Genomic DNA, 115,343 nt, shown 5'->3' with positions numbered 1-115,343 from the left:
CGGCGTAGGGGACATTTCCCTGGCTCACGATCTCGTCGACCATCCCCTGGAGGTAGGCGTAAGCTTGGGGATAATCCTGGGGATCGAGGATGGGAAATTCTTGCGGCTCGCTGCGGATCTGCTGGTCGGTCTGTTGCCCGAGTTCGAGATCCTGCTGGGTGGAGAAGACGTTGAAATCACCGTCTTCGGAGCAGGCGGTAAAGTACAGGGGGAGGCAGAGTAAAAAGATACGGACGGCGGTGGATTTCACGGGGGGTGCTTTATTACTGAAACGGTCGTAAGGGGTAACCGTGTTCGGCAAAATATCTCGGCGGGGCACCCAATTTCCCGACATATAAAAATAGAAGAATACCAAGTTGCCTTGCTCCTGCGCGCCGCCGCCCGTACCCCACTAAAGTGCTTTAGCTCGCCGGCTAGCTCTATCTTGTTGGGGAAACACCATACCGCATGCACACTCCCATCAACGTTGGCCTACTGGGCTTCGGCCTGTCCGGCCGGTATCTTCAATCCCCCTTCTACCGCGCGCACCCGGGATTTAGGGTTACCCGCGTAGTGACCAGTCGGGCCGATGAACTGGCGGAGGAATTTCCCGGCCTGGAGCCCACCGACCGGGCGGAAACCGTGATGAATGACCCGGACATCGATCTGGTCAGCATCGCCACGCCCAATGCTACCCACTACGAGCTGGCCCGCGCGGCCCTGGAGGCGGGAAAGCACGTGCTGGTCGATAAGCCGGCCTGCGCTACGGCCGCCCAATTGCGTGAACTGCGGGACCTGGCTAGCCGTAAAAAATTGTCTCTTTCCGTTTTTCAGAACCGGCGGTGGGACAGCGACTTTCGTACCGTCCGCCAGCTCCTCGACGGTGAGGCGCTGGGTGAGCTCATCAACTACGAGGCCCGCTACGACCGCTGGAAACCCGAACCGAACGCCAAGCCGTGGAAGGAAAAACCCGGTCCGGGAGCCGGTATGCTCTACGATCTGGGTGCCCACATTCTGGACCAGGCCATTTGCCTCTTCGGCCGACCCGAGGACGTAAGCGGAAGCACGTGGATTCAACGGCCCGGCTCCGATATTCCCGACGCCTTCGATATGCAGCTCACGTACGCCTCCCCGCTGCGCGTCAGCCTGTCCTGCAGCCTGTTGGTGCGTGAACCGACGCCGCGTTATACCCTCCACGGCCGCCGGGGCAGTTACGTGAAGTACGGCATCGATATACAGGAGGATCAATTGAGGGCGGGGATGGAGCCGGGTGATGCCGGTTTCGGCACCGAACCACCTGAGCAGCGTGGCATCTTGCATACCGATATCGGGGGATTACCCTTCCGGGGGCCGGTCACGACCCGCGACGGTCAGTGGATGGAGCTATTCGAACGCATGTATGCGACAATTGCCAAAGGTGCGGATGCGGCGGTTCCGCTGGATGACGTCATCGCGCAACTGGAGATAATAGAGTCGGTAAACACAGGCAATTGATCGGGTATGCGGAGAACAACTTAGTGTCCTAAACCAACTTCCCCTCCTTCCCCAGTTCCTGCCGCAAAACATTCAGCACCATCTCCTGATTGACGTGGCGCCCGCCGCTGGCCAGGAGCCGTAGGCAACTCTTCTGCACGACGTTGTTGATGGTGGCTCCGGTGATCTCGTAGTCGTCCGCCAGGGAGGCGGGGTCGCAGCCGTCGGCAAAGGTAAGGCGGTCAACAGGCCAGGCATTCTCCCACAGCCGCTGGCGTTCGTCGCGGGAGGGGAGCAGGAAGGGGATGACGGATTGGAAGCGGCGCATGAAGGCTTCGTCGATGTTGCTCTTGAAATTGGAAGCCAGGATGACCAGCCCGTCAAACGCCTCCACCCGCTGCAGCAGGTAGCTGACTTCCTGGTTGGCGTGGCGGTCGTGGGCGTCCTTGGTGGCGGTACGCTTGCCGAAGAGGGCGTCGGCCTCGTCGAAGAAGAGGATCCAGTTCTTGTTTTCGGCCTTGGCGAAGAGGGCGGCCAGGTTTTTCTCGGTTTCCCCGATGTACTTAGACACGACCATTGAAAGGTCGACGCGGTAAACGTCCCGCCCCGTGCGCTTACCGAGAAGGCTGGCCGTGAGGGTTTTTCCGGTACCCGGCGGACCGTGAAAGAGTGTCCGGTAGCCCGGTTTAAGGCGTTTTTTCATCCCCCAGTCGCCGAGGAGGGTGTCGCCGTGCTCGATCCAGGCAAGTATTTCGGCCAGCTGGTCGTGGGTACGGGGGGAGAGAACGAGGTCGTCCCAGTCCATGCCCGTCGTCAGTCGCTCGGCGGGGAAGCGGGTGCTGAAGTGGGGCTTGGCTTCGTGTCCGGTGAGCACCTTTTCCACGGCATCGGGATCGGGCAGAAGCTTCCCGGCCAGGCGGGGTTCGGCGGGGGGTACCTCGGCCAGAAGGAGAATGCGGCGCTCGGCCAGGAAGTGATCGCCGCTGAACAGCGTACGCGCTTCGGCCCGCCAGTCGGCACGGTCGCCCGCAAGAACGAAGAGTACGGTCTCCCCGGTCGGCAGAATACCGCGGTAATGTTCGCCCTTGGCACCGCCCAGCCGGGGGAAGTCGCCGGCCTCGGTGAGCTGTTCGCGCAAGAGGCGGTCGAGCAAGTCGGGCGCGGCGTGGGGCAGCAGGGCGAGGAGCCAGGCCACCCGCGCCTCATCCGTCCACGGGGCATTGGGAAAGGGGTAAAGTTCCCTGAGCTTACTGCTTTCGCGGAGGAGGTCGCGGCGTTCCCCCTCGTCTTCGGAATCGGAAAGCTGGAAGAGGATGAGGTTGCGCAGTAGCGTCGAGGTAGCGTGCGTTTGGGCGGCGGTCATTATGGGTGGATCATTTTTCGGGAGCTTCGATACTCACCGCCGGGATGCACTCGACGGCAGTCACCTTCCCCCCCGGCGAAAAGTGCAGTTGCAACCGCCGGAATGGCCGCCCCTCACGAAGTAAGTCATAGTTCAGATCGGTATCGACCGGCACGAGTACAAAGGATCCTCCGGGATAGAGGCTGGCATACATTTCTGCCAGTTCACGTCCCAGGTCCACACGCTCTTGGGGCGTTGGCTGCAGGCCGACAAACAGCGCGGTGAACTCCGGCGAATCATTTCGATAAAGGGGGGACCATAGCACCACGGGTTGTCCGCCTTCCGGTTGAGCAACGATCACCTCCACTTTATAGTAGTTCTCGAAACTGGTAGTCATCTTCGTCCGGTAGAAGGAAAGTTGCGGCAGTACGGTCGGTAGCGTATGCAGTCCACTCAGGGGGATCAGGGAGTCGGCGGGGTCGTATATCACCCGATCCTCCTTGAGTCGGTCTCTGGAAAATCGTTGGGCGAGCAGCGCCTGGGTCGTAGATAGTGATGTCATGGCGGAAACTCGATTGGAAGGCACGGTCTGGCCGGCACAGCTGGGACACATAAGTATACAAATAAGTAGGGCCAGGCATGGGACCCCGTAGCCTGTGTTTGTCATGGGTCCATGCTTAATCCTACCGTCAGCCGGTAGGTGGTACCGTCGTGGACGACCGACAGGGAATCGGCATTGAAGGGATGCCTCCAGACCAGGGTACCGATGAAATCGTCGGACCAGAAGCCGCCGTCTTTTATGATGCCGATGGTAATGTTTGCGCCGGTAGGGACCAGATTTCCCAGTCGTTCACTGTGAAACAGGGGAGAACCCAGACCGGCCCCGCGCGAAGTGGTCGTTACCGCGGCCCCGGTGGCCGATCGCAGCTCCAGGTGGAGTTGCTCCGTGCTGGCCGAGGTAGAGGTGAGCCTCAGGCTGACCCGGTTGTAGCGAATGGTGCCCGGGGCCGCCGCGGACGGGGCGTTGGGGATGTATTCGATTTCGTAGGGTACCGGGTCACCACCGGAATCGTCCCGGCGAATTATCTGTTGGTTGCCGGCATCGTCCGTGTATTCGCCCTGGTGGATACCGGCGTAGTTGCCGGCCACGTCGGTCTGGTTGCTCCTGACCTGGGAGACGATCCTGCCCGGGACTCCTAAATCACGCCGGTACTGCTGCTGGGTTCCTCCGGCGGCCAGCGGCTCGGCGTGGGCTGGTCCGAATCCGCCACCGGCTACTGCTGCGTGGCGGCGCTCCGTCAGCCAGTGGGTCATCATTTCCCCCTGCGTGCTCGCCCACTCGTAGCCCGGCCGGGGGGTATCGTCGATGTATGCGTTGTCCCGTAAGTCCACGGCGTTGGTCGCGAAACTGTCGATCCAGGAAGCGTTATCGCGCCCGGCATTGATGGTCACGGGATTGGCGGCATCGGCGGTAATTTCCAGGATCAGGTTGCGGAAGGTCTGGGAGCGCTGCATCTGCCTGCCGATCAGGCCGATCATTTCGGCGACGTCGGCCGGATTACCGTTGATCCGGATCCCTCCGGTGCTGTTGTTGATGTGATTCCACGCGGTCTGCAGTCGTTGGAATTCCGCTTCGTACAGATCGTTGCCGCCCGCGGTGATGCCGGTAGCTGAATTGGGATAGACGTTGTAGACGCCAAAGGGCGTGCGTTCCTGGCGTGAATCGGCATTGGCCAGGCCAACGACACCGGCCGCCGGAATGGGGGAAATCAATCGACGGTGTACAAATCCGTTAACCACCCTGCCATTGATTGTCGTGCTTACCGCTAACCAATTGTTCGTATTGCCGGTCACCGTTACCCGGGTGTTCCGGTTGAGGCTGGCGATCCAATTACCGGGCCCGTTGGCGGGGGTACTGCGTAGTGCGGCATTCCACCGGGTGTCGATCACCCCTTCCCAGGGAAACGCGACCGCCTGCCGCTGTACCGCCGTTCCGGAATGGTGGTTCTTGACTGGCGCGGTCGCCCTCCCACCCTGCTGCACCGTATGCGTCAGTTCGTGCGCCAGTAACCGCTGGCCGGCGGCGGTATCGGGGTTGTACTCGCCCGACCGGAAGTACACGTCCTGCCCCCGGGCAAATGCCCGTGCTCCCAGTTCCCGGTTCATCTCGTCGGCCGCGGCGTCGGTGTGGATACTGACGTTGGAAAAATCGCGGCCGAAACCGGTTTCCATTTTGTCCCTGACCCCGCCGCTCAATTCCCTGCCCTTGCCCGACCGCTGCCGTAGGCGACTTGCTAATTGGTCACTAGCGGATCCCCCTGCACCCGGGCTACGCTTAGCCAGTAGGGGCGGTTCTTCTTCCTCCTCGTCGGTGGTCTGCTGCTGGAGGGGTTCTTCCTCTTCCTCACCCATTTGCTGAATCGGCTCTTCCTCCTCAACGGTTGGTTCTCTTTGCACCTGCGCCCCCGCCTCCTCTTCCCGCTTTTCCTGTACGGCGCGGTCTTCCTCCATGCGGCTGTCCGGCATCGCCTGGATCTTGGGGCTTTTGCCCTCGTCACTGGAGCTGCTCACGACCCGGTTGGCTACGGCGTCGGCCTCGCGCTCGTACTTATCGTCCGGGGCACCAACGGTCAGCTTGGCCTGTACGGGAGCGGCCGGAGCAAGGGGCTGAAAGAATGGCCGTTCGCTTTCCCGGCTTTCGGGGCGGGGAATGCGGTGGCGGCGGGTCTTGCGGGTGGATTTGAAGGACATGACGTAATACTTGTAAGGTTAATGATCCGGAGTCCTCAGTGCGTTTCACGGTTAACGAAGTTGATGAGATCGACGAAGTCGAAGCGGTGGGGCTCCCGGCCGAGGGTGGGTCGCCAGCGGGGGTAGCGCTTGAGGTAGCTCTCGTCGTCGTGCCGCAGAATGGTCAGGAAGCACTCGCCGAGGATGGTGCCGCCCACGGGGCCCAAATACTCCCCGTCGTTGCCCAGCTCCGCCGCCTCGTGCAGGATGTAGTACCAGAGCGGGGTGCCGGGCGTACACAGTTTTTGCGTAAGCGGTACGGTGAGCGGATCGAAACCGAGGCGCATGGCCACCGCCTCCCCACTCGGCAGCCCGTAGCCCACCCCGCGGCGGATGTTGCGGAAGGGCAGCGACTGCTCGCGCCGGTCGTCGGTCTTGATGAAGGGCAGGCGGTGGAAGGAGCGGCCGATCATGGTGTCGAGCCGGCGGGCGTACTGCACGCGACCGTCGCCGAAGTCGAAGAGGTAGCGCCAGTCGACGAACTCCTTCATGGCGGTGAAAAAGCCGAGCTCCATCAGTTTTTTTTCAGTGGTGTCGTTGATGCGGTTTTCGTCCCTGGTCTGGCTGTGTCCTGTCCGGAAGGCGGCTCCGGTAAATTCCAGCGGCAGCGGGCCCGGCCAGGGGTAAAAGCGGGCGGGTTCGCGCAGTAGACGGCTGTGCAGACTGGGGTCGAGCATCTTGCCCAGGAATTCGTAGACGATCAGCCAGTGGTAGTACCAGATCACCTGGCGGCGGGCAATTTCGAAGGCTTTTTGCGGTCCGCCGGTAGCGCGCACGTGGTCCACCATGCGGTTGTGAAACTCGATGAACAGCACGTGCATGCGGGAGACTAGGATGTTCTCGTCGTTGCGGCTGTCACCGATGATGGCCTTGTGCTGGGCGTTGCGCTGCAGGTCGTGCCAGTGGTGGGTGCCGTCGCTGTATTTCTCGCCGAGAAGCAGCTTGTCGGTGTCCTTCGCGTCGTAGTAAAAGTCCTGGGTTTTCTGGCCGTAGAGGCAGTCGAGATCCAGGTTGATTGTGCGATCGTTGGCGATGTTGGCCAGGCGGTTGCCGGCGCGTAGGCGGCTGTTGGCGTCCAGAGTGATGTCGTGGGCCAGAAACTGGCTGAAGATGGCCACCCCGTTGGTGATGGTGGTGGAGTCCGAGCTGTCGAGCTTGCCCCAGTCCATCATTTTCTGGGCGTAGGCCCAGCAGTCCGCATCCGACAACTCGAGCGCTTCCAGCTCGGGAAAGAGGCGGGTAAAGTGATCCTTTTGGTGGGACTGAAAGTGCGGATTCTGTTGGGACTGCATGCTAACTAATTTGGGCGGGGACGCGGGTGCGGAAAAATCTGGTAAAAGCAGAGTCTATTGGCTACGGCACCCCCTCCGGCACCCCCGTTCTGATCCGTTTCTCCACATCGTAGGCCAGGGAGAGGTGGTCTTCCGCTCCGTTGGCGGCGGGGGCGTGGGTGAAGATGTCGTGGCCGGCCTCCTGAGCCTCGGCCAGGGCGATGTTGGTGCGGATGGTGGTCGGAAAAAGCCAGCCGGGGTAGGCGGTCTCCAGCTGGGTGCGCGACCGCAGGTGGAGGTTCTTGCGCCCGTCGTAGCGGGAAAGGACGATTCCGAGTACGCGTAGGTCCGGATTCAGCGTCCGCTGTAGCCTGCGGTGGTGGCGGTAGTAGCTCTCCAGCCCCTTCACCGGCAGGTACTCGGCCTGCAGGGGCAGGATGACGAAGTCGCTGGCCACCAGGGCATTGACCGTCAGCATTCCGACGGCGGGTGGGCAATCAATTAGTATGTAGTCGTACTCCTCGACCAAGGGTTGCAGCAGCCGCTTGACGATGTGTTCGCGCCCGTAGGTGGCCACGAGTTCCAGTTCGGCGTCGGCGAGCTCCAGTCCGGCGGGCACGAGTGCCTGGCCACTGTCCGTGACGGTGACGATGCTCCGGATATCGGCCCGCTCCCCGTTCATCTCTCGGTGCAGGAGGTGGTAGATGTTGGGTCGTTCCTCGTCGCGTATCCCCAGGGAGTGCGTCAGGTTGGCCTGGGGGTCCAGGTCGACGAGCAGCACTGATCGCCCCAGTCGGCGCAGCGCGGCAGCGAGGTTGAGGGCGGTGGTGGTCTTGCCGGAACCGCCCTTCTGGATGGCGAGGGAGATGGTGGGCACGGTGCTCAGACTTTTTCCAGGTGGTCGGCGTGCACGAATCCGTTCTGCACGTGGCGTTCGTCGAGGCTGATGGAGAGCCACTTCGTTGCCGTGCCGTTTTGGTAGGCGAACGAGCGGCCGTAAACGAGTTGACCGTGCTGCAGTACCCCATTTATATCGGTGTCGCTGCCCGGCCCCCGGCGGACGTTGAGCGTCTCACCCGGCGTGTTGACGCGGTACAGGTGACGTTCCTTCCAACCCCGGTCGGGTACCAGATCATAAAGGCTCGCCATGGGGAAGGCCGGTCCCGGGTCTACCTTTCGACCGATGGCGATCTCGTCGTGGCCGACCACGTCGACGATCGTCGGGTAGATTTCGATCAGCGACCGGCAGATCTCGCGACAGGCAGCCACCTGGGTATTCGGGAAGCGTTCCCAGTACCGTTCGGAGCCGCCGTTGGGGTGGTAGCCCCTCACGACCTGATCGGCGGTTAGCGGATCCCCGATCCGCTGCCCAACTTCGTACTCCAACCAGTAGCGGTCGCCGTACTTATTGACCGCCCCCCGATTGGCCATGCTGATCCCAATGGCGTGGGCATTTACGTCCTCGGAAATGTCGCGGTAATTGCTTCGCCCGGCGTGCCAGGCCTTTCTGTTGAAGGGCACACACTGGGTGCTGCTGCCGTCGCGGTCGATGAGCATGTGGTAGCTCAGGTTGCTGTTCCGCAGGTGGTTCAGGCTGCCGGCCAGGGTAGCGCCCGCGTCGTAGTGCAGGACGATGTAGCGCGGGGTGACGGCCTGGCTGCCGTGCCGGAGGGGGAACTGGCGGGCGGGGGTGAGGAGGTGGTTGGTGATGGTAAACATGGGTGAATCTTTTAATGGATTAGGCTGCTTGCCGGAGCTTGTCCAGAAAGGAGTCAAAATCGGGGGCGATAAAGTATAGGTTTTCGTATTCCGTCAGTTCCTTCTTCTTCTCCTGTGATTCGTGTTCGTGATCCCAGAAGTATACTCCACCTCCGTGTCGGGTCAAAATCAGGAAGTAATTGCCTCCCGGATCACTCGCGCACGGAACCGCACCGGCTGGAAAGAGGTCACCCTTGTTTTCAAGGATCTGTTCGATTCCGTACGCTTCCCCGCTAAGATAGTAGACCTGAAATCGCGCCAGGATCACTTCTTCCCAGTGATCCTGGTTCAAATCAAGTACGAGGTCGTCTTCCGGGGTACCGCCGTTGTGCTTAAGTAGGAAGTCTACGTATGCTTTAGGTAATCGGCAATTTAGCCGGGAGGCCAACTGGTCGACAGCAGACTTGTCTAGTTTTGGGCCACTATTTTTGATTTTCATTTTACGTGCTTTATGTTTTGAGCGATTTAAATTCCACTGGTTGATACCCCACCTGCGTGATAGAACTTGTCGTGCACGCCCGCGGGCACCAACTGCATGGTCCTTCCATTCTCGTGGTGGTGCCAGAAGTATCCTTCAGGGGGTTTGTCCCCCCATTCAGCCAATTTTCCTGCCTTTTCATTGGCCTTTCTGTAATCGGGGGTCCGGCTTTTAGAGAAGCCGTCTATATCCACCGACTTTACTTCCGGATGCGTCAGATGATTGGAGAAATCCGGATATCCCTGTCCGTTATATCTGACCCAGGTGCCGTCCTTCGACACGTAGGTTACTGATCCATCACCGTGTTGAATGATCTTTCCGCCTTTGTCCTTGACCCAGTTGTCCCAGTTCGGTGCCTGTTTCCAATCTCCATTCTTAGGCTTCTGCACCGTACCGTTGCGAATATCTGCCGACAAGTCCGTCCCTTCGGGCACCCCGCCAGGCTTGGCCTTTAGGAACTCCTCATAAGTCCCGCTTTCCAGCCCTTCCCGTTTAAGGTGTTCAAACATCTCGCGGTCCGTAGGGAACGGATCGGTGTCGATGAAGCAGTAGGGATCGGAGAATCGGCACCACCTACCATTCTTTTTACGCTTGTACTTGTGCCCGTTCGGAAGTTCTACTTCGAGGTCATAGTGCGGATCGTCAAGCTTTTTGACCTTTCCGTCCTTGAAACTGCCTACTTCTACCTCTAACTCCTTGGGAGTTAGCTCCTCACCTTGTTTCGCTTTCGTCGTTTCCAAATCGACCTTGCCCTCCTCGACGTCGGCTTTTGTCTTGCCCCCTTCGACGTCCGGTTTGGACTTCGGCGCGTCCGGGTCTACATTTACCTTACCGGAAGAGGGATCGATACCCCTGGGAGGCTTCACCTTTGGTGAGACGATCTTGCTGCGAACGAAGTTAAACACCCCCTTCACGATATTGCCGACCACCGAGAGAACGATCATAAGGATAGCCATGGCAATTTCCATGGCAAATGCAATGATGCTGTCGGACAACCGATTAAAGGTCTGTTTCTTCTCCTCGTCGTCCGTTTTGCCGGTGCGAAGCAGAAGCAACTTGTGTCCGATGTTTGCCAACTCTCCCTGAATCATGGCACCGAGCAGGCCGTAACCAATTGTCGCTGCGAGGCCCTTTACCACGGGATGTGGAACAAAGGAAGCGACGAGCAGGGGAAGCATCAGCGTCCTGCCGATAATGGCCCAGAAGGTGTTGTAGATGAGGATTGGAATGTCCAGCAACCGAAGGAGGCTGTTCCAAAATTCGTCGAGCGAACCGGCACTCAGGGGTTTGGTGACGATGGCCTTTATGTCCTGGAAAAGTTTGATGACGTCCTTCACATTACCCACAATGGGCAGCACCATATCCATGAGCAGGTTCAGCAGAATACTTCCGGGGTTTTGCTTGACGGCTTCCCACTTCTGACCCATCATATGAAGAATGCCTTCTCCGATTTCAGACCAACTGGCCTTCGTCTTCGCCTTACCGCCGGTCGTGGGGGACCGTTGCACCGTCTCCGTACTGGCGGTCGCCTTGTCCGCGGTCGGCTTATCCGCTAGTCCTCCACCGCCGACGAATTTGGCCACCTGGCCCGGGAAGTGCCCCGCTGACTGCAACAAATCAGGCAAAATGCGCTGCATGAGTTGGTTCAGGTACGGCTTGGGGTTGGATAAAAACTTCTTGAGGAAAACAAATATTTTTCCGAAGCCAACGATGCCATTGATGATCGTATCGATAGCGAAACCCATTACCCTGCCGATGAACTTGCGGACCGAGTCGAAGGCATCGTTGACCAGGGTCCGAACCTTTTTGACCAGTCCATTGCCTACTTCACGAATGCTGTCCCACAGGCTCTGAAACGTCCCGAGCAGGCTTCTGATGGCATCCTGGAAAAAGGAGGGAAGCTGTTTAAATGCCCAGTGATTGGTGATCCCACGGACTTTACTGAATATTCCGCCGACAAAACTGCCGATGGCATTCCAAAGGCTGGAGACTTGGTCGATCAGTCCGTTACCCATTATTTGGAACAGGTTCCAGATGAACTGGACCTTACCGGTCAGCCCGTTCCAGTAGGCGCGGATCACTTTCTCATCCATATTCATGATGGCATTACCGATCATGGCCAGCGGAGACTTGGCGAAGGAGAGGATGCTGCTGAAGATTTTCTTGAAGAAGCCAATCCCTTTGCTAGCGAATGACTTTAGGGAAGTCCATTTCTCCTTCACCCACTTCTTACCGCTGGTGATGAGAGATTTTGCCTTGTTATAAATCCACATTACGCCATCGACGGCTTTGTCCTTTACCCATACCGCTCCACTGTACGCCTTTCCACCGGCCCACTTGGCACCCTTCCAGGCGGCACTGGCACCGGAAGACACCTTGTCGCCTACCCAACCTGCCGCGTCACTGGCAAAGTCATACCAGGCACGTTGCACGACCCCCCCGGTGCGCCTCTGAACGTTTGGCCGTCCTACCCTGCGCTCACTCGCCCCCTGCTGCACCGTATGCGTCAACTCATGCGCCAATAAGCGCTGCCCCCCCACACTACCCGGATTGTACGTTCCGGAGTTAAAGTAGACGTCGTTGCCGTGCGTAAAGGCCTGGGCGCCAATCTGGTTGCTCAGTCTCGCGGCGTGGCTGCCCGTGTGTACCCGCACGCCCGAAAAATCCGCGCCGATGGCGGATTCCATGCTCTTACGCGTCGCGTTCGGCAGGGGGGAACCGCCGCCTTTGCTTGAATTCAGTTTTGCGGAAAAATCATCGGGTGCGGTAAATCCACCATCGCCGGAGCGCTGCACCCGTTCTTTCTCCTCACAGGCGGTGCACTTGCGCTGCACCTTTTCCTCTTCCTCTTCTCCACAGGCGGTGCACTTCCGCTGCACCTGCCCGTCCCCGTCGCTCTCGAAGATCGGCTTACGCTGCAGCGGCAGTTCCTCCATTTCCGGTTCCGGCTTCTCCTGAAGTTCGGGTTCGGGGCTGCGCTGGATGCGGGAGATCGGGATAGCACTTACCGCCGGTGCGGCTTTGGCCTGTACGGTGGTGGTGTCCGTAACCGGACCGGGAGTCGTGCTTTCCCTGGCCGTTCTTTCGACCACCCGATCGGCTACGCGGTCGGCCTCCCGCTCGTATTTGTCGTTCGGGGCGCCGACGGTCAGTTTGGGCTGAAAAAAGGCTTCCTTCCCGGCCACGTCACCTTCCTCCTTTGCCTGCTTGGGGGCGAAGAACGGTGCGCTGTCGGACGTTCGCTGTGCTCGCGTCGCGCTGTGGGTGCTATGGTCGGCGGCTACTTTCATCTACCATTCGACCTTAATCATTCGTTCGTGCCAGGGGGCGTACACCACGCTGATGCCCCAGGGTAACCGCCCCAGCAGGATGTCCTGGGCCTTGCGGTCTACGGTGACGCACCAGCCGTTCTCCTCCCGTTCCAGGCGGCCGTCGCGGTCGAAAAAGCCGCCCCGCAGTCCGTTGGGGGAGGTCATGCCGCTGTCGCTCCAGTGGGTGATCACCGCGCGCAGGACCTCATCCGCTTCGAAGCATTCGGGGTCGGTGAGCGGCTCGGTGAGCAGGGCGGGGCTTCCGCTTACGGGCCAGCCGCAGAGCAGCTTAGGCAGGGCCAGTTCCTCCTCCCCGACTATCCGTTGACCGGAGGCCAGGTAGTGGGTGAGGTACACGGCCCGCTGCTGGGTTACTTCGTCGGCAAACTCGCCCTTTTGCCAGTAGCCCAGCGCGGTAAAGAGTGGAGCCAGGTAAGGATGAGCCAGCACCACCCCGGCCCAGCGCACGTACCACATATTTTTACCGGACGGGGCCGTTTCGGGGGCAGCGGAGTCAGACTCCACCAGGGTTAGCGGGAACTTAGTCCGGTTCTCCCTATCGGCCACGGAGGAGCGATCAGCAGTATCTAGTCCCCCCAAATCCCTACCTGGTAGACGATCCCTTAAGGTGTCCTGATTTTGCGTAAGCTGCGCGTGCTGCGTCTTTTGCGGGGCCGCGGGTGCAGTGTCCGCTTGGGAATCAGCAACGTCTTCCGGTGGTAGAACGGAAGACTTCAGCGCTGGAAGATCGTCCCCCGCTGACTTTGATTCTCTCGGCCTATCAACATCACTTACCCCGTCGTCGGCCGACCCATGGGTCTCGTCGTCGGCCGACCGAGGCACGAGGCTCGTCCGCCGACTCGGGTCCGACGGAGGTCCCGCTAAGTTGCTCACCACCTCATCCCCCAGCATCGCACCTACCCGACCCCGCGCTACCGGTTCGGGAAACAGCGTACGAACCGCTTCAGCCAGCACCATCGCTTCCGTCCACCCTTCCGTCTCATCCAGTGCCAACCACCAAAAAATGGTCTTTCCGCTCTCTCGCCACTTCCACGTAGTAAGGGGAGTTCCGGGTAGCTGGGGCCGCACCTTACTGTACTCACCCTGCGCCAACCGCCACGATTTCCACCCCGCCGCCAGGGATTTTTTGGCCGCCAGCAACTGTCCGAAGGCCACTTCGTGCCGCTCGTCACCCACGAGTCGGCGAACCGCGTTTCGGGAATGCCGCAGCAGATTTTGCAACCGGGTTCGGTCCCGTGCGTGAGCGGTCAGACGATCAGCCAGAACGACCGACCACTCGTCCGCCGGCGGGAAGGCTCCGCTCCACCAGGGGAGGTGACCGTGTTCTAAAAAAAAGAGCCACGCGGCGAAGGGTTTATCGGAGGTGGGGTTGTCTGCACCGGCGGTTGAAAAGAGTTGGCTATTTCCGGTATTTGCCTGCACCTGCGTCCCCGCCCAACTGCGGCGTGACAATTCTTCAAGCAAGTAAGTACGGAGCTGGGAGAGTAAGCGTTCCAGCAGATCGGCCCGCACGCCGGGTAGGTTGAGGTCGAGTACGCGCAGCCGTCCGAGGTCCAGCTCGATGCGATCGACGTGCAGCCGGGCCTCCGCGGACAGTACTTCCCCACAGAGCTGGTCGATGGCCGGGATCGCTTCCCTGCGGAGCCAGTTCGCCAGATCCTGCTGCAGGGCGTACCCTCCCGTGGGCGTGCGTACGTCCAGGATAATACGTTCGATGATGTGGCGGCTCAGGCTGTTCATTCGTCGCGGAGTTGCTTGCCAATATTTGTCAGTCGGGTCCTGTCCACGCCGTCGTACAGCTCGCTCACGCCCCAGTCGGAGAAAACGGTATTGCGGCTTATGCCGAGCGCGTCCAGTTCTTTCTTCAGAAGGTCGAGCGACTTCTGATTGGCCTCCGTCAATTCCTCCTTCTTGCCGATCAGGGCGAGCTTGTCCAGGAAGCTTACCGCCAGTATTCTTCCGATCCTGTGCACGAAAGTTTTCCGTTCCGGCTCGGCCGTCGTTAGGTCTTTCAGGGCCGTCAGCGCGGGTTCCAGGCCTTTGTCGGGCTTGACGTTTTCGCCGGTGTCGCTGACGTAGAGGAGGGTACGCTTGTAGGCCTCGTCGTTCTCCAGCGGCTCGGCATCCGAGAGCTGATCCTCCAGGGACTCCATCCGTTGGGTACGGCGCGTATTCAGGACGGTGGCGAAGTCCTGCGGCGGGGTAATAACAACATTGGGGTCCACCGGCTCGATTGGTTTCCGGGGCAGGGGCAGCTCGATGGTCGCTTCGCACTTGCCCAGTCTTACCACCAAGGTCACTACCGAAAGTTCCTGGGCGGTCGTCTCCGGCAGGCGGAAAGTGTTGTCTTCCGCTACGTTTGCCACGTTCTGGCCGAAGCGGATCTCCCGCTGCTGGAAGGTCGGAGAAATCACCGCGACCAGCTCGAATATGCAGCGGTTGTTGCCGGCCGCATCCGGTTCCACCCGCAGGAAATTGATCGCCGCCTGCCGAATGATGGGCTGTAGGGTGAGGCGGAACAGGTCTTCTGCGCTGCGGTCGTCCTTCCGGTAGTGGGCGGTTACGACCAGCGCTCCGCTGGCCAGGTCTGCATCGGTGAGGCCGCTCAGGGGATATTCGGCGGTCAGTGCCGATACCGAATGGGTGGAGCCGACCACGTTTCCGTCGACCGTGAAGGTCAATTCACCACCGGTTTCGTTTACGGTGACGGTGACGAGGGGCTCGGGCTCGTTGTCCCGCTCAACGTAGCAATTGCGGTCGGCGGCCAGGAGTTCCAGCGGCGGCGGGGGTGGAATGGGTACCGTATTGACGTACACCGGACCCGTTCCGCAGCATAGGTAGGGCAGGCAGAAATCGGCCACCACCTCCTTGCGGTTGAAGAGGGAAACGTTGAACTGGAACCGGCGCGCGAACTTGAGCAACTCCTCATCCGAGAGCTGGCCGATGTTGATGTCCGTACCGGTAATGAAGCGACGCAGTTCACGGATTAGCCCCTCCCGATCGAAGGTCGTCTTATACACCAGCACGAAGGTGCCGCCCTTAGGTACGCCACCGAGGTGAACCAGGCCGGGATGGGAAAGGGCAAAGCCGGCCAGTTTACCCTCCCGCCAGATGGTCTCCCGGAACAGGCGCTCGGCCACGGCAGCCTGACGGATGCATTCGGCCAGGCGGGGGTCTAGGTAGGGCAGTTCGTCCTCACCGACGTCGTCGCCCTTTTGTTGCTCCTGCCGCGCCTGCTCGATGGCCTTAATTAGGGCCGAATAGCTGGTGACAAAGTCATCCAGGCGATCCGAGACCAGGGTGTCGGGTACGGGCGAGCAGAAATCGACGGGTTGCAGGCCCCGCCAGCCGGAGATGTCCGACAAGTCCTTGATGCCCTCCAGGAAAGTCATCACTTCCCGGCAGGCTTTTAGGACGACGGGATCGACATCGTCCGCCTTATTCTTATCGCGGGGCACGATCGGCTTTAGCGCGCCGATGAGGTCGTTGCGGGTATTCTTGTACCAGTTGCCCCAGTCGGTTCCCTCGATGGATGGCGCGCTCTCTTCCTCCCCGATTTCATCCAGGCAGACGGCCGTGATGTCGAAGGCGAGGTTCAGGCAGTCGCGCAACTCCTTGAGGCGGGCTTGTACCCCGGTATCTACGGCCTGCCCCGTGTCGTCCTCGAAGGTGGTCAGTTCCAGGGGCTTGGCCAGGTGACCCTCTATCTGGTAAAAGTCCCAGTCTTCCTCGGCGAACAGCAGGGGGTGATCGGCATCTAGTTTCACGTACTGATAGACCTGTACGTTGGGTTGCTCCCCCACCCGCCAGCCGTTCATCACCGACGGTTGGTAGTAGAAAGGAAGGGCACGTCCCTGCAGAAAGGGGAAACGGCGGGCGTCCGGGGTGAGGCGGAGATCGGTGAGCCCCTCCCGTTCCCAGGTGGAGAGCAAGAGGTTGCCGGCAGTCGCCAGCGTTTGCATCCGGGCCAGGAGGCTGCGCGCTTCGCTCAGCAGGTTTCGCCGTTCCTCCCCGTTGTCGGGCAGGATGCGGTTGCTGCGGCAGGGGTCGGCCACTTCGGCCTTATCCGAAATAATGGGTGTACTACCGGCATCCCCGAAGTACAGGCCGCGCAGCCCCAGGTGGCCGGAAAAGGCGCAGCGGATGACCAGGTTGGCGCTCTCGCTGCTGTTGCCGAGGTTGATCGTTTGTCCCTGCAGGAGGTGATAGATGGCGGCGTAAGCTTGGATCAGTTCCCGGTAGTAGCCGTAGAGGTACTGAATGTCGGTACAGGAGGCTCCCGGGTCCGGGGGGAATAATTTATCGGTGAGCCCACTGAGGGTTTCCGCCAATCGCTTGAACAGGGCCGTGTCATCGGCGGTTGGATCCGGGTCACCGTCGGCCACGGCGGGGGGGTCCAACAGCAGGGAAGCGGAGCCGTAGGCCAGGGTCAGTTCGGCACGAACCGCGACACAGGCGGTGTGGTAGCTGCGGTAGAGGTCCTGCCAGCTGAGGATGCGACAGAGTTTGATTCGCTCTTCCACCAGACCGAAGGCGGGCAGGCGGGGCACGTCGGGGAGCTGTACCTCGAAGGAATCGCCGCTCGGTCCGTTGTCGTCCTTAGGCTGTGCCGGCACGAGGATGGCGTGGTAGTTGCCTACTTGCTCGGCTCCCTTCGCTTCACACTCGCTGAAGCAGGAGGCGCGCGCGATCTGGGCTTCCCGGTAGAGGTATAGCAGGCAGTAGTTGCCCGAAGCGATGGGCTCGTCGTTTGGATTTTCTCCCTCCCTTAAAAACAGCGGTTGCCAGCCTTCCAGTTGTACGTCGGTTGCGGTAGGCTGGCCTAGTTCGTAGCCCCCGTTGGCGATGCGTTGCAGCAGATCGTCGTATTCGTCGCAATCGCTGGCTAGCCGATTGTACCCATCGGCCAGGCCCGCCGCCCGCCGGTAGTGGGTGAAGGTGCACTCGCCGAGATCGAAGGAGTAGCCGTCCGAACTGACCCCGTAGCCCCGGCTCACGACAATGGCTCCCGCCACTTCGTCCCAGCTTACGGAAAACCCCTCCACAATCCCCAGGCCGATATTGAAGATGCGATTCTGCCGCAACTGATCGAAAACCGCTTTTACCAGATTGTTGAGGTCCCGGGCACGAAGCACCTGGTTCTCGCTGAAGAAGGGAATGGTACTGAGGGCGTTGTTGTCGATCACGATGGCCATGGCTTGCTATATTTTCTGGTTTAGGATAATTGGGTACTGCCCAGCAGGACCGCCCCCGCTTCGGTGGTTCCGGCCGCGTGACAGTCGTCGCCCTGTAAGCGGGCGGGCGGGTAAACGGACGTCATGCCGGCTAGAAAATCGATGAGGCCATCCTGGGCAGCCCCGCGCCCGCAGTCGGCCTCCCAACCGATGGTCTGCAACCAGCGGTGGTAGCGTCGCTCGAAGTCCCGCATTTGCTTCGGGTCCAGCCAGCAGATCTTAAGGGCCACGTGGGCCGGTGCCTCCCGCCGCAGGGAATCTTCGAAGAAGGACCGGAAATTGACGTTCTGGAAGCGGTGGGGCCAGTACGGCAGGATGATCGTCGCCCACTGCGAATAGGGGTCGGCACCGGGCACGTAGGGCAGTTCGTCCAGCAGGTTTCGTGTGGGACCGTAGGGGTCGATCTTCGGCGGCGGCTCCAGTATTGCCGTGGTGGGATCCGAATTTGCCGGCCAGTGGTCGCGGTCCGGACAGCCGATCCGCGCCGTTTCGGCGGCGGGCGGCGGGGCGGGGCAGACGTTCGGAATCGTCTTGTCACTAGCATCGCGGGGGCGCAGGAGCAAGTGTTCCACCAGGCGCATTCCCTCCCCGTTGACGCGGGCCAGGGTGAGCTCCCGGGCCGTGGTCAGGGCCTGCGGACCGCCGTAGCGGCGGGGGTGTTCGGCCAGGACCCGATCGGGTCGGGTTAGTTCCAGTCCGAACAGATTGCAATCCGTCAGCAGCTTGCGCTGGTAGTTGCGGCGGTCGGCGAGCAATCGCAGGAAGCAGCGGTAGGCCGCCCAGGCTTCGTCTGCCGTAGTAAATTCGTCGGTGCTCTCCCAGATCACTTCTCCGGGAATCCGTACGTTCAGTTCCAGTACCCCACCGAAGAGGGTGGTCTCGTCCGGATCCTGATTTGCGTCGGGAGAGGGGATGAGGTCGGCGGGCACACAAGGCGACTCCGACGGCATAATGAAGTCCGGAACGTCGACCGTACTGAAGCACTGGAATCCGTACTTGCCCCGGAACAGGTAGACGGGAAAGCTGCGCGCCCGGGCGACCCGTTCGCGCACGACTTCCGGTATCTCCTCCCGGTAAAACAGCTCCGCGCTTTCCAGGACCACCTCGCCCGCGTCGTTTACCACTTCGAGGCGGTAGCGCATCGCGCCTTCCGTATCCGTTTCGGCCCTGGCCCCCTGGTAAAAATCCGCCTCCTGGGCGTAGCCGAGCAGGGGGATCATTTCCGCTACCCAGTAATCCTCGGCTTCCTTTTTCGTGCCGAAGCGGGCGGTGGCCAGCCAGTCGATGCCCGTGTCGGCCGCTTCCGGTCGCAGGGCGGGACGGTATTCCCCCCTCCCGAAGCTAACGCACTGGATGTAGGGCCGCTCCGATTTTTCCAGCCCGCAGTTGGCGTAGGCGTACAACCAGTCCAGTAATTTCTCCCGTTCCGTGGGCGTGTGGCTTTCCCGGGGACTGCGGGCCAGCCGGTAGCCGTCGCTCACCACGCGGAATCCGTGGCGGCAACCCGCTCCGGCGTCCAGGAAATCGTAGTAGTTGTCGGGGTTGGTACCGTACAGCAGGAAAGTTTCCAGCCCCTCGCCCCAGGCCCGCGGACAGAGGGGATCGACCCGCACCTCCTCCGGGCATTCCGCAAAGACGGGCCAGGCCGCCTTCCCTGCCGGATACCGGTCGGCGGGGTACTCCGCCGGACAGATGACCGGGCAAGGCGTTTCTTCGGACACCTCGGGGGGAACGTCGGCATAGATGATGCTCGCCTCCAGCAGCGTCTCGATAACGACCAGCCGGAAAATCCCCGCTTCGGGGCGATCGTCGGTGCGATAATTCGGACGGAAACTCAGCAGCTCCAGCAGTACGCTAAAGGCGCGGCGGGCACCCGTACGATCCGGGTAGTAACCGGTACTGCGCAGCCACTCCGTCGTGCCGTCGGGATCGGTGAGGTGGTAGCTCCAACCGGCGCCTTCGGTATAGCGGAAGGGATAGTGAAGGGTGTAAGTCTGCCAGTCGCGACGGGCAGTTCCGGCCAGGGCATCACCTTCCTGCGGGAGGTAGACGACCGGAAAACCGTCCTTCCGGCTTAGGGTCAGATACTTCCCGTCGCCGAAGGGGCCGGGGCGGTAATCGGTGAAGGGGCCGGCATCTTCCGGCCAGCAGGTGGCGTAAAGACGATCCAGTACTTCGCCCAGGGCCAGTTCGAAGTAGTTTCTGGCCTTCGGGGCTGCTCGAAGTAACCACGGCAGGTCGGCCGTAAAACCATCCAATGCTTCATCTTCGCTAGCATAAGACCGCACGCTGCGTAAGCTCGGCAGACCCGGAACGGTCCACTCGTAGTGGTAGCGATTCAGCAGCAGGCCGGTGCGTGAGGTTGTCGCCCGAAACTCAGGGTAGTCTAGCTCACCTGCCTCACTTGCCACATGAATGTCTTCCATCAGCTCATCGCGCTCGGCGGCCGTGTCGATGTGGACCGGGTGCACGGCCACCGCCTCCGCGTCGGAAAGTCGGTAGGCACTCAGGATGTCGTCCTTACCGGCCGGACCACGATCTTTCACCATCTCAGCGCAGCAGATGGGTAGGCTCCTGCAGTGCACGAACAGCTCGTCCTCGCCGGTAAATCCCGTTTCCGGACCGTCGCACAGTTTGTGGTAGCTCGCCAGGTAGTTCAGGGCATCGGTACGGACGCCGTCCCGCTCCGTCTCCGTGGCGTAAACCTCAGGGTGTTCGGCCAGCGGCCGTCCGGCTTCGCTGACGCCGAAGGTGAATTTCCCGCCGTTTATCCAATCTTCCAGTCTTGATCCGTCCCGGAGTAGTTCGATGAGCTTCCGCGCGGCCATCTTCGCCGCGATGGCGGTTTCCCAACCCTCCCCGCTGCTGACGAGCAGGGGTGCACAGCAACCGTCGCACGCCTCCCAGTTAATGCAGTAGCTCCAGCTGAAGTCGCGGTGACCGATGGCGCAGTCGACGTAGTTATCCGCCACGTATGCGATCACCCGCTCCCGCAGTGCGTTGGCCTCTTCCTCCGGCAAGAAAGTGGGGTGCTCGGCAATGACTTCACCTTCGTCGACGACAAGGAAGGAGAGTAGGCAGCCGTCGGGATCCGTCCGGTCGCGGTAATTGTCACGGATACTGGCAGTTTTACCGAAAAGCAGGGCGGCCCATTCCGCCGCCATTCGGTTAGGATAGCCACGGGTTCCGCGCAGCACCACTTCGCCCTCCAGCCACAGCTGGAAGGACCATTCACCCGCCGTTTTCACGGTAAATGCCTCCGTCGTTATTCCCAGACCGATCCATTCCCGCAGTTCCGTTCTGGCGGTGCGGGCTGAGGCTTCGTCGGGATAGGGGCCGCTTTCCGCAAGGAGCAATCCATCCCCGCGGTAGACCTTCACCCCGTAGGTATTTTCCGCACCGGTCTCTACCCGCCAGTCCGCCTCCCTAACGATCGTTCCCCGCAGGAGCTCCCAGTTTTCCTTGGCATCGTCGCTGTTGACAAAGGGCAGCGTACCGCGCAGGGTCGCCCCCGAGGTACCCGCCTGGACCTGCCAGAAAAAGCGATCGGGGGCCGCGACGTAACGGAAATCGAGCACGCGACCGGTGAAGTAGTCCCGTACTTCCACCAGCTTACCGTCCCGTTCCCCGGCCGTAGCGAAAGTTTCCGGATGATCGCCGATCACTTCCCCCGAATCATCGACCAGATCGAAACCGTATCGCCCCGCCGTCTCCGTATGCTGGTAGGCGGAAGGTCGGCGGGCGGCGGCCAGGAGTTCCAGACCGGCGATCTGCGCGGCGCCCTCGTCCGGGTAACGGGCCGGAGTGCGCAGCCAGATCTCCCCGTCGGCCCCCGGTAATGCAAAGTAGTACCCCCGCTTCTCTGCCTTGAGGGAGAGGCGCATCCCCACGCATTTGGGGGCCAGGGCGGCGTGGTACGCACTGAGCCCTGCTTCGAGTTCGGCCCGTTCATCCAGCGTAGCGACCACGTCGACGTACTTTGCCGAGGGCGCGTTTTCGGGACCGCCGGGGATGGTTAGCCGCAGTCCGTACCCCCGCTTCTTGCCCAGGGCGTACCGCCGGATCTTCGCTGTTCCCGCCCGAATGGCGGACAAAAGTTCCTTGGCGGCCGACCGAGCTTCGGCCACTGTAGCGAAATCTATTTCACTCCGCCAGAAGGGAACGATCAGCTCGTTGCCGTCGACCATCTCCGTACCGTCTAACGTAAACCCATATACCCCCTTCGTTTTTTCCTCCACCGAGATCATCAGGTCCCACGAATCACTGAAGTATGCCCGGGTACAGTCCAGACTTCGATCGCGGGCGGCAGCGGAGGGGAAGGTGACCGGAAAATCCGCCAGCGGCAACCCCGCTTCGTCGATCAATACGTAGCGATAGATCCCCTCGGAAATACAGTCTTCCCGCCGGTAAGCGGAAGGATCGGCCAGACGATCCAGCAATTGGGTTATGTGTGCGGTGAGGTCCTCATCGATTGCGTACGCCTGCCGGCTTCGCAGCAGTACCCGCCCCCGGTGATCGATCCAGACCAGGCGCTGGCGCTGGTTTCGCAGGTGAACGGAGAACGGATTTAAGCGTGCCGGGCCGCCCCCTTCGAGTCCGATTAGGTGGCCGATCCGTTGCTCGAGCCCCGAGCGATTGTCCGTCGCATCCGGCCGCCGGTAGTCGAACCCCTTCCCCCGTTCCCGGCTGATCTTCGGGTAGGCGGCAAGGAAACGTTCCTTGTCCGCAATGATCTTTTCCGCATCCGGCGCGGCCTGATTCAGGGCGTACATCAGCAGCACGTAGTCGGTAAAGCTCTCGTTGAAGCGCGCCAGCAGGTGATCGAGGATCGCATTCCGATTCTGCTCGAATGCCGCCGGACTTTCCGTAATGGAATCCAAAAAAGTGGCGTAGTCGGTCGCCCCATCCAGAATCGTGAAGCCGTACAGGTGGTCGGCGGGGTAATTGTCCGGCCGGTAGTTGTCCGCCACCCCACCCTGGTAGATCAGTTGGAGCACCGCCTGCTCCCCCGCCTCGCTCGCCGACGCTTCCTGGCGGTAATCCAACTCCCCACGCAGGATCGGCTTTCCCCGGCTGTCGTCGATGACGAAATAGTAACACTCCGTCCCCACCGTCTCCACCCGCAGGCGCCCACGTAGTTCATCCAGACTCAGGGCCCGGAATTCCTGTACGAGGGAAGCCACCGCCTGGTCCCGGTTGAGGGGATGGTCGTAGGCCGTCAGGCTACGTACGATGACGGGCGTCGCTCCGGTCCTCACCGTCGCCGTGGCCGGAAAGCGCAGCAGTTCCGCCCCGCCGGGCGCGCCCTTCACCGGACTTCCGAAGATGGTCTTCCCGGCGCCCGGTAGCCACGAATAGATCTCCCGCGTACGGAACAGTTGGGTGCAGTAGTTGGCCAGGAACTGATCGAAGAAGGAGAGAAAACCCCGCAACTGCAGCACCTGGGCCCGGCGCGCGGGCGGGGCGTCGCCCGAAAGATCGCCCTCCCCCACCCCGTAGACTACGGGTAACTCGTGCTGTATGGAGTAATAATCCCCCAGGTCCCCCCGGTGCTTCCCGTAGGGGATGGCCAGGTCCAAATCCGCGTGGGCAAAGGTGGTTTTGCGGTAGTCGCCCAACCGCCGCCGAAAGCGGGCAAAGACTGCCGTCGGATCAAAGGGAACACTCAACTGCCCCTTACTGAATTTGTAAACCCCCCGCTCGGGCGCAAAGACGGGACGGTGACCGGGCGTCAGGGGCAATGCCCATTCCTCCCCCTCCGTTTGCCGGATGCCGTTGAGAAAATTGGCAAGCTTCAGCTCCCGAATGGTGCGTACGCCGTCTACGTTCATGATCACCCGGTAGAGGTCCGACGTCCGCAGGACGGTCGGCCGGGTCAGGCTCACCAGTTGCTCGGTGTCCACGAAGCCGTGACTGAGCGCCGTCACCCCCAGGTCGCTTTCGTACTGGGGCAGGTAGGGCCGCCCCCGGTATATTTCCTCTATGGGTTTGCCCTCCGTCAGTAGGGTCTGCAGACTCGCGAAGCGCGGCCGGGGCGATATGAACCCTTCGATGGCCTCCAACACGTCGGTCAGTACGACCGCCGGATCCGCCTTCGGGGCGAGTTCCAGGTCGAGACAGAAGCCGATCTCCTCGTCGCGCAGTACCATCACTTCCAGAAAGTCCTCGCACAGGTTGCGGTGGGCGTGGAGCCGGCGGTCGACCTCGGCCAGGGTAGCTCCGAAGGGGTCGCCCGATTTTCGACAGTCCGCTTCTCCGCTGCTCAGCAGGGGGTCCATATCCAGCAACACCCGGTACAATCCGTTCAGGCGCACGTTGGCGAAATTATCCCCGTCGGCCACCTGCGTAAAGAGCGGTCGGGGCTCGCAATCCTCCTTCGTCGGTATCCGGTACGACAGCGGCACCTCCTGCTCGTCCGCCTTTTCAATCCAGGCGTTGCGCACGCCGGGAATGTCGACCAGCATCTTCCGGTAATCCAGCACGGTGACCGGATTGTTGGTCAGGATCTCGGCGGGAGTGAAGAAGTTACCGTCCGGCCCCTCCGCGTCCGCGGGGGCGAAAATTTCCGCCTCGTCGAGGCTCGTGCGGTAGCCGAGGTCGGTGAGTGCGTAGCAGAGCAGTTCCAGCAGGGTGATGCCGGGGTCGTGGAGGTTGTGGTCCGTCCACAGGTCTCCGGACAGCGCGGCAATGTGATCGATGCCCCGCTGGCGCAGGGTACGGAAGTCGGGCACCTCCGCGAAGCGCGGGTCGTTCTTCAGTATGCTTTTTGCCGGCTGTGTAGACATGGTGAGCGGGAGGAATTGCCTGGGTTTATGTGGTGAGGAGGGGGTTCATTACCGGAATTACTCTAGGTTTTTGCCCCGGGGCGGACCGCTGAGCTGCTCCTCCAGGTCGCTGATGCGCCGATCCAGTTTTTCAATGATGCGCTGCTGTTCCTTGAGGGCGGCGGTCAGTACGGCGGTGAGGTTGCCGTAGGCCACGGTCTTGTCCTGTCCCAGCGTCTTGGTCAGTTCCGGAAAGCATTCGAAGACGTTCTGGGCGTTGAAGCCGATCTGCCGTCCTACGTCGTGGGCGTTGGCGCTACTTCGCCAGTTGAAGTAGATGGGATGGAGTTTCTTCATTCGTTGGAGCACCTCCTGCCCGTCCAGTTTGCCGTCCGACTCGATCCGCTTACCGTTGGTCTCCAGGTAAGCGGTCTGGCTGAGCTGGTGGCCGTTGACGTGCAGGTCGAACTCCTCGGGCGGGTTGTTCGTCCGCAGGCCCAACCGGCCCGTACGCGAGAGGTAAGCCACGGTTTCCCCCTGGTTGATGTTCACCTGGTAGTCCTGTCCCTGCTGGTACCGGCGGCCCGCCTTAAAGGCAAATCCACTCGGCGTATCGGTGATCAGCGTTGCGAATTCATCGTCCACCCCGAGGGCGTGGTAGGTGCTCGGCCGGGGTTGCGGCCGTTCGTTGATGGTGCTGACGCAGACGTTGTCGTTGGAAAAATCCAGCCGTACGGTTCCCATATCGGGCTCGGTCACGTCGAGTTTAGAGCGCGGCTCCTCGGTGCCGATCCCAACGTTTCCTTCGCGGTCGATGGCCACGGCGGTGAGCCCCTTCCCCATCTCGTCGGTCAGTTTGTCCATGCTGCCTCCCATGATGATGCGCAGACCCTCGCTGGCGTCCGTCTGCCAGTAGGCGTAGCTCTCATTCACGCCGTTCAGGAGGTAATGGCCGTTGCCGGCATCCGTGCAGTCAACCAGCAGCACGGATGCCGCCCCGTTGCCCTTCCGGTGGTTCACGACGAAGCGGCCGAAGCCCTCGTCCTCCGTGTGCAGAATACCCTTCGGCTGGTCGGTTCCCACTCCGGCCGCGGGCCGTTCGTCTCTGGAGGTAAGAAAGAGAAGCAATTTGGGCGGGGACGCCCCGGAACGCCTAAAAAAGGCGTAGCCGAGGCTGTCGGTCACCCAGTCGCTGGCCGATCCCAGGGACCAGTCTACCCGCTCCGTTTCGTCGCCGGCGGTCACCAGACTCACCGTCGGCTCCGCCCCGTCCGGATCGACCTGCACGTCTCCGGCCGAGCCGGAGATCTGCAGGCGGGTGCCGGGATCATCGGTGCCGATCCCGATCTTCGCCCGCAGGTTGTACACGATCGTGGGCTCCCCGTCTTCGTCGTCGAGAATGACCTGCCAGTCCTTGTCGTCTACCTCCAGTTGCAGTTCGCACCAGCGTGCCTTGTCGTCCGGGGGCGGTATGTCCGAACAGATGCAAAGGGGGTCGACCGGGTCACCGGTTGCCGTTTTAGCGGGCTGCTGTTTCTGCATCGGCCCATTGCGCTTTCCGGGAGCCGGGGGGTCAGCGTCGCCGGGGCATAGGATCATTTCTTCCACCTCCGGGATCGCCAGCAGGTAAAGGCTCTTTCCGTAGATGACGACGTCGCCCTGGCAGTAGCGTTTACCCTGCCTCCAAAGGCCGAAGAACTGGTCTTCCTTGCGGTTGAGCATGGAGTCGATCAGGTCTTCGTAGTTGCCCTGGGTGGGCAGGGTCTTACCGGTGAAGATCGTTTTGAGGGAGGTGCGGTTTTTGACGGGCATGACGAGATGGTTTGTTAGTCTTCGAGGACGATGATTTGGTGAGTATCGGCAGCGGTGGTGCCGTTGACGGTGGTGAGCACGGAGCGCGCGCGGCGGGCGGCCTGGTAGGTCACCGGTTCCCCGGTGTCGGGGTCGAGGATGCGCAGGTCGCGGACGAAATCCACGTAGTCCAGTTCCTCGACGAAGTGCACCGCCGTAGAGTAATAAAAGCGCCCCCCGAAACTGATGTCCGCCCCCGCTTCGGCCCGGGTCCAGGGAGCCAGGAGCTCGCGCAGGTCGAGTTGGAGTTGTTTCTTATAAAAAGCCGCACTCTTCCCGGGATGGAAGCGAACGCAGAGCGTAAGCCGTACGGTTTCGTACTCCGGGTTTAGGACGTGCAGCCGGACGCAGGGGGAGATCTTGTCCAGAAAATATTCGCGGATGGCCTCCAGCTCGGCGGCGGGCAGGCGCGGCTCGAATGGGTTGACGGCGGAAACCTGCGCTACGTCCGGTATAACGACCAGGGTCACGTAGCCGGGGGCCAGTTCTAGGTCGCTCGTCGCATCTCCACGCACACCCAGCGTGTGGGGCAGGCACTTCACGCGGTACACCCGGGGGAAGGCTTCCAGGACGATGCTTTCGTAGTCGTTCAGGGTGATGGCCCGTCCCTTATGTCGCAGCAGTTCGCTTACGCGGCGATCGAACCGCTCGGAGGGTTCCGGGGCACGTCCGCCGAAGGAAGGATAGGGTTGCAGCAGTCCCTTCAGGTCACCTACCGGCGTCAGCACCTTGGCGATGGTCTCGGCGGGCAGGGCTTCCGCGAGCCGGGTGGCATCGTTGGTCTCCTGGGTCACGGCCACCACTTCGGCCGATTGCGTACTGACCAGCAGGGCCGATGCAACGGCCGCCGACCGCTCCGGTACGCTGACCCGCAACCAGTGCAGCTGAGGGTTAAGGATGGTGGTCCCCGCACGACTGATGGCACTGGGAACGGCGATCCGCACGATACCGGGTTTGAGGAGGCCGTCGGTAGTATCGGCCAGCACCTGCAGCTCGTCGAGCAGGTCGATCCACTCGTTGCCCCGCAGGTAGGCCCACCGCACTTCGGCCTTTTCGAGGCGCGGGTCGGCGGTGGGCGCATCCAGCTCGAAGTAGAGGTTCAGCAATTCTCCGGGCTGGTAGTCCGACAGGCCGAGGAAGAGGTGCCCCTCGTGGGGGAAGGTGGGCAGCAGGGGAAACATTGCTTCCGTTGCGTTCATTGCTCCCGCGGCCCCGCCCCCCTGCCACGCATAGCTGCCCTGCCAGGGATGCAGGTGTACTACCCGCAGGTCATCGTCCAGCGAATCCGCTGCCTGATAATCGATGCTTACTCCGGCCAGGGTGGGCGTGTAGGGCGGATTGATGACCACGAGCGGTTTGGGATAATCATCGTCGTCCTCGTTATCGGCGTTCCACTTGACTATTCTTTCGTTCTCGGCGGCGACGTTGAGGATGGCTTGGGAGAACCGGTCGTGCAAGAAATCCTGGGCACCCAGGCGAAGCCGCAGTACCCCGCAGGACGCGGCCGAAGAGATGTTCTCCGGCAGGGTGAAGGGCCACGTACAGGGAGGAAGCGGAGTGGAATTACCCAGGCTCAGGAGGAATTCGTCATCCAGTAAAGCGTCGCATTCGGTTAGCGGCACCTCGGTTCCTGCAGTAATCAGGGGATGAGAGTTGTCCGGGTCGTCCACCCAGTTGAAGTCACTGCGCACCGAAACCGTCGCTTCCACGTCCGCCGCTACAAAGGGGGGATCCGGGTAGAAATCGTAGTAGCCGGTAAAATCCGGTAGGTCCAGCCAGGCGAGCCTCAGGTCCAGGCGGGTCCACCGTTTGGCGAACACCTCCTCGCTGCCCACATAGAAATTCGAGCTGTTCGCCTTCGGGAGCGGTCCGAAGGGCTGAAAGGGTTTGGCCGGATCGATGGTGGCGAGATCGTTCTGCACCGCCAGCTGACGGAGGCCACAGACGGTAGCCGTTACGGAGACCGACTTCACCGGCAACTGCCCCAGGTGACAGTACCAGGCGCGCCGGTGGGGCTGGGCTGGATTGAGGTCGAGCCGCAGGGCCGGATACGCCCCGGGAATGGCCACCGACAGTACCCCCAGCTCCGGATGCAGGACGGCCGGAAAATCGGGTTCGAGGGTGAAATTCAAGGTAAGGGCCAGTTCCTTCGCCGGGTAGTTCGCGCCGATGGAAACGGTCATGCCCGTCACGGGCAGCCATTCCTTTTCCGTAGTCAGGTAGGGCAGGAACAGCGCGCTGTAGTCCTCGGCCAGCAGGCCGCGCGCCGGCTCGAAGGAGAAGACATCGACCACCTCCCCCGCGAAGACGGCGCGAAATTGCTCCTCCTCCGCCACCGAGGGGCCAAGAATAATTGTCACCGTTACCTTCCTTTTGCCCTCCTTCAGCAAAAAAACCGGCGAGGCCAGCAGCAGGCCAAATTCAGCAATCGGCAGTGTGGTGGTAAGTTCCGTTTCCGGATCGGTATAGGTCGCGGCAGCAGCCCCCAACGTCGGCCAGGCCGGTGGGGCTCCCTTTGGGAACTTATCCCCCAGTCCGTCGCCGGAATTTGCCACCGGGGCGGCGTAAATGTCCCCGTCTTCCACCTTTTCCGGATCGAGGTACAGCGTCCGCACCTCCGCCACCTGGGTTTTGGTCAGTACGGTGTCTTCCGGCAGCTCGAAGAGGATCTCCTGACCGGCGGCGTCCTTACCCGCCCGGAAGCGCAGGCCCTGCGCGAGTACCAGGCTGTCTTCCACCCGTTTGCCGAGTTCGAAGATCAGGTGCGCCCGGTCGTTCACCAGCGGCAGCTCCTTCAGCTGGAGGGTTTTGCGGTAGAAAAAGTCGAGGTGCTTACCGCTGAGTTTATTCAGGCCGCCCTGGGCGTCGCGGAAGAGTAGCAGGAAGGAAAAAACGAGTCCGAGGGAGGGCGGCGTACCGGCGGAAGCGGGATTGCGCAGGCTGTCTTCCAGCCTGCCGTCGTCCCGGGCGGCATCCACGGTGGCTTCCAGGGCCTGCCAGAGCACGCGGTAGAGTTCCGCCAGTTCGTCGCGGCCGGCCAGCACTTTGTTCTTCGGGCTGCCCCGCCGACCGCTGATGGAGCGATCCACGGCGAAGGTGGCGGTGAGGGGCAGGCCGAAGGCCGCACCGATGTCTCCGAGCGGCATGGAGGAACGGTATCCCCATTTGGAAGCACCGTTCACCAGGCCGACCAGTCTTTCGACGGGCTCCCCTAGGCTGCTGTCGATCAGCCCCTGGATGATGGCGCTCAGTCCGGCCACGTCCCCGGCCAGATCCGCCTTCCAGGTGGCAAGCTGACCGGCCATCTCCAGCAACAGGTCGAGCAGCGGGTTCAGGGACACGAGGGTGCGCCGCGTCTCGATGCTGGCGTAGATCGCCCGGAAGCGGTCCTCCAGTGCCTCGAGATCGAAAGCGCCGATGGTGGCGTACTGAAACGGAATGCTGCGCCGGAAGAAGTCGAGCCAGTCGCCGGTCACCGCGGGGTCCGTCCCACCTTTGGTCGCCGAATAAAAATTGACCTGTCGGGCGTAGTCGTACCAGAACCGCAGCAGATCACCCAGTCCGCGGCCGTCGACCGGCGCGGTAGCCGCGTCGAGGGCCGGGTTGTCCCGTTCCGGGCGGCTGAGGCCGCCCCGGCGCAGGGGATGATCGACTTGGCGGAAGTGCTGGCTCATATTAGGGGGTTACACCTTCGGTGCGGTAGAAGTCGTAGACGAAGTTGAAGCGGGAGTTGGTCGCCCGGATGCGGTAGGTGACGGTGATGATGACCTTCCCGGATAGGGCGATCTCGGCCGAATCGTCGGTCACCTCCACCCGCTCCACGTCGATGCGGGCCTCGTGGTAAAGGATCGCCGTACTGACCAGGTCGCGCAGCAAACCGACGAAAGCGGCGTCCATGGCCTCAAACTGGTACTCCGCCAGGTTGCAGCCGTAACGGGGTTGCAGCACCCGCTCGCCGAGGGTGGTGGAGAGCAGGATGGCGAGGCTCTGCTCGATGTCCTGCCGCCCGCTCACCAGGGCCACGCCGCCGCGACGCTCGAAGGCGGGAGGGAAGCTCCAGCCGGTGCCGAGGAAGTCTTTCTCTTGGTTCATCTTATGGCGATTTAGGTTGTGTACGTTAAGCTTTAAGGTGGGGGTCAGCCACCGATCATCACCGTCGGAGCCCCCAGTACGATGGAGCCCCCGTGGGCGGTGCTGTCGCCCATCCGGGCAGCGGGCTTGCCGCCGATCAGGACGGTTGCCGACCCCTTGATGATGGTATCGGGCGGACCGACGCAGGTGCACATATCCCCCATCACGGCGGCGGGCATCCCGGCAATCAGGACCGTAGGCGCCCCGGGCCCCAGGATCGGCCCACCTACGTGGGGAACCACCCCCGTGACGAGGGGGCAGACGTGCATGTCGGTCAGGCGAGCGGCGGGTGGCATAGTTGGGTGATTTTGCGGTTATCGATTGATTAATTGAGCATGAGCATGCTGCCCTTGACGGTGGTCGTCCCCCCACTGGAGAGTTCGGCCGCGGCCGATCCCTCGGCCTTTAGCTGGGTCTGGGCACTCAGGTTTACGTTGAGCCCCTCGACCCCCAGATCCATGCCGGCGGCGATATCGATCTTACCCGTGGGGGCCTCCATCACGATGTCCTTGGCGCTGGTGATCGTGATGCCGTCGGGGTCCAGGACGATCTTGTTCCCGTTCTGGTCCTCGATGGTGATTGCCTGGTCGGCTTCGCTCAGGACCAGCTTGTTTCCCGCCGGGGTATCTACGGTGATGATCTTCTGGTCGTCGTCGAAGGAGAGGTGCATTTCGCTCCGGCTGGTGTAGCCCTTCAGGTGATTGTCGTCGGTAGCCGGAATGGGAGCCGGATTACTACTACTGTGCAGCTGGCCGAGCACGACGGCATCCCGCGGATCCTCGTTGACGAAACCAACGATCACCTCGTCACCGATCTCCGGCCGGATCACCCAGCCGCGGTTGTTGCCCGCATCGAGGGAGGCCAGCCGCGCCCAGGTGCCATCGCCCGCCCCGTCGACCAGCGGAAGGACGACCAGAATGCGGTCCTCCCCTTCCGGATCCCCCTCCAGCTGCTTCACCGTAGCGATCTGCAAGCCCGAAACCGCTGGATTCACGCGCGCCGCGGCCGGAGCACTTACATCAAATTCCTCCGCAAACCACCGCGGCGAAAGGCCAAACTGCGCATCCACAAAGGTGGTGCCGTCGATCAATTCGTAGTTGACGCCCGTCACGAAAACCTCCCCGTTGAAGCGATCCCCCATCCCCTGCAATTCGACCACGTCCCCCGGCAAAATCACCGTGGGACTGATGAAGCGGACGCTTCCCCGAATTTTTGCCAGGCGGCTCTTGAGCAGGGTGGCGTCCGACCAGCGCTGCAGTTCGTCCTCCGCCAGAAAGCCCGCGTGGCGGATGTCGTACGAATCCAGTCCGCCGATCTCCGCGAGTTTTTCGCCGGAGATGTTTCCGTTCTCGGCAAAGGGAACGCTACTGGTCGACGCCTCGAAGAGGGCCTGGTCGGCCGGATTCCAGGCCTGGGCCGTTACGGATTTCCACTGGTGGGTAGCGTCCATTTCCGCGTCAAAGGCCAGTAGATTGCCGCCGTAACTGAGCTGGAGCACCGGGGAACCACTGATCTCCGGAGGCACGATGTTGACCTTGCCGTCCTTAACAATCACCAGCATTCCGTTGGCTTCGGCCCGGGTGAGCAGATAGTCCCAATCCGTAACGTGGTACTGCACCAGTTCGCGGTGGGTGACGGTGGTGTCGTCGACCCGGTCGGCCAGTCCGTACTCACCGAGGATGGTTTCGAACACATCGCTGTCCTTGCTGTCGGTGAAGTAGCGATTCTTGCGGCCCAGCGTCATGGCAAAGGCAGCGGACTTGCATTCGAGCTGTAGGAACGACTCCCCGCCCTCCCGCACCTTGATGCGCTGCTTGACGATCTTACCCCGGAAGATCGAGTCGTTGTCGCCGTCGTAGCCCACCTTGATTTCGAGCTCCTTACCGGGCAAAAAGGTATCGCCTTCGCTTATTGGAAAAGTGGCTGCTCCCGCGTCCCCGTCCCGGATATTGAGACGAGCGAAAGGGATGCGGTTGACGGTATTATTCACCTGCAGGGAAAGCACCTCGATCGTGGGCGGCACCGCCTGGCCGTCCGTCAGCAGGTCGAAGGTCACGGCCCCGGCAATGGAATCGTCGGGCAGGGTCTGGGCGTTATTCACGGTTCTCGGATTTTTTAATGGGTGGATAAATGAGCGCCGTCCCGACCGGGACGTTCCGGAAGCTGGTCAGGTCGTTGGCGGCGGCCACCTGGCGGTAGTATTCCCCGCCGCCGTAGATCTCGTGGGCGCGGCCGACCAGCGTTTCCTCCGCCTGGAGCAGAAAGACGTGGGTGAGGTCGGGGCTGTTCTTGTTCTCCTCCCGCACGCGTTTTTCCTCCTCCTTGTGGCCCAGAAAGGTGGCGCTGAGTTTGGCCCGCAGCGGCGTTCCGTCGCGGTCGAAGAGGGTGTAGTTGACGTCGAGGTTGGTCAGTACGCAGTCGAAGACCAGCTCCTCCCCCCAGTTCACCTTCAGGCGGTTGGGCACGTGGGTCTTGGCGTTCATGTCGTAGACCGTGGCCAGCAGTTCCCGGATCTGCTGGGGCACCGTTTTATCGACGAGGTCGGTGTGGTAGCCTTCGACCGTCTGGGTGCCGTCGAGGATGAAGTCGAGCTTCAGTTCCTTCGGTTTGGTGCCCGTATACTTCGGCGCCGTTCCCTGGTTGCCCTGCCCCTTTTTCTTCTCGTACTCGATCTTCAGGTTGAGGCTGTACGACTCGGGGTTGATGGGCAGGATGAAAATGTTGATCCGTTTCTCCTTGCTCTTGTCCTCATAAGCGAGGATGCACACCTTGACCAGTCTTCCGATGCTCATCTTTCGTTTCTTTTGTCGAGGGCTTCCAGCACCAGCTCGACGATCTTCCGGATCTGATCTTCCTCCCCGTTGTCGCCGGCACCTTCTCCGGCAGCGGGGGCATCACCGGCGTCGTCGCCGACGGTGATTTTGATGTTCAATTCGCGTACTTCGAGGGGCATAAGTGCTTGGTTTTTCGTTGCTTAGAAATAGGCGGGCGCGCGGGTGCGATGTAGGTCGGTAAAGCAAAGAGCGGCTACCGCATCCCTCCGTCAGGCATCCTGCACTTCGAAGCGGTTGTACTGCAGCTCCAGTGTCTCCAGGAAGACCTCGCCCTTCTCGGCGTTGAGCTCGTTGAACTTCCAGCTCTTGGGCCAGGCGTGGATGACCTTCCACACCACCCGCGGCGCGTGATCCTCCCCGAGCAGGGTGACTTCCAGGTCGATGGGCACCACCCGGTTGTTCTTGAAGGCATCCACGCACCACTTGGTGATGTCCGACTGGGCGTTCTTCAGCATGCCCCGCTTCAGGGTCAGCGCCGAATACTTGGCACGGCCGGGCAGCCCGTGTTCGTAGCGGTTCTCGCCGCCCTCCTTGATGGTCTCCACGTCGATGCTTGCTTCCAGGCCGGTTACGGACTGGAAGTTTGCGTCCAGGTCCGCCGCGCCGAGCCCGAAGGATACCCGGAAGTGGAAGCCCACCATGGGGTAGTATTCGGGGATCAACTTAGCTTCCATGTTGGATCTCGAGTCCTTCGTGCACGACCTCCATCGTCTCGATGGCGATCTCGTTGCCGTCCGCCTTCAGGTCCGTACTCTGCACCTTCGTGATGAAGGCGTTCTTCACCTTCCACACGACCCGCGGGGAGTGGTCTTCGCCGAGCAGTTTGATCGTAATGTCTCGGCGCTCCGGGTTCTCGAACAGGACGTTCTGCTTGTACCAGTCGAAAAACTCGTTGTCGTCCAGGAAGGTGCCGCGCTTGAAGGTCAGGTTGCTGTACTTGACCATGCCGGGCTGCTTCGTTTTGAAGTATTCCTTACTGGCGCCGTGGCGGTATTCGATGACCTCGGTCTCGACGTCCAGACCGGATACCTCCGTGAAGCCGATGTTGCTGCCGCCCCAGTCCACCTCAAAGTGAAACTTGGGTAAGGGATAATTAGCCATTATGCTGTGTTTTTAGGTTTTTGAAACTACTTGCAGAGTGCCTTGGCGGCCTTGGCCGCGTCGTAAGACTTCTTGATCGCATCGTGCCGCGCCAGTGCCCCGGCCCGCTTCTTGTCGTAGAATTGCCAGACGCACTTCTTGTGATCGACTAGTAGCTTGGTCTCCTCCAGTCGGGCGGTGATGTACTGCTGAAAGAACTCGCTCTGGAAGCCTCCGTCGCAGACGGCCGGTTGCACCAGGTCGCACTCACAGGCACGCACCTCCCGGGGATTCTTGCAGCACTCGGCCAATTCGCCCGCCGCGCCCTGCTCCATATCGTCGGTATCGGTGGGCGGGATTTCCGCCTTGATGCCCGCGCAGTACTTGCAGCAGAGCACGGCGCGCATTTCCTCCAGGTCGTACACGAGGCCGGTGAGCTTTTCGGCATCCCGCTGCCCCAGCTGACAGGACAACTCCAGTACGCAGCGGAACAGGGCAATGATGGCGACGATAGCCGTACCGATGGCCGTGATCGTCGTTTTGATCTCCTCCTCCAGATCCCGGATGCACTTCACCAGCGTAGCCCCGTCGCCGGCCAGCACTTCACTGCCGATGCCGTCGATGGCGTCGATGAGACTGCGGACGTCGGCTCGCAGTGCTTCCGTATCCTCGCACAGGCACTTCAGCACCTTCACGATCAGCGTAAGCGCCTCCAGGCTCAGATTCAGGTTCTTGCCTACGTTACCTGCGTGGGTGACGAGCGTTCCCAGGTAGTCGTATACGTCGCTGATGCGGACGTAAGTAGCGGTCACCTGAACGCAGTAGCCCCGGAGGTCGTCGTAGTATTGTTTGGCCAGATCGTGTTCTTTCTTGGCCTTGGTGGCGGCTTTGGCGAAATTATCGAAGGCCGCTTTTGCGGTGATCAGCGCTTTCTCCAGCCCGTCGATGTAGTCTTGGGAAAGCCCGGATTTCATATTCATACCCATGATAAGGAGAGGTTGGAAGGGTTAGCAGGACGGGGCGTCCTGGGTGTTAAATTTGTTTCCTCCACCGTTGTCGTCGCCGCAGCCGGCGGTGGTATCGAAGGTGGATACGGCGGTTTCGCAGAGGTAGCGCAGGCGGTCTTTGGTGGCATCGTAGTCCAGTTGAGCGCAGTCCTGGTCCACGATCTCTTCCAGGTCGGTCTTCAGCTCCACGAGGCAGTCGTAAGTGAGCTTGGTGGTCTGTCGGGTGTACAGGGCCGTACTGAGGCCGGTGATTTCGGTCGCCAGGGCCGCTTCCTGATCCGCCATCTTGGTGTCCAGCGCCTTCGCCTGGGCGAGCACGTCGGCGGCCAGGGCATCGGCGTCGGTCTTCAGCTTGTTGGTCATGTCCTTCAGACTGGTGACGTTGGTGGATGCCTGAATACCGGCGTACTTGATGCCCATCTCGAAGAGGGCATCGGCGTTTCCATTGACTGTGGTCACGCTCTCCCGGATCGCGGTGATCTCGTTGTTGAAGCGCTCGAGTCCGCCGACCCCGTCCACTTTGGGCAGGCCCTTATCGATGGCCTTGCACTGCTCGGAGTTGCAGGAATCCTTGCGGGCCGCTTCGAGCTTACAGGCCAGGGCGTGCACTTTGCCCATCCCCGCCTTAACGGCCTTAATGGCCTCCAGGGCGGTGTTCAGTTTGCCCCCCAGTGCCTTGTCCTTATCGATGTAACCCGTTACGTTCACCGTGACCCCGGCGGCGTGGGCAGCCAGCGTGGTGGAGATACACGCCTGAATGCCCCGGTACTCGCTCCGGATCTTCTGGGCGTCCTCGAGGCGGCACACCCGTAGCTGGGTTCCTATTTTCCCCTCGTCGTAGCCGAGGCTGCCGACGGTCGCGGCGCCGGCGGCCCGTTCCAGATCGGCTTCGAGCGGGTTCTCCAGGTAGTCGTTGAACCACTTCTGGCAGAGGGTCTGGGTGTCGTCGTCCCCGCCGGGGCCGTCGCCGCCGTTACCGACCGGCACTTGCGGATCGTTCATATCGTTGGCCATTGTTCTTTGTGTTTTTTGATGAATGAGTTAGTTGGCCCGCCACGGACCGAAAGTCAGGCGATGCACCTAGCTCTCCTGCATCTTGTGGCTAAAGCGCAGGATGATGAATTCCGCCGGCCGCACGACGGCCAGTCCGATCTCTACGATCATGCGACCTTCCAGGATGTCCAGGGCGGTCATGGTGGTACCGAGGCCCACGCGAACGAAGAAGGCGTCTTCCGGCACGGCACCGGCCAGCGCACCGGCCCGCCACTGCAGGGTGAGGAAGTTCTCGATCATCCCCCGCACCCGCACCCACGTATTCGCGTCGTTGGGCTCGAATACGAACTGCTCACTGGCCTTCTTGATGGACTCTTCGGCCATGTTGAAGAAGCGGCGAACGGGTACGTAGCGCCACTCGTTGTCGTTCCCCGCCAGCGTCCGCGAACCCCAGATCAGGGCGGGACTCCGACCGGCAAAGGCCCGGATGGCATTGATCGATTTTCCGCCGGTCACGTCTACGTTCAGGCTCTCCTGATCCTGTTTGCTGATTTTGATGGTCGGCCGGATCGCGAGGTCGATGGTTTCGTTGGCCGGTGCCTTCCACACCCCGCGGGTCTCGTCGACGCGGGCGTACACTCCGACGACGGCCGCGGATACGGGCAGCGTAAGGTCGATCTGGTTGATCGCGGCTTTGGCCTGGTTGTACTGGGCATTGGAAGTCGTAGGTAAGGTGTCCATCGCAGCGTCGGTACCGTCGATGGTCACGGTCACGGCGGTTTCGTCGTAGGCATAATCCAGGATGGTGTCGACCATCGGATAGTACACGGCACCGTACTTGAGCTGGTCCACTGTCCCGGCCAGGGTATTCCGCAGGGTATCGATGTTATTGGCCGTGGGGTCCGCCGGGTCAAGCCAGACGTCCATAACGGTGAAGCGATCCTGCAGGTCGGCGCACTGGTCGAGGGCGGCCTTGTGGAGGGCGTAGTAGTCGGCCGCGCTGGACAGATTGGTACTGTCGGGAAAGACGAGTAGGGTTACTTCGTCCACCTTTGCTACCTCATTGAGGCCGGCCTGCAGGGTGGCGAAGTCCACCACTCCGGCCCCGTTGGCGTAAGAGTCCACCGCCGTGATGTAGCAGGGACCTCCGCCGTTGTCGAAGAAGGCCTGTAGGGAGTAATACATCAGGTAGTTCGAGCGGTCGGTAATGCTGGCCAGAACCTCTTCCGGGGTGACCGAAGTATTGATGTTGACCGTGATGCCGGCCTCCGGCACGGCAAAGCCGTAGTAGAGCTCGTACTCCTTTAGTGAGGTAATGCGGTAAGGGACGTTGAACAGGTCACCGTCCTCACGTCGTTTGGCCTTTTCCGTGTAGCCGATAAAGGCCGGAATCGCCGTCTCTACCGCAGCGACGGAGGGCGGGAAGATGGAGATTTCCTCCACGTATACGCCGGGGGTTTTATAGGTACTTGCCATTGTGCTGAACTTGCGTTTGTTTGGATGATAGATTCATGGTGGTGCCGGGCACCGGTCGGTTGCGGACGGAGTAGGAGGTCTAGTGGTGAGCTTGATGAGTCAAGCCCCCTTTAGGTGTTTTTGCGGCGATGCGGCATCCGGTTGCCGGATGACAACCTTACAGATTGAGTACTCCGAGATACACTTCGGAATACACTTTCCCGTCGGGCTCCGGCTGGAGCGAGCGGGGTTCCGGACTGGGCAGGACATTAGGGCCGTTGCCCCCGGGTAGGGTCACTTGGGAACCAAAGCGGGTGAGCGGTCTGGGTGAGCGGGCGACGAGTCGGTTACGTAAATCAACGCTGAAGTCAGCGTTCGCGGTGAGGGTCTGGGTCGGATGAGCGACGTAGCGCCAGTAGGTCGATCGGTTCGGTATGCGGATCTCATAAGTCGGGTACTCCGTTTCCCCCAGGGCATTCAGGCGCAGCCGGCCGTCGGCTTCGAGGAGCCGTAAGCCGGGGTCGACGGCCGGATGGCCGATGGACACCACGCCCCACGCCCGGGGATCGTATAGTGTGTTGTCCAGAAGGATGCGGTGAGTAGTTGCGTAGTCGGTGTCGCTGGTAACCACCAGGTCGTACCAGGCAGGAGTCGAAGCGTCGGAAAGGTCGAGGGAAACCCGATCCTGGCCCGGCGTAAGCGTAAAATTTTGTGGCGGCAGCGCGGGCGTACCCCCCAAATCGTTCAGTTCGACGGTAAGCGAGGTAGGAGTGATTCCGATTTCCGGAGTCAGGGTATAGCTGAACTTGACGGGTAGTAGAACCCGGTCAGCATCCGTAGCTTCTCCCCTTACCATGGTTTCTTCTGCCCAGCTGGCCGGGTCGGTCACGGGTACGGTCGCGTCCGGCACGTCCTGAATGGCCCGGTACCGGACACCGGCTTCTTCGATAACTTCCCCGGAGGCGTAGTACCGTCGTTGCCGCGCAATGGCGGGCACCGCCAGGCTCAACGGAGCGGCGGGCACGGCCGCCGACCAGTCGGGGCGTTGGTTGCTGAAGTAGAAGATCGCCGGCAGGTTGGGCCGCATTCGCTGGTTCGTTACGTTGGTCCACTCCGCTCCGTCCCGAGGGTAGATGCCGAAATTCCAGGCCAGTCCGGGGGAAGGCGGAGTAGCGGGCAGGCGTCCGCCGGCGGGTGCCGGATCCGTAGCTATGCCCACGAAGAATCCCGTGCGGTCCGCCACCGCTTTCATACGGTGTCCGGCCAGTGTTCGTGCCGTCTCCCCCATCGGCCGTATGTCTACCGCGGTTCGCAGATCGTGCTGACTCAGAATAGTCGCAATGTCCGTTGCATCCGCCACCGGGTCCAGATCGTTGAAAACGATTGTATCACCCAGATTGAGGTAGTAGTCGTGCCGGAGCTGGCAGCGGAACAGGCGGGTATAGGTGATGCGGTAGGCCACGGGATCAGCGGATGGTTTCGTTACTGGATATTTCCTCGATCAGGTGACCGGCCTCCTCGGCGGCGCTGTCTTCCAGTTGTACCAGGTACACCCGGTAGAGGGCACTCGGCAACTGCTTTCCTCCCAGCGCGCCCCAGAGGTGGTTGAGCTGCTCGAAGGTCATGGTGTAGAGGTTGAAGGACAATTCCGCCATCCCTCCGGTCAGAGCTCCAATACTGCCCGGCGCGGGGGTGCGGAACACCCGGTTGCCCTGGAAGAATTCAATCACCAGGCTCAGGATCCGCAGGGCCTTATCGTAGTTGTTGGTGAAGTTGGCCGAGAACAGCAGATAGAGGTTCAGGCTCACCGGCGCGTTGCGGTATTCCATGGTACCGGTAAGGCCGTTAGCGCGCACCGTACGGGCATTTTTGAGGGATCGCTCCTCTTCGATGTTCACCAGACTGATGATGAGCTTGTCATCGAGGTTAGCCCCCGGCTGCTCGATCGCCGAGACGTTTCCCAGCGCTACCTCCACTACTCCGGCAACGCCACCAAGGCGCTGGAACAGGTAAGTGTTTAGCGATTGCTCAACTAAGCGGAGAGATTCGAGTAGCATAGGTTTTAGAGGATGAGTGATTCAGAACGCTATAAACAAAGCAAGCGGGCCACAACCCTGAATATATGCATGATAACACGTAAATGCAATTATTATACCCTTTAGTTAGGCCTCGCATGGAGTAAGTTGCTGATCGATGGTATTCGTCGCCGGATGTTCATCCGTAGCCCGAACCCATGGTTCCCGATTGCCCCTAACCCACATCCGTCAATGGCAATCGGGTGCATTTCGTTACGTATCCACAAAAAATTAATTTGCCCCCCTGTGCTTGCCTACACAATGAGCCCACTCCCAAGCCGACTGCGGCAGGGACATCATTCGCCCGGACTGTACCTCCGGAACCTATCCACCAAAGTAAATTGCGTTGCCTAAGGGCACACCCATTAATATAGACCCGGACAGAGGGCAAAATCCGCAGCAAACAATTGCTATCGGCGCCTCCAATCTTTTCTACACCCTGAACCAGCCTACGCCAAAGTTCCTATCCCCGGCTCACAAACCGGTAATCTTTCGACATTCCCTGACTATCGTGTTCCAGCGCAAGTTGCCGCAGTTCGAAGTGATCGAAAAAGGTATCCCAACTGATCTCCCGCAACTTATTATCGTTCCGATTTTCCGGCCAGATGATTGCTAGTGGACGGCTGTCGTTCGCGGTGGTCGCTTCTTCGATGACGCCGGGTACGCCGTTGTGCTTGTTGGTCCAGGTCTTGATGGCTTCGTGGTCGGTGGTCATGGGTTGGTGGGTTGTTGAGGGTTTGGATTGGTGAGTTGTTGGGTTAACGTGGGGATGAGACCCATAGGTTCACTATCACTTTGAGGGATATCAGTTAAGAACGCTTTCCCGAAAAAACGCTGCACCCGCGCCCCCGCCCCCCTTGACGCCTTTAATACCTAATACTGCCCCCAAGGCCAAAACTCAACAACCCACCAATTCACCAACCCACCACCTACTACTACCGATCATACCCAAACCGCTTCAGCCACTGCTCGTCATCCCGCCAGTCCTCCCGAATTTTCACGTGGGTTTCCAGAAACACGCGGCGGCCGAGGAAGTCTTCCATCCGCTTGCGGGCGTTGGTGCCGAGCTTTTTGATGCTGCTGCCGCCCTTGCCGATGAGGATGGGCTTCTGGGTCTTGCGACTCACATAGATCACGGCGCTGATGCGGGCCAGTTCCTTACCGTCGTTGGTTTCAGTTTCCTCGAAGGTTTCGATCTCAATCTCTACGCTATAGGGGATTTCCTGGTGGTACTGCTCCAGGATCTGCTCGCGCAGAATCTCGGCCACGAAGAAGCGCTCGGATCGGTCGGTCAGCTGGTCTTCGGGGTAATAGACGGGGCCTTCGGGTAGAGCTCCCTTAATGGCGTCAAGCAAGTCGTCAATGCCCAGGCCGTCTTTAGCGGAGATGCCAAAAATGCGCTGCGGCTTCACCCACTTTTTGAACTGCCGCTCGAGGGTGTCAATACGAGCTTCATCCGCCAGATCGACCTTGTTGAATACCAAAAACAGCGGGGTATCCATCCTTCTCACCTTGGTCACCAGCAGGTCGTCTTCGGCGTATTCTTCCTGCGGGTCTACGAGGTAGAGCATGACGTCGGCGTCCTCGAAGGCGGAATTGACGTAGCTGTTCATCTTCTCCTGCATCTTGTAGCTGGCCTCCTCGATGTAGCCGGGCGTATCGCTGAAGACGATTTGGTAGTCGGGGTCGGTCAGGATGCCAATGATGCGGTGACGCGTCGTCTGGGGCTTGGCGGTGATGATGCTCATGCGCTCGCCGACCAGGGCGTTCATGAGGGTCGATTTTCCGGCATTGGGCCGACCGATGATGTTTACAAATCCACTTTTGTGCATGCGGCAAAGGTACGGGCGGGGACGCAGGAGCGGAGTATTTGGAAAGCAGCGGAGGCTTGGAGCGGCCGAGCAGCGGATGAGGAGGCGAAGTGAACTTTTACCTCCCCTCGAATGCTCAATGGTGAATATCCTTGCACTCTTTTCCCTCCACTTACTTTTACACCCTATGCAAGCAACCATTCTTACCGTCGGCGACGAGATACTCATCGGGCAGGTCGTGGATACCAACGCTACCTACCTGGCAGCCGCCCTGAGCGAGGAGGGCATCACGGTGATCGAGCACCTTTCCGTGGCCGATAGCCGTCAGGGCATCATGGCCGGACTGGACCGCGCCCTCCAGCAATCGGACCTTGTTCTGATGACCGGTGGCCTGGGTCCTACCAAGGATGACATCACTAAACAGGTACTGGCCGATTACTTCGGTGGTGAGTTGCGCCTGCACAACCCCACCTGGAAACGACTGGTAAAAATCTTCGGCCGGTACGGAAAGGAGGCTACCGAAAGCCACCGCAACCAGTGCCGCCTCCCCACGGGGGCAAAGGTTCTGGTAAACGAACGGGGAACCGCCCCCGGCCTGTGGCTGGAAAAGGAGGAACAGGTCGTCGTTTCCATGCCCGGCGTGCCGTACGAGATGATGTACCTGATGGAACACGAGGTAATGCGTCGCCTCATCAAGCGGAACCTCGACGCCGATCTGCTGCGCTCCGTGACCATTCTCACCGCCGGAGAGGGGGAAAGCGTCATCGCCGAGCTGGTCGAGCGCATTGAGAATGAGCTACCGGAGAATATGTCCCTTGCTTACCTGCCCGACCTCGGGACAGTCCGCTTACGGCTCAGTGCCCGTGGTAATGTAGAATCCCTGTTGCAATCACAACTCGACGAATACCGCAATCACATCGAAGGCGCCCTGGGTAATCTGGTGTACGGTTACGGGCAGGATGATTTGGCTATTGTAGTCGGTCGCATTCTACAAGAAGCGGGGAAAACCGTAGCGACCGCCGAAAGCTGTACCGGTGGCAGCATCGGAAAGATGATCACTTCACACCCCGAATCGAGCAAGCACTTTCTGGGCGGCATCATTGCCTACTCCAACGATATAAAACAGTCAATGCTGGGCGTTCCCGCTTCCGTCCTGGAGGAACACGGCGCGGTCAGCGAACCGACCATTATCGCCATGGCTGAAGGTATCCGCGAACGCTTTGGGGCAGATTACGGCATCGCTACCTCGGGCATTGCCGGTCCCGGCGGCGGCACCCCCGAAAAGCCCGTCGGCACCATCTGGATCGCCGTCGCGACCCCCGAACGGACGGTCACCAAGCTCCTGCGCTCCGGCAAGGACCGGGCAAGAAACATCGAGTACACCACCCTACAGTCCCTCAATTTCCTCCGCCTGATCCTGACCGACAAACCCACCGAAACGCGTCGGACCGTAAAGCCAATACCCCCCACCAAAAAGCCGGCAACCCGGAAGTCTACTGCCAGAAAGCCACTAAGCAAAAAGCCCGCCGCTAAACCAACTACCGAAGAGAAGCCGGCCCTTAAAAAACCGAAGCGTCGCGCCAAAAAGTAGCGACGGCCTTCAGCCGTCACGCTGCACCCAACATAAATCAGCTAGGCGGCTAAAGGCCGCCGCTACACGCCACAGTAGCGACGGCCTTCAGCCGTCACGCTGCAATCAACACAACCAGCAAGGCGGCTAAAGGCCGCCGCTACTGGGGATGGCCTTCAGCCGTCACGCTGCACCCGAAAAACAAAACAGCTAGGCGGCTGAAGGCCGCCGCTACTGTAATCGGGCGGCTAAAAGTCGCCGGTCAATCAACCACAAAGTTGTTGATACCTCTTGGGTATTTAAAACAATTGTTTTAAATATGCTCCTACAATCAACACACATGCACGCACTATCTACCTTTTACCGCAGCCGGCTGCCGCACCTGACGCCGATCGGTGGTACGTTTTTCATCACCTTTCGCGTCAAGGATGCGGTGCCGTTGCGGAAGATGCAACAACTTCGTTATCGGTACGAGCGGGAGGTGCAAAGTATTCGAACCAGTAGCTGTCAGGGTATAGAACGAACTAGGGCACTTGCGAAAGCACGGCATCACTACTTTCTGAGTTACGACGCTAGTTTAGACGCCAATCCGAACGCTGGAGCGTACTTTCTCGATCCGGCGGTTTTCAGAATCATGGCAGATCACCTGCATTCCTTCGATAATGACCTATACGAACTCAGGGCATTCTGCATTATGCCCAATCATGTCCACCTACTCTTATCACTAGGCAACCAACTCGTCGACGACGATCATTTCTTCTTATCCGAAACGGAGCTTCGCAAAAGTTACCGACCGCTCAACAATATTATGCGGCGCATAAAGGGGGGCTCGTCCAGAGCGATCAATCAATACTTAGGGAGGAGGGGGGCCTTATGGCAGAAAGACTCCTACGACCACTATGTCCGCGACGAAAAGGCGTATCGCAATATTCTCTATTACATCCTTCATAATCCGGTGAAGGCAGGCTTGGTCGAGGATTGGCAATCCTATCCATTTACCTATTGCGCCCAGTAGCGACGGCCTTCAGCCGTCACGCTGCAATCAACACAAAATTAGCCAGGCGGCTAAAGACCGCCGCTACACGCCACAGTAGCAACGGCTTTCAGCCGTCACGCTGCCCTTAACACAAATCAGCCAGGCGGCTAAAGGCCGCCGCTACACGCCACAGTAGCGACGGCCTTCAGCCGTCACGCTGCCCTTAACACAAATCAGCCAGGCGGCTAAAGGCCGCCGCTACTCGGAAGGCCGCCGCTACTTATTGTCACCGCTACTGGTTAAATTTGCCCACCCTAACCGATCATGGCCTGACCAGCCGCATAAAACCTTCCCTTCCTATGGCCCAAGTAGAGCTCATCATGCCCAAAATGGGTGAAAGCATCATCGAAGCGACCATCCTCAACTGGGTGAAGCAGGTGGGCGATACGGTAGAAGTGGACGATACAGTGCTGGAAATCGCCACCGATAAGGTCGATAGCGAAGTGCCTGCGCCGGTCGCCGGCACCATCAAAGAGATCAGGTTCGAGGTGGACACCACCGTAGCGGTAGGTGAAGTGATCGCCCTAATCGAAACCGAAGCGGGAGCGGAAGTACAGGCCAGTCCGACCATCGCTCCCCCGGCAAAGGCCAAGGACTCCGCGCCCACGAGCGTTGCTCCTTCACCAAAAAACCCCGCACCCGCGGCCCCGCCCACTCCCGAAAAAGCGGTTGCGACGGCAGAAAAGTCGGAAAACGGTCGTTTTTATTCGCCCCTTGTGCGTACTATTGCGCAGAAGGAGGGCATCGGCCAGGCCGAGCTCGACCAGATCCCCGGCACGGGCAACGGCGGCCGGGTCAATAAATCAGACATACAGGCTTACCTGAAGCGGCGAGACAATCGCTTCATAACCGGTCCTGGCAAGGCTGCACCAACGGCTGGAACCCATGCGACAACCCTTCCCCCCCGCCCCCCTGTCGCTCCAGCCGGCGGCCTTGCCTCCGGTTCTTCCGAAATCATCGAGATGGGCCGCATGCGCAAGCTCATCGCCGACCACATGGTCGAGTCAAAGCGCACCAGCCCCCATGTCACCAGTTTTATCGAAGTCGACGTAACCGACATCGTCACCTGGCGCGAGGGCATCAAGCAAGACTTCCAGAAGAAGTACGGGGAAAAGATCACCTACACCCCCATCTTCATCGAGGCGGTGGCCAAAGCCATCAAGGATTACCCCCTCGTCAATGTCTCCGTCGACGGCGACCGCATCATCAAGAAGCACGACATCAACGTCGGCATGGCCGCCGCCCTGCCCACCGGCAACCTGATCGTACCGGTGATCCGCAACGCCGACCAACTCAATCTGCTCGGACTAAGCCGCCAGGTCAATGACCTCGCCAACCGCGCCCGCGCCAACAAACTCAAGCCCGAGGAAATTCAGGGCGGCACCTTCACCCTGACCAACGTAGGCACCTTCGGTAACGTGATGGGCACCCCGATCATCAATCAACCACAAGTAGCCATTCTAGCCGTAGGGGCCATCCGGAAAAAACCCGCCGTGGTGGAGACGGAATACGGCGACCTCATCGCCATCCGCCAACTGATGTTCATGAGCCTGAGCTACGACCACCGGGTCGTCGATGGCTTCCTGGGCGGCTCCTTCCTGCGGCGCATCGGCGACTACCTCGAAGCCTTCGATCCAAAGCGCACTGACGTATAGCACCCTATGAGCACTTTTTCATTTCTCCTGGAGGGGCTGCGCAACATCGGCACTACCGGCACCATCACCCGCAGCGGCACGGCCCTGTGTCAGGCCGCCATCGATCGCATCGACTTTACCTCCGCCCGCACCATTGTGGAACTGGGGGCCGGCGACGGCGTCATCACCCGCCACATCCTGGACCGCCTGCACCCCGACGGTAAAGTGATCGCCTTCGAAGTAAGCGAAGACCTCTGCAACGACATGCGCGCCATTGGCGATCCGCGGCTCGTGGTTGCCCAGGACAGCGCCGAAAACATCCGCACCTACCTTAACCAAATTGGAGCGGATAAAGCAGACCACATCGTCTCCGCCATCCCCTTCGCGGCGCTACCGGCGGAACTGGGGGAACGCATCGTCACCGCCGCCCACGAGAATTTGCGGAAGGGGGGGTGCTATAACCAGGTTCATTACAGTTTAAAAACGAAGGCATACTACCAGCGTGCCTTCGGCAAGGTGGAGGTCCGGCGGGTGTACCGCAACCTTCCGCCCGCCTGGGTGCTTTACTGCCGGAAGTAGCGCCATTTATGCGACGGTAGGGCCCGGAGTTACGGAATCCGGCGTTTGAGTAGCATCTTCGGCCTGATTGTTTCTCCACACTATGTACAGACTGTTCCTCCTGCTGCCTCTGTTAGTAGCCTGTTCGAAGCAACGGGACGTACGGAATTACTACTTTCCGGTACGCGAACTTACGGATGGTCTGGTGTACGAATACGCGAATAAGGGAACCCTCACCGATGACCCATCCGATTTCTGGTACTTCCTGGGCATCGACCGCGACACCGCCCTCTACCTTAGTTCGACCCACTACGCCGACGGTATGGCGCCCGATCAGGTAGTCCGGGAGCGCATCACGAACGAGGGCGTCCTACTGGAGCAACTCTTGCTCTACCCCCCGCTCATCAACGGGCAGCCGAAGCTGGTGGAGGTAGACATTCTTTACGCACGCACCTTCCCCTTTTATCCCGACGATGGAGCGGCATCCGGGTACCGCATCGCCTTCACCCCGCCGGAAAATAAGGATGCCGTCAACTACATTTCCCTCAACCGCCGGTTTCGCGGCGATACGACCCTGACGATCATGGGAGAAGTTCGTAATGCCATTCTCTTCGACCTGGAAGGGGAGGTCAGCCAGCGTGATCCCGAACTGGGCGACATCAGTCCGACCTACACCGGCTACGAGATATATGCCGAAGGCCTCGGCCTCGTCGAATACTCCCGCAATCTCGGTGCCGGTGGCACGCTAGCCGGTAAACTGGTGCGGCGAATAACCATGGCAGAGTACGCCGGCAAGTTCGAGCACTAGGGCGGGGACGCAGGAGCAAGGAAAGTCCTACCGAGCAGCAATGCCACGCGGCCGACCCGTAGGCAGTACTCTCCGCAAGCGTCCGGCACCCTCTGGCATAAATGCTCAATGCTTGAAATACTATATCAGCTGCAAACCACTCAGCCCGGCTGATCCGAATGGATACCGCTCCCGCGCGCCGCCGCCCCTACGGCCTTCATTACAGCGAAAATTCGCTAATTTCACCCCACCAAATTTGACCGATCATGAATTTCCACCTTACCGAGGAACAACTTGCCGTGCGCGATGCGGCCCGTGACTTTGCCCAGCAGGTCTGCAAACCCGGCGTCATCGAGCGCGACAGCACCATGGCCTACCCCACCGAGCAGGTGCGCCAAATGGGTGAAATGGGCTTCATGGGCATGACGGTGAGCCCGGAGTACGGCGGCAGCGGCCTCGACAACGTCAGCTACGTACTCGCCCTCGAGGAGATCTCTAAAATTGACAACAGCTGCTCCGTGATCATGTCGGTCAATAATAGCCTCGTCTGCTACGGCCTGGAGACCTACGGCACCGAGGAGCAAAAACAGCGGTACCTAACCAAGCTCGCCACCGGTGAATGGATCGGCAGTTTCTGCCTCAGCGAGCCCGAAGCCGGCTCCGACGCCACCCACCAGCGCACCACGGCCGTCGACAAGGGCGACCACTACCTCCTCAACGGCACCAAAAACTGGATCACCAGCGGCGGTACCAGCCAGCTGCACCTCGTTATTGCTCAGAGCAACCCGGACAAAGGCCACCACGGCATCAACTGCTTCCTCGTCGAAACTGGCTGGGACGGCGTAGAGATCGGCGCTAAGGAAGACAAGCTCGGCATCCGCAGCAGCGACACCCACACCATCATGTACAACGACGTGAAGGTGCCCAAGGAAAACCGCCTCGGCGACGACGGCTTCGGCTTCAAATTTGCCATGAAGACCCTCTCCGGCGGCCGCATCGGCATCGCCGCCCAGGCCCTCGGCATCGCCGGCGGTGCCTACGAGCTCGCCGTCGCCTACTCCAAAGAGCGGGAAGCCTTCGGCAAGCCCATTTCCCACCACCAAGCCATCGCATTCAAGCTCGCCGACATGGCCACCGACATCGAGGCCGCCAAGATGCTCGTCTACCGCGCCGCCTGGCTCAAGGACCACGGCGAAGACTACAACCAAGCCGGCGCCATGGCCAAACTCTTCGCCAGCTCCGTCGCCATGCGCCACACCGTCGAGGCCGTCCAGGTCCACGGAGGCTACGGCTTCGTCAAAGAGTACCACGTCGAACGCCTCATGCGCGACGCCAAGATTACCCAGATCTACGAAGGCACAAGCGAGGTCCAGAAGATCGTGATCAGTAGGGGATTGTTGAAGGGGGAGATGTATGTGTAGTTCTTTAGTAGTTTAGTACTGTAGTCAATTAGTACGGTAGTCGGGTAGTACGGTAGTCGGGTAGTACGGTAGTATTCGACAATACAGTACTAAAAGACTAAACGACTACCAGCGAGCAAAGCGAGCGGACTACCGTACTAAACGACTACCAGCGAGCACAGCGAGCAGACTACCGTACTAAACGACTACCAGCGAGCAACGCGAGCAGACTACCGTACTAAACGACTACTAGCGAGCCCCGCGAGCGGACTACCGTACTAAAAAACTACCAGCGAGCACAGCGAGCGGACTACCGTACTAAAAAACTACCAGCGAGCACAGCGAGCGAGACTACCGTACTAAACTACTTCCCCAAATCCATCTCCTTCACCATCACTAGGAACGAGCGGCTGAAGTCGGATACCGTATCGAAGTCGAGGTGACTGAGGGCGGGGCGGAGGCGCGGGTATTCGCGGCGGTGGCGGTCAACGATGTCGGTGATGGCGGAGCGGATGGCGCGGCGGGCGGGGCGGCCTTCCCGGTCCAGAAATTCCTGATGGTAGCCGAGTTTGCGGAAATAGGCGTCTTCGGTAACCCGGTAGTAGAGGTGCAGCAGGTCCCGATCCGGCGGCGGCGTAGCGTAGTTGAAGAGGGCGTAGCCGGCGATGTAGCCGGGAATGGCGCGGGCAATTTCCGGGAAGCCGTTGTCCTGGTACCAATCCATGTTCGGGAGTTCATTGCTGATGAGGCTGCCGAGGCGGTCGTGGCTGGCGGGCAGGGTGATGCCGAAGGTTGATTTTCCGGCGTAGAGCTCTTCGGCAAAACTCTCCGGTGCGCGCAGCAGCAGGTGTTGCAGTTCTTGGAGCAGGCGGACGTTCTTGAAGGTCACGGGTTGGTCCTCCTCGCGGGCAAAGTACATGCGGTGCATTCGTTCCAGGGCCTCCATCGTGTGTCCTTCCGGGATCAGGAGGTAGTCGAGGCGGTAGACCAGATCGAGCAGCAGGTAGGCCACTGCACCGGGCTGTTCTTCCGGATTGATGCGACCGGACGATAAATAGTCGATAACGTCTTGAATGTGCGTTCGCAGAAAATCCAGTTTCAGCTGCTTTTCGGTGGCCGAAATTGGTTCCAGATGGGTCACCTCCACCGGGCTTAAGATGCTCCCGAATTCTTCGAGTAGGAGATCGTCCTGTTTGTCGGCGCGGAGGGCCATTTCCTTCAGTGCGTGGTAGAGCTTGTGCGGACTGGCGTCGTGTACCGGCGTATCGAAGATGATCGTCAGGCAGTCTTCCTCGTCGAGGGCGAAGCGGCTGTACTTCAGCTCGTAGTTCATGTCGGTGAGGCGGCGCAGGAGTTGGGCGTTCTCCTCCTCCAGGCGCGCGATACGGGCCGTGGCGCGCAATTGTTCCCGGTCGGCATAACCTGTGACTCGCTTGCTGCCCTGGTAGAGTTCGAAGTAGATTTTGTTCCCTTCGCGTTTCCACTTCACGTTATCTTCCCGCTCGTCGCGCAGGTAGGCCATAAAAGCGGTGAAACTGTCTAGAAAATCACCTTCTTCGAAGGCATCCAGTGCGTTGTCCCACGCCGCGTAATTTTCCCGCGACTTATGGGCATCCGTGTACCGTCCGAAGCTGTGGTCGGGTTCCCCTCCGGGGCGGGAAGCGGGTGTCCTGCCGAATAAATTATCCCATATGCTCATCGGGGTGGAAGATAGGGCGTCGGCGTGGTTTGGGCGGGGGCGCGGGTGCTGGGCGGATCCAAGTTGAGGCGGTGCATGGCGAGGAGGTCACCACGGATGGCCACAGATGAAACACGGATTTACGGAGGGCTGCGCTTTCCCGAATTTTATTGCTCCTGCGCGCCGCCGCCCGAATGGAACGCTTTACTTTAGGGGCGATGAAAGTACGGCCGTGGCCATTTTTGCTGTATGTCATTTTATGCCTGCTGTCAGTGGGGAGTCGGGGGAATGCGCAAACGACCGTTAAGCCCAATGTGCTGCTGATCTGTGTCGATGACCTGCGGCCTGAATTGGGGAGTTTTGGGGCGGAGCACATCTCGTCGCCACATATTGATGCGCTGGCGGGGCGGGGAGTTTCGTTTCAACGGCACTTCGTGAACGCGCCAAGTTGCGGCCCCTCCCGGTATACCTTGCTGACCGGACGGTACGGCCCGGCGGGGAACAATGCGCTCTTTATGCGGGCAGCGGATACGGCGAACGTACCGCCCAGTATGCCGGAATACTTTAGGAGTAGTGGATACACGACGGTATCCGTGGGGAAGGTCAGTCACCATCCCGGCGGCAGAGGAGGTCCGGACTGGAACGACAGCACCATCGTCGAAATGCCCGAAGCCTGGGACCGCCACCTTATGCCCGCAGCCAAATGGAAACACCCCCGGGGAGCCATGCACGGACTGGCTCACGGAGAAATACGCAGCGATGCGGGTGGAATGGATGTGTTTCAGGCTGCCGAAGGCGAAGACGACATCTATCCGGATGGCGTGATTACGGAGGAGGCGCTGCACCAGCTCGGTTTGCTGACGGCTGCCGATCAACCCTTCTTTTTGGCCATAGGACTGATCAAACCCCACCTGCCCTTCGGAGCTCCGCAGGCCTACTTGGATCGTTACGCTGGAGTCGAATTTCCCCCGATCGCGCATCCGGAGAAGCCGGCGGGGCGTACCACCTGGCACGGGTCCGGCGAATTCATGAAGTATAACCGTTGGGGCAAAAACCCGAACGAGGATGCCGACTTTGCGGAGGAGGTGCGCCGGCACTACGCCGCCTGCGTGAGTTACGCGGATGCCCAGGTCGGGAAAATACTGGCCGGGTTGCAGCGGAGCGGCGCGGATAAAAACACCATCGTCGTCCTGTGGGGCGACCACGGCTGGCACCTCGGCGAGCATGGCGTTTGGGGCAAGCACAGCCTGTTTGAGGAATCGCTGCACTCGCCGCTGATCGTTCACTACCCCGGTATGAAGCGGGCGGGCGCGCGTGCCGATGCGATCGTGGAGACACTGGATATTTTTCCGACGCTTTGTGAGCTGTCGGGTATCGGGGTGCCGGAATTTACGGAAGGGATATCGCTGAGGGGAATACTGGAGCAACCGGAAGCGAGCGGTCACCCCGCCGTGGCGTACACCAACAAAGCGAAAACGATTCGCACGGACACTCACCGATTGACGCTGCACGATGATGGTTTCGTTGAGTTGTACGACCATACTACCGCCGGGAAAGAGACGGTGAACGTGGCGGAGGAAAATCCAGAGGTGGTAGAATCTTTAAGGTTGGAGCTGCGGAAGCGTCTACAGTGACGACTCGGCGGACGACTTAGGGTCGGCCGACGAGTGTGGCTTACGTTTCGTCGACGGCGAAGAGCACATTGCGCACGACGGATCTCGAATCTGCCGAACCGCCGAGGGAGCCGGACAGCACCCCTACCGCCGCCAGAAAGGCGACCAGTCGCATGTGTGCCCCGAAGGAGGAGCCGTCCTTGTCCGAGGTCCACGTGCTCATGAGCGGATCCGGAAAGACGAATAGTACCACCCCGTACATCAGTAGGCCGAAAAGCACGAACAGGCAAATCAGCGTAAGGACCAGCGCGAGGTAAGTCGCTGCCGCAGTCACGACCGAACTCTCGGAGGTTTTGCCGTGGCGGGTGGAGACTAGTTTAAACGAGAATGCCCGGTACAGCACGAAGGTGGCCGTTACGAAGCTGGCCCCCACAAAGACCGCGAGCTGGCCGGCCGATGCGGAGGCGGAGAAGTCCCAGGTCTCTCCCCCGAAGATCAGGATAATGATCACCGACAGGGCGGTGGCGATCATGGTGGGCAGCTTGGTCGCTATCCGGAGGGGGTTAGCCCGGAGCGCGCCGCGGACGATGCGGGGGATGTTGGCGGCCGTCTGCCGGAGGATGAAGGCTGCCCGGTTTTCTTTCGAGTAGCGATCGTTAGCCTCGGCCGGGAGGTTGGTGGCCATACGGGCAAACTGGCCGTCGGTGAACTGGCGCATCCGATCAAGGTCTGCCGGCACTTCGATCCGGGCCATGTAGTTCGTACGCTCCGGGTGGTAGTTGAGGTTCAGCAGCCGCCCGAAGCAGTGGAGCATCAGGGTGGCGAGGCGGTCGGCCATGAGGGAATGGTCCTTGATCTCCTTCGATCCGAAATCCGCCAGTCGCCGCGTTGAAATGATGGCCACGTTTGTGAGCTGGGAGGGCAGGGCGAGCAGGTAGGAAAGTGTGGGGGCGGCAATTTCCACTTCCGTCACAATGATCAGAAAGGCAAGCTGGCGCTCCGTCTTTTCGTTGATGCCGATCTGTACGAAATCGAGTGCCCGGTACCCGTCCCGCTCGGGGGCCAGGTGGGGACCTGCGAAGGTGAACGACTTGACCCGAAGCCGCGGCTCCCGCTGAATAACCCGGGAAAAGTGCTCGGTTGCCAGGTGCGTCAGTTCGCTCAGGGAGCGGGCATCGCGGCCGGCTACGTCGAGCTTCATGATGCCTACCTCAATGTTTCCGTCGACCATGGGGGCTAATTTACCTTACGGGTGACTGGTGAGGGGGTTTCACCACGGATCGACTTCGTCTAGCACGGATTAACCACGGATTCACGCGCCGCTATCATCCTGCTTCGGGTTATTTCTGATGAGTACTTACTGGCAGGTCATACCGGGAAAAAGCCTACGGCAAACGGTATATTGCTTTTCAACAATTCGAACCCCGGATGCCTGCATACCAGCCCCATACTACTTACCGCATCTGGTTCAGTCAGCGCAACGGCAGTACCCTACTGTGCAAGGGCCTGGAACAGACCGGCGTTGCCGGCACACCCGGGGAGTACTTTAATCTGATGGAGAGCGAATCTCTCCGCGGGAAGTACGGGATAAGAACCTACGACGAACTAAAAGCAAAACTCTGGGAAATAGGCGGTACGCCCAACGGAGTATTCGGCATTAAACACTCACTAAATCAGGTTATACTCGATGAAATCAGGTCACTACGGGGTATTGGCTCTCAAGATTCCGTCGACGATGAGGCGCTGCTCGCCGATCTGTTTCCGAACTGCAAGCATATCTACCTAACCCGGAGAAACAAGGTCCGCCAGGCCGTATCGTGGTGGAAGGCGATCAAGGACAATGTATGGCACCTGGATGCTGACCATAACCATACCAACGATGAAGCATTCTACCGGGACCACTACGATTTCGCCGCCCTGTCCCACTTGTTCAAGGAAGCCAACCTGCGGGAGTGCGCCATTCAGGAGTACTTTACTAAGTACGGTATTCGGCCGCTTACACTGGTGTATGAAGACTTCATTCATTCCTATAGGGACACTATCAGGCAGTTACTGCACTACCTCGGAATACCGGCGGACGGTGTAGTGATTCAGGATATGTATTCTAGCAAAACGGCGACCGAGCGCTCCGAACTATGGGTGCAACGATTTAGAACGGACCTACAACTGGAGATGGAAAAAAAAGTGTGGTAATCCGGACTTGCTTACTTTGCGTCCCTCCTCCCACCCTTACGCAACTCTCATGAAACGCAGAAATTTCCTGGCCGCGGCCGCCACCCTCGGAGCAGCTGCCTGGTTGCCCGCAGCGGCTTGCCCTATGATCAGTCCCCCAAAGTACAAGATGGGCCTCCAGCTCTTCACCATACGCGACGATATGGCCAAGGACGCGATCGGCACCCTGCGGGAAGTAAAGGCGATGGGGTACGAGGATTTCGAGGTTTACGGTTTCGATGAGGTGAAGGGGGAGTTTTACGGCTATCCGGCTGCGGAGTTCAGTACCGTCCTGGAGGATTTAAATCTCACCGTATCCAGCGGCCACTTTGGCTTCTCTGACTACCTGGACAAGTCGAGCGACGAGCTAGCCCGCTTCGTAGACCAGTGCATCGAGGGTGCCAGGGCACTCAACATGAACTACATCACCTGGCCCTGGATGGCCCCGGAACAGCGCACCCTTGCCACCTACCAGCGGTTACCCGACCTACTCAATACGATTGGCGAGCAAATAACCGCCGCCGGTCTCGGTTTCGCCTACCACAACCACGGTTTTGAATTCGAGGACCACGACGGTACCACCGGCTACGACCTCATCGTCAACGGAACGGACCCCACGCTGGTCAAACTGCAGATCGACATGTACTGGGTGATGCACGCCGGCACCACCACCCCCAAGGAACTGGTGGCCGCACACCCGGGCCGCTACGTCATGTGGCACATTAAGGACATGCACCCCGTCTCCCGCGACTATACGGAACTGGGCAACGGGACGATCGACTATACCACGATCCTGCCGGACCCTACCGAGGCGGGACTCGAGTTCTACTACCTGGAGCAGGGGGGCAACTACACCTACAACCCAATGCGCAGCGTAGCGGATAGTGCCGAATTCTTCAAGCGTTATGTACAGCGCTACCTATAGCGTCGTGCTTCAGCCGACGTGCTGGTCCTAACGCCCGTTACTCCGCCGCAAACTCCAGGTACTCCGAGAAGAACGGCAGCATATCCGTCGACACCCGTCCGCCCGGAGTGAAGATGTCACTCGTGTGGGTCCCGATGTACTCTTCGGCAAAATGGGTCACGCCGGCATTCTCCAGTCGCTGGCTGAACATCTCGCACTGGCGCACGAAGCGGTCGCCGGCGTTGCGTCCCCAATCGAACTTGATGGCGGTAAGGGAGCGCAGGTTGTCCCGGTATTCATCGATCATGTGGACCGGCATCTCGGCGTACCACTTATCCAGAACATCGGATTGGACGACAAGCAATCCGTCTGCGTCGTATGAAAACGGGATGTCGGCGTAGAAGGGCGGCTTATCCGCGTTCGGCGACCAGGCCCGACCGAAGGCTACGATCACCTTTGGAAAGTAGGACTCCAGGAGCGCATCCATCGAATTAATGGCGGCTAGCTCGCGGTAGGTCTCGCTGCTGGGGCCGTACTCCCCTACTACCGTGAGTGCACCGGGACTAAGGGCATACACGCTGCTGAACACGTCGGGGTGGCGCATGGCCAGTTTGAGGGCTCCGTAGCCACCCATGCTGTGTCCAGTGACGCCCCGGCTCAGTCGGTCGGAACGGGTGCGGTAACGGGCATCCATGTGTGCCACCAGGTCGTAGGCCAGGTAATCCTCGAAATTTCCGAAGCTGGAATTGCTGTAGAAGCTGCCGTCGACCTGCGTCTTGCTGTCCGACACGACGAGAATGAACGGCGGGATCCGCCCGGCGGCAATGGCTTCGTCGAGGGTGGCGACCATTTCCTGCGTCAGGGTGTGGTCGTTCAGAAAGCCGTGCAGGTAATAGATGACCGGGTAGCGCGTGGAGGAGGTGGCGTAGCCGGGCGGCAGGTATACCGACAGGGCCCGCGTGGTCGGTTCACCGAAGGCGTTCTCCAGCCGGTCGGAAGGGAGGGAATCGATCACGACCGAGCCGCCACCCAATTGAGCCGGCAACCAGTTGGCCAGCATAATGAAGGAGAGAAGGAAAGCGTAGCGGCGCATAATCGGTTTTTTGCGCAAGGTAACCATCGGAGGTTACCGGCTCCGTACAGTACATTGACGGTTAGCTTCTCCACTATGCACTACATCGCTTTATTCTTCCTGCTCGCGCTATCCCCGCTACTTACCGCCCAATCGGCTCCGGATCACCTGCTCCGCTACGACCAACCGGCACGTTACTTCGAGGAAAGCCTCGTGCTCGGCAACGGCCGGCTCGGAGCCTCGGTCTTCGGGGGGACGGGCACGGATACCATTTACCTGAACGACCTGACCTTGTGGTCCGGCGAACCCGTAGACAGCAGTTACTTCCCCGACGTTGCGGGAAACCTGCCGGCTATCCGAGCCGCGCTCGCTCGCGAAGACTACCGGGCCGCCGACTCCCTCAACAGAATATTACAGGGTCCCTTCTCCGCCTCCTACGCCCCGCTGGGCACCCTGATGCTGGACTTCGATACCCCGAACGACATCACCGACTACCGGCGTGAACTGGATCTCAGCAACGCCACCGCCCGCGTGTCCTACCAATCCGGCGGCACCGAGCTTACGCGGGAATACTTCGTCTCCCACCCGGATAAAGTGATCGCCATTCGCCTGAGCAGCGACCGCCCCGGGACAATCAACACCACCCTGCGCTTTGGCAGCCTGCTCCGCTACCAAACGGAGGTAAGCGACGGCGACCTTCACGTCAACGGCTACGCCCCCTACCACGCCGAACCGAGCTACCGTGGCGACCTTCCCGATGCCGTTCGCTTCGATCCGGAACGTGGCACCCGCTTTACTTCCTTGTTTCGGGTGAAGCATACGGATGGGCAGGTCACCGCAACCGACACCACCCTGGAGCTCTCCGGAGTCAGCGAGGCGGTCATCCTGGTATCGATCGCCACCAGCTTCAGTGGCTTCGACAAGGACCCGGCCCGGGAAGGGCTCGACAACCGCGCGCTAGCCGCCGCCGCCCTCGACGCCGCCAGTAAGAAAGACTATGCTGCCCTGCGCGAGGCTCACGTAATCGATTACCGCAGCTTCTACGACCGCCTCCACCTCGATCTCGGCGCGACCTCCGCCCCGGACCTGCCCACCGATGCGCGACTACAGCGGTACGCCACGGGCGAGGAAGACAAGGCTTTGGAGGAATTGTACTTCAACTTCGGTCGCTACCTGCTGATTTCCAGCTCGCGTACTCCCGGCGTCCCCGCCAACCTGCAGGGCCTCTGGAACCCCCACCTGCGCCCGCCCTGGAGCAGCAACTACACCATCAACATCAACGCCGAGGAAAACTACTGGCTCATAGGCCCCGGCAATCTCTCGGATCTTCACACTCCCCTGCTGGAATTCATCGGCAACGTAGCCCAGACCGGCGCTCGCACCGCCCGCAACTACTACGGCACCGGCGGCTGGGCCGCGGCCCACAATTCCGACATCTGGGCCCTGAGCAATCCGGTCGGCGACTTCGGCACGGGCGACCCCAACTGGGCCAACTGGAACTTTGGCGGCGTCTGGCTGGCTACTCACCTCTGGGAGCAGTACCTCTATATGCAGGACGCGGACTACCTACGCGACGAGGCCTATCCCCTGCTGAAGGGCGCGGTGCAGTTCGGCCTAGACTGGGTCGTGCAGGACACGGCCGGCCACTGGATCACCTCCCCGTCCACCTCTCCCGAGGCCAAGTACATCACCCCCGACGGCTACGTCGGCTCCACCCTCTACGGGGCCACGGCGGACCTGGCCATGCTACGTGAGCTGTTCGCCAACTTCCTGGCCGCATCCGGGGCACTGAACATTGCCGACCCCTTCACCACCCGGGTGCGGGAAACGCACGACAACCTCCACCCCTACCGCGTCGGCCGACAGGGCAATCTGCAGGAATGGTACTACGACTGGGAAGACCAGGACCCCCAGCACCGCCACCAGACCCACCTCTTCGGACTGCACCCGGGCCACCACATTTCCCCCCAACTAACCCCGGAGCTCGCCAACGCCGCCCGCACCACCCTCGACATCAAGGGCGACGAAACCACCGGCTGGTCCAAAGGCTGGCGCATCAATCTCTGGGCACGCCTCCGGGACGGCGACCGGGCCTACCGCATGTACCGCACCCTCCTGCGCTACGTCCCACCGGTGGGCGCACGGCACGGCGGCACCTATCCGAATTTGCTCGACGCCCACCCACCCTTCCAGATCGACGGTAACTTCGGGGGAGCGGCGGCCGTCATCGAATTACTGATGCAGTCGAGCGCTGACACCATCCATCTCCTACCCGCCCTTCCCGCCGCCTGGCCATCGGGATCAGTCACCGGCATGGGGGCACGCGGAGGCTTCGTGGTCGATCTCGAGTGGGAAAATTCACGCCCCGCACGTGCCACCATCACCGCCCGGGCGAATGGTTCCACCACCGTAATTTTCGGAGACGACCAAAGACCGGTCACCCTCAAAGCAGGCGAGCAGACCGTGCTTGAATTTTAGGGCGGGGCCGCGGGTGCAATGAAAATAAGTGAAAAGCCATGTTCGACGGGACACCACCACATGACGAACCATTCGACGTCCTCATCGTCGGGGCCGGACTTTCGGGCATCGGAACGGCCTACTGGTTGCAGGAAAAATGCCCCGGCAAACGCTTCGCTATTCTGGAGGCCCGGGAGCAGTTGGGGGGTACCTGGGACCTGTTTCGCTACCCGGGAGTACGCTCGGACTCGGACATGTTCACCTTCGGCTACCGGTTCCGGCCGTGGCGACAACCCCAGTCGCTGGCCGCGGGCGACGACATCATGACGTACCTGCGGGAAACCGTAACCGAAAACGGCATCGACCGCCACATCCGCTACGGACACCGGGTCACTGCAGCTGACTGGAATAGCACCACCGCCAGCTGGACCCTCACCGTTGAACACGATGGTACGGAACGCACCCTACGCACCCGCTTTCTCTATATGTGCAGCGGCTACTACAGCTACACCGAAGCCCACCGGCCTACTTTTCCGGGAGAAGCAGCTTTTCGCGGCCGCATTGTACATCCTCAGTTCTGGTCCGACGACATGGACTATGAGGACCAGCGGGTAGTGGTGGTCGGCAGCGGCGCTACGGCGGTTACCCTCGTCCCCACCCTGGCCGAACGCGCCGCCCACGTAACGATGCTCCAGCGGTCCCCAACCTACATCATGACGGTGCCCAACCGCAGCGCGCCCTACCTCCGCCTCAGACGCTTTGTGTCGGAACGGTGGGCCTACCGCATCAACCGGTGGATCAACCTCGGTCTCAGTATGGCGCTTTACGGCGTCTCTCAGGTGTTCCCCAACCGCATTAAGCGGTGGATTATGCGCCAAGCCGGCCGGCAACTAGGACCGGAAGTTGACGTGAATACGCATTTCAATCCCAGCTACGACCCCTGGGACCAGCGATTGTGCCTGGTCCCCGACGGCGACCTCTTCCGGGTCATTCGCGCGGGTAAGGCCGAGGTGGTGACGGACCACATCGAGCGGTTTACGGCCGACGGTATTCGGCTGCAATCAGGGAAGGAGCTACTGGCCGATCTCATCGTACTGGCTACCGGCCTCCGGATCAAGCTTATGGGCGGCGCGCGCCTCAGTCTGGATGGCCAGGAAATCCGTACCCAGGATATCATGCTCTACAAAGGGATGCTCGCCGCCGGAACACCCAACTTCGCGGTCGCCTTCGGGTACACGAACGCCTCCTGGACCCTCAAGACCGACCTTACCGCCAACTACGTCTGTCGCCTCCTGAACTACATGGACCGCAAGGGCTATCGGACGGTGATACCGCAACCCGATGCGGAGGTGGAAGCCCGCCCCCTTCTGGACTTCAGCGCCGGATACATTCAGCGGGCCGGCGCCATTTTGCCGGTACAGGGTTCCCGCCACCCCTGGCGCGTTTATCAGAATTACCTGGCCGATGCCCTGCTCACCCGATTGCAACGAATCGACGATGGCGTGCTGAAGTTCGGTGGCCCGGAAACGGAAAAGTAGCCTACGTAGCGCTTTATTACCCGCCCCGCAGCACGCGCTCCACGATGGTTTCGCAGAGGGCGTGGGTTAGGCGTATATCCTCCAGTTGTTTAGAGTCTGCACCGCCGTTGCGAACCGTGGCGATCCAGTGGTCGAGCATTGCCACGAAGCCCCGCTTGACCAGGGTAGGCTCCCAGTGACCGAACGACAGGTTATTTGTTTTTCCGTGCTGAAAGTGACTTCCCCGGTGCAGGTCCTCGATCAGCCAGGTATTGTCGGGGGTGAAATACTCTATCCGTTCTTCCGTAACTCCACTGATGCGGTTCATCCCGCCGGTGAGCAGGCAATCTTCCCGGGTCCAGCGTACCTGTAAATTAGCGAGCTTCCCTTCTACGAGACGGGAGTGTACTGTCAGGTCCGTTGCTGGTCCCGGGGCGAGAAAGCGCAGTCCATCCACTACGTGGATAAAATCGTCGAAAATGAAATGTCGAATATCTCCCGGCAGGTCGACCCGATTTTTTTGCCAATTAACCTGGAGGGTATTTGCATCCGCTCGGAGTGAACTGATCAGGGGGGCGTACCTGCGGTTGAATCCGACAAAGAGTGGTAGCCCTTGTCGTTCGGCCACTTCCAGTATTTGTTCCGCCCCGGCAAGTGAATAACTCAGTGGTTTGTCTACAAAGACCGGGATGCCGGCCTCCAATAATTTGGTAGTGATATCCACGTGGCTCTCGGTCGAAGTATGTACCATGGCGGCATCCGGTCGCTGAGCGATGAGGTCGTCTACGGTGGTACAGGTTTTCCGGATTCGATAGCGTTTGGCTAGTGACGTCAGTACTCTTTCGTCCCGGGTGCAGAGGATCGGCTCTACCCCGGGATATGCGGCCATTATCGGCAGGTATGCTTTTTGGGCGATGTCTCCGAGTCCGATGAGGGCGATGCGAAGGGGTGAGGTATGGGTCATGTGGTGAATATAGGCTAGAGGACTTCCGGGCTGGGCTGTTAAACGCGGATTTAGGTCGAGCGGCCTTTGGTCCGAGACGTATTGTCAACGCAGATTTAAACGGATTGTCTTCGCGGATTTTCGCAGATTTAGGTCGAGCGGTCTCTAATTTGAGACGTTATTTCACCACGGATGGCCACTGATTGATCACGGATTAGGTCGCACTCAGGTCGAGCGGCCTCTGGTTCGAGACGTTTTTTCAACGCAGATTTAGGCGGATTGTCTTCGCGAATTTTCGCGGATTTAGGTCGAGCGGATTTTGGTCTGAGACATTTTTTCACCATAGATGGTCACGGATTGATCATAGATTAGGTCACATTCAGGTTCAGCAACGTGTGGATCGGAGTTTACTTGCCGTGGGGAGTCCACGGTTACCCGACGCTTTGGGGGTGGCGAAGCAAATTTTAAATTTCACATTCCCAATTTTAAATCCTCCGGCCAAGCAGCCTCCGGTCCGAGATAGGTAACTCCGGTCCAGCGTACATTGCTTGTTGCCCGTTGCGCTGCACCTGCGTGCCCGCCCAAGTATGATTTATTATCTCATATATAAGCAATACGCCCGGTAATACGCCGTTTGTGGTGGGTAACATATCGAAACCGGTCTGAATATGCCGAAAGCGGACCCTAAACGGGAGTAGGCACTCACCTTATTTTACCCTATTTATGATTAAAAATTTTACCGCTATTCTGCTTGCCGCGCTTATGGTATTTTCGACCGGCTGCGCGAGCATTGTGAGTAAGAGCAATTATCCCGTTGTGATCGACAGCACTCCTACGAATGCCAAAATCACGATCACCGACAAAAAAGGAGTTGACGTATACCGTGGCAGTACACCCGCAACGATAAAATTGAAGTCCGGTAACGGCTTTTTCTCGAAGGCCCAGTATGTAGTTAAATTCGAGCTCGACGGCTACGATACCGGTATGGCGCCCATCGAATACAAACTCGACGGCTGGTACTTCGGAAACATCATCTTCGGCGGCTTCATCGGATTACTGATCGTCGACCCCGCAACCGGAGCCATGTATAAGCTCGATACGGAATTCATCAACCACAAACTATACAAGTCTACCGCCAGCGTGCTGCAGGAAGAACTGAAGGTATACACCCTCAACGACATTCCCGCCGAGTGGAAATCGCACCTGGTGGAACTATCCGAATAACCCATTTCCCGTTGATCTTCGAGCGCAGTGTTACCCAAGCGGTGGCATTGCGCTTTTTTTTTGCCCGTTACTCGAAGCACGAGCGGAGCCGTAAAATTTCAAATTTCAAATCTGAAATTTAAAATTGGGAATTTCACGCCTCCTCCGCCATCTGCCGCTCCACAATTTCGCTGTAGTACCCGCCATTGGCCAGGAGTTCTTCGTGGGTGCCGACTTCCGCTACCCTACCCTCTTCCAGCACGATGATCTTATCGAACTTGAGGTGGCCGTAGATGCGGTGGGTAATGATGATGGCCGTCTTATCCTGGAGCGCCTCGTTAAAGTAGCCGAGAATTTGCTGTTCGGTATTGGTATCGACCGCACTGAGCGCGTCGTCTAGAATAACGATATCCGGCCGTTTGATCAGGGCCCGGGCGATGGAAACCCGCTGCTTTTGTCCGCCGGAAAGGGTTACGCCGCGCTCGCCGACGAGGGTATCGAAGCCGAGTGGTAGATCTGCAATATCCTTGTATACGGCAGCGTACTTTGCAAACTGCTCGATCTCCTCGTTACTGGGATCGTGATCGGCACCGAAGGCGATATTTGCGCGGATGGTATCGGAGAAAAGGAACACATCCTGTGGCACGTAGCCGATGCGGCGGCGCAAATTGGCCAGACCTACCTCACGGATGTCCTTCCCGTCGATCAGAATCCGGCCACCGGTAACGTCGTACATGCGCAGCAGCAGGTCGGCCACGGAGGTTTTCCCCGAGCCGGTACGCCCGATAATGGCGAGTTTTTCGCCGGGTTGCAGCGAGAAGTTAAGTCCGTCGATCGCGCGGATACCGGTGTCGGGATAGACGAATTCTACGTTTTCGAAGGTGACGCCGCCCCTGATCTCGCTCCGGTACTCGGGATGAGGGTCGACGATAGTGGTTTTCGTGTCGAGGAATTCATTAATGCGCTTCTGGCTCGCCGAGGCCTGTTGCACGATGCTGGCGATCCAGCCGATGGCCGTAACGGGCCAGGTGAGCATATTGACGTAGATCACAAACTCGGCGATGTTACCCGCGGAGATCTCACCTGCGACTACCTGTAGTCCGCCGACGTATACGGTCAGGATCGTTGCCGCCCCCACCATAAAGATCATCAAGGGGAAGAACCAGGCGTCGATCTTGGCCAGGTTCACGCTCATGTCCTTATAGGTATCGCTCTGAGCGGCGAAGTACTGAATCTGCTGCCGCTCCCGCACGTAGCTCTTGACCACCCGGATGCCCGAGAATACCTCCTGGGCAATGCTCGTCAACCGCGCCAGTTGCTGCTGGATCAGCGTAGAGCGGGTGTGGATCAGGTTGCTCACGTAGTAAATGCTCACCGCCAGTACCGGCAGGGGAATGAGGGTATACAAGGTCAGCGTGGGACTCACCGCCAGCATACTGAAGATGACGAACAGGATGGTAGAGATCAGGTTGGCGCAGTACATCACGGCCGGACCGAGGTACATCCGCACCTTGTTCACGTCCTCGGTGATGCGCGACATCAGGTCGCCGGTGTTGTTGCGCTTGTAGAACTCCAGACTCAGGTCCTGGTAGTGATCGAAAATAACTTCCCGCAGGTCATATTCGATGAGCCGCGACATCACGATGATCGTTTGCCGCGTCAGATACAGGAAAAAACCCATGATAAAGGCCAGCATGAGAACCAGTCCGGCAAACAGCATCAGGGTGTGGCTCAGGATGCCGAAGAACTCCGATTGCACCGCAAAGCCGTCGTACAGTCGGTAAGAATTGACGTAATCGATTACCAGGTCCAGCGCCTCGCGGATCACCTGGGGCTGCAGGACCTGGAAGTAATTGGAGATGCAAATGAAGATGATCCCCAGCAACAGGCGCCAGCGGTATTTCCAAAAAAATCGGTTGAGGTACTTAAGGTCGCCCAAGGGGAAGGGGGGTTCGGAGGTCGTGATTGTGTGAACGCACCGGGGTGGAGATAGTTGGTCGCGGACGGCAACCTAAAGCGGGGCGCAGGCTTCCATTAGCCACTCCCATTCCTCTCCACTTACCAGCGGGCTGACCTTCTCCAAAACGCGTGCATGGTAGTCGTCCAGCCACTTTCTTTGCTGTGGGGTGAGCATGTCCGCATCGATCAACCGACGGTCGATCGGAAACAGAGTGACCGTCTCGAAGTGAAGCCACCCCTCCCGCTCCGATGCGTGTACGACGACCAGGTTTTCGATGCGGATGCCGTACGCTCCTTCCTTGTAGTAGCCCGGTTCGTTGCTGAGTACCATACCTGGTTCTAGGGGATGCTGGGCCGATTTGGAGCGTGGATTAGGGCTGATGCCCGCCGGTCCTTCGTGAACGTTGAGGAAAAAGCCTACGCCATGGCCGGTACCGTGGCCGTAGTTGAGCTCGTGCTGCCACAGCGGCCGCCGGGCCAGGGTATCGAGCTGTACGCCGCTGGTGCCGACCGGAAAGTGGGCCGTGGCCAGATCGATGTGCCCCTGAAGGACCAGGGTGAAATTGCGTCGCTGCTCCTCGCTGGGCTCACCCAGGGCGAAGGTCCGGGTGATGTCGGTGGTGCCGTTGTGGTACTGACCGCCACTGTCCACCAACAAGATACCCTCCGCACTCAGGGTAGCCGCCCCCTCGGGCGTGGCGTGGTAGTGAACGATGGCACCGTTCCCGCCGTAGCCGACGATCGGATTAAAACTTTCACTCACGTAGTTGGCGTACTGCCCCCGAAAGGCTGCCAGCTTTTCTCCTACTTCGTATTCCGTGACACCATCTACTACCGCTTCGTCAAGCCACCGACGCAGGCGCAACAGGGCTACCGCATCGTGGGTCATAACTTCACGTAGGTGATCTAGCGCCACCTCGTTTTTAATTCCTTTCCAGCGGGGGATGGGGCTGGCGATGCCGCACACTTCCACTCCCCCGGCTGCCGTGGCCAGGTATACGGAGGTAGTGTCCGGGTCGAATCCGATGTCGGCATCTGCCGCATTCAACCGGCGCAGGTAGCTTGCCGTATCGGTGTAGGCCAGTCGTTTCAGTTCGGGAAGCTTAGCGGCCCAGGGGGCAAGGGCTTCGGATTGCTGGGCAAACACCGCATGATCGCCCCGCCGGCCGGCGATGAGGTAGCCAACCATGAGGGGGTTAAAGTCCACGTCCGTCCCCCGCAAATTCAGCAACCAGGCGAGTTCGTCGAGGGCGGAGATCAGGAAGTAATCGAGGTTGTGCTCGGTCATCCAGTCGGTCAGTTGCTGCAGTCTGTCTTCCCACTTTTCTCCGCTGAATTTGGCCAGGTGTTCGCTGATCGGGCGGTTGGGGAGTTCCGGGCGGTCGGGCCAGATCAGTCCGGGCAAGTCGAGTCCGGTCTTCAGGTGGATCTCGTGCTTCTCCAGTTTTTTCTCCAGTCGGCGGGCGGCCGTCGCGCTGAATACCCGGCCGTCGACGCCTACCGTCTGCCCCCGCAGCAGGTGCTCACCGAGCCAGTCGGCGTATTCGGGGGTGTGGGGGGTCTTTAGTTTCATCAGCTGGATGCCGGTTCCGGCCAGTTCCGTTTCCGCCTGCAGGAAGTAGCGGCTGTCGGTCCACAATTTCGCCTCGTGCAGCGTCACCACCAGCGTTCCTGCCGAGCCCGAAAAGCCGCTTAGCCATTCCCGCGTAGCCCAGCGCGGCGCGGGGTATTCGCTCTGGTGGGGGTCGGCGCTGGGGATCACGTAGGCATCCAATTGGTGTTCCAGCATCTGGTGGCGGAGGGCGGCGAGTTTTTCGGGGGTGGTCAAGGGGAGGGGGGTTGAGGGGTGGAAGGAATGAAGGGGTTGAGGGGAAGAGGGATTGAGGGGGCGCGGGCGGCGGCGCGCGGGTGCAGGCTATTAGGATGAAGGCTAAAAATAACGGTTCCCGACAGTTTGCTCCGTGGGTTCGCTGGTGTAATGGTGTTAGCCTGATTTGGTCCGTAGCTTTACGGCATGTTTGAAATTAGTTCCGTACTGCAATTGGAATCGGGTAACCCTGAGGCCTACCGCACTGCCGAGGGGGTATATAATCTACTGCCCGAAGCGGACAGGTCTCCCGATTACGTCGAGCACTATCAGCGCGATGCCCTCGCCTTCGATTACTTTGTCGAACCCGTCGATCCGGCCACGGTACACGAAAATGCCCGACTGCACCAGGAAATTCTCCGTCGCTTGCCCAGTACGGCGCAAGTGGTGCTTGACGTAGGTTGCGGAAATGGCTGGGTAGCGCGTGAGCTTCTGCCGGAGAAGGAGGCCGTTATTTCCTTCGATCTTTCGCTACACAATACCACGGAAACATATCGTCGCAATCTGAAAAGCAATCATTTCGCCGTGGCGGGTGACGTGCTTCACTTGCCCTTCCGCGACGGCTCCGTCGATGCCATCGTTTCTTCCGAAGTGATGGAGCACGTGCCGGATGTGCCCAATTACCTTTCCGAGCTCATCCGCGTGGTGAGACCCGGGGGTACCATCGTAATCTCCACGCCCTACAACGAAACGATACAGTACTCCCTGTGCATTCACTGCAACCGACGAACGCCCCTACACGCTCATCTCCACAGTTTTAACGAAACGTTGGTGGCCTCGTTGCTGGCTCCTTTCCCGGATATCAAGTACGAAACCATCACCCTTTCCAATAAGGCATTACTGTATTTGCGCACGCACAAGTTTCTACAGGTCCTTCCCTTTAGCGCCTGGCGAATGGTGGACAAACTGGCAAATCGGGTGGTGAAAAAACCCTCGCGGCTGGTGATTGTCGTTCGCAAATAAGGTTGGTCTCAGGTTGAGTGGCCTCTAGTCCGAGACAAATTTTTATCGCGGATTGACTACGTCTCTAGTCACTATTCGGCGGACGACTTAGCGTCGGCCGACGAGGTGGCACAGTCGGCCGACGAGCAGTTACGTTACCCACCAGTATGCCAGGAAGAGTCCTAATAGGTAAGTACCATACCACCGCAGGTCCGCATAATTGTGCCAGTCGGTTCCGGTGCAGTAGCGGAGGTAAAGGACCAGGCAAACTTCGTGAAAGTAACTGGCGATGACGGTCGCCCAGATGATCCCCAGCAGTCCGTAGCGTGGTGCGAGGGCGAGGGATAAGACGACGTTGACGGCGAGCTCGAGTAGGCCCCAGAGGTATAGTTTCCTGGTTTCGTTGAGTGCGGTGAGTACCGTCATCGCGAAGACCAGTCGGCAACCTACGACCAGCAGGTAGGTGTAGAACACGGGGAGGCTATCGGCAAAGGCCTCGGTGAAGACGCGGGTCCACCACCATTCGGCGGTGAGCATCATGAGGAACGTGAGGGCGAAGATGTAGTGGAACAATTTTCGCGATTGGTCCCGCAAAATCTTCAGCCCCCCTTCCTTATCCCGGGCGATAACCGGAATGGCGACCACCGTCATCCCGTTAATGAGGGCAGCCAGGAAGGGCAGCTCGCGCACCCCGTAGCGGAAAATGGCAAATATCTCCTCATCCCCACCCGACCAGTAATTGACGATCCACGGGTCCACCGCCGAAACAAGGGCACCTACGGTGGCGTAGGCCATCAGCGGGCGGCTGATCCGCAGCCAGTTACTCATTTCGGCCCGTGAGTCGGTGTCGGTTAGGACTGGATTCTTTCGGCTACCCACCAATGACCACAGCACTAAACCGAAAGCCTTTGCTCCCGCGAAGCCCGCCAAAACCTTCATTGCGCTTAACAGGTCGTACCCCAAATAGAGGGGAAGCAGCAGCGAAAGGACGAGTCCGAGCGCATTGAAGACAGCGTAAAGGGTAAGCAGCCCCGCGCGCCCGGTGAGCAACAACGCCTGTTCAAAACAGTACGAGGGCCAGCGGCTGAGCAGGAGAACAAAGAAAAAGTACCAGCCAACGGGTGCGTCATCGAGTTGCAGCACGACGAACAACTGAGCGTGAAAGAGGGCAGCGATCGCCAGAATGCCCGCGGAGAAGAGACCGGTCGTGATGACGGCTGCCCGCGCGAAGCCCTCAGCCTGTAGCCCGGCAAACTTCCCCATTTTGATCAGGAACCCCTGGAGCAGGCCGGTGGTCCAGCCGAAGCCAAGTACGAAGCCGAGGAACAAGAGACTTTCCCATTCGCCGATCTGTTCGGTGGGTATACCCAGCCGGGGGAGCGCCAGGGCAATGATGATGTACGCCCCCTGCCGTACGGCCTGATTGAACTGACCGGCCCTGACCAGTCCGCTAGAGGTCAACCGTGTGGTGGGTGAAGTCTAGTCCGTAATCCTTCATTTCCTCCAGTACGGGTTCGTAGACTTCTCGCATGGTAGGGATGTGTACGCCGGTCGTCTGGATCTTGCCTTCACTCATCAGGCGCACGAAAATTCCGAGGGGTAGGCCGACCAGGCGTGCCATGGCGGTATCCTGGGCATTTTCACCCTTCATCACCAGGTTAGATACATCGCGGAAGGAGCGGCCGTTGGCCTGGTAGTCGATCTGGTGTTGCATCACGATCAGGTCCTTGTCTTCGGGCTGGAGCTGCCAGCGGTCGAGGAGGAGGTTTTCGAGAATGAGCGCGGGGGTGGCTCCCTTTAGTTTGATGCGCTTCTTACGGAATAAGCCGAGCCAGACGAGGCGTTCCATCACTTCGCCGTTGGGGTCGAGTTTGAGCATTTGTGCGATGCGGTCCTTCACCGAGCCGCTGCCGTTGGGCGCCAGGGCTTCCATCAATTCGTGATAGGTGATGCTGCTGCTGTCGAGGATGGGGAAGTCGCCGTCGGTCATTCCGATGCGTACCAGTGCGTTCCAGGCCGCGCAAAATCCCGGATAGCGGAGGGTGCCACGGAGTATGGTGGGTATGTTTTGTAGTCCGTACTGCTCGCGGTAAAGGAGGCTGTCGCGATTGGCGTAGGCTTCGAATTTTCCGACGCCCTCGATGTCTACGTCCCACGTATTGGAGAACAGGCGGTAATAGGGGAGGTACTTGAGTTTCCCCTCATCTAGGTACTGTGCGGTTCCCTGCCCGGCCAGTACTACGTTGCGGGGGTTCCAGGTGAATTTATAGCCCCAGGGGTTGTCGTTGCTTTCCGGGGAGATCAGTCCGCCGGTGAAGGATCGAAAAGCCGTGACCGTCCCACCCTTTTCCCGGATGGCATTGATGCGCTGCATGGCCGACATGTGGTCGATGCCGGGATCCAGTCCCATTTCTCCCATGAACATCAGTTCCCGGTCGCGGGCCTCATCGCCAAGGCGGTACAGCTCCTGACTGACGTAGCTGGCGGTGACCAGGTGTTTCTTTAACCGAATGCAGTCCTGCGCTACCTCAATGTGCAGGTGGGCCGGCAGAAGAGAGACCACAATATCCGAGCGCCCGATGAGTTCGCGCCGGTCGTTGGTTTTGGTCACGTCGAGCCAGGCGGTCGTTCCGCGGGGGTGGTTGTTGACCTTTGCCGCTGCCGCTGCCGGGTCGGCATCCGCCACCGTCACGTTCCAACCGAGGCGTTCGCTGTTGTCAAGGGCGTACTTGATGAGGGCGGAAGAGGAGCGGCCGGCGCCGATGATGAGGATTCGGGAGGACATGGGAAGGGGGGAGGTAATGTAAAAGGGGGTAGAACTGTAGTACGGTAGGAGGTAGTACAATAGTACGGTAGAGATCCTATAAAACCATACAAGCTTTGAAAGGGGGCGAGGTCACGCTACCGGAACATTAAACTGAGGGTACCTTAGACAAGCACTGGCAAGCCGCAGTCAGGTAAGCTTATGCAGGTGTTTGCAAACGCATGTAGTCGTCTATATATGGATATTTGACGAATGATAAGACCATTTCTGTCGACTTTCGCAAAAAACGGCGATATGGCGACCTCGAAATTCAGAAATTGGCTGGCTTATCAGAAAGGATTAGCTTTAGCTATATCAATTCGCAATCTCTGCAGTACGTTTCCAACGAGTGAACGCTGGAAGTTAACGGATCAAATCACTCGATCTTCCAGATCGGTCTGTGCAAATTTAGCTGAAGCTTATGGGCGAAGAGCATACCTGAAACATTACCAAGCAAAACTTGCCGATTGCATTTCAGAAAACTACGAAACGCAGGTTTGGCTTGACCTAGCCCTGGCACATAACTACTTGACAGAAGCGCACTACGCTAAATACATTACCGCTTCCGAAGAAGTAGGCAGGTTACTCTCCCACATGAGAAACAACCCTCATCAATTTACCAAGGCAGGAACCAGAAGCACAAAGTGAACTCTTCAACAAACCAGCAAATAAGAGGCTACTGTACTACCGTACTATCATACTACTGTACTACCGTACTATTTACCCCTCTACTTCCATCTCCTCCATAATCGTATCATCCACCAACACGCGGCTGCAGTGCTCGCAGGCCATGAGGCGCTTACGCTGGCTGATTTCGAGCTGTTGCTGGGGCGGGATGGCGTTGAAGCAACCGCCGCAGGCGTTGCGCTCGACGGTCACGACGGCGAGGCCGTTGCGGTAGTTGTTGCGGGTCTTGTCGTAGGCGCGCAGGAGGCGATCTTCGATGATCTTGCGCTGCTTGTCGGAGGCGCGGCGGAGCTTTTTCTCCTCCTTCTCGGTTTTGGCGATGATGCTCTTGAGCTCCTCCTGCTTTACTTCGAGCAATTTGAGTTTGGCGTCGCGGCGCTCCTTAGTGGCATCGAGGGTAGCCTGACGACCTTCCAGATCCTCGCTGGCGGTCTTGGCTTTCTTCTGGCTGAGCTGGATCTCGAGACGTTGCATCTCGGTTTCCTTCATCAGGGCCTCGTACTCGCGGTTGTTCTTAACATTGTTCATTTGCTCCTCGTAGCGGGAGATGAGCATGTCGGACTCGTTGACGTTCGCGTCGTGGCGGCTGATCTCGGTGCGCAGTTCGTCGACGATGGCTTCGGTCCGGCTGATGCGGGTCTCGAGGCCGGCGATCTCGTCTTCGAGGTCACTTACTTCCATGGGAAGCTCGCCTTTGAGGATTTCAATCTCGTCGATCTGAGAATCAATGAGTTGCAGGCGATATAGTTCGCGCATTTTTTCTTCAACCGTCAGTTCGGTGGGGGCAGCAGCGGCCATGCAGGATAGCTTTATAAAGTGAAGGGTCCTTTAGACATAGTAGCGGACCGGATTCGTGTTCCGCTCCGTCGAAAGGACCGCAAAGGTAGTAAATTCTTTACTTAACAAGTCCGCAAGTAATTGAGTTGTAAACTGTTCGCTTTCGTAGTGCCCGATGTCGCAAATCACCAGCTCGCCGTCGGCATCGAAAAACTCGTGGTACTTGTAGTCGGCCGTCACAAAAGCCTGCGCCCCGGCTCGTTTTGCATCCTCCAGCAGAAAGCCGCCCGCACCACCGGCCACGGCCACGGTACGAACCGGAGTTCCCAGCAAGGGGGTGTGGCGCACTACGGTTGCCAGCATACGCTCCTGCAAAAGCGCCAGAAAGTCCGTTTCGGGCAGCGGTTCGGGCAGTTCCCCCACCATGCCGGAGCCTACGGTCTCCTCTTCATTTTTGGCCTTTAACAGTCGCAGGTCGGTCAGTCCGAGCCGCTCGGCGAGCCGCTCGTTGACCCCGCTGAAGCGGACGTTGTCGAGGTTGGTATGGATGGCGTAGATGGCGATGCCAAGGCGGATGGCTTTAATCACCGTACGTTCTACGTAGTTGGCACCATTCAACCGCTTCAGCCCCCGGAACACGATGGGGTGATGGGCCACAACGACATTGCACCCGCGCGCCGCCGCCTCCGCTATGATGTCTTCCGTACAGTCGAGGGAGGTAAGGATTCCGGTGACTTCCTCCGCCGGGTCGCCAACGATCAGGCCGGCGTTGTCGTAGCTCTCCTGCAGGTGCACGGGAGCGATGCCTTCGAGGTAATCGGTGACTTGCCGGATGGTCATAAACGTAAGTTTGGGCGGGAACGCAGGAGCGGGCAATTATCCGATGAGCTCGAGAATACCGGTCGTAGAATGCCCCTCCAGGAAGGGAAGGACCTCCACGGTGCCCCCCCAGCTTCTTACTTCGGGAGCTCCGACGATGGTGCTTTCGGTGTAGTCGCCGCCCTTGGTGAGAATATCGGGGCGTAGGATTTTGATCAATTCGAGGGGCGTATCTTCTTCGAAGGCTACTACGCCGTCTACGAAAAAGAGGCTGGCGAGCAGTTGCATCCGGGCGGCCAGGGGCATCACGGGACGGGAATCTCCCTTCAGGCGTCGTACGCTGGCGTCGGAATTCACTCCGACGATGAGGCGTTGTCCGAGTCCGGCGGCCTGGGCCAGGTAGGTGAGGTGGCCGGGGTGCACGAGGTCGAAGACGCCGTTGGTGAATACCGTGGGTTGGCTCCGCGTCCGCCAACCACAGCGGCGGCGGCTCAGTTCGGTGAGGGGGAGGAGCTTATCGTAAACCAGTTCGAGAGGCGTCATGGCGAATATTCGCTGAGAAATTGGGTTGGGCCCTTCAAGCTAGCCCTTTAAACAGTGATTATTCGTGTTAGCGACCGGATAAAACGTATATTTATTTCCGCACTCCCGCCCGGTACCGCTTCCACGCATTGTACGTGAGGCGAAACGGAGTGACCACCGCCGCCATAATCGCCCATATTCCGAAGAAGCGAAACTCGGCGTGCATGTAGCGGTCCATCGTCTCTCCCACCGCCGGGTCGAGTGATTTGACGAGTACGTCCGGTCCCCGCTCATCGAAGAAAATAATGAACCCGTTAAAGGCCTGGATCATGTAAAAGATCAGGGGAATCAGGGCGAGGGCCAGACCGGCCTGTACGATCAGATGATCGCGCAGCCAGCTTACGCGTAGGAGAAAAAGGTAGCGCGTGAGCGTCACGGCCACGACGACGTAGATGAAGTTGGGAACGAAGAAGGGAAACTCCGGGATCGAATCGTAGATCGGCAGCAGCACGAGCGCGGCCAGTACCAGGGCGAAGGCCCACCAGGCCAGCTCGAAGACCGCCGTTGCCGCTCGTTTATTTTTTAGCAAAGTGATCGCGGATTTTCTCGAACAGCTCGACGCCGATGTTGTCCTGCGCCTCGTTGGTAGCCGCTCCGATGTGGGGCGTAACGCTGGCGCGGGGGTGCTCGAGCAGGTCGCGGCGGGGTTTGGGCTCACCGACGAAAACATCGAGGGCGACGCCGGCGACCTTGCCGCTGTTCAGTGCTTCCAGGAGGGCATCTTCGTTGATGACGCCGCCGCGGCTGGTGTTGGCAATGATGACGCCGTCCTTCATGCTGGCGATCTCGTCGGTGTTGATTAGGTTGCCGCCGGGCACGTGGATAGTGATGTAGTCGGCCTGCTTGATGGCTTCCTCGAGGGAGATCGTCTTAATGGGGAAGTCGATGCTGCGCCCGTCGGCAAATTCCAGCTTGACGGTGTCTTCCTCCTTAAAGGGATCCACGGCGACTACCTTCATGCCCAGACCGAGACCGATGCGGGCGGCGGCCATTCCAATGCGACCGAAGCCGATCACGGCCAGGGTGCGGCCGCGCAGCTGTTGTCCGCCGGCGTAGGCCTTCTTGAGTTTGTTGAAGTCGCCATCCTTGGCTACCAGTTCGCGGTTGGAGCGGTGAATGAAGCGGCTCAGGGCAAAGAAGTGGCCGAAGACCAGTTCGGCAACGGCTTCGCTGGAGGCGGCGGGGGTGTTGTAGGTGGGGATTCCCTTGCTTTCGGCGTATTCGTGGTCGATGTTGTCGATGCCAACGCCGCCGCGCAGGATGGCTTTGAGATTGGGGCTGGCGTCGATCAGTTCCTTGCGCACTTTCGTGGCGCTGCGGACGATGATGGCGTCGAAGTTATTGAGTTCGGTCATCAGGTCGTCCTGGGCGATCTTATCGGTGACGACTTCGTAGCCGGCGTCTTCCAAAAGTTGTTTGCCGTTGTCGGCGATACCATCGTTTGCGAGAATGCGGATCATAGCGGGGATAATTTGGGGGCCGCAAAGATAACCCACGTGTCCCGTACCTTTGTGCTATGGTCATCGACATCGTTTGCCTCATATTTCTTGCTTACGGTTTCTGGGTCGGCTATAGCCGGGGGATAATTTCTACCGTGCTCAGCCTGGTCAGTTACATCTTCGGCGTACTGGCGGCCATGAAATTCGGCCCGATTGCGGGGGACATGATCTTCGACGCCTTCCCGGCCGTCACGAGTGCGGGGGGCTTTATCATCGGGGTCGTGCTACTGTTTTTCCTGACGCTCATTCTGTTCCGCATCCTGGCGCGGGGCCTCACGGGCTTTATGGAATCGGTCAACATCAACTTCATCAACCAGGTACTGGGCGGCTTGCTTTCCGGTCTCTTCTTCACCTTCATCTTTTCCGGGCTCGTCTACTTCGGCGACCGCAGCAAGATCATCACCGACGAGGTAAAGGCCGACAGCATCACCTATCCCGTGCTCATCCAGCTGCCTGATATCGTCATCGAACGGGGCAAGGCGCTATTTCCCATTTTCTACGATTTCTACGAGCAAGCCGTCAACGCCATGGACCGCCTAAAGGACAACGTTGAGCGGGGGGAGAGTGATAGTATTTTTGACTTGGAAGAATAGGGGTAGTCGGGTAGTACGGTAGTCAGGTAGTACGGTAGTAGGTACATACAGCCTACCGTACTACCGTACTAAATGACTACCGTACTAATATTCATTATCTTCCACACCAGCTCCTTCAGCAACTCGTGCTCTCCCTTGCCGGCTAGGTTGCTGTCGACGCCCTTGCTCTTTAGGTCGTATTCGCGGAGGAGGGCGAAGAGGCGTTGGAGGGCGGGTTCGCTGTAGTTGCGGGCGGTCTTTTCGTAGTCTTCGAGGAAGAAGTCGAAGCGGAGGCCGAGGACCTTCATGATCTCCTGGCGGCTTTCGCGTTTGCGGTGAAGTTCTTTAAGTAGGTAGACCTTGCTAAAGTAGTTGTAGAGGCTTCCGGTCACCATGGGCAGGGGGGCGGCCTTGGGGTTGGCGCGGAAGTAGTTGAGGATGCGGGCGGACTTTACCGTATCGTGGTGGCCGATGGCCCGTTGCAGCTCGAAGACGTTGTAATCCTTGCTTACGCCCACCTGGTCTTCTACGATCTGGGTTGTAATTTCGGTGCCCGGGGATAGGTTAAGCATGAGCTTGTCCAGCTCGTTCGTGATCTTGCCGAGGCTAGTGCCCAGAAACTCGGCGAGGAGGTTGCTGGCTTCGGGCTGGATGCGGTACTTGCGGTCGCGGAGGTAGCCGCTGATCCAGTTGGGCACCTTGTTGTCGTACAGCCCCTTCGACTCGAAGACGACGCCGTTCTGTTTGATGTTCTTCGTGAGGGCGAGGTTGCCGTTCAGCTTCTTGTGCTTGTGGCTGATGACGAGCACCGTAGTGGGCGCGGGCTTGGCGGCGTAAGCGGCCAGTTCCTTCAGGTCGCGCATATCCTGGGCTTCGCGGAGGATGATCAGTTGGCGCTCCGCCATCATCGGAAAGCGGCGGGCGGCGTCGATCACCTGCAGGTGCTCGGTATCCTTTCCGTAGAGAATGGTCTGATTAAAGGCCCGCTCGTGCTCCTGTAGGGCGTGCTGCTCAATGGACTCCTCGAGCTGGTCGATGAAGTACGGCTCCTCCCCGTGCAGCAGGTAGATGGGGGCGAAGTCTTTGGCCTTTACGGATTTGAGGAGGGAAGAGAAGTCCAAGAGGAATTTACAGTTTACTAGGTCAAATGTACGTGGAAGTCGTCGGCCGACCGAGGTACGAGGCTCGTCCGACGAGGGGCCGTCGTCGTCGTCGTCGTCGGCCGACCGAGGTACGAGGCTCGTCCGCCGACTATTCGATCAAGCTAACTGGTGATGGGCCTGCCTTTGTTCCGGCGTGATTGCCCTTGGGCCCGACTCGGCGGACGAGCTTAGGCTCGGCCGACGAGGGGCCGTCGTCGTCGGCCGACCGAGGTACGAGGCTCGTCCGACGACTGGTTAAATTAATCCCCCATCGCCTCCAGCAACACCCCACACGCCCATTCGATCTCTTCGTGGGTAATCGTCAGCGGCGGGGCGATGCGTAAACTACGCTCATTAAAGAGGAACCAGTCGGTAATCAGCCCCCGTTCCAGACAGCGGGCGATCACGCGGCGGATCTCATCGAAGTCACCCAGCTCCACCGCCATCCACAGCCCGGCGGAGCGGATGTCGCGGATCTTTGGGTGAACAAGTAGCCGGCGGAAGAGAGCCTCTTTCTCCCCTACCGAAGCAATGAGTTCTGCGTCCCGGGTCAGGGTCTGCAACGTAGCCAGTCCTGCCGCGCAGCTCACCGGATGACCACCGAAGGTAGTGATGTGGCCCAGTACCGGATTTTCGGTCAGGGCGCGCATGATTTCCCGACCGGCCACGAAGGCGCCCAATGGCATGCCCCCACCGAAGCCTTTGGCGAGCAGCAGAATATCCGGCACCACACCATACTGCTCGAAGGCAAAGAGGGTGCCGGTACGACCCATACCGGCCTGAATCTCGTCGAGGATCAACAGCGCACCCACCTCGTCGCACCGCCTGCGCACCGCCTGCAACCATTCCTTGCGCGGCCTCCGAATGCCCCACTCCGCCTGTACGGTCTCCAGAACGACGGCGGCGGTTTGGGGGGTGATGAGTTTCAGCCCAGCGTCATCATTGAATTCCAGGTGATCGACACCCGGCAGCAGGGGGTGAAAGGCACGGGTAAAGTCCTTCGGCCACATCAGGCTGGCCGCCCCCTGGGTGCTTCCGTGGTAAGCATACGTAGCCGAGACGATCCCGGCCCTCCCCGTCACCCGCTTGGCCAGTTTCATAGCCCCCTCGGTGGCCTCGGTTCCGGAATTCGTGAAGTACACATTGTCGAGACTCGCGGGCAAGTGCGCACACAGCAGCGTAGCCAATTCCACCTGAGGCCCTAGCACGAACTCCCCGTATACTAAGGTATGCATATAGGTGCCCGCCTGCCGCTGTACGGCCTCCACCACGGCGGGGTGGTTGTGCCCCAGTGCGCTCACCCCGATGCCGGCAATGAGGTCCAGGTAACGCTTCCCGGCGGTATCGATGAGGTAAACGCCCTCCCCCCCGGCGATCTCGAGCCCCATGGGAGCCGGACTGGTCTGGGCAATATGTTTCAAAAAATTGGCACGCTGCATCCCGCAAAAGTACAATGCTGCCTCTCCCGATAGCTATCGGGGAAATTTAGCTCCCCTACAACTCCTCCAGCTCATTCACCAACCTCCCCAGCTCCTCCGCCGAAAGATGCGCCCGTGCCGCCACCAGCGTCGTCCGGTCCTCCTCCCGCACCACCGCCATCAGTTCCCGCACCTTTTTGTTCTCGTACCGCACGGTCAGCGTCACCCGCTGTCCTTCTTGCGTTCGCATATCCGCCCAGCGTTCGAAGCCGCGGTACCGCTCCAGGCTGTACAGCAGGTTGCCGATGCTCGATTCGGGCCGCTGAAAGTCTTCGTTCAGGTAGGTAACCATCCGCACCGTACCCAGCTCGCCCAGCAATTTGAAGAGAATTTTCTCGTCGTGGTCGTCGCTGGCCGTAGCCCCGATGTCGCTGGCCAGTCCGACCATCCAGCCGGGGACCTTGAACGCTACGTTTTCCTCCCCGCGGCGGTGCTCTTTGATGAAGTCGCGGATCACGATGTCCTGGGCGTGGAGTGCCGTGGTAAGCAGGACCATTAGTAGGAAGAATCTCATGGGTACGTAATTAAATGGTGGGTGAATGAGTGGGCGGATTAGTCGAGGGCGCGCTGCAGATCAGAAAGCTTGCTGAGGTCGATGTTGCCGACGAAGCTGAGCATGGCGAAGGTGTCGTTGGCCCCCACCAGCAGGAAAAGTTCGTTGACGATGGCGTCCTGGTTTTGGATGAATGCTTCGACATTCTGCCCGTCCTGCGTACGCACCTTGAAGAGCAGTTCGTAGGCGTCGGTATTGATGCGCCCCTTCGCACTTTTGTAGAATTCCAGCGGCGTTACGTCGGTGTGCAGCACCCGGATTCCCTTGATGTCCTTTACCACTTCCAGGATGGCCTTTACTTCGTCCTCATCAATCTCGTCGAGGTCGATCTTAGCATCGTTAAACAGCTCAAACATCTTCCCGCTTACGTACACCGCCGTAAAGCGCTGATCGTCTACGTACTCACTGAAGTAATTCGAAATGGCATCCAGCGGCACATCTTTTTGCGCGGACGCAGGTGCCAGGTAAAGCACGAAGAGCAAAGCGATCAGGTATTTCATCGGTACATAGTTTGGTTGGCCTTAGCCGGGTTGGTAAATTTTAATCCAGGATCTCCTCCACCTCACGCAACTCGCGCAGCGTAATTGCGGGTCCCTGTTTCATTTTTTCGGAGGTCGTTTTCAGCACCGCCTTAAGTATGCGCAGCGCCTCCCCCTCATCGGTGACCTCGTAGCGACTCCAGTCCACGGGCTGCCGCTCGGCTACCGGGAATGCCGTCACGGCGGGTGCCGTACTCAGCTGGGCGAAACGGGCCACCAGCACCAGGAGCAGTGCCGCGGCGATGGCTAAGAGTATCCGGGGCAGCCGGCGGGTTTTTGTCGGTCGGCGCGGCGCGACCACCGCCCGTTCCACCTCCCAGTAGCGGAACAGGGGGATGTAGGGTTGCAGCGTCGGGTCTACATTTTCACTTTGGAAGTAGGTCCGCAGCTCCTTCTCCTCCGCCAGGCTGGTCTCCCCGGCGAAGTAGCGTTGCATGAGTTCTTTGGCTAGTTGGTGATTCATCTTTCTACGATCTTTTCGTTCAGCAGCAACTCCCGCAGTTGCATGCGCCCCCGGTGCAGGTACACTTTCACTTTTTCCATGGTCAGTCCCGTTGCTTCCACGATTTCACGGTAGCTCATCCCCTCCACCTCGCGCAGGTGAAGCACGATGCGCTGCTCGGCGGGCAACCGCGCCATCAACCGGTGAATGTGGTACAGGGTGTCCTCCGTTTCGACCAGCCGGTGCGGCGTTTCCAGGCATTGGTCGGAGTGTGCCGCCGCACCTTCGTTGTTCGACCGGCTTGATCTGGATCGCAATCGGTCGATGGCCCGGTTGTGGGTCATTTTCAGCAGCCAGGCCGGCGGATTGTCGAGCCGTACGATCTCCTCCCGTTTTTGCCAACTGCTGATCAGCACCTCCTGCACTACATCTTCCGCATCTCCCCCGTCGCCCGTCATCCGCAGCGCCAGCCGGTAAAGGCGGTCGCGAACCGAATCAGCAATGGAAGTAAAGCTCTGCACAATTGGCGTTTGATTGGTACACGGATCAACCTACTGGCTTTGTTACAGGGTACGCCACCTTTTTCTACCAACTTCAATCGATTAGTCGGCGGACGAGCCTCGTGCCTCGGTCGGCCGACAACTGCGCCCCTCGTCGGCCGAGCCCAAGCTCGTCCGCCGAGTCGGGCCAGAGGAGAGTCACATAGAAACAAGGGTCAGGCCCACCACCACTCAACTCAGTCGAATAGTCGGCGGACGAGCCTCGTGCCTCGGTCGGCCGACGACGGCCTAAACCTCCGCCCCCAGCCAAACTTCGCACCCCTCCGTACAATTTTGGCAGATGTCGATCTCCGCCCGGCCCTTCAGCAGTTTGGTGCGAAAATCGTCGTAGGCGGCCCCGTCCCAGACCTCGGCTAGAGATTGGCTCTTCACGTCGCCGAGGCGGTGGGTGACGTCCTTATCGAAGCAGCAGGGCGCGACCAGGCCGTCCCAGGTGATGACGCAGCTGTGCCAGAGCTTCCAGCAGTGGTTTTGGAGCTTGTTTTTGATTCCGTAGGTGCCGTCGCCCTTTTTATAGTAGCGGGCGTACTGCTCCTGCTCCGGCATCAGGGGGTTGCCGTGCGCGTAGTCGTAGAGCTGGGCCGATTTGAATTTCACCTCGTCAATTCCGATCTCGTCGGCCAGACGAACGACTTCGCCCATTTGGTGCTCGTTGGGTTTTACGACTAGGAACTGGAAAATCAGGTGGGGGGTAACCGACTTCATCTCCCGTTTCCACTTCACCAGGTTGCGGGCGCCGTGGAGTACGGTGTCCAGCTTTCCGGATTTACGGTACTGCTCGTACACTTCCTGGGTAGTGCCGTCGACGCTGATGATGAGGCGGTCGAGACCGCTCGCAATGGTCCGCCGGGCATTGGCGTCGTTGAGGAAGTGGCCGTTGGTGGAGGTAATGGTGTACACGCCGCGGTCGCTGGCTTCCTTCACCATGTCGAGAAAGTCGGGATTGATGTACGGCTCCCCCTGAAAATAGAAGATCAGGTAGAGCAGGCGATCGGCGATATCGTCCATGGTGCGCCGAAAAAAGTCTGCCTTCAGGTTACCGGTGGGGCGGGTGAATTGGCGCAGCCCACTTGGGCACTCCGGGCAGCGCAGGTTGCAGGCGGTGGTGGGTTCGAAGGACACCGTAAACGGCTTTCCCCACACCACCGGCCGCTGCAGCCAGCGGGTGGCGTAGTAGCTGGCGGTGACTTTTACGGCGTTGGTTACCCGGCGTGGCGTAAGTTTGCGTAAGAAATTGAGCGTGTCCGCCGGGTAAAGCTTGGCCATGCCCCAAAGATAAAGGAACCGGTCCGCGCTAACGAACCGGCTTCCCTAAAGACTATGTAATCAACTAATACAATCTTCTTTGCTCCTGCGTCCCCGCCCAACTTTTGTCGACGAACGGGGGCCTCTTTTCCACCGATCGGTCTCGGTTGACGGTAGTCGTTCACCTCAGCCAGCGGTAGGTTACTTTAATCAGGAAATTGTTTCTCACTTCGTCGTTGAATACGTTTCTTCCCAAACTGCGCAGTAGCCGATCGCCCGGCACTCCACTGGCCGTATTGCCCTGTGACCACACGAGGTACAACTCCGAACCCGGCCGGTACTCCCACCGCAGGACCATATTCGAACGAAATTGGATAAAGCTGAAGTCAGGATCGCTAATCTCGAAGCGCCCGTCGGGACCAAGCCTGTATATACCGGACTCCGTATCGAAGTACACTTCCTCCGGACCGAAGGAATAAAAGCGCTCCGAAAACTTGTCGGCCAGCCCCTCACCTGAGAATTGCTTGAAGTCACGGTACCGTCCCCGACTGATGAAGGGCTGTCCGTAGTACTGCACCGTGAGATCGGGCGTGAGGTTATAGTTCAGCCGCAGCGTGGTGCTGAAGGTGCGCTGATCCACCGCCCCGACGATGTATTCGGTACCCGATTCACCGTCCAGTTGCGCAACGTACTGATCGGCCCGCGCAAAGGTGGAATAGCGGGGAGAGAAATTGACCGACACCGCATCCAGTGGCTGCCACTCGACAAAAAATTCGATGGACCCCTCCACCTGATTCCCGTCGAAGGTGCGGAATTGGTAGCCCTGTGTTCCGATCGAGGCCTTCTTGCGGTTGTCCGATACGATATAGCCGAAGTACTCAAAGCCCGGGCTCTGCCGCAGGATGGGTCCGCCGCGCAGGTCGGTTTTCGATGCCCGGTAGGGAACGTAGGTGGCACCGGCACCGGCACGCATGAAGTTAGTAAAGTTGGCGTGGCTATTGGTGTTAAAGGCCTGGTTGAGCAGGTTGCCCCCGAAGTCGAAGGTGGAGTATACGTTTCCGTTGATCTGGAAGCGCCGGAAGATGGAAAAGGGCTGTTGCCACCGCCGCGCCGCCCAGCCGAAGTAGTTGATCTCGTCGGCGTTGCGCATGAAGCCGATGTCGTTGATCTCGAAGCCCGGGGACCGCCAGGTGGCCCCCGTCTCGAAGATAAAATTGCCGCCCAGGTTGCCCACTTTTAGCATACCGCTGCTGCCATTTAGTTGGGTTGCGGTACTGTCTACCCGCAGGTGATCGGCATCCGGCCGCTGGAAAAAATGCTCGAAGCCGGTCTGCGTTTGGAGGATCGCTTCCTCGCTGCCGCTAACTGACGACAGCACGGTATTGCCGGCAACGTACCACGAACGATCGTCCCAGCGGTGAGTAAAGTCGACGCCGCCGGAATAGGCCTGTCGGTGCAGAAATCCTAGCTCCGGATCGTCGCCCAAACTCCGTTGAACGCCGGTGAGAATAGCTCCTACGTAAGTATCCCCGCCCCGAAAATCCTGCTGGATGCGGCCGACCTGGAAGTTGGTCAGCGGCTCCACCACAGTTTCACTTCGCTCGCCGGCCAGGTCGATGGTAGCTACTTCGCGCTCCGTGATGCTCTCTAGCAGACCGACGGAAAGTCCCGAGGAGGTCTTACCGCTGAATTTCGCGGCGCCGAGAATGGTTGTATTACTGGGCTGATCCACGTAGTAGCTGCGGTCGGCCTCGGACGACACGAAGCGGTGCGGTCTGCCGCCGATGCGGCGCGAGTAGAACAGTTGATCGGAGGTGTGCCGGCCACCGGCTTCGGCCCGCGAGAGGTTGAAGTCGAAGATATTCTGCCCCTCCACGAAAAACGGGCGCTGCTCCCGGAAAAAAATCTGGTAGCCGTCGAGATTGAGTGCACCGGGGTCGGCCTCCACCTGTCCGAAATCAGGATTGATAGTAAGGTCGAGCGTCAGGTCATTCGTGACTCCAATGCGGGCGTCGAGGCCGGCAGATATGCGGTTGTCCGCCCCGTCAACGAAGGGATTGCCCTCCTCGGCCGGGTAGGTGGATCGCTGGGCGACGACGTATGGCTGCAACTCAACGGTGCGGCGGGGCTGGAGGTCGCGAAGACCGCGCAGTTCTCCGAAGCGGCTCACCCATCCCGAGGCGGTGCGGGAGCGGGGCTGCCAGATGCTGCGCTCGTCCATGCGGAAATCGCGGCGGGTAGACTGTATCCCCCACACCTGGTCGGTACCGGCCGAGAAGCGGATCTGGGAGAGGGGGATGCGCAGTTCGGCCGTCCAGCCGGTAGAGTCGAGTTGGGTTTTGGTTTCCCAGATGGGGTTCCAGGAGCTGTCCCAGTTGTTGCCGTCGTTGGAGACGAACTCGTCGCCCTTAACTCCGGAGGCGGAGACGGTAAATGAAAAAGCGGTTCGTTTATCGTGGTAGCTGTCGATGTTCATCTCTATCCAGTCGCCGGGAAACTGGTCGCGGCGGCCCATGCGCTGTTCGATCAACTCCGGCTGGTCATCCAGGCAGCGGTAGGCTACGTAAAGGTTACGGTCGTCGTAGAGGATTTTGAAGAAGGTCTGTTGGGTCGGCGGATCACCGGGGTTCGGCTCGAACTGCATGTAGTCGCCGCTCCACTCCACCAGGTCCCACACCGCATCGGTCGGGCTTCCATCGATGGTAGGAGCCTCGGTTGCCCGTTGGGTCTGGTAGTGCCGTTGCGGGTAGGTCTCCTGTGCTGTCGTATCCTGAGCAGCCAGCATTCCGGATAGAATAGTGAGGACCACGGTTGGTAGAAGTAGTTTCAACATGCTAGTTGGTGTGTGCGGTTAAAAAGACGAATGCCGATTTGCCGGGTTGCTTTTTTCCAAAATTTTCCGTACAGCCGTCCAACGGGGGTACCCCGTCCAACGATTCAAATGCCGGACGGGGTCACCCCGTCCGACGGCTTAAGCGGTCCGACCGCTACCCCCCACCCCGCCGCAGATACACCTTCCCGTACGGCGCCGTACACCGCAGCAGCCCATCGGTCGTTGGATTTCCGAGGGTGCCGGCGACTTGCTCGAAAAAATTTTGGTGCTCGCTCCCGTCCGGGTCGATGGCGATGTCGAAGTCGGTGAGCAGCTTGCCGTGCTCGGTAGTCAGTTCGACCTGGGTATCGGTATCCGGGGGGAGGGTGAGGTCGACGGCCCCGTAGTTGCTGTACAGGTCGATCGCCGGGGGTAGCAGGGCCTTGTCGGTGTACACCACGGTCACGGATCCGTAGGTCGCCCTTACTTCCTTTAGTTTCACCAAATCAGTAATATCAACGTTACCGTAGATCGTCTCCAGGGACACGGGCAGCCCTTGCGGGACGGTCACGATCAGGCGGGTTTCGATGTTGAGACCGTTGGTGCCGTACACCCGGTGGCCGTTGATGACGGTGGTGCCGCGCTGCATCTCCGGCTTCAGCTGCTGCTCGGTCGGTTTGGTCTCCTCCACCATCAACACCCCACCCTGGCGGGTGACCCTCAACTCGGTCAGCTCGGGGCGGGCCTTCCCGTCGATGAGAAGGATGTGCTCGACGGTCACGGCATCTCCGCTGCCGGTCGTGATTGCCACGTCGCTAAAGAGTGCCGAGAGGTGGAGGGAGGTAGCCCCTTCCAGGGCCAGGTTTTTCGTTGCCGACTGGCCATGAAGGTGGCCCGCAGCCAGCAGGAGGCTGCAAATAATTAAGCGTAGCATGGGATCAGATTTTTACTTCTTACGGATATAAAGGTTGTCGTAGGTCGCCGTCAGGGCCAGGAGCGTACCGCCGCCGTTGATGGTACCGCTCAGGGAATTGGTCACGATGTCGTCGCGGTCGCGCCGGCCCCGCCACTCGTCGCGCTCCGTTTCCGGTTTTCCGGATACCGTGTTGGACTTGATCTGGATGTCGAAGTCGGTATACATATTCCCGTAGCCGGTGGAGAGGCGCAGATCGGCCTTGGTACTGGCGGGCAGGGTCACATCGACGTCGGCGTAGGTGGAGTGTAGGCGAACCTCCTTAGTCGGTGCGGCGTCCCACTTGGCGATGATGTCGTCGTAGACGGCGTTGACGGCAACCGGACCGGTCACATTATTCAATTCGACGTGGTGGTACATCATACTTACGTCGAGCTCGCCGCTGAAGTCGCTCACCTTCAGGTCGCCCCCGCGGTGGGTCGTTTGCTCTACCGATACGGTGGCGCTGTTCGGGACGCGTACCGTGACCCCGCTGCCCTCGCCGCCGACTTGTTGTACCAGAATGCGTCCCTCCCGCTCGGTTACACTGAGGCCGAAACCAGTGTTGTCCGTGAGTCCGGACGCGCTGATCTGGCGGAGCCCGGCGGCGCGGTCGTCCACTTTCCCTTCCTTCTGGGCTTCGAGGGTCATCTCCGTGCCGGTACTTCCCACGATCGTGAGCCGGTCGATCTCCTTAAATTCGATGGTCTTGCCACCGGCGGCGATCTTGAAGTCTTGCTGGGCCCCGAGGGCGGAAGTAAGGCAAAGAAGGAATAGTATGCGTAGCATGGTTGTTGTTTCTAGATTAATTTAAAGGTTCCGAGTTCCGCTGCGTCGCGCAGCCGTCGGGGGATGCTGTCGTTGGAGATGATTTCCTCCAGGTAGGGCAGCACCCTTTTTTCGTTCAGCCCCACCAGCGTTTCCAGCAGCTGCACGCGCACGGCGGCCGGGGGGTCGCTCCCCATGGCGTCCAGCATTTCCCGGCGGGCGGCGGGGGCGTCGGCGAAGCGGCGCAGGGCATCGAGGGCGGCGAGGCGCACGTTGGTGTTTTCGTCGGTGCGGAGCAGCAGCCCCAGATTAGCGATGACCTCCGGGTCGGCGACATCGATGTCCAGGCTTACCGTTGCGGCGTGCATGCGTTGGCTACTGCGCCGGTCCTGCATCAGTTCCAGCATCAGGGTGCGGGTGGCGGCCAGTTGTCGTTCGGCATCGGATTCGGTACTGCCGAAGTACCATCCCAGGCCAAAAACCAGCAGCAACAGGGTCGCGGCAATAGACAGGAGGGCGGCGGGGCGCAGGCGCCGGGTTTGTCCGGAAGAGCGTTCGGGTTTGGTGTGAGCCGCCAGCATCTCGGCGAAGCGACGGTCGGCAGCGGCACTCGGCTGGGGGTCGGGTAGATTCGCGATTTCCTTCCGGAGTCCGCGCAGCGCTTCCATTTCTTGGTTCAGTTCGTCGTCGTTGGTCTCTTTCATGGCCGGTTGGCGTTGTGGTAGTTGGCCCGCAGTTGCTTGCAGGCGCGGTGCATGCGCACCTTGATGTTGGCCTCGGTGGTATCGAGCACCCGGGCGATATCGGCGTATTTCATGTTGCGTTGCCAGGCCAGTTCCACGACCACCCGGTAGTTTTCGGGCAGGGCGGCCAGGGCGGTGCGGCAGTCGGTGGGGGCTTCCTCCGTCGGCAGCGGAAGGTCGCCGAAATCAAAGTTTTCGTTGAGCGGCATCCTTCCCTCCAGCCGGCAGCGGTCGCGGTGGGCATTGCGGGCAATGGTGAAGGCCCAGGTCTTGAAGTTCTGCCCCGGTTTCCAGCTCGTGCGGTACTTGATGATGCGCTCGAAGGTGGTGTGCAGCAGGTCTTCGGCCGTCGCCCGGTCCCCGTTGGTCCGGTTCAGCAGGAAACCCAGCAGGGGGGACTTGTACCGCTCGTACAGTGGAGCCAGGCTTCCGAGCCGGTTGTCGGCAACCTGTTCCATCAGTGTTTCGTCGGTGAGCGTCAAGGTCCGTTGCTTGTTTCCTTCGGTAGGGGATACTCAAGTTAGGCCGGATGGTTACACGCCCGTTAAGATTTTCTTCACTTCGTTTTTAGACATTACCCTTCCGCTCCTGACCCGCCGATTCGGGAGGAATGCACATTCATCTACCCATTTCGTTTGGGGAGTCTACCAAAATTGTCTGCTATGCCTCCCACGAACCCTGCACCCGCGACCCCGCCACGAAAGAAGACTTCCACCCTGATGAAGGTGGTTTACGTGATCATTATTCTAGTGGTGCTTTCGCTGGTCCTGCAGGCCCTGGGCTTCGGCGTCATGGATCGCCGGGAAGCAGACACCCTGATCGAACGGCCGCATGCGGAGTGAGGCTTATCCCCAACCAACGCTCTCCAAACCGGGGTAGAAGGGCCAGGGGATGCCGGCCAGTATGATGAGCAGCCCGACGAGGTAGTAGATACCGATGGTCTTCCAGCCCTTGTTGAGCTCCGCCTGTCGCTTGGCCTTGCTGTAGCCGACGGTGATGAGGACGACGGCGATGAGCATCGTCCACCAGTGTACGTAGTTGTAGTACTTGGCGACGGCCGATCCGCCCCCCTCAATCGGGTCGGCGGTGATGCCGTACGGGCTCAGCCAGAGAAACAGGGCAAGGCCCAGCAGCAACTGAATGTGTACGGAGATCAGCGAAAAGAGCGCAAGCTTGTCCTTGCCCGGATACACCACTCCGGTGCGGCGACGGGAAGCGGCCCGGCCGATGGCGGCGATCAGGAGAATGAGGACCACCCAGCGGAGGCCGGAGTGAGCGTGTTGAACGGCGGTGTAGAGTACTCCCATGGTATAAGTTAGATGCGCAAGATACGGGCGCCGATTTTAATCCTGCCCGAGTAAGTAGGCGTAATCCTCAGTGCCCTCCACGTGACTGAATACGATGCGCAGTATGGCCACTACGGGAATGGCCACGATGGCACCCACCGCACCCCAAAGTACGGTGAAGGCGATGACGGCTACGATGGTGGTGAGGGGGTTAATGTCCACCTCATCCCCGACGATGAGGGGCGTGAGAATGTAACTTTCGAGCAGCTGGGCAATAGCCATAGTCACCAGTACCCCGACCATGGCCGTCGTGCCTCCCCCACCGGCCAGGGCAATGGCCAGGGCCAGTCCGCCGCCGATGATGTTGCCCAGGTAGGGAATGATGCTCAGGACGGCCGCCAGGACCGCGACCACCAGGGCGTAATCGAGACCGGAGATCAGGAAGCCGCCGGTGTAGAGCACCGACAGGATAAAGATGAGGATCAGGCGACCCTTCAGGTATTTCTGGGCGACATCGGCACTTTCGTTGATGGTCTGGTGGGTGAGGCCGCGCTTGTCGTCGGGCGCCCGGCGCAGCACGAACTCCCGCAGGCGCTCCTTCTGGGATAAAAAGAGGACGACGTACACCAAAATTAGGAGAAAATCACCGAGCGCACTCAGGGTGGAGGAAAGGATACCGGTAAGTTGGCTGCGGTCGACCGGCAGTTTGTCCATTACGCTGCCGGTGGTGTTGCTGCCGCCCGCACTACCGACGGGAAGCTGGGCCGTTTGACCATTGCCTTGTTGTTTCGCTTGGTCTTCCCCGCCGCCGCCCGGGACCATGGGAAGTTTTTCCTTCAGTTTTTCCATCTGCTCGCCGAGCCGCTGCTCGATCTGCGGCCAGTTTTCGGCGAAACGGGAGGCCTGTTTACCGACCGCAAAGAAGAGTCCGGCAAACACCAGTAGCAGCACGAACACCGCCCCGGCGATGGCGAAGCCCGGCTTCCAGCCCCAGCTGCGCAGTTTTTCGTCGATCGGATCGAGTAGTACGGCCAGCAGTCCGCCCACGGTCAGGGTGAGGAGTACCGGCTTTCCGAAGTAGAGGATGGTGACGATACCGATGACCAGGGCGAGTCGGAGAACGACGGCGACGAGTTTAGATGCGGGCATAGGTAGGTTGCTGGTTTCCCCTTTGATAGGTCGTAGGGGCGGTCACTGTTCACTCCGTTGTACTTTTGCGGCTTACCTAACCCCCGCCCCCGTGGTCGCCCAAACCTCCTTTCGCCTCACCGCCCGCCCCCGCGGGTTTCACGTTGTCACCGGCGAGATCACCCGTAACCTGCCCCCCCTGCCGGAAACCGGACTACTGCACCTGTTCATTCAGCACACCTCGGCGGCGATCACCGTTAACGAGGCCGCGGATCCGGATGTGCTGGTCGACTTCGAGTCCATCTTCAACAAGCTGGTGCCCGAGAATATGCCGTTCCTGGTGCATACCCTCGAGGGCCCCGACGACATGCCCGCCCACATCAAGGCCGCGATGATCGGCAACACCATCACCCTGCCCATCACCAACGGCCGCATCAATCTGGGGACCTGGCAGGGCATCTACCTATGTGAGTTCCGCAACCGCGCCTCAGCGCGCAGCCTCGTGGCTACGGTGTACGGATGACCGCCACTGGAAATAGCCATATATAGCCATCGCTACGTACAGGACCATCAGCAGGGCGAAGAGCACCGCACCCGACCGGAGATAAATGTAGACGTACACCGCGTCGATCACGATCCAGTAGAGCCAGTTCTCGAGCCGGCGCCAGATAAGCAGAAAGGTGGCAATGATGCTGAAGCTGGTCGTGATCGCATCGAGGTAGGTCTGGGTCGCGGTTGCAATGGCTCCCACCGCGTACCCTAACAACAGCCCCACGACAAGGCCCAGCCCGATGGTGACGGCGTGCTCACGCCAGTTCATTTGGAAAATAGCGGTTTCCGTTTCGGACGCCGGCTGAATGGCTACGGCATCGAGCATCCGGTGATCGGGTCGGGTTGCCCGGGAACGGTGCCAGCGAAACAGCCCCACTCCCGCCATTACGAAGTAAAAGCCCTGTAGCAAGGCGTCCGATACCAGGCGGTAAACGATGAACGACTGGTAAGCCCACAACAGCGCACTCACGGCCGCAAAGAACCAGCACCAGTTGTTGTCGCGCGCGGCCAGCCATACGTAGATCAGGGCCGTCCCGGTTGCGATCCATTCGACGAGCTCCGTAGCGTAGATCTGCCCGAGCAATTGTTCCATACCGGTCTAGAGCGACACGTTCATCAGTTCGACGAAGCGCGCGACCCGGGCATCGATCTGCTCGCGGTCCAGATTTTGCATCCGGCGGGTACCGAAATCTTCCACCACGAAGCTGGCCATGGCCGATCCGTAGATGACGGCCCGCTTCAGGTTTTCGAAGCTCAGGTCGTCGGTGGCGGCCAGGTAGCCGACCAGTCCGCCCGCGAAGGTGTCGCCGGCTCCGGTTGGGTCAACGACCTTGGCCAGCAGCAGGGCGGGGGCGTAGAAGACTTTGTCCTCTTCGAATAGTAGGGCGCCGTGCTCTCCTTTTTTGATGATGAGGATCTTAGGGCCCATTTCCACGATCTTCGCCGCGGCGGTGAGGAGACTCAGTTCGCCGCTGAGTTGACGGGCTTCCTCGTCGTTGATGATGAGGACGTCGATGCGCTTGAGCACTTCTTTGAGGTCGTCGAGGGCGACGTCCATCCAGAAGTTCATCGTATCCAGCGCGATCAGTTTAGGGCGGTGGGCCATTTGGTCGATGACCCGCGACTGTACGGAGGGGGTCAGGTTACCGAGCATCACGTAGTCGGTGTTGCGGTAGGATTCCGGGACTTTAGGATCGAAGTCGGCCAGTACGTTCAGCTGGGTATCGAGGGTGTCGCGGCCCATCATATCGTCGTGGTAGCGACCGGCCCAGTAGAAGGATTTGCCGTCGGGAATCACCTCCACGCCCTCCAGGTCGGCACCGCGCCGCTCGAGGTCGGCCAGGAACGCGTCGTTGTAATCGCCGCCGATCACGGAGACCAGTTGCACGGGTTGCGCGAAGTAGGTTGCCGCCATGGCGATATAGGTGCAACTGCCCGCCTCGATCTGTTTCACCTCTCCGAAGGGGGTATAGACATCATCGTAGGCTAGGGTTCCGACTGCGAGCAGACTCATATTTTATTTTTTTGGGGCGACAAAGATTGCAAAATAAAGCGGGACAGCGTAAATTTGCGTCCGCTTAGGCAGCCACCGTGGTTGTTTAGTGCGCACTGCCTCAGTAGCTCAGTTGGTTAGAGCGGCGGACTGTTAATCCGTAGGTCAAAGGTTCGAGCCCTTTCTGAGGCGCATTTCCCGGGGGGACGCAAAGTTTTGCGTCCCCCCGCTCTTTTTATCCCACCACCCCGCCTTCCCGCAACCGATCCAGGTACTGCCGCACACCGTGGTGGCTCACGGTACGTCCACGGAAGAACTCGGCGGTTTGCCGGCGTTCCGGTGGACTGGCCTGCAGGCTGGAGAGGATATTTTGCAGGTGCATTTTCATGTGTCCCTGTTGTATGCCGGTGGTAACGAGGCTGCGCAGGGCAGCGAAATTCTGGGCCAGCCCGGTAGCTGCGGCGATGCACATCAGCTCTTCCGCCCCGGGCCGTCCGAGGATGTCGAGGGCCAGATCGGCCAGGGGATGCAGGCGGGTGAGGCCGCCGACGGTGCCGAGGGACAACGGGACGGTGAGTTCGAAGTGGAAGACCTCATCTTCGATCCGGCAGCGGCTCAGCGAACGGTAGCGGCCGGTTTCGGCGGCAAAGGCATGGGCGGCGGATTCCACGGCCCGAAAGTCGTTGCCCGTCGCCAGTACCACGGCATCGATGCCGTTCATGATGCCCTTGTTGTGGGTGACGGCCCGGTGGGTGTCTTCATGGGCAATGGCAACGGCCAGTCGGAACCGGCGCACGAAGTCCGCGGCATCCACTCCCGAACCGGGTATATTCATCGCCTCGATCGGGCAGCTTACCGCGGCCCTCACCACACAGTTGGGGGTGTGGTTGCTGAGGATGGCCATAATGACTTCCAGCTCACGCTCCGCTTCGTGGAGGGCGGTGCTGGTGGCCGACCACACTTCGAGTTCGGTGGCGTAAGCTTCCAGGACGGTATTGATAAAGTTGGCGCCCATGCTATCGCCGGTTCCGAAGCGAACGAGCAGCTGGTAGCACTGGGGATCGACATTGGGTAAGTGCTTCCAGGTGATGCCACGTACGCCGCCGCCCCGGGCTTCCATGCGGTCGGTAATGCCTGCGGTAGCTCCGTGCAGTCGCGCTTCGAGCTCGGGAAGCAGGGCGGCCCGGCGATCGGGGTGCCCGGCCCAGCGAAAGTGAAGCTGCCCCAGTTTTTCGGTGGCCACTACCTCGGCCCGGAAACCGCCGCGGGTAAGCCAGTACTTGGCCGAACTGCTGGCGGCGGCCACCACGCTGCTTTCTTCCGTGACCATGGGCACGGCGTATGCCGTGCCGTTGATCAAAAAGTTGGGGGCCACTCCGAAGGGAAGCGGAAAGCTGGCGACCGTGTTCTCGCTGAAGTTGTCGAAAACCTGTTGCAAGTCCTCGCTGGCCGCCTCAAAGTGCCGGAACTCGGCGTGGGTCCTACCGGGCAGGAACTTTTCGAGCAACCACTCCCGACGCTGCCGCTTGTCTAGCTTACTGAACCCGTTGATCCGTCCGTTATTCTGTATTTTCTCGGCCACTGCGTGGGAGGTGTATGGTGTTTAGCGCCGCGGGTGAAGATAGGCTTTAGCGAGCTCGAGACCCCGGATCTGACTGGCAACGTAGCGGTGTAAGCTATCGTAATCTTCCCGGGCGTGCCGCAAAAAGGCCGAGGCCTGGCCGTAGATGGCGGGCAAGGTCGCAATTTCGGTAAGGTAGTATCCGTCGAGAAACCCCTGCACCCCACCGCTGACGATGAGGTTCTGGCACCGTACGGTCAGGGTGTCGTCCATGGTGAGACCATTGATCTGCCGGACCATCTCGGTGGCCGAATGTCCCGCACGCACCAATCCGCCGTAGGCTGACCGGGCCAGGTCATCCGAACGGAAAAGTTCCAGCTTGCTAAAGTTCGTCCCCCCGTTGGCGGCCGTGTCGAGGGCGAGCAGCGGAAGTTCCAGCAATGCGCGCAGGCTGGCCGGCCCCATCCCCTGCCCCACTTCCTTGACGATGAGGGGCAATTCCGGGAGCTCCTCGATGAGGGTGCGGATCGTGACGATGGGAGCAACCGTAAACCGGTCCCCTTCGGGTTGTAGCCATTCCTGAAGCGGATTGACGTGCACGATGAGGCCGTCGAGGTCCAGCGCATCGATCAGTTGGGGTATCATGCCCAACTGTCCCTGATCGATCAGGTGTTGTACCTGGGCGGCACCTAGGTTGCCGAAGATGGGTACTCCGGAGCCGGCTACGGGCCGCACGTTAAAGTCGCGGTAGCGGTGGTCGTCGTACAGCAGGCTACGGCAGGATCCCAGGCCCATGCCCAGTCCGAACTCCCCGACTGCCCGGGCCAAGTTGTGGTTGATGGTGAATGCCTTTTCGGTGCCGCCGGTCATGCTGCTTACCCACAGGGGGGCACGCATGGTGTGGTCGCCCCAATTGATCGGGGGAAGGCTTCCGGTGGCCGGATGCGCCGCCAGCAGGGGTTCGTAATCGAAACGATCGTCCAGGGTACCGTGGTCGACCTGGGAATCAAACGCCAACTCGATGTGGTCTTCCTTCCGGCCGGGGGCCGTAGGGTCGTTGGACACCGCACCGGGCAACTGAACGGGAGAGGGTTCGGACATACACAAGCCAACGTAAGGCAAAAAGAATGGTTTAGCCAAAAAAAAGGGAGTGCCGAATCGGCACTCCCTCTAAAAACGGTCTTTCCAAAAAGCAAACACTTGACAAAATTCTTTACTTCGCCTCCCTAAACCGGGAGGGTACTTATTTCCTTAGGAGTAAGTGCTCATGTCTAACTTTTGAACTCACTTACTGATGAAATCATCCATCCTCGTTCCCGTCATTCTGATCGTCTGCCTGTTGGCCCTCGCTCTGTTGATTTCTCAGGCCTTTACTGCAACGCGGGATACGAAGTCCCAAGATACCAACACTTTAGGCGCAAAGCCAAATGCATCCGGGACGGATTCCGCGACTTTCTATGACATCCAAGCGGCCGGCGAAACCGATGACGAGCACATGTTTGAAGAACTCTCTCCGGCCACGGAAGCCGATTCCTCCAATTCATCCCCCGAAAATGCTGCATTCTCGGAGGAAGGCCGGTTTCTGGTCATCGCCGGAACCTTCCGTCAGGTCATCAACGCCCGTGCTAGGGTCAACGACCTCAAAAGAGCTGGATTTTCTGCGACGGAAATGGCAAAATTCGACCGGGGTACCTACGCCGTGGCACTGGTGGGTCGGTCGCACGATTACGCCGAAGCTAATCAGATGGCCGAGCGCGTTCGCACGGCCGGTTTCGAAGCACGGGTTTACCGTAAAAGGTAACTGGAAGTTGGTTCAGCCCTGGTAGGCGAGCATTCCTCCTTCCAGGTTCCTTACGTTCTTAAATCCGGACTGACGCAGCAACTCCTGCGCCATCGCCGAACGCTTGCCACTGCGGCAGTAGACGATGATCTCCTGGTCGCGGTAAGGCGTAAGCTTGTCCATTGACATGCTTAGTTGGCCAAGGGGCACGTGAATGCCACCCACGTTAAACTCCGCACGCTCGTAGTCTTCGCGTACATCGAGCAATACGTAATCCTGCTTCCCTTCGGTCTCCCTTTTCTTTAGCTCCTCTATGGTTGCTTCCATTGTCGGTTTGGTTACTTCTTAAAGGGTGATCCAACAACAAAGACGCCGGAATAGATTAACGCCTGACAATCTTATGACGGCTAGTGCGTGCTCCGATTCGGCACTCAAGCAGGTAAACGCCGGATAGAAGGGTCGCCATATTTACGACTGTCGAACCTCTGTCCGCCCTTACCAGTTGTCCGCTGGCCGCAAAGAGGCGGTAGCTGAGGTCTGCAATATTTACCGTTTCCAGCGGTCGAATGTTCAGTGTTTCACTGGTCGGATTGGGGAAAACGTCAAAAATGTGTGTGATGACGTCAATTTTCTCGGTGGAGGTGGGACGTACCTCCGCCCCCGCCAGTAGGGGTCGGATCATGATGGCTCCCCGCGTTGCCCCGCCCAGCTCCTGCCAGCCGGCCCCCGCATCGAAAAACTGTACGCCGACGGGCTGGTTGTTGCGGTCGAATCCCACCGGCAACGACCGATTGGCTACGGGCTGTCGCCACCCCACGTAAAAATCTCCCACACCAAGTTCTACGGCCTCCTCCAGCGCATAACTGGTGAACGCCTGTAGGGAGTCGCGGTAGTAATCCTCAGCGTAGAGCACCGGCGCCTCGGTGGAGTACAGCAACTCCCCCGGCATCCCTTCCTCGCCGGCACCGTAGACCACGAAGTTGATGTTCTGATCGCCGAGCCCGCCCAGACCCCGCGGAATGCGCAGGCGGATACCGGTAAGCTGATCGGCGACGTAGGCCGTGTACCGCTGCACGATAACGTTACCGCTCTGCCCCTCAATGGCTACCTCCGCACTCCCGTCGTCGTAGGCAAAGTAATCGTCCAGCACCGTGAGTTCGCTCGCGCGATTGTTGCGCACGATGCCCGGGGCGAAGGCGGCATCCTCGGTGGCAACGGTAAGGTCGTAGGTGGTCAACAGGCGGTAGTCTTCTTCCGGATCGAGCCCGAAGAGAAAGGCGCGAATCTGCTGGTAAGTCGGCAGTTGCTCGAAGGTGGCCCGCCGCACCTCGGCGGAGGCGGGGGCAATGCCGTTGTCCTGACCGAAGTAACTGGAAGGCAGCAAACCGGCCTCCGAAGAAAATGCGGGCTCCCCAAGGTTCTCCACCCGGTAAGTCGATGCGGTCACCGGCGTAACGTCCGCCCGGTGGTTCCAGAGCTTCAGGTAGATCGAATCGGCAAGCAACACCTGCCCGGCGGCCTGCAGGTGGCGTACCGGCAAACTGGTGTACGGAGCTACCAGCCGGAAGGGTGCCTCGACCAGAGCCAGGTCCTGGGTGATTAAGGAAGTGGAGGTATTGCTGAGTTTTACGTAATCGAGGTGCCAGTTGTCCACGGCCCCGTACTCCGTACTCAGGTTCAGAAAGCGAAACTGGAAACCGTCGTACTGGTACTCGGTCGCTACGTCGATGAGGTATCCCGTGAAGGGGTTGATCACGGTATTGGATTCGGTGGTCGGACGTCCACTCACGGCAAATACCGTATTCCACTCGCCGCTCGGATCGAGAAACTGGACCAAAAAGCTGTCCTGTACCTCGGGCCGGTTACCGAGGCCCTTTGGCTGGAGGTAAAACGACAGGACCGTACCCGACTTCCCCGCCAGGTTTACCGAACTGGAGGTAAGATAATCCCGCGGCTGGGCCACCCGGTTGCTGCCGCCGGTGTACGACTGGCCGTTAAAGTCGATCGCGTCGAAGGTTGCCACGCCGATCGACGGGGGCAGGACGCCGTAGTTGCGGTTGATCAGCACGTCCTCATCTTGCCACAATGCTACTTCCGGCCGCACTCCTGCATAGGAGAAATCATCGAAAAAGGGCAGCTCTACGGAAGGCCGGTCGACCGTGAGGCTGGTGCGGTACGTGTCGCACAATCCGTATTCGTTGCACACCCTGACGCAGACTTCATCCGTCCCCCCGTAATTGGACGCTTCGTACACAAAGCTGTTTCCCTGCCCGAAGGCCCGGGTAAAGTAGCTCAACTGACTCCGTCCGCCGTAGTCGTTCCCCGCGCAACCGGCGATCGTACGGCAGACCGCTCCTCCCGGTAGCTCGTCTAAAGGCACGGTAACGGTATCGTTTGCGCCGGGCTGGATCAGCCGGTTTCCCAGTTCGATCGTGCGGCCAGGTCGCTGAACTAGTATGACTAACTGTACCGTATCCGAACAAACACCGCCGGGGGAACACACGTACAGGCCCAGGGTATCGAGCCCCTGCTGTACGTCCGCGTTTGGGGTGTACAGTACCGTGTCGCCACTCAGGGTAGCCGTGCCGTAGCGGGCGGTAGCGCAGCCGGTGCAGCGGTAGTCGGTCAGGTCACTTCCGAGGCCGACGGTATCCAGGTCGATCTTGATGGTTCCCTGCTCCCCGGCGACAATTCGTTCGATGCCCTCCAGGTCGGGCTCGCCGCAGACCGCCCGGGCGGAAACTACGGGGCTGCGGTGCGGATCGTGGAGTTGCGGCTGTTCCATCAGCGGCACGATGCGCTGGGCGGTAAGGCCCTGCAGGCCCACCAGTAGGAGGATGGGGAGTAGGTAAGACTTCATAGGTGTTTGTTAGCCAAGGTTCAAACGAGGGCCGCGTCCATTAATTACTCACATCCATCCGGTGGAGTGTCGCTCAGCACCAGGTTGACCTTTGCTCCCGTTTCCAGTACCGTACCCGCCACCGGTTCGGTGCCGGTGATGTAGGCCTGGTAGCGGTCGGTGAAATCTCCCGACACCCGGCCGATCACCAGTTGGCTGCCGGTAATGGCAAACTCCGCGGTGCCGTACTGCTGGCAGCGGTAATCGGGCAGCGTCACTTTTCCTCCCTTTCGCTGGGTGATCACGAAGTCGATCGTGCTACCCATCGGCACCCTCACGCCCTCGCGCAGGTCCTCATCGGTGATCTTGCGGTCGTCGTAGTACAGGTACAGAATGGTCCCGTCTTCCTGCTTTGCGTCAAACTCCCGTTCCCGAACGCGGTACTTGATGTTCTTCACCTTCAGCAGACGCACGTACTGGTTGTAGTCGTAATTGCCCACCAGACTCGGGAGCACTACGTCGGGGGCGTCTTCGCTGAGGACGGTAAGGTAGACCGTGCGGTTGTTCTTTACGCGACTGCCTACCCGGGGTTGTTGTTGCACAACCAGACCGGCCGGTTTTGCCGGATCGAAGGCGCCGATCGTCACGTCGATATTCAAGCCCTCCTGTTCCGCGACCCGTCGGGCCTCATCGATCTGCATTCCCTCGAAGGTGGGGATGACCATGCTTTCCCCGTGGTTGGTGTAGAGGTTGAGCCCCGTTTTCAGCAGCAGGAAGAGGACCGTAAGCAACAGCAGGGCGGCACCGATGTTTTTGAGCCAGAGGAGGGCGGCGGCGGATCGTTCGGGCGGGTCCGCAGGTGCCGTGTAAGTCGGGGAAGCAGCCAACACGGTGGGTGCAGCCTCCGGTACGTAAGCCCAGCGCCGGCGCAGTCTTTCTTTCGCAAAATCGAGGATCGCCGCGATGAACTGATAGGGCTGGTAACCCGCAATGGCGGCCTGGTGAAAAATGGCCGTGGCGGGCGTCATTCCGGGCAGGCTGTTGACCTCGATGACGATGGTCTCCACCCTTCCGTCCTCAAATACCCGCACGAAGGCATCGATGCGGCAGTAGCCTTCTACCTTTAGCAGGCGGGCGGCCCGTTCCAGGTCGTGCTTCACCCGGGAGGCCACGTGATCGTAGCTGTACTTCGTGGTCGCTAATCGGGCCGGAGTAAGGTTTTGCCCCTCGCCGGCCAGGAATTTTTCCTCCAAACTCAGCACTTCGCCACCGGCAAGGGCCTCGCTGGGTTCGAACACCTCGTAGCGCAACTCGCCGTCGCCGTCGTAGTGGGTCAGCATACCTCCGGTGATCTCCAGAAACTTCTCGGCACCCGCGGCGGTAATGGCCGCTTCGAAGAGGATGGACGATTTGCCGAGGGGCCACTCTTCCTTGCTGCCTAATTTTAGGGTCTTGCGGGCCTGTCGCTCGCGATTGCCGCCGGGCTGGAAGGTGAGCTGACAGTAAGCAACCAGCTCTTCCCGCCGCCGGATGAGCTTGACGGCCGAGCTGCATCCGTCGTCTACCGGTTTTGCGATCAGGGGATAAGCGAAACGCTGCTCCACGCGATCGTAAAAGGCTTCGGCGTTAAGCAGAAAATCTTCCCGCAGTGCGAGCCACTGCTCGGTGACCGGCAGGCCGCCGGCGCGCAGTACGTTGAGGGTTTCGTGCTTGTCGATGGTGATGGCCGAGGTTTCCGGTCCGGAGCCGTTGTAGGGCAGTCCGAGCCGGTCTAGTTTTTGTTGTACCTGCCCATCCTCTCCGGGCCGTCCGTGGAGGGCGATGAAGACGGCATCGGCAACTTGCGGCAACTCCGCGAGCGGCAAATGCACCGGCTTGAAAACTACGTCGGGGTCGGCATAGCGGTCGGTAATGGTGGCGCAGGACCTGCGGATCTCCGCAATGGCGGGGTGTTCCCGTGCGTGGACCAATTTATCGTGGATGTCGTCGGCATTGTCCTTCAGCAGGAGGTTGATCGGCAGCTGGTACAGTACGAAATCCTCGTCCGCCTGCTCCGTGTCGATGGGGGAGGTCAGGAAAACCGGGAGGGGCCGGTAGGTTTCGCTGGAACTCAGCTTTTCGTAGATGTTCCGGCCGCTTTCTACGCTGATGTGGCGCTCAAAGCTCGTCCCACCCAGCAGCACGGCGACCCGTTGCTTTGCTCCCGCGCTTGCCCGCAATTCGTCTAAGTCGCGATCCAGAAGGGCCATCAGGTCGTCGGCCTCCCGTTCCTGCAGACTGGTGCGGATGATGTAGGTGAGGAACTGGGAGGGGCTGAGGCCGATCTCGGCCGCCTGGTGAAAGAAGAACGACGAGGGCATCATGCCGCTGGTCGTATTGGGGTCGTTGAGGTAAATGGTGCCCTCCGGCGTGTAAAAACCGTCGATGCGGGCGTAGACCGCGAAGCCGAGCTCCGTGAACAGCCGTTCCGTTTCCCGACGGATCTCGTCGATGGCCGCCGCCGGGAGATCGATGGGGGTGACCTTGCGGCTGCGTCCCGGCAGGTACTTGCTGCGGTAGTCGAAAAGCTCGCCCTCGTACTTGACGATTTCGGTGGGAGGCAAAGCCACTACCCCACCGTCGGGCTTACGCAGCACGATGGTCGAAAACTCCTTGCCGCTGATAAAACCTTCCACGATGACGCGTTCCTCATTCTGGTGGCCCTCCAGCACGATCAGGGGGGAACCGGACGCGTCGGCAACCGCCGCTTCCAGATAGTCGTGCAGTTCGTCGGGGGTGTAGAGGGTGAGCCGATGATCGCCGCGCTGCACGTCCATGGGATAGGCAATGCCGTCGCGTAGGTCACTGACGTGGCGGACGTACTCGATGCGGTCGGCCGGGCTGCGGTCGGCGTAGTCCTGCAACAATAGGTTTTCGCGGAAGAAGGCGGCACTGACGGCGCGCTCGAACCCGGCGAGACCTTCCTCTTCCTGCAGAATGTACACCCCGATGCTGCTACCCTGCCGGGCCGGACGGATGACCATAGGCCAGCCGATTCGCTCCACGGAGGACTGGTAAAATTCGTCGATGGGGCTATCGGCAAACGCCTCCCGTTCGATGACCAGAATGGGTGGGGAGGGATAACCGGCGGCCGCCATGAGTTCCTTCTGGAGGGCTTTGTCCATGCCGATCTCGCTGGCGCGTACGCCGCTGCCGGTGTAGGGGATGCCGGCGTATTCCAGTTCACGCTGCAATTGACCGTCTTCCCCGTACTCGCCGTGGAGGGCCAGAAAGGCCAGGTCGATGAGTTCGGGCAGTTCTTCCCGCCGGATGCGGCGACCTACGTGGTCCCCCATTTCGTTGATGGCCAGTTCGTCCTGTGGCCCCATACTTTCCTGGTACACCTGAAATCCGTGGGCGCTGGCGGGGGCCAGGGCGACGGGAGGAAAGAAGTCGCGGATGCTGCCCCGGTAGAGGTATTCCCAGTCCAGCAGGTGCCAACGCCGGAAGCTGTCGACGAAAATCGGGACGGGCTCGAAGAGGGACTTATCGAGGTTGTCGTACACGGTACGCCCCCCGGCGAAGGAAATTTCGCGCTCCCGGGAGGGACCGCCGAAGAAGATACCTACTTTGATACTCATACGCTGGTTTAAACGATGGCCCGCGGAGGTGCCGTACAAGCGGCGAAGTTAAAGTAAATACGCGGGTGCGTCCCGGCTTCCGGCCATCAGTGCAATACCAGGGGGGGCAACCCTACGTCGGGATCGAATACGAAACTCATCTCCCCAAACCGCGGCCGCCGGAACCAGCTGCGCAGCGATTGGCTCAGCGCCCACGGCTCCGCGGGTAAGCCGAGGAAATTGGTGTCGAGTTCCCCGTTGTCGTTCAGGTCGTGAAATACGGCGATGGCATACCGTTTTCCTACGGTGAGCTTGTCGATGTCCACCCGTTCGCAGCCGGTCGTCGTCACCGTATGTCGGACCAGCCGGGCCTTGTCCCGATCGAGAAAATCATCCTCCGATTCGTATATCCCGATCCAGAGTGAGCCGACGGCCTCCTCGATGTGGTCCACCCGCAGGACCAGCGTGCCGGTCTTGTTCGCCCCCGGGGGGGACGCAAGCAGGAGGAGCAGGAGTACGAGGAATGGCATGGATAAAGATCTGACAAAATAGGGCGGGGCGCCACCTTACTGGAAGGTGACGCCCCGCGCCGGTTGGCCTGCCTCTGAATGAGGATAAGGCATTACTTAACTATGGCGTACTTGTACGTCCGGGTGGGATCGTCGGGATAGATGCCCTCGAGGGCGATCGTCCCCCTGCTGTTGCGGAGTAAACCCTGAAGCTGTTCTACGTCCTTCACTTTCCGGCCGTCCACTTTGGTCAGGATGAAACCGGGGCGAATGCGGGTCTGCTCGGCGATGGGGCCGTTGCCCAGGTCGGCAACTACTACGCCGCCCTCGATTTTCAGTTCGGTGGCCACGTCTTCGCGCAGGTCCTCGAAGTCAGCCCCCAGTGAGGCGTACTCTACGGGCTTTTCGGAGGGGCGGATGACGTTGATGTTGCCATCCGAGTTTTTCAGTTGCGCGGTAAGTTCCCGCTTACGGCCGTCGCGCTCGACACTGAGGACCACCTTGTCACCGGGACGGTGGCGACCGAGTTGTTCGAGCAGGTCGCTGCTGCGCAGGGTGGCTACGCCGTCGACGCTGAGGATAACGTCACCCTCCTGCAGACCGGCCTCCTGGGCGGCGCTGCCGTCCATTACTTCGGCTACGTATACTCCGTTGTCGCGGTCGATGTCCTTGGTCTTGGCGAAGGCGGTGTTCAGTTGCTGAATTCTGGCACCGAGCAGGCCGCGCTGTACGACACCGAATTCCCGCAGGTCCTCGGCTACTTTTTTAACGATCGCGGAGGGTACGGCGAAGCTATAACCGGCGAATACACCGGTGGGGCTGCTGATGGCGGTATTGATGCCGATCAGGTCACCGTTCTGGTTGACTAGGGCACCACCGCTGTTGCCGGGGTTGACTACGGCGTCGGTCTGGATGAAAGATTCGATGGCCAGGTCGCTTCCACTGCTGCGGCGTACGATGTCGATGCTACGTCCCTTAGCGGAGACGATGCCGGCGGTGACGGTACTGGTGAGGCTGAAGGGATTACCTACGGCAACGACCCATTCTCCTACCCTTACTTCGTCGCTGTTGCCGAAGGCAATGGGGGTAAGTCCGGTTTCTTCGATCTTGATCAGGGCGATGTCGGTGGTTGGGTCGGTACCGATGACCTTGGCGGTGTAGGTGCGTTCGTCGTTCAGGACCACTTCGAGGGTCTCGGCATTCTCCACCACGTGGTTGTTCGATACGATGTAGCCGTCGCTGCTGATGATCACGCCGGAACCACTACCCTGTTGGAGGGGCATTTCACCGCCGTTGCCGGGGTTGCCAAAGAGGTCACGGAAGGCATCGGGCAGCTGATCGGGATCGATCTGGCCAAAGGGGGTCTGCATGCTGCGGCCGCCGGCCTGTTTGCTTGCCTTGATGTGGACCACGGCCGGCAGCGCACGGTCGGCGGCGATCACGAAGCCGTCGGACGGTGCGGGCACCACGCGGGTACCGGGTGCTACGTTGGCAAAATTGGTCAGGCTGGTCGGTGTTCCGGCGACTTCTACGTATTTAATGTTGCCCCAGCCAAGATAATTAGCTCCACCGAGGGCAATCAAGCCACCTAACACGGCGACGAAGACGATTAAGAGTAATTTTTTCATTTTGAAGGTACTGTTAGTTCTAATGACTCGGTAAATCCCGGAAGGATGCACGGGAAGAAGACCGTTCAGCCTAACTTTTGGTTGGTCAGGCCGAACGGTCTTAACAAAATTTAACCTGCCGCTGTCTCGGAGGAGGCAGCCACGTCGGTTGCGGCAGTGGTCCGCTCGCCCGTACGGGCCTGACGGAAAACAACCACATCGCCGAACACATCCAGTACGATCTGACTACCGGGCTTCACGTCGCCGCTCAGCATCTGCTTGGAAAGCTGGCGCAAAACCCGCTTCTTGATCACCCGCTTCAGCGGACGGGCTCCGAACTCGGGATTGTAGCCCTCGGCGGCCAGCCAGTCCATGGCCTCGGGTGCGACCGTAAGCACGATGTCCTGCTCGGAAAGCATCCGACGGACCTCAGCCAACTGAAGTTCCACGATCTGGCGAATGTCCTTGCGACTCAGCGGACGGAACATCACCACGTCATCAATGCGGTTCAGGAATTCGGGACGCACCGTTTGTTTCAGCACGTTGAACAGCGTTTCCTTGGTTTCCTCAATGATCTCTTCCTCGTTCGACGAATTGATCTGGGAGAATTTCTCCCGGATGATCTCCGATCCGATGTTGGAGGTCATAACGATAATGGTATTTTTGAAATTGGCGACCCGCCCCTTGTTGTCGGTTAGGCGGCCGTCGTCGAGCACCTGCAGCAAGATGTTGAATACGTCGGGGTGAGCTTTCTCGATCTCGTCGAGCAGTACCACGCTGTAGGGCTTGCGGCGTACGGCTTCGGTGAGTTGTCCGCCCTCATCGTAGCCAACGTATCCGGGAGGCGCACCCACCAGTCGGCTGACGGCGTGGCGCTCCTGGTACTCGCTCATATCGATGCGCGTCATCATGTCGGCGTCGTTGAAGAGGTAATCGGCCAGGGCCTTGGCCAGCTCCGTCTTACCCACCCCGGTGGTGCCGAGGAAGAGGAAGGAACCGATCGGGCGGTCCTGGTTGCTGAGTCCGGTTCGGTTCAGGCGGATGGAGTCGGCTACGGCCTCGACGGCTTCGTCCTGTCCGACGACCTGTTTGTGCAGGGCTTCTTCCAGGTGCAGCAGCTTTTCCCGTTCGCTCTCGAGCATGCGGGTGACGGGGATGCCGGTCCAGCGGGCGACGATCTCGGCGATGTCTTCGCTATCGACTTCCTCCTTTACGAGCATTTTGGCGTTGGACTGCATATCGATCAGTCGATCATTGAATTCCTTAAGCTCGGCTTCGACGGCGGGGATCTGTCCGTAGCGTATTTCGGCCACTTTGGAGTACTCACCGGCACGTTCGAGGCGCATGGCCTCGTTCTTGAGCTCTTCGATACGCTGCTTGGCCTGCTGTAACCCTAATACCACTTCCCGTTCGCTTTCCCACTGGGCGCGCAATTCGTTGCGGCGTTCTTCGAGATTGGCCAGGTCGTGATTGATGCGCTCGATCTTGGCGTTGTCGTTCTCGCGCTTCACGGCTTCCCGCTCGATCTCGAGCTGGCGAATGCGTCGTTCGATCTCGTCGAGTTCCTCGGGCATGGAATTCATTTCCAGGCGCAGGCGGGCGGCGGCCTCGTCGATGAGGTCAATGGCCTTATCGGGCAGGAAGCGGTCGGTGATGTAGCGCTCGGAAAGCTGCACGGCAGCCACTACGGCTTCATCCAGGATATTGATTTTGTGGTGCGTCTCGTAGCGCTCCTTCAGGCCGCGCAGGATGCTGATCGCGTCCTCCTCCGAGGGCTCGTCGACGGTGACCTGCTGGAAGCGGCGTTCAAGGGCCTTATCGGATTCGAAGTACTTCTGGTACTCGGCCAGGGTGGTGGCACCGATGGCGCGGAGCTCCCCGCGGGCCAGGGCGGGCTTCAGGATATTGGCGGCGTCCATGGCCCCCTGCCCCTTACCGGCGCCCACCAGGGTGTGGATCTCGTCGATAAACAGGAATATCTGGCCTTCGGCCTGGGTGACTTCGTTGATCACGCCCTTCAGGCGCTCCTCAAACTCGCCCTGATACTTGGCTCCGGCGATGAGGGCACCCATATCGAGGCTGTAGATGTCCTTTTCCCGCAGGTCTTCGGGTACGTCGCCGTTAACGATGCGGTGGGCGAGGCCCTCTACGATGGCGGTTTTACCTACCCCGGGCTCTCCAATCAGGATGGGGTTGTTCTTACTCCGGCGGGCCAGGATGTGGAGTACGCGGCGGATCTCCTCGTCACGACCGATCACCGGGTCGAGCTTACCCTCCCGGGCGCGCTCGTTGAGGTTGATGGCGTACTTCTCCAGGGAGTTGTAGGCGTTTTCGGCACTATTGGACGTGACCCGCTTACCTCCCCGAAGTTCTTCGATGGCGAGTTTGAGTTCCTTGGCCTTTATGCCGGCGTCCTTTAGTACCTGTCCGGCCGGGTCGCTGATCTTAAGTCCGGCCAGCCAGAGGTGCTCCAGCGAGACGTACTCGTCGTTCATCTCCTTGGCGACGACATTGGCCTGCTGGACCAGCTCGACGCCATTCCGGCTCAGCACCTGTTGGGCACCCGTAACCTTAGGCACACCAGCTACGATGCTGTCGATGGCGGACTTGATCGCATTGATGTTCACCCCTAGTTTCTTAAACAGAAAGGGCGTCACGCTCTCGTCTACCTCGAAAATAGCCTTGAAGATGTGTCCCGGGTCGATCGATTGCTGCTGGTTGCCTACCGCAATTTCACTGGCCCGCTGTAAGACCTCCTGGCTTTTGATGGTGAAGTTGTTGAAATTCATAGATGTTTTATGGTTGTCGGCTGTGGATCCACGTGAAAAAATCCGCTCGGGATCCCGCAGTTCGGTGTTGTTAAGTTAGCGCATTACCGTACCCGAAACCAGTAAATTTCGGGAGTAGAAGATACGCGTTTTCCCTAAGCAAATGCTAGACCCGATTGCGCGATCGGAAATATTGTCAGTGCACCTGAGGAGCATACTGACTTTTTTACAGGTAGCTTTAGAGGGCGGCGGTGCGCGGGAGCAGGGCTTACTCGGCGGCCGACGACAGCGAACTCGTCGGCCGACTAAAAGTCGTCCGCCGAGTGAGCAGGGGTGTCAGTGCTCCTGCGGGCCGCCGCCAGAAAATGGTGATGGCTGCCCAAATAGTCGGCGGACGAGCCTCGTGCCTCGGTCGGCCGACGACGGTGGGCTCGGTCGGCCGACGACGGTGAACTCGTCGGCCGACTATAGGTCGTCCGCCGAGTGAGCCGGGGTTTCATTGCTCCTACGCCCCGCCGCCAAAGAATGATGATGACTCCTCGAATAGTCGGCGGACGAGCCTCGTGCCTCGGTCGGCCGACGACGGTGAGCTCGTCGGCCGACTATAGCGAACTCGTCGGCCGACTAAAAGTCGTCCGCCGAGTGAGCGGGAGTTTCATTGCTCCTGCGCCCCGCCGCCAAAGAATGATGATGACTCCTCGAATAGTCGGCGGACGAGCCTCGTGCCTCGGTCGGCCGACGACGGTGAGCTCGGTCGGCCGACGACGGTGAGCTCGGTCGGCCGACGACGGTGAGCTCGGTCGGCCGACGACGGTGAGCTCGTCGGCCGACGACTAGGTTTCGGTCATGGACAATAGCTCATCGTTGACGAGGAAGAAATTGCCCTTGTTTTCTTGGTAGTTCTCGGCTACGATGACGTCCATCGGGATGAGGATTTTCTTGTTTTTGACGGTGTTGTAGATAGAGTACTCCTGACAGGCCTTCATGCCCAGGTAACCCATGAGCTTGGGGTTCTGGCTGATGAGGTAGTGGATGCTTTCGTTGCGGAGGTGAGCGACGTTTTCCGGCAGTACGTCATAGCCGATGAGGATGGGATTCTGGCGGATGCGCTCCAGGGAGCGGGCAACGACGAAGGTGCGGGAAGCGCTCACGTAAATGCCCGTAAGTCCCGGGTGCTCGGCCAGTGTACGCTCCAAATACAGGTCGACGGCCTGATCGTCCTGGAAGTCGGCGAACTCTGAGGTGATGACCTTGACCGAAGGGTTGTGGTGACGGAAAAACTCGTGAAAGCCGTTCCGCTTTTCCACCATATGCCGTGCGTTGACGTAGGCTTTTTCGAGCGGCATCATGAGGACCGTATCGCCCGGTGAACAGTGGTAGTTCATTAGCCGACCGGCCAATTTTCCGCTGTGGTAGGAATCCGGGCCGATGTAGGACAGGTAATTGGTGTCTACTTTTTCGGGAAAAGTATTGATGAGTACGTAGGGAATATTTAATCCGGCCAGTTGCTGCATCAGTTCCGGCCATTCCCGGTCGAACAGCGGGGCGGTCAGCAAGACCTCTGCCTTTAACCGTTTCAGCTTTCGGACCGCCCGTATAAAGTCTTGCGGATCGTGCAGGTCAAAGTAAACCGGCTCCAGTACGAAGGTCTCGATGGGATTGTGATCGATTGCCTTTTGGATGCCGTCCAGGACAAGGTCCCAGTAGCCGTCCATTCCCCGGGCCGGCAGCAGGTACGCCAACCTTTTCACCTTATTCTTTGAGGCAAGGAGCGATGCGTAGATGTTCTTTTTATACCCGATTTCGTCGGCGATGGTCAGAATTTTCTTCTTGACGTCCGGTGCGATGCGCCCCCGATCGTTCATCGCACGATCTACCGTTCCGATGGAGACGTTCGCTTTTCTTGCGATGTCGTTTAAAGTTGGCTTTTTACTATGCATGAACATCAATTCGTTGTCAAGACCGGCTGCGGCTAGAGGTGGTACATCACGGCAGTAATACAGTTACGCAGTAGCGGGTGCCGACCGATTTCACGGATCAAAAGAACAGGGAATGAGGCGGTGTAGCGATTACGTTACCCGATCATCAGTTATTCTATCCGTTAAGACAAAATTTCACGATCGGTTCAATTCATTTAAAATTGCAAGATAAAAAATTATTACATTGCGTGTACCTTAACGCACTTGATTCCTCTTCAAGTAAAGGATTGCTGCGTTAACCTTAACGCACCTAACGATTTTACTCAATCACTAGCGCATGAGACTACTATTGACACTCCTTCTCGCACTGCCCGCCCTCGGGCCGTGCCTGGCTCAGACGGTGACCGGAACGGTGATCGATGCCGAGGGCAATCCACTGATCGGAGCCAACATTCTGGAAGTCGGCACTACGATCGGCACCGTTACTGATCTGGACGGTGCCTATTCCATCACTCCAACAGGTGAGAACCCCGTCCTTCGGTTCTCCTACATCGGCTTTGGGATGCAGGAAGTTGAAGTGAACGGACAGTCCGTTATTAATGTCACTCTCAACCAGGGTACCAACATCGACGAGGTGGTGGTAACGGCCCTCGGCGTTTCACGCGAACGGAAGGCGCTGGGCTACGCTACCGTCGAGCTCGGCACCGAGGACATCACCAAAACGCAGGTGACGAACTTTGCCTCCGCCCTATACGGGAAAGCGCCGGGTGTTTCGATTCGCTCTACCCCCGGTGGCGCGACCAGCGGCATCAACATCAACATTCGGGGACAGTCGTCCATCACCGGCAACACCCAGCCGCTGATCGTACTGGATGGCGTGCCGATCCGCAACGGCGAGTTCAACAACAGTAACTTCTGGGGCGACCAGCGGATCCGCGGAAACGGTTTGCTGGACATCAATCCCGAGGACATTGCCAACATTTCCGTGTTGAAGGGAGCTTCCGCAGCCGCCCTTTACGGCTCCGACGCCGTGAACGGGGTGATCCTTATCACGACCAAAAAGGGCAAGTTCAACCAGGGCCTGGGCGTGGAATTCAACGCATCCATTAATACCGACCGGATCGCTTACCTCCCCCGGTACCAGAACGTCAGGGGGCCCGGTTACCCCTTATCGCTGGCCGATGCGGGGCAGGGAGCAGACCGCTTCATCGAGTACGATACGGACGGCGATGGGGTCGGCGATACCCGCGGACTGATCAACACCAGCGTGAACTACGGTCCGAACTTCGACGGCAACCCGGTGATGGCCTGGGATGGCGTGGTGCGCCCCTACGTTTCCGCCGAGAGCAGCTACGCCGACCTGTTCCAGAATGCCCTGAGCTCAAACTTCAACCTGGCCGTTTCCAAGGGGACGGAAGATTTCAGTTTCCGGGTTTCGCTCACGCGTCAGGACAATGAAATGGTCTCGCTCGGCTCCAAGAACGAAAGGAACATTTTGACCTTTACCTCGAATTACGAGATCAACGACCGGCTGACCTCCTCCCTCAACGTTCGCTACATCAACCAGTCCACCAAGAACCGGCCCTACAAGGTGGACCGGATGATCAACAATTTTGGCGGAATGATGGACCGCTTCGAGTCCGCCGACTGGTATTTCGACCGCTACAGGACGAGCGACGGCTACTACTTCCGCACCGGGACTCAGGAGAGCACGACGCCGGACGAAAACATCATTTACAACGGCTTCAAGTCGGCGATCGCCGACTACGTATGGAACGTGAGGGAAAACCAATCGCGGGAATCCAACAACCGGATCATCGCCAACTTCACCCAGCGCTGGAACATCATCGAAGGCCTGAATCTGCAGGGCCGGCTCTCCACCGACTACACGGCCGATGAATCGGAGGGATGGAACCCCACCCGCTTCCCGAGCGCGTTATACAACAATCCCGGAGGTGGGTTCTCGATGGCCAACTACACCGAAAACCTGCTGTACGGCGACGTCATTCTGAACTACGGAATCGATCTGACGGAATCCATCAACTTCGGCTTTCTCACCGGCTACACCGCCCGGAAGTACGATTACTCCAAAACGTCGATCGGGACGGTCAACGGGCTGAGCCCCGAAAACAAGTTTGACCTGTCGGCTTCGAGGGATATTCCACGGGGCGATGCCGCCCGGGCTACGGAGATCACCGACGGCCTGTTCGGCTCCCTAAACTTCGGCTACAAATCCTTCTGGTTCGTGGAAGGAACCGTTCGCCGGGACCGTATTTCCACCATTGCCCCCGGCAACAACACCTTTACGTATCCTTCGGTCAACTCTAGTCTGATCCTGAACGAGGCATTCGACCTGCCGAAGAGTGTCAGCTACGCGAAACTCCGGGCCTCCTACGGCATCGTCGGCAACTACCCGAACCGCTACCAGGCCAACATCAACTACAACCAGAATACGCTGGGCGTACAGTCGGAAGGCGGATCGTCGGTCATCTATACCAACCTTGGCTCCTCCTTTGGCAACGAACTGATCCGCCCCGAGCGGAAGAAAGAATTCGAAGTCGGCTTCAACATCAACCTGCTGAACAGATTCAGCTTTGACGCCACCTACTACAACGGTAAGATCATTGACCAGATCCTGCCCGTGGACATCCCGACCAGCTCCGGCGCCACCACCGTGCTGACCAACATCGGAGTGCTACGCAACAAGGGCATTGAGCTCTCCCTGAGCGCGGACCTGATTCGCAGCCAGCGCTTCAACTGGAACACCACCCTCAATTTCTCCCGCAACATCAATACGGTCGAGCAGCTGGCCAACAATGCAACCGAGCTGATCCACGCCGATTTCGACGGCAACGCCGCCCAGGTGCGTTCGGTGGTCGGACGGCCCATGGGCGACATCTACGCTCACCCCGTGGCTACTACCGAGGGAGGACAGCGAATCGTTGGTCCTAACGGCCTCTACCAGTTGAATGCGGACGAATGGGAAGTGTACGGCAATGCCCTGCCGGACTTCGAAGGCGGCCTCGTCAGCGGACTTCAGTACAACAACATCACCCTGAACTTCGTAGCTGACTTTAGCTACGGGGGGTCAATCATGCCTACCGGCGTCTACTGGATGACCAGCCGCGGACTGACCGAGGAGAGCCTCAATTACATGGACGCCGAGCGCGGTGGGCTGCGCTACTACGTCGACGGGGAAGGACAGGGAGTAGAGACGACATCGGACCAGGGTCCGAACGGCGAATTGGTCTTCAACGACGGCATGTTGCTGGAGGGAGTACTGCCCACAGGTGAACCCAACACCAACGTGATCTCCCAGGCGCGCTACTACAACGGAACCTACAACTGGGGCGGCCCGCAGTACGGCAACTCGCGCTATGAGCTTTACATCAACGAGAACAACTGGGTGAAGGTCAGGGAACTGGCGTTGGGATTCAACTTCCCTAAATCGTGGATCTCCGGCATCGGGATGCAGAACGCCAACCTGTCGGTCTACGGAAGAAACATCTTCTTCATCTACCGCTCCATCAAGGACCTGGACCCCGAGCAGACCACCGCCGGCTCCCGCTGGTACCAGAACATAAACAACGCTGGAAACAACCCCTCGTTCCGCTCCTTCGGCATCCAGTTCAAAACTAACTTTTAATGAATCCCTACAATCCAACCACCATGGGCATTAAATACGTCCTGCTGAGCGCCTGCCTTATCCTGACCATCGCCTCCTGTACGGAGGATGACTTTGCCGATGCCTACCCCGATCCCGCCCGCATCAGCGAAACCACCGTCGATAAGCAGTTTACCGGTATGCTGGTCGAGGGGCGCGATTACGTCGTACCCGACTACTGGAACTACTTCGTCGTACTGATGGGCACCCTTAATCCGTGGACGCAGTCGATCGGCTGGACCAACGATCCCGGCCAGTACGTTCCCGGCTCTTCCGGAGTAAACTCATTCTGGGACAACTACTACTCCGTGCTGGCACAGTACCGCGAAGTGGAGCGTGTTCACGACATGCTGGACGCCGAGAAACAAGCCGACCTGATGATCTTCCGGATGGCGGCAGACGTGTACATGCACTTCGAGACCCAGCGCGCCGTTGATCTTTTCGGTATGATGCCCTACTTCGAAGCGGGCATGCTCAGCACCAATGCCGGCGACTACACCGCTTCCTACGCCCCCTTCGACACGGGCAGTGAAATTTACTCCTTCATGCTGGATGACCTGAAGGCTATCGCCGACGCGATGCAATCCGTTGAGCTATCCGCCAGCACGGCTGCCTCCTTCCGCAATCAGGACCTGATCAACAATGGCGACGTGGACCTGTGGAGAAGGTTCACCAACTCGCTGCGCATGCGTATGCTGATGCGGGTCGTGGAGGCACCGGAGTTTTCCGCCCGGGCAATGGCCGAACTGGAGGAGATTGTCTCTAATCCCGACCGCTACCCGGTCATTGAGGACAACGCCCAGAACAGCATGATCGACGTATTTGACCCCAGCTCCGCCATCAGTGCCCGGGGCTTCCAGGGGGGAATTAATTCTGCAGGCTGGGACGGCGACGACGCCAGTAAGATCATGATCGACTTTCTGAAGGCCAGCGACGACCCTCGCCTGGAGATCCTGTTCGAGCCGGGTACCGCGGCCGACGGCGAATTCACCGGCCTGGACCCCATGATGGACGGCACGGCCCAGCAGAGCATGGTCAACGATGGCATGATCGCCTACTACAACCGCAAGACATTCAGCGAGAATGAATATTTCCCCGGGGTACTGTTCAACGCAGCGGAAGTCAGTTTCCTGAAGGCCGAATATTATGCCAGAACCGACAACGGTGACGCGGCCGTGGAAGCGTACGAAAGGGGCATCCGGCAGTCGATCGACTTTTACCTACACGCCAACTCCATCAGCACCGCGGCGAACGGCGTGACCGTCGAGTCCGTATCCGACGAGGAGTACCAGGCGCTCATCGATTCCGAGCCGGTCATGATGACGGCCGGCCTATCCACTGACCAGAAACTACAGTTGATCGCCCAGCAGAAATGGCTGCACTTCAACATCATTCAGCCCTACCAGAACTGGGCGGAGGTCCGCCGCCTGGACTATCCCCAACTCGAGTTCTGGAACGACAACTCTTCCGTACAGACGCTTCCTCCAAACCGCTGGGGCATCTCCGGCCGGGAAATCAGCTTCAACCCCAACTACGCCGAGGTGAGCAGCATGGATAATTTGTCGACCAAGCTGTTCTGGGATGTGAGGTAAGTAGAATGGTCGGCCGACGGCTCACTCGGCGGGCGACGACGGTGAACTCGTCGGCCGACTCCAAGTCGTCCGCCGAGTGAGCCGGAATTACCTTGCTCCTGCGCGCCGCCGCAATAAGTGCCACAGTGCTTCCCCGTTTAGTCGGCGGACGAGCCTCGTGCCTCGGTCGGCCGACGACGGCTCACTCGTCGGCCGACTCCAAGTCGTCCGCCGAGTGAGCCGGGGTTACCTTGCTCCTGCGCGCCGCCGCAATGAGTCTTACTGTGCTTCCCCGTTTAGTCGGCGGACGAGCCTCGTGCCTCGGTCGGCCGACGACGGGGAGCTCGTCGGCCGACTACAGGTCGTCCGCCGAGTGAGCCGGGGTTACCTTGCTCCTGCGCGCCGCCGCAATAAGTGCCACAGTGCTTCCCCGTTTAGTCGGCGGACGAGCCTCGTGCCTCGGTCGGCCGACGACGGTGGACTCGTCGGCCGACGACGGCGGCTGTACCACTAGCAACGCTTGTATAATTGACCTAATTTTGGCAACCTCAACGCTAGACCGTGCAACTACCGCTATTTCCTTCTTTCCTACTAATTTTTGGATTGATCGGTTCCCCGAATTATGCCGAGCTGACGGCACAAGACGCCCCACCCCACCGCCTCCTGGTGCTGACGGACATCGAGGCGGACCCCGACGATACGCAGTCGCTGATTCGGTTGCTGTTGTACGCCAACGAGATCGAGATCGTAGGTCTGGTAGCCACCACCTCAACCTGGTTGCGGGATACGATTCGCCCTGAGTCCATCGAGAAGATCTTAGCTACGTACGCGGAAGTCCATCCTAACTTGGTGAAGCACGATCCGGCCTACCCCACCGCCGAATCGTTGCGGGCTAAGGTATACCGGGGCCTGCCCGTTTACGGAATGATGGGCGTTGGCGAAGGGAAGGATTCGGAGGGCTCCGACCGCATCATTGAGTTGCTGGAGGAAGACGATCGCCCTCTGTGGGTATCGGTGTGGGGCGGTATCAATACCCTGGCACAAGCCCTGTATACAATAGATCAGACCCGATCGAAGGAAGAAGCCGCACGGCTGATCAGCAAATTACGGGTATACACCATTTCCGACCAGGACGATAGCGGGCCGTGGATCAGGAAGGAATTCCCGGATGTATTCTATGTATTCAGCTACGGCGACTACGGGCGGGCCACCTGGATTGCCATTAACAACGTAATCGATGGTATCGATAATACTACGATCAGCAATGCCTGGTTGAGTGAACATATTCAGCAGGGGCACGGTCCGCTCGGTGCCGCTTACCCCGACGTAGCTTGGGGCATGGAAGGCGATACGCCGGCCTGGCTTTCGCTGATCCCCAATGGACTAAATGCTCCGGAGCGTCCCGACTGGGGCGGTTGGGGCGGCCGTTATGAATCCTACGTGCCGGAATTCGATGCCTCCGAAAAGGGCGCTCCCGGTGTACCGTATACCGCCGAAACCCGGCCCGTCTGGACGGATGCTTCCGACGCGTACACTCCTTACGTAAAAAGCGAGTACGGGCGTTCGGTCAAGCGTGGGGAGGAAACCTTCGAGGGTAGTAAAGTTACCCTCTGGCGCTGGCGCGACGACTTCCAAAACGACTTTGCCGCGCGGATGGACTGGACCACCCAGTCCGTTGCGGATGCTAATCATGCCCCGACGGCGGTATGTCATCCGGAAGAACTTACCGTCCGCTCCGGAGAGGGCTTCCGCCTCGATGCAGCGGCCTCCACCGACCCCGACGGCGACCACCTGACCTACAGCTGGCAACACTACCCGGAGGCGGGCAGTTACGCAGAGACGATCGACATCACTCCGGAAAACTCGGCCTCCGTATGGGTTACGGCACCGGAAGTGGAGCAGGAGGAGACGGCCCACTTCATCCTTAAAGTGACGGACCACGGTGCGCCCGCGCTGACGAGCTACCGGCGGGTGGTGGTGACTATTTTGGCGGAGTAGTATAGCGCTCTATAGTCGTCGGACGAGCCTCGTGCCTCGGTCGGCCGACGACGGTGGGCTGGGGTGCATCGCTCCTGTGAAGACTATCTACAGCAAGTCACCCACCTTGATCGGAAACACCTGCACCAACTTCCCCGTCGCGTTGTACACCGCGTTGACAATCGCTGGAGCCATCGAGATCACCCCGATCTCACCGATGCCCTTGGCTCCCAGCTCGTTGATAACGTCGTCGTGCTCTTCTACGAAGATCACGTCGAGGTCATGAATGTCGGCGTGGACCGGCAGGTGGTACTCACCGAGGTCGGTATTGATGTACTTGCCCAGATTGACGTCCAGCAGGGTTTCTTCGTGAAGCGCCATGCTGATGCCCCAGACCATGCCCCCGAGAATCTGGCTGCGGGCCGTGTGTGGATTCATAATGGCGCCGGCGGCAACGGCCGTCACGGCCCGGGTGACATTGATGATGCCGAGTTGCTCGTCTACCTCCACCTCTACGAAGGATGCCGCGTGCGCGGCCCGGGTGTACTGTTTAAGCCGAAAGATGTTGGGGATATTAGACTTCGAGGCGGTAACCGATTTTCCGTGATTAAAGGCGATCACGTCGGTTAGGGAAACTCGGATGAAGGGATCCTTCTTCAGTACAATTGCTCCGTCGACGAACCTGACATCTTCGGGTAGCGCGTCTCCGAGGGGAAATCCGTCCATGATCTGCGCCAGCTTGAAGAGCTTACTACGCAGTGCGCGGCAGGCGGCCTTGATGGCCGAACCGATCACGGCCGTCGTGTACGAACCGCCCTGGATGGGGGATAGTGGATGCCGGCTATCGCCGTACTGAAAGGAGACGGCCTCCAGGGGTAATCCGAGTTCGTCTGCGGCGATCTGGGTCATTACGGTGTAGGTGCCCTGACCATTGTCGGTGACGGCACTGCTTACGATCAACTTACCGTCCGCGGTAAATTCAGCGCTGGCCTTTCCGGGCAGGGCAATCACGTCCCAGATGCCCGAACTCATGCCGTGGCCCACCAAGCGATTGCCGCGCCGGTTGACTTCCGCAGTAGGTTTACGCTCCGACCAGCCAAATCGCTCGG

The 115,343-nt window shown here is 59.6% G+C and carries 89 protein-coding genes and 1 tRNA gene (2 of these 90 only partly in view); 23 read left to right on the top strand and 67 right to left on the bottom strand.

Annotated elements, in window-relative coordinates; genetic code table 11:
• On the bottom strand, positions 1-250 hold the start of the coding sequence (locus tag GGR28_RS11585) for a M48 family metallopeptidase (RefSeq protein ID WP_183495947.1). The gene continues 536 nt to the left of window position 1, outside the view; the window shows 250 of its 786 coding nt (coding positions 1-250); it begins with the start codon at positions 248-250; its stop codon lies beyond the left edge, outside the window.
• 197 nt (positions 251-447) lie between these two features.
• Here GGR28_RS11585 and GGR28_RS11580 point away from each other — a divergent pair, with 197 nt between their 5' ends.
• Positions 448-1,473, top strand: coding sequence for a Gfo/Idh/MocA family protein (locus tag GGR28_RS11580; RefSeq protein WP_183495946.1), 1,026 nt, complete (start codon positions 448-450; stop codon positions 1,471-1,473).
• Between the two features lie 28 nt (positions 1,474-1,501).
• Here GGR28_RS11580 and GGR28_RS11575 read toward each other — a convergent pair whose 3' ends face one another.
• The 27 genes from GGR28_RS11575 to era all read right to left on the bottom strand — a co-directional run bounded on the left by GGR28_RS11575 (position 1,502) and on the right by era (position 41,679).
• A complete protein-coding gene (locus tag GGR28_RS11575) occupies positions 1,502-2,815 on the bottom strand; it encodes an ATP-binding protein (protein WP_183495945.1) in 1,314 nt (437 codons plus the stop codon).
• Between the two features lie 10 nt (positions 2,816-2,825).
• Positions 2,826-3,356, bottom strand: a complete 531-nt coding sequence (locus tag GGR28_RS11570; protein ID WP_183495944.1) for a hypothetical protein — start codon at positions 3,354-3,356, stop codon at positions 2,826-2,828.
• 101 nt (positions 3,357-3,457) lie between these two features.
• Entirely contained in the window at positions 3,458-5,545 is a 2,088-nt protein-coding gene (locus GGR28_RS11565; protein WP_183495943.1) for an eCIS core domain-containing protein, read from the bottom strand.
• A 35-nt stretch (positions 5,546-5,580) separates the two neighbouring features.
• Positions 5,581-6,876 (bottom strand): peroxidase family protein, encoded by a 1,296-nt coding sequence (locus GGR28_RS11560; RefSeq protein ID WP_183495942.1) that lies wholly within the window; start codon positions 6,874-6,876, stop codon positions 5,581-5,583.
• A gap of 61 nt (positions 6,877-6,937) precedes the next feature.
• Positions 6,938-7,732: a ParA family protein gene (locus GGR28_RS11555; RefSeq protein WP_183495941.1), complete on the bottom strand. Its 795-nt coding sequence runs from the start codon at positions 7,730-7,732 to the stop codon at positions 6,938-6,940.
• A gap of 5 nt (positions 7,733-7,737) precedes the next feature.
• Entirely contained in the window at positions 7,738-8,574 is an 837-nt protein-coding gene (locus GGR28_RS11550; protein WP_183495940.1) for an N-acetylmuramoyl-L-alanine amidase, read from the bottom strand.
• Between the two features lie 19 nt (positions 8,575-8,593).
• A complete protein-coding gene (locus tag GGR28_RS11545) occupies positions 8,594-9,052 on the bottom strand; it encodes an SMI1/KNR4 family protein (protein ID WP_183495939.1) in 459 nt (152 codons plus the stop codon).
• A gap of 26 nt (positions 9,053-9,078) precedes the next feature.
• On the bottom strand, positions 9,079-12,381 hold the full coding sequence (locus tag GGR28_RS11540; RefSeq protein WP_183495938.1) for an eCIS core domain-containing protein: 3,303 nt from the start codon (positions 12,379-12,381) through the stop codon (positions 9,079-9,081).
• A complete protein-coding gene (locus GGR28_RS11535) occupies positions 12,382-14,163 on the bottom strand; it encodes a contractile injection system tape measure protein (RefSeq protein ID WP_183495937.1) in 1,782 nt (593 codons plus the stop codon).
• Positions 14,160-17,618, bottom strand: a complete 3,459-nt coding sequence (locus tag GGR28_RS11530) for a hypothetical protein (RefSeq protein ID WP_183495936.1) — start codon at positions 17,616-17,618, stop codon at positions 14,160-14,162. The genes GGR28_RS11535 and GGR28_RS11530 overlap by 4 nt, the downstream gene beginning before the upstream one ends.
• A gap of 20 nt (positions 17,619-17,638) precedes the next feature.
• Complete coding sequence (locus GGR28_RS11525) at positions 17,639-24,442, bottom strand: hypothetical protein (protein ID WP_183495935.1); 6,804 nt, start codon at positions 24,440-24,442, stop codon at positions 17,639-17,641.
• A 57-nt stretch (positions 24,443-24,499) separates the two neighbouring features.
• On the bottom strand, positions 24,500-26,233 hold the full coding sequence (locus GGR28_RS11520) for a tail fiber domain-containing protein (RefSeq protein ID WP_183495934.1): 1,734 nt from the start codon (positions 26,231-26,233) through the stop codon (positions 24,500-24,502).
• A gap of 14 nt (positions 26,234-26,247) precedes the next feature.
• Positions 26,248-29,946, bottom strand: coding sequence for a baseplate J/gp47 family protein (locus GGR28_RS11515; RefSeq protein ID WP_183495933.1), 3,699 nt, complete (start codon positions 29,944-29,946; stop codon positions 26,248-26,250).
• 1 nt (position 29,947) lies between these two features.
• The gene (locus GGR28_RS11510) at positions 29,948-30,364 is read right to left on the bottom strand and encodes a GPW/gp25 family protein (protein ID WP_183495932.1); all 417 of its coding nucleotides are present in this window, start codon (positions 30,362-30,364) and stop codon (positions 29,948-29,950) included.
• A 44-nt stretch (positions 30,365-30,408) separates the two neighbouring features.
• Entirely contained in the window at positions 30,409-30,699 is a 291-nt protein-coding gene (locus GGR28_RS11505; protein ID WP_183495931.1) for a PAAR domain-containing protein, read from the bottom strand.
• Positions 30,700-30,728: 29 nt separating this feature from the next.
• Entirely contained in the window at positions 30,729-32,504 is a 1,776-nt protein-coding gene (gene vgrG / locus GGR28_RS11500) for a type VI secretion system tip protein VgrG (RefSeq protein ID WP_183495930.1), read from the bottom strand.
• On the bottom strand, positions 32,497-33,195 hold the full coding sequence (locus GGR28_RS11495) for a CIS tube protein (protein WP_183495929.1): 699 nt from the start codon (positions 33,193-33,195) through the stop codon (positions 32,497-32,499). Before GGR28_RS11495 ends, vgrG begins: the two co-directional genes overlap by 8 nt.
• Positions 33,192-33,356, bottom strand: coding sequence for a DUF5908 family protein (locus tag GGR28_RS11490; RefSeq protein ID WP_183495928.1), 165 nt, complete (start codon positions 33,354-33,356; stop codon positions 33,192-33,194). The genes GGR28_RS11495 and GGR28_RS11490 overlap by 4 nt, the downstream gene beginning before the upstream one ends.
• 90 nt (positions 33,357-33,446) lie before the next feature.
• The gene (locus GGR28_RS11485) at positions 33,447-33,911 is read right to left on the bottom strand and encodes a phage tail protein (RefSeq protein WP_221233871.1); all 465 of its coding nucleotides are present in this window, start codon (positions 33,909-33,911) and stop codon (positions 33,447-33,449) included.
• On the bottom strand, positions 33,901-34,338 hold the full coding sequence (locus GGR28_RS11480; protein ID WP_183495927.1) for a phage tail protein: 438 nt from the start codon (positions 34,336-34,338) through the stop codon (positions 33,901-33,903). The genes GGR28_RS11485 and GGR28_RS11480 overlap by 11 nt, the downstream gene beginning before the upstream one ends.
• A gap of 26 nt (positions 34,339-34,364) precedes the next feature.
• Complete coding sequence (locus GGR28_RS11475; RefSeq protein WP_183495926.1) at positions 34,365-35,297, bottom strand: hypothetical protein; 933 nt, start codon at positions 35,295-35,297, stop codon at positions 34,365-34,367.
• A gap of 27 nt (positions 35,298-35,324) precedes the next feature.
• Positions 35,325-36,338 (bottom strand): hypothetical protein, encoded by a 1,014-nt coding sequence (locus GGR28_RS11470; protein ID WP_183495925.1) that lies wholly within the window; start codon positions 36,336-36,338, stop codon positions 35,325-35,327.
• Between the two features lie 66 nt (positions 36,339-36,404).
• Positions 36,405-37,793, bottom strand: a complete 1,389-nt coding sequence (locus GGR28_RS11465; protein WP_183495924.1) for a phage tail sheath family protein — start codon at positions 37,791-37,793, stop codon at positions 36,405-36,407.
• Between the two features lie 157 nt (positions 37,794-37,950).
• Complete coding sequence (locus tag GGR28_RS11460) at positions 37,951-39,234, bottom strand: hypothetical protein (RefSeq protein ID WP_183495923.1); 1,284 nt, start codon at positions 39,232-39,234, stop codon at positions 37,951-37,953.
• A gap of 4 nt (positions 39,235-39,238) precedes the next feature.
• Positions 39,239-39,829, bottom strand: a complete 591-nt coding sequence (locus GGR28_RS11455) for a DUF4255 domain-containing protein (RefSeq protein ID WP_183495922.1) — start codon at positions 39,827-39,829, stop codon at positions 39,239-39,241.
• Between the two features lie 481 nt (positions 39,830-40,310).
• On the bottom strand, positions 40,311-40,562 hold the full coding sequence (locus GGR28_RS11450) for a hypothetical protein (protein WP_183495921.1): 252 nt from the start codon (positions 40,560-40,562) through the stop codon (positions 40,311-40,313).
• Between the two features lie 220 nt (positions 40,563-40,782).
• The gene (era, locus tag GGR28_RS11445; RefSeq protein ID WP_183495920.1) at positions 40,783-41,679 is read right to left on the bottom strand and encodes a GTPase Era; all 897 of its coding nucleotides are present in this window, start codon (positions 41,677-41,679) and stop codon (positions 40,783-40,785) included.
• Between the two features lie 166 nt (positions 41,680-41,845).
• On the opposite strand from era, the gene GGR28_RS11440 reads away from it, so the two are divergent.
• From GGR28_RS11440 to GGR28_RS11415, 6 genes are all read left to right on the top strand, one after another.
• Positions 41,846-43,249 carry a competence/damage-inducible protein A gene (locus tag GGR28_RS11440; RefSeq protein WP_183495919.1) on the top strand — a complete coding sequence of 468 codons (1,404 nt, stop codon included), beginning with the start codon at positions 41,846-41,848 and terminating at the stop codon, positions 43,247-43,249.
• Between the two features lie 319 nt (positions 43,250-43,568).
• The gene (locus GGR28_RS11435; RefSeq protein ID WP_183495918.1) at positions 43,569-44,243 is read left to right on the top strand and encodes a transposase; all 675 of its coding nucleotides are present in this window, start codon (positions 43,569-43,571) and stop codon (positions 44,241-44,243) included.
• Between the two features lie 320 nt (positions 44,244-44,563).
• On the top strand, positions 44,564-45,919 hold the full coding sequence (locus GGR28_RS11430; RefSeq protein WP_183495917.1) for a dihydrolipoamide acetyltransferase family protein: 1,356 nt from the start codon (positions 44,564-44,566) through the stop codon (positions 45,917-45,919).
• A 6-nt stretch (positions 45,920-45,925) separates the two neighbouring features.
• Complete coding sequence (locus GGR28_RS11425) at positions 45,926-46,477, top strand: class I SAM-dependent methyltransferase (protein WP_183495916.1); 552 nt, start codon at positions 45,926-45,928, stop codon at positions 46,475-46,477.
• 82 nt (positions 46,478-46,559) lie between these two features.
• Complete coding sequence (locus GGR28_RS11420; RefSeq protein WP_183495915.1) at positions 46,560-47,264, top strand: hypothetical protein; 705 nt, start codon at positions 46,560-46,562, stop codon at positions 47,262-47,264.
• A gap of 245 nt (positions 47,265-47,509) precedes the next feature.
• Positions 47,510-48,664 (top strand): acyl-CoA dehydrogenase, encoded by a 1,155-nt coding sequence (locus tag GGR28_RS11415; protein WP_183495914.1) that lies wholly within the window; start codon positions 47,510-47,512, stop codon positions 48,662-48,664.
• A gap of 343 nt (positions 48,665-49,007) precedes the next feature.
• On the opposite strand, the gene GGR28_RS11410 is transcribed toward GGR28_RS11415, so the two are convergent.
• Positions 49,008-50,342, bottom strand: coding sequence for a type III secretion system chaperone family protein (locus tag GGR28_RS11410; protein ID WP_183495913.1), 1,335 nt, complete (start codon positions 50,340-50,342; stop codon positions 49,008-49,010).
• Positions 50,343-50,539: 197 nt separating this feature from the next.
• Here GGR28_RS11410 and GGR28_RS11405 point away from each other — a divergent pair, with 197 nt between their 5' ends.
• Positions 50,540-51,955: a sulfatase gene (locus GGR28_RS11405; protein WP_183495912.1), complete on the top strand. Its 1,416-nt coding sequence runs from the start codon at positions 50,540-50,542 to the stop codon at positions 51,953-51,955.
• A 40-nt stretch (positions 51,956-51,995) separates the two neighbouring features.
• On the opposite strand, the gene GGR28_RS11400 is transcribed toward GGR28_RS11405, so the two are convergent.
• Positions 51,996-53,165, bottom strand: coding sequence for a hypothetical protein (locus GGR28_RS11400; RefSeq protein ID WP_183495911.1), 1,170 nt, complete (start codon positions 53,163-53,165; stop codon positions 51,996-51,998).
• 197 nt (positions 53,166-53,362) lie between these two features.
• Between GGR28_RS11400 and GGR28_RS11395 the strand changes: the two genes are divergently transcribed.
• Both GGR28_RS11395 and GGR28_RS11390 read left to right on the top strand, forming a co-directional pair.
• Positions 53,363-54,127, top strand: a complete 765-nt coding sequence (locus GGR28_RS11395; RefSeq protein ID WP_183495910.1) for a Stf0 family sulfotransferase — start codon at positions 53,363-53,365, stop codon at positions 54,125-54,127.
• A gap of 49 nt (positions 54,128-54,176) precedes the next feature.
• Positions 54,177-55,070, top strand: a complete 894-nt coding sequence (locus GGR28_RS11390; RefSeq protein ID WP_246416643.1) for a sugar phosphate isomerase/epimerase family protein — start codon at positions 54,177-54,179, stop codon at positions 55,068-55,070.
• 37 nt (positions 55,071-55,107) lie between these two features.
• Here the strand turns inward: GGR28_RS11390 and GGR28_RS11385 are convergent, their stop codons facing one another.
• The gene (locus GGR28_RS11385; RefSeq protein ID WP_183495909.1) at positions 55,108-56,142 is read right to left on the bottom strand and encodes an alpha/beta hydrolase; all 1,035 of its coding nucleotides are present in this window, start codon (positions 56,140-56,142) and stop codon (positions 55,108-55,110) included.
• A 75-nt stretch (positions 56,143-56,217) separates the two neighbouring features.
• Here GGR28_RS11385 and GGR28_RS11380 point away from each other — a divergent pair, with 75 nt between their 5' ends.
• Together GGR28_RS11380 and GGR28_RS11375 are read left to right on the top strand one after the other, a co-directional pair.
• Entirely contained in the window at positions 56,218-58,599 is a 2,382-nt protein-coding gene (locus GGR28_RS11380) for a glycoside hydrolase family 95 protein (protein ID WP_183495908.1), read from the top strand.
• A gap of 38 nt (positions 58,600-58,637) precedes the next feature.
• Positions 58,638-60,116 (top strand): flavin-containing monooxygenase, encoded by a 1,479-nt coding sequence (locus GGR28_RS11375; protein WP_183495907.1) that lies wholly within the window; start codon positions 58,638-58,640, stop codon positions 60,114-60,116.
• 16 nt (positions 60,117-60,132) lie between these two features.
• Here GGR28_RS11375 and GGR28_RS11370 read toward each other — a convergent pair whose 3' ends face one another.
• Entirely contained in the window at positions 60,133-61,059 is a 927-nt protein-coding gene (locus GGR28_RS11370; RefSeq protein WP_183495906.1) for a Gfo/Idh/MocA family protein, read from the bottom strand.
• 702 nt (positions 61,060-61,761) lie between these two features.
• On the opposite strand from GGR28_RS11370, the gene GGR28_RS11365 reads away from it, so the two are divergent.
• A complete protein-coding gene (locus GGR28_RS11365; protein WP_183495905.1) occupies positions 61,762-62,262 on the top strand; it encodes a peptidase associated/transthyretin-like domain-containing protein in 501 nt (166 codons plus the stop codon).
• 133 nt (positions 62,263-62,395) lie between these two features.
• Here the strand turns inward: GGR28_RS11365 and GGR28_RS11360 are convergent, their stop codons facing one another.
• Both GGR28_RS11360 and GGR28_RS11355 read right to left on the bottom strand, forming a co-directional pair.
• Positions 62,396-64,180 (bottom strand): ABC transporter ATP-binding protein, encoded by a 1,785-nt coding sequence (locus GGR28_RS11360; protein ID WP_183495904.1) that lies wholly within the window; start codon positions 64,178-64,180, stop codon positions 62,396-62,398.
• A gap of 72 nt (positions 64,181-64,252) precedes the next feature.
• Complete coding sequence (locus GGR28_RS11355; RefSeq protein WP_183495903.1) at positions 64,253-66,028, bottom strand: aminopeptidase P family protein; 1,776 nt, start codon at positions 66,026-66,028, stop codon at positions 64,253-64,255.
• Positions 66,029-66,214: 186 nt separating this feature from the next.
• Here GGR28_RS11355 and GGR28_RS11350 point away from each other — a divergent pair, with 186 nt between their 5' ends.
• Positions 66,215-67,030 (top strand): class I SAM-dependent methyltransferase, encoded by an 816-nt coding sequence (locus tag GGR28_RS11350; RefSeq protein ID WP_183495902.1) that lies wholly within the window; start codon positions 66,215-66,217, stop codon positions 67,028-67,030.
• 129 nt (positions 67,031-67,159) lie between these two features.
• Here GGR28_RS11350 and GGR28_RS11345 read toward each other — a convergent pair whose 3' ends face one another.
• Both GGR28_RS11345 and GGR28_RS11340 read right to left on the bottom strand, forming a co-directional pair.
• Positions 67,160-68,470, bottom strand: a complete 1,311-nt coding sequence (locus GGR28_RS11345; RefSeq protein ID WP_183495901.1) for a lipopolysaccharide biosynthesis protein — start codon at positions 68,468-68,470, stop codon at positions 67,160-67,162.
• Entirely contained in the window at positions 68,460-69,794 is a 1,335-nt protein-coding gene (locus tag GGR28_RS11340) for a saccharopine dehydrogenase C-terminal domain-containing protein (protein ID WP_183495900.1), read from the bottom strand. The genes GGR28_RS11345 and GGR28_RS11340 overlap by 11 nt, the downstream gene beginning before the upstream one ends.
• A 231-nt stretch (positions 69,795-70,025) precedes the next feature.
• Here GGR28_RS11340 and GGR28_RS11335 point away from each other — a divergent pair, with 231 nt between their 5' ends.
• Positions 70,026-70,460, top strand: a complete 435-nt coding sequence (locus tag GGR28_RS11335; protein WP_319936723.1) for a four helix bundle protein — start codon at positions 70,026-70,028, stop codon at positions 70,458-70,460.
• Positions 70,461-70,532: 72 nt separating this feature from the next.
• Here the strand turns inward: GGR28_RS11335 and GGR28_RS11330 are convergent, their stop codons facing one another.
• The 5 genes from GGR28_RS11330 to GGR28_RS11310 form a co-directional block, all read right to left on the bottom strand.
• Complete coding sequence (locus tag GGR28_RS11330; RefSeq protein ID WP_183495898.1) at positions 70,533-71,297, bottom strand: zinc ribbon domain-containing protein; 765 nt, start codon at positions 71,295-71,297, stop codon at positions 70,533-70,535.
• A gap of 30 nt (positions 71,298-71,327) precedes the next feature.
• Positions 71,328-72,116, bottom strand: a complete 789-nt coding sequence (locus GGR28_RS11325) for a Nif3-like dinuclear metal center hexameric protein (protein WP_183495897.1) — start codon at positions 72,114-72,116, stop codon at positions 71,328-71,330.
• Positions 72,117-72,152: 36 nt separating this feature from the next.
• Entirely contained in the window at positions 72,153-72,638 is a 486-nt protein-coding gene (gene rfaE2, locus GGR28_RS11320) for a D-glycero-beta-D-manno-heptose 1-phosphate adenylyltransferase (protein ID WP_183495896.1), read from the bottom strand.
• A 91-nt stretch (positions 72,639-72,729) separates the two neighbouring features.
• Entirely contained in the window at positions 72,730-73,206 is a 477-nt protein-coding gene (locus GGR28_RS11315; RefSeq protein ID WP_183495895.1) for a hypothetical protein, read from the bottom strand.
• The gene (locus GGR28_RS11310; RefSeq protein WP_183495894.1) at positions 73,193-74,137 is read right to left on the bottom strand and encodes a D-2-hydroxyacid dehydrogenase; all 945 of its coding nucleotides are present in this window, start codon (positions 74,135-74,137) and stop codon (positions 73,193-73,195) included. The genes GGR28_RS11315 and GGR28_RS11310 overlap by 14 nt, the downstream gene beginning before the upstream one ends.
• A 56-nt stretch (positions 74,138-74,193) precedes the next feature.
• Here GGR28_RS11310 and GGR28_RS11305 point away from each other — a divergent pair, with 56 nt between their 5' ends.
• Positions 74,194-74,769 carry a CvpA family protein gene (locus tag GGR28_RS11305; protein ID WP_183495893.1) on the top strand — a complete coding sequence of 192 codons (576 nt, stop codon included), beginning with the start codon at positions 74,194-74,196 and terminating at the stop codon, positions 74,767-74,769.
• Positions 74,770-74,837: 68 nt separating this feature from the next.
• Here GGR28_RS11305 and holA read toward each other — a convergent pair whose 3' ends face one another.
• From holA to GGR28_RS11245, 12 genes are all read right to left on the bottom strand, one after another.
• Positions 74,838-75,869, bottom strand: coding sequence for a DNA polymerase III subunit delta (gene holA, locus GGR28_RS11300; protein ID WP_183495892.1), 1,032 nt, complete (start codon positions 75,867-75,869; stop codon positions 74,838-74,840).
• A gap of 281 nt (positions 75,870-76,150) precedes the next feature.
• Positions 76,151-77,278, bottom strand: coding sequence for an aspartate aminotransferase family protein (locus tag GGR28_RS11295; RefSeq protein WP_183495992.1), 1,128 nt, complete (start codon positions 77,276-77,278; stop codon positions 76,151-76,153).
• Positions 77,279-77,384: 106 nt separating this feature from the next.
• Positions 77,385-77,882, bottom strand: coding sequence for a DUF4252 domain-containing protein (locus GGR28_RS11290; protein ID WP_183495891.1), 498 nt, complete (start codon positions 77,880-77,882; stop codon positions 77,385-77,387).
• Positions 77,883-77,920: 38 nt separating this feature from the next.
• The gene (locus GGR28_RS11285) at positions 77,921-78,421 is read right to left on the bottom strand and encodes a DUF4252 domain-containing protein (protein ID WP_183495890.1); all 501 of its coding nucleotides are present in this window, start codon (positions 78,419-78,421) and stop codon (positions 77,921-77,923) included.
• A gap of 40 nt (positions 78,422-78,461) precedes the next feature.
• Positions 78,462-78,923: a hypothetical protein gene (locus GGR28_RS11280; RefSeq protein ID WP_183495889.1), complete on the bottom strand. Its 462-nt coding sequence runs from the start codon at positions 78,921-78,923 to the stop codon at positions 78,462-78,464.
• Positions 78,920-79,423: an RNA polymerase sigma factor gene (locus GGR28_RS11275; RefSeq protein WP_183495888.1), complete on the bottom strand. Its 504-nt coding sequence runs from the start codon at positions 79,421-79,423 to the stop codon at positions 78,920-78,922. Before GGR28_RS11275 ends, GGR28_RS11280 begins: the two co-directional genes overlap by 4 nt.
• Before the next feature lie 267 nt (positions 79,424-79,690).
• A complete protein-coding gene (locus GGR28_RS11270) occupies positions 79,691-80,728 on the bottom strand; it encodes an SPASM domain-containing protein (protein ID WP_183495887.1) in 1,038 nt (345 codons plus the stop codon).
• Positions 80,729-80,888: 160 nt separating this feature from the next.
• Positions 80,889-83,540 (bottom strand): DUF5916 domain-containing protein, encoded by a 2,652-nt coding sequence (locus GGR28_RS11265; RefSeq protein ID WP_183495886.1) that lies wholly within the window; start codon positions 83,538-83,540, stop codon positions 80,889-80,891.
• A 154-nt stretch (positions 83,541-83,694) separates the two neighbouring features.
• The gene (locus tag GGR28_RS11260; protein ID WP_183495885.1) at positions 83,695-84,453 is read right to left on the bottom strand and encodes a DUF4097 family beta strand repeat-containing protein; all 759 of its coding nucleotides are present in this window, start codon (positions 84,451-84,453) and stop codon (positions 83,695-83,697) included.
• Between the two features lie 12 nt (positions 84,454-84,465).
• Complete coding sequence (locus GGR28_RS11255; protein WP_183495884.1) at positions 84,466-85,260, bottom strand: DUF4097 family beta strand repeat-containing protein; 795 nt, start codon at positions 85,258-85,260, stop codon at positions 84,466-84,468.
• A gap of 11 nt (positions 85,261-85,271) precedes the next feature.
• Positions 85,272-85,943, bottom strand: coding sequence for a HEAT repeat domain-containing protein (locus GGR28_RS11250; protein WP_183495883.1), 672 nt, complete (start codon positions 85,941-85,943; stop codon positions 85,272-85,274).
• Positions 85,940-86,464, bottom strand: coding sequence for an RNA polymerase sigma factor (locus GGR28_RS11245; RefSeq protein WP_183495882.1), 525 nt, complete (start codon positions 86,462-86,464; stop codon positions 85,940-85,942). Before GGR28_RS11245 ends, GGR28_RS11250 begins: the two co-directional genes overlap by 4 nt.
• 180 nt (positions 86,465-86,644) lie before the next feature.
• On the opposite strand from GGR28_RS11245, the gene GGR28_RS11240 reads away from it, so the two are divergent.
• Complete coding sequence (locus tag GGR28_RS11240; protein ID WP_183495881.1) at positions 86,645-86,824, top strand: hypothetical protein; 180 nt, start codon at positions 86,645-86,647, stop codon at positions 86,822-86,824.
• A gap of 3 nt (positions 86,825-86,827) precedes the next feature.
• On the opposite strand, the gene GGR28_RS11235 is transcribed toward GGR28_RS11240, so the two are convergent.
• Positions 86,828-87,289, bottom strand: coding sequence for a cytochrome B (locus GGR28_RS11235; protein WP_183495880.1), 462 nt, complete (start codon positions 87,287-87,289; stop codon positions 86,828-86,830).
• A gap of 36 nt (positions 87,290-87,325) precedes the next feature.
• A complete protein-coding gene (locus tag GGR28_RS11230; protein WP_183495879.1) occupies positions 87,326-88,417 on the bottom strand; it encodes an AI-2E family transporter in 1,092 nt (363 codons plus the stop codon).
• A 91-nt stretch (positions 88,418-88,508) separates the two neighbouring features.
• On the opposite strand from GGR28_RS11230, the gene GGR28_RS11225 reads away from it, so the two are divergent.
• Positions 88,509-88,919, top strand: coding sequence for a secondary thiamine-phosphate synthase enzyme YjbQ (locus GGR28_RS11225; protein ID WP_183495878.1), 411 nt, complete (start codon positions 88,509-88,511; stop codon positions 88,917-88,919).
• Here GGR28_RS11225 and pnuC read toward each other — a convergent pair.
• Positions 88,884-89,540, bottom strand: coding sequence for a nicotinamide riboside transporter PnuC (gene pnuC, locus GGR28_RS11220; RefSeq protein ID WP_183495877.1), 657 nt, complete (start codon positions 89,538-89,540; stop codon positions 88,884-88,886). The genes GGR28_RS11225 and pnuC overlap by 36 nt on opposite strands.
• A gap of 6 nt (positions 89,541-89,546) precedes the next feature.
• On the bottom strand, positions 89,547-90,461 hold the full coding sequence (locus GGR28_RS11215; RefSeq protein ID WP_183495876.1) for a PfkB family carbohydrate kinase: 915 nt from the start codon (positions 90,459-90,461) through the stop codon (positions 89,547-89,549).
• Between the two features lie 97 nt (positions 90,462-90,558).
• Between GGR28_RS11215 and GGR28_RS11210 the strand changes: the two genes are divergently transcribed.
• Positions 90,559-90,632, top strand: a tRNA-Asn gene (locus tag GGR28_RS11210).
• A 43-nt stretch (positions 90,633-90,675) separates the two neighbouring features.
• Here GGR28_RS11210 and GGR28_RS11205 read toward each other — a convergent pair.
• Positions 90,676-92,022 (bottom strand): hydroxymethylglutaryl-CoA reductase, encoded by a 1,347-nt coding sequence (locus GGR28_RS11205; protein ID WP_319936722.1) that lies wholly within the window; start codon positions 92,020-92,022, stop codon positions 90,676-90,678.
• 21 nt (positions 92,023-92,043) lie between these two features.
• Positions 92,044-93,102 (bottom strand): beta/alpha barrel domain-containing protein, encoded by a 1,059-nt coding sequence (locus tag GGR28_RS11200; RefSeq protein ID WP_183495875.1) that lies wholly within the window; start codon positions 93,100-93,102, stop codon positions 92,044-92,046.
• Between the two features lie 193 nt (positions 93,103-93,295).
• Here GGR28_RS11200 and GGR28_RS11195 point away from each other — a divergent pair, with 193 nt between their 5' ends.
• Complete coding sequence (locus GGR28_RS11195) at positions 93,296-93,802, top strand: SPOR domain-containing protein (protein WP_183495874.1); 507 nt, start codon at positions 93,296-93,298, stop codon at positions 93,800-93,802.
• A 12-nt stretch (positions 93,803-93,814) separates the two neighbouring features.
• Here GGR28_RS11195 and GGR28_RS11190 read toward each other — a convergent pair whose 3' ends face one another.
• The 7 genes from GGR28_RS11190 to GGR28_RS11160 all read right to left on the bottom strand — a co-directional run bounded on the left by GGR28_RS11190 (position 93,815) and on the right by GGR28_RS11160 (position 107,043).
• The gene (locus GGR28_RS11190) at positions 93,815-94,108 is read right to left on the bottom strand and encodes a rhodanese-like domain-containing protein (RefSeq protein WP_183495873.1); all 294 of its coding nucleotides are present in this window, start codon (positions 94,106-94,108) and stop codon (positions 93,815-93,817) included.
• 55 nt (positions 94,109-94,163) lie between these two features.
• Positions 94,164-96,641, bottom strand: coding sequence for a T9SS type A sorting domain-containing protein (locus tag GGR28_RS11185; RefSeq protein WP_183495872.1), 2,478 nt, complete (start codon positions 96,639-96,641; stop codon positions 94,164-94,166).
• 44 nt (positions 96,642-96,685) lie between these two features.
• The gene (locus tag GGR28_RS11180; RefSeq protein ID WP_183495871.1) at positions 96,686-100,240 is read right to left on the bottom strand and encodes a PASTA domain-containing protein; all 3,555 of its coding nucleotides are present in this window, start codon (positions 100,238-100,240) and stop codon (positions 96,686-96,688) included.
• An 86-nt stretch (positions 100,241-100,326) separates the two neighbouring features.
• Positions 100,327-100,749: a DUF2141 domain-containing protein gene (locus GGR28_RS11175; protein ID WP_183495870.1), complete on the bottom strand. Its 423-nt coding sequence runs from the start codon at positions 100,747-100,749 to the stop codon at positions 100,327-100,329.
• Positions 100,750-100,841: 92 nt separating this feature from the next.
• Positions 100,842-102,356: a trypsin-like peptidase domain-containing protein gene (locus GGR28_RS11170; protein WP_183495869.1), complete on the bottom strand. Its 1,515-nt coding sequence runs from the start codon at positions 102,354-102,356 to the stop codon at positions 100,842-100,844.
• A gap of 110 nt (positions 102,357-102,466) precedes the next feature.
• Positions 102,467-105,124: an ATP-dependent chaperone ClpB gene (gene clpB, locus GGR28_RS11165; protein ID WP_183495868.1), complete on the bottom strand. Its 2,658-nt coding sequence runs from the start codon at positions 105,122-105,124 to the stop codon at positions 102,467-102,469.
• 812 nt (positions 105,125-105,936) lie between these two features.
• Positions 105,937-107,043 carry a LacI family DNA-binding transcriptional regulator gene (locus tag GGR28_RS11160; RefSeq protein WP_183495867.1) on the bottom strand — a complete coding sequence of 369 codons (1,107 nt, stop codon included), beginning with the start codon at positions 107,041-107,043 and terminating at the stop codon, positions 105,937-105,939.
• A 316-nt stretch (positions 107,044-107,359) separates the two neighbouring features.
• Here GGR28_RS11160 and GGR28_RS11155 point away from each other — a divergent pair, with 316 nt between their 5' ends.
• From GGR28_RS11155 to GGR28_RS11145, 3 genes are all read left to right on the top strand, one after another.
• Positions 107,360-110,668, top strand: a complete 3,309-nt coding sequence (locus tag GGR28_RS11155) for a SusC/RagA family TonB-linked outer membrane protein (protein WP_183495866.1) — start codon at positions 107,360-107,362, stop codon at positions 110,666-110,668.
• Positions 110,668-112,278 carry a SusD/RagB family nutrient-binding outer membrane lipoprotein gene (locus tag GGR28_RS11150; protein WP_221233869.1) on the top strand — a complete coding sequence of 537 codons (1,611 nt, stop codon included), beginning with the start codon at positions 110,668-110,670 and terminating at the stop codon, positions 112,276-112,278. Before GGR28_RS11155 ends, GGR28_RS11150 begins: the two co-directional genes overlap by 1 nt.
• Before the next feature lie 582 nt (positions 112,279-112,860).
• Complete coding sequence (locus tag GGR28_RS11145) at positions 112,861-114,255, top strand: DUF1593 domain-containing protein (protein WP_221233868.1); 1,395 nt, start codon at positions 112,861-112,863, stop codon at positions 114,253-114,255.
• An 87-nt stretch (positions 114,256-114,342) separates the two neighbouring features.
• On the opposite strand, the gene GGR28_RS11140 is transcribed toward GGR28_RS11145, so the two are convergent.
• Positions 114,343-115,343: the final stretch of a xanthine dehydrogenase family protein molybdopterin-binding subunit gene (locus GGR28_RS11140; RefSeq protein ID WP_183495865.1), read on the bottom strand. 1,237 nt of this gene lie beyond the right edge of the window; only the last 1,001 of its 2,238 coding nucleotides appear in the window; the start codon falls outside the window, past its right edge — the gene reads right to left on this strand; the stop codon is at positions 114,343-114,345.

Origin of the sequence: Neolewinella aquimaris, from assembly GCF_014197245.1 — a bacterium.
Classification (GTDB): domain Bacteria; phylum Bacteroidota; class Bacteroidia; order Chitinophagales; family Saprospiraceae; genus Neolewinella; species Neolewinella aquimaris.
This window is presented reverse-complemented; position numbering and strand designations above follow the sequence as displayed.

Excerpts from the sequence above, each read along its gene's own strand:
- GGR28_RS11580 (WP_183495946.1), top strand. The coding sequence starts at position 448 with ATGCACACTCCCATCAACGTTGGCCTACTGGGCTTCGGCCTGTCCGGC.
- GGR28_RS11575 (WP_183495945.1), bottom strand. The coding sequence starts at position 2,815 with ATGACCGCCGCCCAAACGCACGCTACCTCGACGCTACTGCGCAACCTC.
- GGR28_RS11570 (WP_183495944.1), bottom strand. The coding sequence starts at position 3,356 with ATGACATCACTATCTACGACCCAGGCGCTGCTCGCCCAACGATTTTCC.
- GGR28_RS11565 (WP_183495943.1), bottom strand. The coding sequence starts at position 5,545 with ATGTCCTTCAAATCCACCCGCAAGACCCGCCGCCACCGCATTCCCCGC.
- GGR28_RS11560 (WP_183495942.1), bottom strand. The coding sequence starts at position 6,876 with ATGCAGTCCCAACAGAATCCGCACTTTCAGTCCCACCAAAAGGATCAC.
- GGR28_RS11550 (WP_183495940.1), bottom strand. The coding sequence starts at position 8,574 with ATGTTTACCATCACCAACCACCTCCTCACCCCCGCCCGCCAGTTCCCC.
- GGR28_RS11545 (WP_183495939.1), bottom strand. The coding sequence starts at position 9,052 with ATGAAAATCAAAAATAGTGGCCCAAAACTAGACAAGTCTGCTGTCGAC.
- GGR28_RS11540 (WP_183495938.1), bottom strand. The coding sequence starts at position 12,381 with ATGAAAGTAGCCGCCGACCATAGCACCCACAGCGCGACGCGAGCACAG.
- GGR28_RS11535 (WP_183495937.1), bottom strand. The coding sequence starts at position 14,163 with ATGAACAGCCTGAGCCGCCACATCATCGAACGTATTATCCTGGACGTA.
- GGR28_RS11530 (WP_183495936.1), bottom strand. The coding sequence starts at position 17,618 with ATGGCCATCGTGATCGACAACAACGCCCTCAGTACCATTCCCTTCTTC.
- GGR28_RS11525 (WP_183495935.1), bottom strand. The coding sequence starts at position 24,442 with ATGTCTACACAGCCGGCAAAAAGCATACTGAAGAACGACCCGCGCTTC.
- GGR28_RS11520 (WP_183495934.1), bottom strand. The coding sequence starts at position 26,233 with ATGCCCGTCAAAAACCGCACCTCCCTCAAAACGATCTTCACCGGTAAG.
- GGR28_RS11515 (WP_183495933.1), bottom strand. The coding sequence starts at position 29,946 with ATGAGCCAGCACTTCCGCCAAGTCGATCATCCCCTGCGCCGGGGCGGC.
- GGR28_RS11510 (WP_183495932.1), bottom strand. The coding sequence starts at position 30,364 with ATGAACCAAGAGAAAGACTTCCTCGGCACCGGCTGGAGCTTCCCTCCC.
- GGR28_RS11505 (WP_183495931.1), bottom strand. The coding sequence starts at position 30,699 with ATGCCACCCGCCGCTCGCCTGACCGACATGCACGTCTGCCCCCTCGTC.
- GGR28_RS11495 (WP_183495929.1), bottom strand. The coding sequence starts at position 33,195 with ATGAGCATCGGAAGACTGGTCAAGGTGTGCATCCTCGCTTATGAGGAC.
- GGR28_RS11490 (WP_183495928.1), bottom strand. The coding sequence starts at position 33,356 with ATGCCCCTCGAAGTACGCGAATTGAACATCAAAATCACCGTCGGCGAC.
- GGR28_RS11485 (WP_221233871.1), bottom strand. The coding sequence starts at position 33,911 with ATGGAAGCTAAGTTGATCCCCGAATACTACCCCATGGTGGGCTTCCAC.
- GGR28_RS11480 (WP_183495927.1), bottom strand. The coding sequence starts at position 34,338 with ATGGCTAATTATCCCTTACCCAAGTTTCACTTTGAGGTGGACTGGGGC.
- GGR28_RS11475 (WP_183495926.1), bottom strand. The coding sequence starts at position 35,297 with ATGAATATGAAATCCGGGCTTTCCCAAGACTACATCGACGGGCTGGAG.
- GGR28_RS11470 (WP_183495925.1), bottom strand. The coding sequence starts at position 36,338 with ATGGCCAACGATATGAACGATCCGCAAGTGCCGGTCGGTAACGGCGGC.
- GGR28_RS11465 (WP_183495924.1), bottom strand. The coding sequence starts at position 37,793 with ATGGCAAGTACCTATAAAACCCCCGGCGTATACGTGGAGGAAATCTCC.
- GGR28_RS11455 (WP_183495922.1), bottom strand. The coding sequence starts at position 39,829 with ATGCTACTCGAATCTCTCCGCTTAGTTGAGCAATCGCTAAACACTTAC.
- GGR28_RS11450 (WP_183495921.1), bottom strand. The coding sequence starts at position 40,562 with ATGACCACCGACCACGAAGCCATCAAGACCTGGACCAACAAGCACAAC.
- era (WP_183495920.1), bottom strand. The coding sequence starts at position 41,679 with ATGCACAAAAGTGGATTTGTAAACATCATCGGTCGGCCCAATGCCGGA.
- GGR28_RS11440 (WP_183495919.1), top strand. The coding sequence starts at position 41,846 with ATGCAAGCAACCATTCTTACCGTCGGCGACGAGATACTCATCGGGCAG.
- GGR28_RS11435 (WP_183495918.1), top strand. The coding sequence starts at position 43,569 with ATGCACGCACTATCTACCTTTTACCGCAGCCGGCTGCCGCACCTGACG.
- GGR28_RS11430 (WP_183495917.1), top strand. The coding sequence starts at position 44,564 with ATGGCCCAAGTAGAGCTCATCATGCCCAAAATGGGTGAAAGCATCATC.
- GGR28_RS11425 (WP_183495916.1), top strand. The coding sequence starts at position 45,926 with ATGAGCACTTTTTCATTTCTCCTGGAGGGGCTGCGCAACATCGGCACT.
- GGR28_RS11420 (WP_183495915.1), top strand. The coding sequence starts at position 46,560 with ATGTACAGACTGTTCCTCCTGCTGCCTCTGTTAGTAGCCTGTTCGAAG.
- GGR28_RS11415 (WP_183495914.1), top strand. The coding sequence starts at position 47,510 with ATGAATTTCCACCTTACCGAGGAACAACTTGCCGTGCGCGATGCGGCC.
- GGR28_RS11410 (WP_183495913.1), bottom strand. The coding sequence starts at position 50,342 with ATGAGCATATGGGATAATTTATTCGGCAGGACACCCGCTTCCCGCCCC.
- GGR28_RS11405 (WP_183495912.1), top strand. The coding sequence starts at position 50,540 with ATGAAAGTACGGCCGTGGCCATTTTTGCTGTATGTCATTTTATGCCTG.
- GGR28_RS11400 (WP_183495911.1), bottom strand. The coding sequence starts at position 53,165 with ATGGTCGACGGAAACATTGAGGTAGGCATCATGAAGCTCGACGTAGCC.
- GGR28_RS11395 (WP_183495910.1), top strand. The coding sequence starts at position 53,363 with ATGCCTGCATACCAGCCCCATACTACTTACCGCATCTGGTTCAGTCAG.
- GGR28_RS11390 (WP_246416643.1), top strand. The coding sequence starts at position 54,177 with ATGAAACGCAGAAATTTCCTGGCCGCGGCCGCCACCCTCGGAGCAGCT.
- GGR28_RS11385 (WP_183495909.1), bottom strand. The coding sequence starts at position 56,142 with ATGCGCCGCTACGCTTTCCTTCTCTCCTTCATTATGCTGGCCAACTGG.
- GGR28_RS11380 (WP_183495908.1), top strand. The coding sequence starts at position 56,218 with ATGCACTACATCGCTTTATTCTTCCTGCTCGCGCTATCCCCGCTACTT.
- GGR28_RS11375 (WP_183495907.1), top strand. The coding sequence starts at position 58,638 with ATGTTCGACGGGACACCACCACATGACGAACCATTCGACGTCCTCATC.
- GGR28_RS11370 (WP_183495906.1), bottom strand. The coding sequence starts at position 61,059 with ATGACCCATACCTCACCCCTTCGCATCGCCCTCATCGGACTCGGAGAC.
- GGR28_RS11365 (WP_183495905.1), top strand. The coding sequence starts at position 61,762 with ATGATTAAAAATTTTACCGCTATTCTGCTTGCCGCGCTTATGGTATTT.
- GGR28_RS11350 (WP_183495902.1), top strand. The coding sequence starts at position 66,215 with ATGTTTGAAATTAGTTCCGTACTGCAATTGGAATCGGGTAACCCTGAG.
- GGR28_RS11340 (WP_183495900.1), bottom strand. The coding sequence starts at position 69,794 with ATGTCCTCCCGAATCCTCATCATCGGCGCCGGCCGCTCCTCTTCCGCC.
- GGR28_RS11335 (WP_319936723.1), top strand. The coding sequence starts at position 70,026 with ATGATAAGACCATTTCTGTCGACTTTCGCAAAAAACGGCGATATGGCG.
- GGR28_RS11330 (WP_183495898.1), bottom strand. The coding sequence starts at position 71,297 with ATGGCCGCTGCTGCCCCCACCGAACTGACGGTTGAAGAAAAAATGCGC.
- GGR28_RS11325 (WP_183495897.1), bottom strand. The coding sequence starts at position 72,116 with ATGACCATCCGGCAAGTCACCGATTACCTCGAAGGCATCGCTCCCGTG.
- rfaE2 (WP_183495896.1), bottom strand. The coding sequence starts at position 72,638 with ATGACGCCTCTCGAACTGGTTTACGATAAGCTCCTCCCCCTCACCGAA.
- GGR28_RS11310 (WP_183495894.1), bottom strand. The coding sequence starts at position 74,137 with ATGATCCGCATTCTCGCAAACGATGGTATCGCCGACAACGGCAAACAA.
- GGR28_RS11305 (WP_183495893.1), top strand. The coding sequence starts at position 74,194 with ATGGTCATCGACATCGTTTGCCTCATATTTCTTGCTTACGGTTTCTGG.
- GGR28_RS11295 (WP_183495992.1), bottom strand. The coding sequence starts at position 77,278 with ATGGGGCTCGAGATCGCCGGGGGGGAGGGCGTTTACCTCATCGATACC.
- GGR28_RS11290 (WP_183495891.1), bottom strand. The coding sequence starts at position 77,882 with ATGAGATTCTTCCTACTAATGGTCCTGCTTACCACGGCACTCCACGCC.
- GGR28_RS11285 (WP_183495890.1), bottom strand. The coding sequence starts at position 78,421 with ATGAAATACCTGATCGCTTTGCTCTTCGTGCTTTACCTGGCACCTGCG.
- GGR28_RS11280 (WP_183495889.1), bottom strand. The coding sequence starts at position 78,923 with ATGAATCACCAACTAGCCAAAGAACTCATGCAACGCTACTTCGCCGGG.
- GGR28_RS11270 (WP_183495887.1), bottom strand. The coding sequence starts at position 80,728 with ATGGCCAAGCTTTACCCGGCGGACACGCTCAATTTCTTACGCAAACTT.
- GGR28_RS11265 (WP_183495886.1), bottom strand. The coding sequence starts at position 83,540 with ATGTTGAAACTACTTCTACCAACCGTGGTCCTCACTATTCTATCCGGA.
- GGR28_RS11260 (WP_183495885.1), bottom strand. The coding sequence starts at position 84,453 with ATGCTACGCTTAATTATTTGCAGCCTCCTGCTGGCTGCGGGCCACCTT.
- GGR28_RS11255 (WP_183495884.1), bottom strand. The coding sequence starts at position 85,260 with ATGCTACGCATACTATTCCTTCTTTGCCTTACTTCCGCCCTCGGGGCC.
- GGR28_RS11250 (WP_183495883.1), bottom strand. The coding sequence starts at position 85,943 with ATGAAAGAGACCAACGACGACGAACTGAACCAAGAAATGGAAGCGCTG.
- GGR28_RS11240 (WP_183495881.1), top strand. The coding sequence starts at position 86,645 with ATGCCTCCCACGAACCCTGCACCCGCGACCCCGCCACGAAAGAAGACT.
- GGR28_RS11235 (WP_183495880.1), bottom strand. The coding sequence starts at position 87,289 with ATGGGAGTACTCTACACCGCCGTTCAACACGCTCACTCCGGCCTCCGC.
- GGR28_RS11230 (WP_183495879.1), bottom strand. The coding sequence starts at position 88,417 with ATGCCCGCATCTAAACTCGTCGCCGTCGTTCTCCGACTCGCCCTGGTC.
- pnuC (WP_183495877.1), bottom strand. The coding sequence starts at position 89,540 with ATGGAACAATTGCTCGGGCAGATCTACGCTACGGAGCTCGTCGAATGG.
- GGR28_RS11215 (WP_183495876.1), bottom strand. The coding sequence starts at position 90,461 with ATGAGTCTGCTCGCAGTCGGAACCCTAGCCTACGATGATGTCTATACC.
- GGR28_RS11200 (WP_183495875.1), bottom strand. The coding sequence starts at position 93,102 with ATGTCCGAACCCTCTCCCGTTCAGTTGCCCGGTGCGGTGTCCAACGAC.
- GGR28_RS11195 (WP_183495874.1), top strand. The coding sequence starts at position 93,296 with ATGAAATCATCCATCCTCGTTCCCGTCATTCTGATCGTCTGCCTGTTG.
- GGR28_RS11190 (WP_183495873.1), bottom strand. The coding sequence starts at position 94,108 with ATGGAAGCAACCATAGAGGAGCTAAAGAAAAGGGAGACCGAAGGGAAG.
- GGR28_RS11185 (WP_183495872.1), bottom strand. The coding sequence starts at position 96,641 with ATGAAGTCTTACCTACTCCCCATCCTCCTACTGGTGGGCCTGCAGGGC.
- GGR28_RS11180 (WP_183495871.1), bottom strand. The coding sequence starts at position 100,240 with ATGAGTATCAAAGTAGGTATCTTCTTCGGCGGTCCCTCCCGGGAGCGC.
- GGR28_RS11175 (WP_183495870.1), bottom strand. The coding sequence starts at position 100,749 with ATGCCATTCCTCGTACTCCTGCTCCTCCTGCTTGCGTCCCCCCCGGGG.
- GGR28_RS11170 (WP_183495869.1), bottom strand. The coding sequence starts at position 102,356 with ATGAAAAAATTACTCTTAATCGTCTTCGTCGCCGTGTTAGGTGGCTTG.
- clpB (WP_183495868.1), bottom strand. The coding sequence starts at position 105,124 with ATGAATTTCAACAACTTCACCATCAAAAGCCAGGAGGTCTTACAGCGG.
- GGR28_RS11160 (WP_183495867.1), bottom strand. The coding sequence starts at position 107,043 with ATGCATAGTAAAAAGCCAACTTTAAACGACATCGCAAGAAAAGCGAAC.
- GGR28_RS11155 (WP_183495866.1), top strand. The coding sequence starts at position 107,360 with ATGAGACTACTATTGACACTCCTTCTCGCACTGCCCGCCCTCGGGCCG.
- GGR28_RS11150 (WP_221233869.1), top strand. The coding sequence starts at position 110,668 with ATGAATCCCTACAATCCAACCACCATGGGCATTAAATACGTCCTGCTG.